At 71.3% G+C, this 114941-nt stretch carries 94 protein-coding genes, 1 other RNA gene and 2 pseudogenes (1 of these 97 only partly in view); 69 read left to right on the top strand and 28 right to left on the bottom strand.

Annotated elements, in window-relative coordinates:
• The first annotated feature begins 109 nt into the window (after positions 1-109).
• From DEFCA_RS0117425 to DEFCA_RS0117440, 4 genes are read left to right on the top strand one after another with little or no spacing between them, the layout of a single operon-like run.
• Positions 110-1321: a DUF3426 domain-containing protein gene (locus DEFCA_RS0117425; RefSeq protein ID WP_025324281.1), complete on the top strand. Its 1212-nt coding sequence runs from the start codon at positions 110-112 to the stop codon at positions 1319-1321.
• Positions 1322-1331: 10 nt separating this feature from the next.
• The gene (locus DEFCA_RS0117430) at positions 1332-3065 is read left to right on the top strand and encodes an ABC transporter ATP-binding protein (RefSeq protein WP_025324282.1); all 1734 of its coding nucleotides are present in this window, start codon (positions 1332-1334) and stop codon (positions 3063-3065) included.
• Entirely contained in the window at positions 3062-4822 is a 1761-nt protein-coding gene (locus tag DEFCA_RS0117435) for an ABC transporter ATP-binding protein (protein WP_025324283.1), read from the top strand. Before DEFCA_RS0117430 ends, DEFCA_RS0117435 begins: the two co-directional genes overlap by 4 nt.
• Before the next feature lie 50 nt (positions 4823-4872).
• Entirely contained in the window at positions 4873-6156 is a 1284-nt protein-coding gene (locus tag DEFCA_RS0117440; protein ID WP_025324284.1) for an HlyC/CorC family transporter, read from the top strand.
• 101 nt (positions 6157-6257) lie between these two features.
• Here DEFCA_RS0117440 and DEFCA_RS0117445 read toward each other — a convergent pair whose 3' ends face one another.
• The 3 genes from DEFCA_RS0117445 to DEFCA_RS0117455 form a co-directional block, all read right to left on the bottom strand.
• Complete coding sequence (locus DEFCA_RS0117445; protein WP_025324285.1) at positions 6258-7910, bottom strand: methyl-accepting chemotaxis protein; 1653 nt, start codon at positions 7908-7910, stop codon at positions 6258-6260.
• Between the two features lie 336 nt (positions 7911-8246).
• Positions 8247-9158: a hydrogenase small subunit gene (locus DEFCA_RS0117450; protein ID WP_025324286.1), complete on the bottom strand. Its 912-nt coding sequence runs from the start codon at positions 9156-9158 to the stop codon at positions 8247-8249.
• A gap of 25 nt (positions 9159-9183) precedes the next feature.
• Positions 9184-10659 carry a nickel-dependent hydrogenase large subunit gene (locus tag DEFCA_RS0117455; protein ID WP_025324287.1) on the bottom strand — a complete coding sequence of 492 codons (1476 nt, stop codon included), beginning with the start codon at positions 10657-10659 and terminating at the stop codon, positions 9184-9186.
• A 376-nt stretch (positions 10660-11035) separates the two neighbouring features.
• On the opposite strand from DEFCA_RS0117455, the gene mraZ reads away from it, so the two are divergent.
• The 20 genes from mraZ to DEFCA_RS0117555 all read left to right on the top strand — a co-directional run bounded on the left by mraZ (position 11036) and on the right by DEFCA_RS0117555 (position 34121).
• Positions 11036-11476: a division/cell wall cluster transcriptional repressor MraZ gene (mraZ, locus tag DEFCA_RS0117460; protein WP_025324288.1), complete on the top strand. Its 441-nt coding sequence runs from the start codon at positions 11036-11038 to the stop codon at positions 11474-11476.
• The gene (locus DEFCA_RS0117465; RefSeq protein WP_025324289.1) at positions 11473-11796 is read left to right on the top strand and encodes an STAS domain-containing protein; all 324 of its coding nucleotides are present in this window, start codon (positions 11473-11475) and stop codon (positions 11794-11796) included. Before mraZ ends, DEFCA_RS0117465 begins: the two co-directional genes overlap by 4 nt.
• Entirely contained in the window at positions 11783-12745 is a 963-nt protein-coding gene (gene rsmH / locus DEFCA_RS0117470; RefSeq protein ID WP_025324290.1) for a 16S rRNA (cytosine(1402)-N(4))-methyltransferase RsmH, read from the top strand. Before DEFCA_RS0117465 ends, rsmH begins: the two co-directional genes overlap by 14 nt.
• A complete protein-coding gene (locus tag DEFCA_RS0117475; protein WP_025324291.1) occupies positions 12742-13068 on the top strand; it encodes a cell division protein FtsL in 327 nt (108 codons plus the stop codon). The genes rsmH and DEFCA_RS0117475 overlap by 4 nt, the downstream gene beginning before the upstream one ends.
• A complete protein-coding gene (locus tag DEFCA_RS0117480) occupies positions 13043-15025 on the top strand; it encodes a penicillin-binding protein (protein ID WP_025324292.1) in 1983 nt (660 codons plus the stop codon). Before DEFCA_RS0117475 ends, DEFCA_RS0117480 begins: the two co-directional genes overlap by 26 nt.
• A 227-nt stretch (positions 15026-15252) precedes the next feature.
• Positions 15253-16749, top strand: a complete 1497-nt coding sequence (locus DEFCA_RS0117485; RefSeq protein ID WP_025324293.1) for a UDP-N-acetylmuramoyl-L-alanyl-D-glutamate--2,6-diaminopimelate ligase — start codon at positions 15253-15255, stop codon at positions 16747-16749.
• Positions 16746-18098, top strand: a complete 1353-nt coding sequence (locus DEFCA_RS0117490; RefSeq protein ID WP_025324294.1) for a UDP-N-acetylmuramoyl-tripeptide--D-alanyl-D-alanine ligase — start codon at positions 16746-16748, stop codon at positions 18096-18098. The genes DEFCA_RS0117485 and DEFCA_RS0117490 overlap by 4 nt, the downstream gene beginning before the upstream one ends.
• A 3-nt stretch (positions 18099-18101) precedes the next feature.
• Entirely contained in the window at positions 18102-19178 is a 1077-nt protein-coding gene (gene mraY, locus DEFCA_RS0117495; protein ID WP_025324295.1) for a phospho-N-acetylmuramoyl-pentapeptide-transferase, read from the top strand.
• A 5-nt stretch (positions 19179-19183) separates the two neighbouring features.
• On the top strand, positions 19184-20527 hold the full coding sequence (gene murD, locus DEFCA_RS0117500) for a UDP-N-acetylmuramoyl-L-alanine--D-glutamate ligase (RefSeq protein ID WP_025324296.1): 1344 nt from the start codon (positions 19184-19186) through the stop codon (positions 20525-20527).
• Positions 20520-21623, top strand: coding sequence for a putative lipid II flippase FtsW (ftsW, locus tag DEFCA_RS0117505; RefSeq protein ID WP_025324297.1), 1104 nt, complete (start codon positions 20520-20522; stop codon positions 21621-21623). The genes murD and ftsW overlap by 8 nt, the downstream gene beginning before the upstream one ends.
• A complete protein-coding gene (murG, locus tag DEFCA_RS0117510; RefSeq protein WP_025324298.1) occupies positions 21611-22690 on the top strand; it encodes an undecaprenyldiphospho-muramoylpentapeptide beta-N-acetylglucosaminyltransferase in 1080 nt (359 codons plus the stop codon). Before ftsW ends, murG begins: the two co-directional genes overlap by 13 nt.
• Before the next feature lie 147 nt (positions 22691-22837).
• Complete coding sequence (gene murC / locus DEFCA_RS0117515) at positions 22838-24238, top strand: UDP-N-acetylmuramate--L-alanine ligase (RefSeq protein ID WP_025324299.1); 1401 nt, start codon at positions 22838-22840, stop codon at positions 24236-24238.
• Positions 24216-25151 (top strand): UDP-N-acetylmuramate dehydrogenase, encoded by a 936-nt coding sequence (gene murB, locus DEFCA_RS0117520; protein ID WP_025324300.1) that lies wholly within the window; start codon positions 24216-24218, stop codon positions 25149-25151. Before murC ends, murB begins: the two co-directional genes overlap by 23 nt.
• A gap of 34 nt (positions 25152-25185) precedes the next feature.
• The gene (locus DEFCA_RS0117525) at positions 25186-26085 is read left to right on the top strand and encodes a D-alanine--D-alanine ligase (protein ID WP_025324301.1); all 900 of its coding nucleotides are present in this window, start codon (positions 25186-25188) and stop codon (positions 26083-26085) included.
• A 7-nt stretch (positions 26086-26092) separates the two neighbouring features.
• The gene (locus DEFCA_RS0117530; RefSeq protein ID WP_025324302.1) at positions 26093-26869 is read left to right on the top strand and encodes a cell division protein FtsQ/DivIB; all 777 of its coding nucleotides are present in this window, start codon (positions 26093-26095) and stop codon (positions 26867-26869) included.
• The gene (gene ftsA, locus DEFCA_RS0117535; protein WP_025324303.1) at positions 26866-28101 is read left to right on the top strand and encodes a cell division protein FtsA; all 1236 of its coding nucleotides are present in this window, start codon (positions 26866-26868) and stop codon (positions 28099-28101) included. The genes DEFCA_RS0117530 and ftsA overlap by 4 nt, the downstream gene beginning before the upstream one ends.
• A gap of 41 nt (positions 28102-28142) precedes the next feature.
• Positions 28143-29309 carry a cell division protein FtsZ gene (gene ftsZ / locus DEFCA_RS0117540; RefSeq protein ID WP_025324304.1) on the top strand — a complete coding sequence of 389 codons (1167 nt, stop codon included), beginning with the start codon at positions 28143-28145 and terminating at the stop codon, positions 29307-29309.
• Between the two features lie 336 nt (positions 29310-29645).
• Positions 29646-31220, top strand: a complete 1575-nt coding sequence (locus DEFCA_RS0117545; protein WP_025324305.1) for a B12-binding domain-containing radical SAM protein — start codon at positions 29646-29648, stop codon at positions 31218-31220.
• 261 nt (positions 31221-31481) lie between these two features.
• Complete coding sequence (locus DEFCA_RS0117550) at positions 31482-32087, top strand: flavodoxin family protein (protein WP_025324306.1); 606 nt, start codon at positions 31482-31484, stop codon at positions 32085-32087.
• A 153-nt stretch (positions 32088-32240) separates the two neighbouring features.
• Entirely contained in the window at positions 32241-34121 is a 1881-nt protein-coding gene (locus tag DEFCA_RS0117555; protein WP_025324307.1) for a potassium transporter Kup, read from the top strand.
• Between the two features lie 108 nt (positions 34122-34229).
• Here DEFCA_RS0117555 and DEFCA_RS0117560 read toward each other — a convergent pair whose 3' ends face one another.
• The 12 genes and pseudogenes from DEFCA_RS0117560 to DEFCA_RS0117615 form a co-directional block, all read right to left on the bottom strand.
• Positions 34230-35006 (bottom strand): enoyl-CoA hydratase/isomerase family protein, encoded by a 777-nt coding sequence (locus DEFCA_RS0117560; protein ID WP_025324308.1) that lies wholly within the window; start codon positions 35004-35006, stop codon positions 34230-34232.
• Positions 35007-35058: 52 nt separating this feature from the next.
• The gene (locus tag DEFCA_RS0117565; RefSeq protein ID WP_025324309.1) at positions 35059-35439 is read right to left on the bottom strand and encodes a PIN domain-containing protein; all 381 of its coding nucleotides are present in this window, start codon (positions 35437-35439) and stop codon (positions 35059-35061) included.
• On the bottom strand, positions 35436-35675 hold the full coding sequence (locus DEFCA_RS19860) for a type II toxin-antitoxin system Phd/YefM family antitoxin (RefSeq protein ID WP_245693504.1): 240 nt from the start codon (positions 35673-35675) through the stop codon (positions 35436-35438). The genes DEFCA_RS0117565 and DEFCA_RS19860 overlap by 4 nt, the downstream gene beginning before the upstream one ends.
• 7 nt (positions 35676-35682) lie before the next feature.
• Positions 35683-36285, bottom strand: a complete 603-nt coding sequence (locus tag DEFCA_RS0117575) for a 2Fe-2S iron-sulfur cluster-binding protein (RefSeq protein WP_029734321.1) — start codon at positions 36283-36285, stop codon at positions 35683-35685.
• Between the two features lie 237 nt (positions 36286-36522).
• Positions 36523-38442, bottom strand: coding sequence for an NADH-ubiquinone oxidoreductase-F iron-sulfur binding region domain-containing protein (locus tag DEFCA_RS0117580; protein ID WP_025324311.1), 1920 nt, complete (start codon positions 38440-38442; stop codon positions 36523-36525).
• An 8-nt stretch (positions 38443-38450) separates the two neighbouring features.
• A complete protein-coding gene (locus tag DEFCA_RS0117585) occupies positions 38451-38903 on the bottom strand; it encodes a complex I 24 kDa subunit family protein (RefSeq protein ID WP_025324312.1) in 453 nt (150 codons plus the stop codon).
• Between the two features lie 272 nt (positions 38904-39175).
• Positions 39176-39466 (bottom strand): helix-turn-helix domain-containing protein, encoded by a 291-nt coding sequence (locus tag DEFCA_RS24595; protein WP_342672967.1) that lies wholly within the window; start codon positions 39464-39466, stop codon positions 39176-39178.
• Between the two features lie 96 nt (positions 39467-39562).
• Positions 39563-39880, bottom strand: a pseudogene (locus DEFCA_RS24450) (hydrogenase iron-sulfur subunit); the annotation flags it as partial.
• A 145-nt stretch (positions 39881-40025) separates the two neighbouring features.
• Positions 40026-43115, bottom strand: a complete 3090-nt coding sequence (locus DEFCA_RS0117595) for a CoB--CoM heterodisulfide reductase iron-sulfur subunit A family protein (protein ID WP_169709636.1) — start codon at positions 43113-43115, stop codon at positions 40026-40028.
• A gap of 98 nt (positions 43116-43213) precedes the next feature.
• Entirely contained in the window at positions 43214-44365 is a 1152-nt protein-coding gene (locus DEFCA_RS0117605) for a (Fe-S)-binding protein (RefSeq protein WP_025324316.1), read from the bottom strand.
• A 33-nt stretch (positions 44366-44398) separates the two neighbouring features.
• Positions 44399-44956 (bottom strand): 4Fe-4S dicluster domain-containing protein, encoded by a 558-nt coding sequence (locus tag DEFCA_RS0117610; protein WP_025324317.1) that lies wholly within the window; start codon positions 44954-44956, stop codon positions 44399-44401.
• Positions 44957-44980: 24 nt separating this feature from the next.
• Positions 44981-46987 carry an aldehyde ferredoxin oxidoreductase family protein gene (locus tag DEFCA_RS0117615; protein WP_025324318.1) on the bottom strand — a complete coding sequence of 669 codons (2007 nt, stop codon included), beginning with the start codon at positions 46985-46987 and terminating at the stop codon, positions 44981-44983.
• A 311-nt stretch (positions 46988-47298) separates the two neighbouring features.
• On the opposite strand from DEFCA_RS0117615, the gene DEFCA_RS0117620 reads away from it, so the two are divergent.
• Both DEFCA_RS0117620 and DEFCA_RS0117625 read left to right on the top strand, forming a co-directional pair.
• Entirely contained in the window at positions 47299-47952 is a 654-nt protein-coding gene (locus DEFCA_RS0117620) for a hypothetical protein (RefSeq protein ID WP_025324319.1), read from the top strand.
• 170 nt (positions 47953-48122) lie between these two features.
• Positions 48123-49163 (top strand): transglutaminase-like domain-containing protein, encoded by a 1041-nt coding sequence (locus tag DEFCA_RS0117625; protein ID WP_025324320.1) that lies wholly within the window; start codon positions 48123-48125, stop codon positions 49161-49163.
• A gap of 518 nt (positions 49164-49681) precedes the next feature.
• On the opposite strand, the gene DEFCA_RS0117630 is transcribed toward DEFCA_RS0117625, so the two are convergent.
• From DEFCA_RS0117630 to DEFCA_RS0117640, 3 genes are all read right to left on the bottom strand, one after another.
• Entirely contained in the window at positions 49682-50302 is a 621-nt protein-coding gene (locus DEFCA_RS0117630) for a hypothetical protein (protein WP_025324321.1), read from the bottom strand.
• Positions 50299-52935, bottom strand: coding sequence for an NAD(P)-dependent malic enzyme (locus DEFCA_RS24455; protein WP_084319411.1), 2637 nt, complete (start codon positions 52933-52935; stop codon positions 50299-50301). The genes DEFCA_RS0117630 and DEFCA_RS24455 overlap by 4 nt, the downstream gene beginning before the upstream one ends.
• A gap of 477 nt (positions 52936-53412) precedes the next feature.
• Positions 53413-53988: a hypothetical protein gene (locus DEFCA_RS0117640; protein ID WP_051463285.1), complete on the bottom strand. Its 576-nt coding sequence runs from the start codon at positions 53986-53988 to the stop codon at positions 53413-53415.
• Between DEFCA_RS0117640 and DEFCA_RS24460 the strand changes: the two genes are divergently transcribed.
• A complete protein-coding gene (locus DEFCA_RS24460) occupies positions 53970-55298 on the top strand; it encodes a M48 family metallopeptidase (protein ID WP_025324323.1) in 1329 nt (442 codons plus the stop codon). The two genes, DEFCA_RS0117640 and DEFCA_RS24460, sit on opposite strands and share 19 nt — an antisense overlap.
• A 137-nt stretch (positions 55299-55435) precedes the next feature.
• Here DEFCA_RS24460 and dapF read toward each other — a convergent pair whose 3' ends face one another.
• Together dapF and DEFCA_RS0117655 are read right to left on the bottom strand one after the other, a co-directional pair.
• Positions 55436-56263, bottom strand: coding sequence for a diaminopimelate epimerase (dapF, locus tag DEFCA_RS0117650; RefSeq protein ID WP_025324324.1), 828 nt, complete (start codon positions 56261-56263; stop codon positions 55436-55438).
• Between the two features lie 45 nt (positions 56264-56308).
• Positions 56309-56935, bottom strand: a complete 627-nt coding sequence (locus DEFCA_RS0117655; protein WP_025324325.1) for an NUDIX hydrolase — start codon at positions 56933-56935, stop codon at positions 56309-56311.
• A gap of 139 nt (positions 56936-57074) precedes the next feature.
• On the opposite strand from DEFCA_RS0117655, the gene DEFCA_RS0117660 reads away from it, so the two are divergent.
• A complete protein-coding gene (locus DEFCA_RS0117660) occupies positions 57075-57341 on the top strand; it encodes a hypothetical protein (protein ID WP_025324326.1) in 267 nt (88 codons plus the stop codon).
• A 7-nt stretch (positions 57342-57348) separates the two neighbouring features.
• Here the strand turns inward: DEFCA_RS0117660 and DEFCA_RS0117665 are convergent, their stop codons facing one another.
• Entirely contained in the window at positions 57349-57798 is a 450-nt protein-coding gene (locus DEFCA_RS0117665) for a universal stress protein (RefSeq protein ID WP_025324327.1), read from the bottom strand.
• 208 nt (positions 57799-58006) lie between these two features.
• Between DEFCA_RS0117665 and DEFCA_RS0117675 the strand changes: the two genes are divergently transcribed.
• Positions 58007-58987 carry an RluA family pseudouridine synthase gene (locus DEFCA_RS0117675; RefSeq protein ID WP_025324328.1) on the top strand — a complete coding sequence of 327 codons (981 nt, stop codon included), beginning with the start codon at positions 58007-58009 and terminating at the stop codon, positions 58985-58987.
• On the opposite strand, the gene DEFCA_RS0117680 is transcribed toward DEFCA_RS0117675, so the two are convergent.
• Complete coding sequence (locus DEFCA_RS0117680; protein WP_025324329.1) at positions 58914-59723, bottom strand: DUF3108 domain-containing protein; 810 nt, start codon at positions 59721-59723, stop codon at positions 58914-58916. The two genes, DEFCA_RS0117675 and DEFCA_RS0117680, sit on opposite strands and share 74 nt — an antisense overlap.
• On the opposite strand from DEFCA_RS0117680, the gene DEFCA_RS0117685 reads away from it, so the two are divergent.
• The 3 genes from DEFCA_RS0117685 (at position 59715) to rho (ending at position 62682) form a co-directional block, all read left to right on the top strand.
• The gene (locus DEFCA_RS0117685) at positions 59715-60425 is read left to right on the top strand and encodes a polyphenol oxidase family protein (RefSeq protein ID WP_084319416.1); all 711 of its coding nucleotides are present in this window, start codon (positions 59715-59717) and stop codon (positions 60423-60425) included. The two genes, DEFCA_RS0117680 and DEFCA_RS0117685, sit on opposite strands and share 9 nt — an antisense overlap.
• A 26-nt stretch (positions 60426-60451) precedes the next feature.
• Entirely contained in the window at positions 60452-61090 is a 639-nt protein-coding gene (gene coaE / locus DEFCA_RS0117690) for a dephospho-CoA kinase (RefSeq protein WP_025324331.1), read from the top strand.
• A 233-nt stretch (positions 61091-61323) separates the two neighbouring features.
• Positions 61324-62682 carry a transcription termination factor Rho gene (rho, locus tag DEFCA_RS0117695; protein ID WP_407919192.1) on the top strand — a complete coding sequence of 453 codons (1359 nt, stop codon included), beginning with the start codon at positions 61324-61326 and terminating at the stop codon, positions 62680-62682.
• A gap of 296 nt (positions 62683-62978) precedes the next feature.
• On the opposite strand, the gene DEFCA_RS0117700 is transcribed toward rho, so the two are convergent.
• Positions 62979-64415, bottom strand: a complete 1437-nt coding sequence (locus DEFCA_RS0117700) for a putative nucleotidyltransferase substrate binding domain-containing protein (protein WP_025324333.1) — start codon at positions 64413-64415, stop codon at positions 62979-62981.
• A 359-nt stretch (positions 64416-64774) separates the two neighbouring features.
• On the opposite strand from DEFCA_RS0117700, the gene DEFCA_RS0117705 reads away from it, so the two are divergent.
• From DEFCA_RS0117705 to DEFCA_RS0117715, 3 genes are all read left to right on the top strand, one after another.
• The gene (locus DEFCA_RS0117705) at positions 64775-65035 is read left to right on the top strand and encodes a DUF4212 domain-containing protein (RefSeq protein ID WP_025324334.1); all 261 of its coding nucleotides are present in this window, start codon (positions 64775-64777) and stop codon (positions 65033-65035) included.
• A 32-nt stretch (positions 65036-65067) separates the two neighbouring features.
• Positions 65068-66858: a sodium:solute symporter family protein gene (locus DEFCA_RS0117710; protein ID WP_025324335.1), complete on the top strand. Its 1791-nt coding sequence runs from the start codon at positions 65068-65070 to the stop codon at positions 66856-66858.
• Positions 66859-67106: 248 nt separating this feature from the next.
• Positions 67107-67493, top strand: coding sequence for a hypothetical protein (locus DEFCA_RS0117715; RefSeq protein WP_025324336.1), 387 nt, complete (start codon positions 67107-67109; stop codon positions 67491-67493).
• Positions 67494-67502: 9 nt separating this feature from the next.
• Here DEFCA_RS0117715 and DEFCA_RS21790 read toward each other — a convergent pair whose 3' ends face one another.
• Positions 67503-68114, bottom strand: a complete 612-nt coding sequence (locus tag DEFCA_RS21790; protein WP_169709637.1) for a TlpA family protein disulfide reductase — start codon at positions 68112-68114, stop codon at positions 67503-67505.
• A 202-nt stretch (positions 68115-68316) separates the two neighbouring features.
• Here DEFCA_RS21790 and DEFCA_RS0117725 point away from each other — a divergent pair, with 202 nt between their 5' ends.
• Positions 68317-69555: a multiheme c-type cytochrome gene (locus DEFCA_RS0117725; protein ID WP_025324338.1), complete on the top strand. Its 1239-nt coding sequence runs from the start codon at positions 68317-68319 to the stop codon at positions 69553-69555.
• A gap of 99 nt (positions 69556-69654) precedes the next feature.
• Here the strand turns inward: DEFCA_RS0117725 and DEFCA_RS0117730 are convergent, their stop codons facing one another.
• Positions 69655-71889 carry a DNA polymerase domain-containing protein gene (locus tag DEFCA_RS0117730; RefSeq protein ID WP_245693506.1) on the bottom strand — a complete coding sequence of 745 codons (2235 nt, stop codon included), beginning with the start codon at positions 71887-71889 and terminating at the stop codon, positions 69655-69657.
• Between the two features lie 203 nt (positions 71890-72092).
• Positions 72093-73451, bottom strand: coding sequence for a TlpA disulfide reductase family protein (locus DEFCA_RS21085; RefSeq protein WP_025324340.1), 1359 nt, complete (start codon positions 73449-73451; stop codon positions 72093-72095).
• A gap of 285 nt (positions 73452-73736) precedes the next feature.
• Between DEFCA_RS21085 and DEFCA_RS0117740 the strand changes: the two genes are divergently transcribed.
• The 3 genes from DEFCA_RS0117740 to DEFCA_RS0117750 all read left to right on the top strand — a co-directional run bounded on the left by DEFCA_RS0117740 (position 73737) and on the right by DEFCA_RS0117750 (position 78276).
• Positions 73737-74639, top strand: coding sequence for a pseudouridine-5'-phosphate glycosidase (locus DEFCA_RS0117740; RefSeq protein ID WP_025324341.1), 903 nt, complete (start codon positions 73737-73739; stop codon positions 74637-74639).
• A gap of 678 nt (positions 74640-75317) precedes the next feature.
• Complete coding sequence (gene hemG / locus DEFCA_RS0117745) at positions 75318-76721, top strand: protoporphyrinogen oxidase (RefSeq protein WP_025324342.1); 1404 nt, start codon at positions 75318-75320, stop codon at positions 76719-76721.
• Positions 76722-76899: 178 nt separating this feature from the next.
• A complete protein-coding gene (locus DEFCA_RS0117750) occupies positions 76900-78276 on the top strand; it encodes an FAD-dependent oxidoreductase (protein ID WP_025324343.1) in 1377 nt (458 codons plus the stop codon).
• Positions 78277-78613: 337 nt separating this feature from the next.
• On the opposite strand, the gene DEFCA_RS0117755 is transcribed toward DEFCA_RS0117750, so the two are convergent.
• On the bottom strand, positions 78614-79651 hold the full coding sequence (locus DEFCA_RS0117755; RefSeq protein ID WP_025322004.1) for an IS630 family transposase: 1038 nt from the start codon (positions 79649-79651) through the stop codon (positions 78614-78616).
• Positions 79652-80237: 586 nt separating this feature from the next.
• Here DEFCA_RS0117755 and DEFCA_RS22505 point away from each other — a divergent pair.
• The 27 genes and pseudogenes from DEFCA_RS22505 to argC all read left to right on the top strand — a co-directional run bounded on the left by DEFCA_RS22505 (position 80238) and on the right by argC (position 109304).
• On the top strand, positions 80238-80540 hold the full coding sequence (locus tag DEFCA_RS22505; RefSeq protein ID WP_051463287.1) for a ferredoxin family protein: 303 nt from the start codon (positions 80238-80240) through the stop codon (positions 80538-80540).
• A gap of 25 nt (positions 80541-80565) precedes the next feature.
• Entirely contained in the window at positions 80566-81540 is a 975-nt protein-coding gene (hemB, locus tag DEFCA_RS0117765) for a porphobilinogen synthase (protein WP_025324345.1), read from the top strand.
• 369 nt (positions 81541-81909) lie between these two features.
• Complete coding sequence (locus DEFCA_RS0117770; RefSeq protein ID WP_025324346.1) at positions 81910-82338, top strand: DUF2914 domain-containing protein; 429 nt, start codon at positions 81910-81912, stop codon at positions 82336-82338.
• Between the two features lie 2 nt (positions 82339-82340).
• Positions 82341-84830, top strand: a complete 2490-nt coding sequence (polA, locus tag DEFCA_RS0117775) for a DNA polymerase I (RefSeq protein ID WP_029734330.1) — start codon at positions 82341-82343, stop codon at positions 84828-84830.
• Positions 84831-84943: 113 nt separating this feature from the next.
• Positions 84944-85492 (top strand): response regulator, encoded by a 549-nt coding sequence (locus DEFCA_RS21090; RefSeq protein ID WP_051463288.1) that lies wholly within the window; start codon positions 84944-84946, stop codon positions 85490-85492.
• A 27-nt stretch (positions 85493-85519) separates the two neighbouring features.
• Positions 85520-85774 carry a hypothetical protein gene (locus DEFCA_RS0117785; RefSeq protein ID WP_025324348.1) on the top strand — a complete coding sequence of 85 codons (255 nt, stop codon included), beginning with the start codon at positions 85520-85522 and terminating at the stop codon, positions 85772-85774.
• Positions 85771-86019 (top strand): annotated as a pseudogene (locus DEFCA_RS24600) (cell division protein ZapA); the annotation flags it as partial. The gene DEFCA_RS0117785 and the pseudogene DEFCA_RS24600, both read left to right, overlap by 4 nt.
• A 57-nt stretch (positions 86020-86076) precedes the next feature.
• A non-coding RNA gene (gene ssrS / locus DEFCA_RS21800) (6S RNA) lies at positions 86077-86261 on the top strand.
• A gap of 134 nt (positions 86262-86395) precedes the next feature.
• Positions 86396-87955: a ribonuclease Y gene (rny, locus tag DEFCA_RS0117795; RefSeq protein WP_025324350.1), complete on the top strand. Its 1560-nt coding sequence runs from the start codon at positions 86396-86398 to the stop codon at positions 87953-87955.
• A gap of 544 nt (positions 87956-88499) precedes the next feature.
• Positions 88500-89984, top strand: a complete 1485-nt coding sequence (gene lysS, locus DEFCA_RS0117800; protein ID WP_025324351.1) for a lysine--tRNA ligase — start codon at positions 88500-88502, stop codon at positions 89982-89984.
• A gap of 6 nt (positions 89985-89990) precedes the next feature.
• Positions 89991-91214 carry a lipoprotein-releasing ABC transporter permease subunit gene (locus tag DEFCA_RS0117805; protein WP_025324352.1) on the top strand — a complete coding sequence of 408 codons (1224 nt, stop codon included), beginning with the start codon at positions 89991-89993 and terminating at the stop codon, positions 91212-91214.
• Between the two features lie 9 nt (positions 91215-91223).
• The gene (locus DEFCA_RS0117810) at positions 91224-92390 is read left to right on the top strand and encodes a cyclic nucleotide-binding domain-containing protein (RefSeq protein WP_025324353.1); all 1167 of its coding nucleotides are present in this window, start codon (positions 91224-91226) and stop codon (positions 92388-92390) included.
• Positions 92387-93079 (top strand): ABC transporter ATP-binding protein, encoded by a 693-nt coding sequence (locus tag DEFCA_RS0117815; RefSeq protein ID WP_025324354.1) that lies wholly within the window; start codon positions 92387-92389, stop codon positions 93077-93079. Before DEFCA_RS0117810 ends, DEFCA_RS0117815 begins: the two co-directional genes overlap by 4 nt.
• Entirely contained in the window at positions 93076-95331 is a 2256-nt protein-coding gene (gene bamA / locus DEFCA_RS0117820) for an outer membrane protein assembly factor BamA (RefSeq protein WP_025324355.1), read from the top strand. The genes DEFCA_RS0117815 and bamA overlap by 4 nt, the downstream gene beginning before the upstream one ends.
• A 494-nt stretch (positions 95332-95825) precedes the next feature.
• The gene (locus DEFCA_RS0117825) at positions 95826-96356 is read left to right on the top strand and encodes an OmpH family outer membrane protein (protein WP_025324356.1); all 531 of its coding nucleotides are present in this window, start codon (positions 95826-95828) and stop codon (positions 96354-96356) included.
• 451 nt (positions 96357-96807) lie between these two features.
• A complete protein-coding gene (lpxD, locus tag DEFCA_RS0117830; RefSeq protein ID WP_025324357.1) occupies positions 96808-97872 on the top strand; it encodes a UDP-3-O-(3-hydroxymyristoyl)glucosamine N-acyltransferase in 1065 nt (354 codons plus the stop codon).
• Positions 97873-98089: 217 nt separating this feature from the next.
• A complete protein-coding gene (gene fabZ / locus DEFCA_RS0117835; RefSeq protein WP_025324358.1) occupies positions 98090-98524 on the top strand; it encodes a 3-hydroxyacyl-ACP dehydratase FabZ in 435 nt (144 codons plus the stop codon).
• Between the two features lie 112 nt (positions 98525-98636).
• Positions 98637-99416 (top strand): acyl-ACP--UDP-N-acetylglucosamine O-acyltransferase, encoded by a 780-nt coding sequence (gene lpxA / locus DEFCA_RS0117840; protein ID WP_025324359.1) that lies wholly within the window; start codon positions 98637-98639, stop codon positions 99414-99416.
• 2 nt (positions 99417-99418) lie between these two features.
• A complete protein-coding gene (locus DEFCA_RS0117845) occupies positions 99419-100219 on the top strand; it encodes an LpxI family protein (RefSeq protein ID WP_025324360.1) in 801 nt (266 codons plus the stop codon).
• Entirely contained in the window at positions 100209-101300 is a 1092-nt protein-coding gene (lpxB, locus tag DEFCA_RS0117850) for a lipid-A-disaccharide synthase (protein ID WP_025324361.1), read from the top strand. Before DEFCA_RS0117845 ends, lpxB begins: the two co-directional genes overlap by 11 nt.
• Positions 101297-103087 (top strand): ABC transporter ATP-binding protein, encoded by a 1791-nt coding sequence (locus DEFCA_RS0117855; RefSeq protein WP_025324362.1) that lies wholly within the window; start codon positions 101297-101299, stop codon positions 103085-103087. The genes lpxB and DEFCA_RS0117855 overlap by 4 nt, the downstream gene beginning before the upstream one ends.
• Positions 103084-103728: a lysophospholipid acyltransferase family protein gene (locus DEFCA_RS0117860; protein WP_025324363.1), complete on the top strand. Its 645-nt coding sequence runs from the start codon at positions 103084-103086 to the stop codon at positions 103726-103728. Before DEFCA_RS0117855 ends, DEFCA_RS0117860 begins: the two co-directional genes overlap by 4 nt.
• Positions 103725-105032, top strand: coding sequence for a 3-deoxy-D-manno-octulosonic acid transferase (locus DEFCA_RS0117865; protein WP_025324364.1), 1308 nt, complete (start codon positions 103725-103727; stop codon positions 105030-105032). Before DEFCA_RS0117860 ends, DEFCA_RS0117865 begins: the two co-directional genes overlap by 4 nt.
• A complete protein-coding gene (gene lpxK, locus DEFCA_RS0117870) occupies positions 105011-106123 on the top strand; it encodes a tetraacyldisaccharide 4'-kinase (protein WP_025324365.1) in 1113 nt (370 codons plus the stop codon). Before DEFCA_RS0117865 ends, lpxK begins: the two co-directional genes overlap by 22 nt.
• A gap of 91 nt (positions 106124-106214) precedes the next feature.
• Positions 106215-106664, top strand: a complete 450-nt coding sequence (locus DEFCA_RS21095) for a PaaI family thioesterase (protein ID WP_025324366.1) — start codon at positions 106215-106217, stop codon at positions 106662-106664.
• Positions 106661-107848 (top strand): M20 metallopeptidase family protein, encoded by a 1188-nt coding sequence (locus tag DEFCA_RS0117880; protein WP_025324367.1) that lies wholly within the window; start codon positions 106661-106663, stop codon positions 107846-107848. The genes DEFCA_RS21095 and DEFCA_RS0117880 overlap by 4 nt, the downstream gene beginning before the upstream one ends.
• 424 nt (positions 107849-108272) lie before the next feature.
• Positions 108273-109304: an N-acetyl-gamma-glutamyl-phosphate reductase gene (gene argC, locus DEFCA_RS0117885; protein WP_025324368.1), complete on the top strand. Its 1032-nt coding sequence runs from the start codon at positions 108273-108275 to the stop codon at positions 109302-109304.
• A gap of 372 nt (positions 109305-109676) precedes the next feature.
• On the opposite strand, the gene DEFCA_RS0117890 is transcribed toward argC, so the two are convergent.
• A complete protein-coding gene (locus tag DEFCA_RS0117890; protein WP_025324369.1) occupies positions 109677-110108 on the bottom strand; it encodes a hypothetical protein in 432 nt (143 codons plus the stop codon).
• An 83-nt stretch (positions 110109-110191) separates the two neighbouring features.
• Here DEFCA_RS0117890 and DEFCA_RS0117895 point away from each other — a divergent pair, with 83 nt between their 5' ends.
• The 3 genes in view from DEFCA_RS0117895 to recB are tightly spaced (each overlapping or abutting the next) and all read left to right on the top strand, a layout consistent with a single transcriptional unit that may run on beyond the window.
• Positions 110192-110464 carry a putative signal transducing protein gene (locus DEFCA_RS0117895; protein WP_169709638.1) on the top strand — a complete coding sequence of 91 codons (273 nt, stop codon included), beginning with the start codon at positions 110192-110194 and terminating at the stop codon, positions 110462-110464.
• Positions 110461-113670 carry an exodeoxyribonuclease V subunit gamma gene (gene recC, locus DEFCA_RS0117900; RefSeq protein ID WP_051463290.1) on the top strand — a complete coding sequence of 1070 codons (3210 nt, stop codon included), beginning with the start codon at positions 110461-110463 and terminating at the stop codon, positions 113668-113670. Before DEFCA_RS0117895 ends, recC begins: the two co-directional genes overlap by 4 nt.
• Positions 113667-114941: the 5' portion of an exodeoxyribonuclease V subunit beta gene (recB, locus tag DEFCA_RS0117905; protein ID WP_025324372.1), read on the top strand. 2292 nt of this gene lie beyond the right edge of the window; 1275 of the gene's 3567 nt are visible here — the first part of the coding sequence; its start codon is at positions 113667-113669; the stop codon falls past the right edge of the window. Before recC ends, recB begins: the two co-directional genes overlap by 4 nt.

Genomic DNA, 114941 nt, shown 5'->3' on the forward strand with positions numbered 1-114941 from the left:
GTTTCGGCTTCGCTCCCAGGGGCCGTAGGGCCGCGTTGTTGCGCTCCCTTACCTCTTCGGCTACTATGCCGCGAGTATTGAGCCCTTTTGGGAGAAGCCGACGAGGCCCATGTTCGTCTCCTGCCCGAAGTGTCACGCCCGCTACGACGTTCCGGACGAAAAGCTCGCCAAAGGTGCGGTGAAGATCCGGTGCGCCCGGTGCACGAACCTGTTTGCGGTGCGGCGCCGGGTGGGAGCCCCGCCTGAGCCGACACCCTCTGCGGCGGAGCCGAGCCGGGAGGAGCCCCGGCCGGAACCGGAGTCCCCACCCGCTGCGCAGGCCGCTGCCGGGACCCCCGAGGCGCGGTTCGAGGACTTCGATTTCGACGGCTCGCCCCAGGAGGCCCCGGCGCCCGAGGCGGAACCCGAGGTGCCGGCCCAGGACGAGCTGCCCCCCTTGGGCGAGCTGGATCTGGGCGATTTCGAGGGCGAGGGCGAGTCGGTCCAGCCGGAATCCGAGGGGAGCGAGGCCTCCGAACCGGATCTGCCCGATCTGGAGGACCTTCCGTCCTTGGGGGAGCTGGACCTGGGGGACTTCGAGGTCGGTCCCGAGGAGGCCGAACCCACCCCCGCGGCGGAACCCGAGCCGCTGGAGCGGGTGCGCGAGGAGGACCTGGTTCCCCCTCGGCCTTCGGGGGGCGTCCAGGTCCAGAGCCTGGCGGACGACATGCCCCGCCTCGACCTGCAGCGGGGCCCCCGTCGGCCCGACCCTGGGAAGCGTTCGCCCCTGGTGGCCCGCGACCGGAGGCGGTCCCCCCTGTTCTGGGTGGTGGCGCTCGCGGCGGTGGGGATTGCCGGGTTCACCGGCTACAACGTGTACCGCCACCCCGAGGCGTTCACGTTCCTCAGCCCCTCGAAGATCCGGGCCCTGTGGCACCGTCGTGCCGTCAACACCCGGCTGACCGTCCAGAACCTGGAGGGCTACTACCGCGAGGTGGGCGGGCGCAGGGTGTTCGTCATTCGGGGCGAGGTGTGGAACCGGTCCCAGGCTCCCCAAAGCCTGATCCGGGTCCGGGGGAACCTGTTCGACGCCCAGGGCAACCCCCTGGCATCTCGGGAGGTGTTCTGCGGGAACGTCCTCACCGAGGCGGACCTGGCCAAGCTGCCCCCCCAGGACATCGAGGCGCGCCTCCAGAACGAGGTGGGCGAGGGGTTGAGCAACATGGACATCCAACCCGGGGCCCGGGTGCCGTTCATGGTGGTGTTCCTGCCGGCCCCGGAGGGCGCCACCAAGTTCAACGTGGAGGTGGTCCAGGCCCGCGAGGGGGCTTCGGGCGGGTGAGTTCCCCGGGGTGATCCGAGTCTTCCGTCCCCTGTTCCCGCATCTTCGGCCCCATGCGAAGGCCTTCGCATGGGGTTTCGTCGCCCTGGTCTACTCGGTGGCGCTTCAGCTGGCCGGCCCCCAGGTCTTGAGCCGGGGGGTGGACGCCGTGGCTTCCGGTTCGGGCAGTGTGCCGGGGTTGGCGGCGCTCCTCGCCGGGCTGGCCCTGGGCCAGGCCGGGTTCCGGTTCGCGTCGCGCCGGCTCGTGCTGGCCGCGGCCCGGAGGGTCGAGCACGAGCTGCGCATGGCCTACGTGGGCCATCTTCTCCGCCTGCCGGTGGAAACCCTCGACACGGCTCGCCGGGGCGACCTCGTGAGCCGAGCCCTCCACGACATCCAGGACCTCCGACTCTTCCTGGGGGCCGGCCTCCTGAACCTGTGCCAGACCGTGCTCGTGGCCACGGCCACGGCCGTGCTTCTGTGGCGGATCCACCCCGGGCTCACCCTCGTGGCCCTCGCCCCGTTTCCGGCGATCGCCTGGATCGTGCGCCGGATGAGCCCGCGGCTCCACCAGCGGTTTCTCGCGGCGGATCGGGCAGCCGGGGACCTGGCCGACCGGGTCCACGAGACGCTCACCGCCGTGCGGGTGCTGCGGGCCTACCGCAGGGAGGCGTGGCAGCAGGCGCGGTTCCAAAGGGAGAATCAGGCGCTGTGCACGGCCCGGGAGAGGGTGGTGTGGGCCTGGGCCGGGGTGTTTCCCGCCGTGGGGGTGCTGGCGGGCCTGGGCCACGTGGCCGTGCTGGGCCTGGGGGGATATTGGGTGTACGAGGGCAGCCTGTCCCTGGGGGGGCTGGTGGCCTTCAGCGCGTACCTCGCCATGTTGGTGTGGCCGATGGTGGCGCTGGGGTGGACCCTCAGCCTGTTCCAGAGGGGGGCGGCCGCGATGGGCCGCTTGGAGGAGGTGCGGGCCTGGCCGGCCGAGCCCGAGCCGACCGGCCCCCTGCCCCGGGCGGACGGCCCCTGCCTGGAGGCCGAGGGCGTCTCCTACGGCTACCCGGGATCCCGCGGACCCGCCGTCTCCGGTGTGGACCTGCGCGTGCCCGAAGGGGGGGTGTGGGCCCTGGTGGGACCCACGGGTTCGGGGAAGACCACGGTGGTGAGCCTGTTGGCGCGGCTCCGCAGGCCTCAGGCGGGTCGGATCTCGGTCCACGGGGCCCCGATCCACGAGGTCTCCGACGCGGCCCTCCGGCGCCACCTGGCCGTCGTGCCCCAGGAGGACTTCTTCTTCTCCGACACCGTGGCCGCCAACGTGTGCCTCGGGCGGCCCCGGGACGACGCCCAGATCTGGGACGCCCTGGCCCTGGCCGGTCTGGCGGACGATGTGGCGGCCCTGCTAGGTGGGCTCGACACCCCGGTGGGCGAGGGGGGGGTGACGCTCTCCGGGGGGCAGCGCCAGCGCCTCGGCATCGCCCGCGCCGTGTACGGGGACCCTGGCGTGCTCGTGCTGGACGGAAGCCTCTCCAATCTGGACGCCCGCACGGCCCGGGCCGTGATCGGCCGGCTGCGGGAACGGTTCCGCGGCCGCACGCTGCTGGTCGTGAGCCACCGGGCGTTCGAGGTGGAGGAGGCCGACGGGGTGTGGTTCCTGGCCGGAGGCCGAGTGGTCGCGTTCGGGCGGCACGAGGACCTGTGGGACGAGCTGGCCGCCTACCGGAGGCTGTACAGGGAGGAGGCCCTGCGCAGGCAGTTGGAGGAGGAGCCGTGAGGCCCCGGGGCACCGAGACGCGGCCGGTGCGGCCGGGGGACTGGCGGCTGCTCGCCCGTTTGTGGCCCGTGACCCGGCCGTACCGCTCGGCTCTGCTGGCAGGGGTGGGGCTCATGGGGCTGGGGGCCGCGGGCCGGATGGCCGGTCCCTATCTCATCAAGGTCGCCATCGACGGGCCGGTGGTGCGGGGCGACGCCCGGGGCCTGGCCCTGCTCGCCGCGCTGTATCTGGCGGTTCAGCTGGGGGTGGGGGGCGTGGAGGCAGCCCAGACGGTGCTGCTGCGGACCCGGGGGGAGCGGATCCTGCGCGACCTGCGGACCCGCCTGTTCGCCAAGGCGCTCGCGCTTCCCATGGCCCGGCTCGATCACACCCCGGCCGGCACCGTGGTCTCCCGGGTGTCGTCCGACGTGGCGGTGCTGGCCGATCTGTTCAGCGCCGGCATGGTGGGGGTGCTGGGAGACCTGATCCTGGTGCTCGGCATCCTCACGGTGCTGGTGCGGCTCCACGCCGGCCTGGCCCTGACCGTGGTAGCGGTGTTCCCGGTGCTCCTGCTGGCCTCCGAGTGGGTGCGCAGGGGCATGCGCGAGGCATACCGGGCCGCGCGGGAGCACACGTCGCGCCTGACGGCGGCCGTGCACGAGCACCTGCGGGGCGCCGAGGTGGTGAGGCTGTTCGGGGCCCGGGCGTGGAGCCTGGAACGGGTGCGGGACCACGGGGAGGCGAACCTCCGGGCCCAGGTGCGGTCGGTGACTCTGCAGGCCCTGTTCTTCCCCCTGGTGGAGCTGTTCTCGGCCCTTGCCCTGGCCCTGGTGCTGTGGAGGGGGGCCGGATTCGCGGCGGAAGGGGGGTTGACCTTCGGGGCGTTGGTGGCGTTCTTCGAGTACGTCCAGCGGCTGTTCCGGCCCCTGCGGGACGTGGGGGAGCGCATCAACGTGCTCCAGGCGTCGCTCGCCGCGGTGGAACGGATCGTGGGGTTCCTGGACGAGCCGGCCGAGGCGCGGTCGGGCAGGGGCCGGCCGGTCATCCGGGGCGGGATCCGGTTCGAGGGAATCCGGTTCGGCTACGGCGGCGGACCCGACGTGCTGGCCGGGTTCGACCTGGATATCCCCCCGGGGGAGTCGGTGGCCCTGGTGGGGGCCACCGGCGCGGGCAAGACCACCGCGGTGCACCTGTTGCTGGGGTTCTACCGGCCGAGGGCCGGCCGCATCCTGGTGGACGGGGTGCCGTTGGACGAGATCGATCCGGCCTGGATGTCCCGCCACCTGGCCCTGGTGCCCCAGGACCCGGTCCTGCTCCGGGGCACCGTCCTGGAGAACATCCGCCTGGGCCGTGAGTGGGTGGGTGAGGAACAGGCCGTGGCCGCGGCCCGGGCCGTGGGGCTCCACCCCATGGTGGAGGCCCTGCCCCGGGGGTACGAGACCGTTCTCGGCGAGGAGGGGGCGGGCCTGAGCTCGGGCCAGCGGCAGCTGGTGGCGTTCGCCCGGGCCCTGGCCGGCGAGCCGCGGATCCTGATCCTCGACGAGGCCACCTCCGAGGTGGACCAGGACACCGAGGCTCGGATCGAGGAGGCCCTGGCCGTGCTGCTGCAGGGCCGTACCTCGCTGGTGGTGGCCCACCGGCTGACCACGGTCCGGCGGGTGCACCGGATCGCGGTCCTCCACCGGGGGCGACTCGTGGAACAGGGGGCCCACGCCGATCTCTTGGAGCGGGGGGGGCTGTACCGATCGCTGTACGAGTTGAACCTGCTGCGTTCCTGACCACAGGGCCGGCTCCGGGACGGCGGCGGCCGGCCGGCGGAGGAAACACCGTGCTCACCGAGTTGGACGTTCCGAAACACCTCCTGGCCCTGGGGGGGCTGCTGGTGCTCTCCGCGTTCTTCTCGGGGTCGGAGACCGCGCTGCTGGGAGCGGACTGGTGGCGGATGTGCTACCGGGCCCGATCGGGGGACTTCCGGGCCCGGATCTACGAGGCCCTTCTGACCCGGCGGGACCACCTGATCGGCACGATCCTGGTGGGAAACAATCTGGTGAACATCGCGGCCTCGGCCCTGGCCACGGCCGTGGCCCTGCAGCTGTTCGGCGAGGAAGGGATCGCGGTGGCCACCGGCGTGATGACGCTGCTGCTCCTCGTGTTCAGCGAGATCGCCCCCAAGACGTTCGCGGCCCAACGGCCGGAGCCGGTCGCCCTGGCGGTGGCCCCGGTGTTCGCCGTGTTGTGCCGGGTGCTCTATCCCGTGGTGGCAGCCGTGACCTGGCTCTCCAACGGGCTGCTGCGCCTCATGGGAGCCCGGCCCGAGGCCTCGGCCCGGCCGAGCCTCTCGGAGGACGAAATCCAGGCCTTTCTCACGGAGGGGGCGGGGGTGGTCGTGGAGGAGACGCGCAGACGCATGCTCCACGGCATCTTCCGGATCGGGCGGCAACAGGTTCGGGAGATCATGGTGCCCCGCACCCGGGTGCAGGCCCTGGACGTGTCCACTCCCCTGCGGGAGGCGGTGGAGACCTTCGTGCGCACCGGCTACACCCGGCTGCCGGTGTACCGCGAGCAGCTGGACGACCTCGTGGGCATCGCCCACGTGCGCGACGCCGTGGCCCTGCTCATCCGGGACCCCAACGGCCAGTTGGCCCAGGTGGCCCGCGAGCCGTTTTTCGTGCCCGAGACCAAGGACCTGGAGAGCCTGCTGTACGAGTTTCGGACCCGACGGTTCCACATGGCCGTGGTGGTGGACGAGTACGGGGGGGTCGAGGGGATCGTGACCCTGGAGGACGTGATCGAGGAGATCGTGGGCGAGATCCGGGACGAGCACGACGTGGAGGCCGAGCCGATCCGGTTCCTCCCCGGGGGGGAGGCCCTGGTGCACGGGGGCACCCCGATCCGTGAGCTGAACCAGAAGCTGGGGCTTCGCCTGCCCACCGAGCCGGACGTCACGCTGGCCGGGTTCCTGATGACCCGGCTCGGCCACATCCCCCAGCCGGAGGAGGCCTTGGAGTACCTCGGCCACCGCTACACGGTGGAGCGCACCGCCGGCCACCGGGTGCTCCTGGTCCGGATCACCCCGCTCCCGCGTCAGCAATCAGAGGTCAGAGGAAGGTGAGGGGCGTCAGACCGAGTTGCATTCAAAACTATTGGCGCCCGGCCGGAGGCAGGGCCCTTGCCCCGCCCCCGGATCCGTATGCGATGGATGGCAGCTTGGTATCAGACCGTGAACCTCTCCATGAGGTGCTGGAGCCGGGAGGTGCGCTCCCCCAGGCGCTCGGCCGTGCCCCGGGCTTCCTCCACGGCTTCGGCGAGGGTCGCGGCGAGATCGGCCACCGCGTCCAGGTTCCGGCTGATCTCCCCCACGGCGGCGCTCTGCTCGTCGGTGGCCGTGGCGATCTGGGCCACCCGGTCGGCGGTCTGTTCGATTCGCGCAACGATCTCGGACAGGGCCTGGCCCCCCTGGCGGACCTGGGCGCTTGCCTCCTCGACCTCGCGGAGCCCGTCCTCCACCGAAGCGACCGCCTGCTCGGTCTCCTTTTGGATCCCGGCCACCGTCTGACGAACTTGGCGGGTGGCCTGGGCGGTCTTTTCGGATAGCTTCCGGACCTCGTCCGCCACCACGGCGAACCCCCGGCCGTGCTCGCCCGCACGGGCGGCCTCGATGGCCGCGTTCAGGGCCAGCAGGTTCGTCTGGTCCGCGATGTCGTCGATCACCTGCATCACCGCGCCGATCTCGCCGGTGCGGCGGCCGAGGTCCCGGACCTGGGCCGCGATCTCCCGCACCCGCTCCTCCACCCGGCCCATGCCGGCCATCCCCGACTCCACGGTCTGTCCGCCGGTCTCCGCGATCTCGGAAGCCGATCGGGCCGTGGCCGCGGCGTCCCCGGCGTCCCGGGCCACCTGAAGCACGGTGGCGCTCATCTCCTCGGCCGAGGTGGCCGCCGCATGGGTGAGGTCCTTCTGCTCCTCGGCCCGCTGCAGGGCCGCGCGGCTGGCCTCCAGGATCTCGTGGCTGCCCGCCGTGACCTGGTTTGCGGTGTCGAGCACCTCGTGGATGAGGGCCTGCAGCTTCTCGAGAAAGGCGTTGAACGCCGCGGCCAGTTCCCCCATTTCGTCCCGGCTGGTCACGGGGAGGCGGCGGGTGAGGTCGGCCTCGCCGGTGGCCATCTCGGCCACCCGGGCGGTGAGGGTCCGGATCGGGCGGCCCACCTGGACGCCAAGCAGCACCCAGGTACCCAGGGCGGCGGCCAGCAGGCCGGCGAGCCCCGTGACCACGCCGGTGGCGATGCTCGCCCGGCGGGCGCGGGCGAGAAAGGTTCGGCTCTCCTGCTGGGCCCGAACGAGGTCCGCGAGGCTGTAGCGCACGTACAGCACGCCGGCCAGGTCCCCGGGTTTGGCCTCGTCGTGGCACCGGAGGCAGTCCGCCGCCATCCTGTGGGCCCGCAGAAGCACGACCTCCCCGGCACCGGGCACCTCGGCCACCCCCGATCCGGTCGACGCCCGGCGGAAGGCCGCTGGGTCGAACGGTTTTCCCACCGAGGTTTCCCGGCTGGCGTAGGCGATCTTCCCCTTGGGATCCAGGAGCCCGATCTCGACCACCCCTCCGATCTTTCCAAGGTCGGCCAGCAGGTCCTCGAACTGGTCCATCTCGCCCCGCTCCAGGGATCCCTTGGTCCCGGTCTCGAGGCTTGCGAACACGTTGCGGGCCTGGGCCAGGGCCGAGGCCCGCAACGCCTCGGCATTGGAGCGGGCCTGTTCCTCCAACGCCTGGGTCGAACGGCTCGTGGCCACCCAGGTGCTGAGCCCGAACGACAGGGCCAGCACCGCCACGAGAAATCCCCCCGCCTTCACCTGGATCCCGATGCGCATGGAACCCTCCGCAGAAACGCTGGACCTCGGGATGTGGCCGATGGTTTGGTTTTTCCAGTAACTTCGGTCGACGGTCAGCGGTCGTCGGTCTGGGGCCCTCGGCCCGCTGGGCGCCAGGCGGCTCTCGAACCGCGCCAAAGCTCGGGGGCATGGGGCCTGCTTCCGGCCGCGCGCGGCTCTCCAGCAGACCCCATGCCCCCCGGACCCTGAGGTGGCGCCAAAGAGGTGGGGCCATACTTGGAACACTCCGGAATCAAGTAGGTTTTCATGCGTCCCAGCGTCCCAGCCTCCCAGCGTCCTAGCGGAAGTCACATGGAAGCCGTCTCCCCGGCGAGGTCACGCGGTGCGGCCCTCGTTGAGCCGGAAAAACGGGTAGGCCGGGTCCCGAGCGAATCCCGGCCGGGCGCACCCCGTGCACGGAGCCCTGCCCCTCACACACCAGTTCGTCCCGCCGTTCCACCCCCGCCAGGGGCAGTCGGCGTGGGTCAGGGCGCCCTGGCACCCCAGCTTGAACAAGCACCCGTCCTCGCCCGGGGTTCGGGCGAACTCCTGGCGCTCGTACCGGGCGAAGTGGGGGCACTGGTCGTGGACCGGCCGGCCGAAGAACGCGGTGGGGCGGTGCTCCTCATCGACCGTTATGTCGTTCTTGTGCAGCACCAGCACGGCGGTCCCCACGATCCAGTGGGGGTGTGCCGGGCAGCCGGGCACGTTCAGGTGGGGGACCGAGACCCCCGCCCTCGCCAGGACCTCGCTCACCGGGGCCGCGCCGGTGGGGTTGGCCGCGGCTGCCGGGATGCCCCCAAAGCTCGCGCAGGTCCCCACGGCCAGCACGGCCCGGGCCCGGGCCGCCGCGCGGGAGACCAGGCTCGCGATGGGCTCGTCGCCCACGGTGCAGGCCCGGGGCATACCCAGGGGCATGGCCCCCTCCACGGCCAGTAGGTAACCCCCGGCGTTCACGGCCCGGTCCACCGCTGCCAGTGCCTCGTCTCCGGTGGCTGCGGACAGGGTGGGGTGGAACCACACCGAGAAGTATCGGGTCAGCAGCTCGGCCGGACCGGGCCGCTCCCCGTTCAACAGGCTCACCGAGCAGCCGGAGCACGACTGCCCTTGGAGCCACACCAGGCCCGGCCGCCGGGCGGCCAGTCCCTCCAGGGCCCGGGCGAGCCGGGGCACGGAGCCCGAGCCGAGCCCCAGTCCGGCGGCCAGCATCGCCGCATCCCGCAGAAACTCCCGTCGGGTGTGAGCCATGGCGGGTTCTCCTTTGTCGGCGGATTCAATGCACCGCGCAGGCGATGCACGGATCGAACGAGCGCACCACCCGCGCGACCGCCAGCCCCCTGGGCTCCCCTTCCAGAGGCTCCAGCCCCTCCAGGGCGGCCTCCACCGCCCCGGGCCGGCCCCGGCCGTCCCGGGGCGAGAAGTTCCAGGTGCTGGGGACGATGCACTGATAGGCCTCGATCCGAAGCTCCCGTACGCTCACCCAGTGGCCCAGGGCTCCCCGCGGCGCCTCCACGAGGCCGGCCCCGTCCCCCGAGGCGTTGGGCTCGTAGGGCCCGACCGTGGGGCCGGCAGGGTCGAGGCGGTCGAGCCAGGCTTCCATGCGGCGGGCCAGCATCCAAGCCTCGAGGGCCCGGGCGAGGTGCCGGCCCGTCACGCCGGAGAGCTCCGACAGCCGCAGACCGGCGGGCGCGAGCCACCGCTCCCCGGCCTCCTTCACCTCCGGCAGCCCCGAGGCCGCGGCCACCCGGAGCCGGGCCAGGGGGCCCACCTCCACCGGGCGGCCGTCGTAGCGGGGCGCCTTGAGCCAGGAATACGCACCCGGCTTTTCCGGGTCGGGCTCGGCCCCCCGGTACCGGCTGTGGGCGGTCTCCTCTGTGATCCGGCCCGGGTCCAGCGGCTCGAGCCGGTCGCCGGCCCACACGCCGGCCGGAAGCCAGGGCCGTCCGTCCGCCTCCTCGAACGCCCCGAACGCGAGGTACCGGTCGGGGCCGACGCCCTGGCCGGCGAGGTGCGGGAACCGGGCCGCCACCTCGAGCGCGTCCGGCAGGTACACCTGCTCCACGAACCCGCGGACCGAGGCCAGCTCGCTCCGGAACCCCTCGACGCCGAGGGGATCCACGCCCGCGGTGACTCCGCCGGGAACCAGCGTGGCGGTGTGGGGAACCCGCCCACCGAACCGGGCCGCCATGCGGTGGGTGGCCTGTCGCACCTCCAGCGCCTTCAGGTAGTGTCCCAGGGCCCGTCCCGCCCACCGGCCGTCCGAGGGCAGCCCAGCGGGCCACTGGGGCAGGAAGGGGGCGGCGGGAAGTACCCGGTTCGACCGCACCTCGGCCTCCACCCAGGTCCGGAGGGCCCGCACCGCCGGATCGGGATCGTCGGATTTCAAAAGTGCTCCCACGTCCACGAAGTCCAGGGCCGACAGGTGGTAGAAGTGGAGCAGGTGGCTCTGGAGGAAGTTGGCTCCCAGCACCAGGCTGCGGAGCAGCCGGCCGTTGGGCGGCACCCGAATCCCCAGGGCCTGTTCCAGCGCCCGGCACGAGGCCACGGCGTGGCTCACCGGGCACACCCCGCAGATGCGCTGGGTGATCACGGGCGCGTCCAGGGCGTCCCTCCCCCTCAGGATCGACTCGAAACCGCGAAACATCTCGCCGGCCACCCGGGCCTCGGCGAGCCTGGGGCCGTCCCAGCGGGTTTCCACCCTGAGGTGCCCCTCGATCCGGGTCACCGGGTCGAGCACGATCGTGGCCATGACGTGGTCCTCCTGCTGGGGCGGGGAGCCGGTGCCGAGCCCCACCGTCGATCCGTTGGAACGCCCCGTGGCATCCGGGGTCCAGGTCGGCAAATCCCTGGGAAAGCTTTAGGAAATCGGAGGGGATTTTCCGAGGACCGGCACGCAAAATTTGCCGGAGTTGGAAAAGACTCGCATTCGAAGGGGGCTCGTTTCGAGTTGTTGCAGGCCGTGGGGGACAGAGGAGGGGCCGGGGCAGCCGGCGCCGGCCGGCCGTGGTCCGTGGCTGGATTTCTTTCCTCCCGGTTTGCTTGACAGCGGTGGGACGGCTTTGTATAGTCCGGCCATGATGTGGGATGAGGTGGGATAGAGTGGGTTCCAGGGCCATGGAGGCCGCATGTTCCGGGGATGCTTCGAGCACACCATCGACGACAAGGGTCGGCTCAGCATCCCCGCTCGCTTCCGGGAAGCCCTGGAGACCACGTTCAGCGCCCCCCTCTACCTGACCCGCCACAAGGACTGCTTGGTCGCCTACCCGGCCGACGAGTGGAGGGCCCTCGAGGCCCGGATCAACGAACTGCCCGCCTTCGATCCCAAGATCCAGGCCTTTCGACGGTTCTTCTACGCCCCCGCGCAGGAGTGCGCGGTGGACCGGGCCGGCCGTATCCTGGTGCCGCCCACCCTCCGGGCCTACGCCGGCCTCGACCGCCAGGTGGTGCTCGCCGGGATGGGAAAGAACTTCGAGATCTGGGCCAAGGAACGCTACGACGCCGCCATGGACGCGGTGGCCGCCCAGTTCGACGAGATCGCCGGGGCGGTGGGGGGATTGGGGCTGTGACCCGCATCGTCCGGCGCACCCACCGGGGGGTGATCGTGGTCCGGATCGAGGGGGACGTCGGGTTGGAGCGGGCTCGGGACTTCGAGGAGGCCCTGCGGGGCGCGCCGGGCGACCGTTTGGTCGTGGACCTGCGCAAGGCCCGGCACCTCCACTACCGCATGGCGAGCCAGCTCCTGTTGCTGGCCCGGCGGCGGAGGGTGCAGCTGGTGGGGCCGAGCCCCTACCTGCGGCAGATCCTCCGGTTCGTGGGCGGGGCCGACGGAGATCTCCCCGAGTTCCGGACCCTCCGGGAGGCCCTGCAGGCCCATGACGCCGCCTGATCGGCCATACCACGTGCCCGTGCTGGCCCGGGAGGTCGTGGATCTCCTGGTGACCGATCCGAACGGCCGGTACGTGGACGGCACCCTGGGCGGGGGAGGGCACGCCCGTCGGATCCTGGAGCGGCTGGGGCCGGCAGGGGCCCTGCTGGGGATCGACCGGGATCCCGGCGCTCTGGCTGCCGCCGCCGACCTGGCCCAGGACCCCCGCGTCCGGCTTCGACCGGGGAACTTCGGGGACCTGGCCGAACTCCTGACCGACGAAGGGTGGGGGCAGGCCACGGGGATCCTCCTGGACCTGGGCGTGAGCTCCCGGCAGCTCGACGAGGGGGGCAGGGGGTTCAGTTTCCGGCGGGACGGCCCCCTGGACATGCGCATGGATCCGGGGCTTCCGGTCACCGCGGCGGACCTGGTGAACACCCTGCCCGAGGCCGAGCTGGCCCGGCTGTTCCGGGAGTACGGGGAGGAGCCGCGGGCCCGTCGGGCGGCGCGGGCGGTGGTGGCGGCCCGGCGCCGAAAGCCGTTTTCCACCACGGGGGAGCTGGCCGAGGTGGTGGAGCGGGCGCTGGGCCGGCGCGGCCCCAAGCACCCCGCCACCCGGGTGTTCCAGGCCCTGCGCATCGCGGTGAACCGGGAGCTCGAGGCCCTGGATCGGTTCCTGGCCGCCCTGCCCGAGGTGATGGCTCCGGGGGGACGGGTGGTGGTGATCTCGTACCATTCGTTGGAGGATCGGCGGGTGAAACAGGCCCTGCGCAACGCCGAGCCCCGGTGCCGCTGCCCTGTCGAGGCGTTGCGGTGCACCTGCGGCCGGCCCGGGTGGCTTCGGGTCCTCACCCGTCGGGTGGTCCGGCCGAGCGACGACGAGAAGGCCCGGAACCCCCGCGCCCGGAGCGCCCGCCTGCGAGCGGCCGAACGCCTTGTGCAAGACCGGGGTCAGGGAGGACAATCATGACGACCACCGCGCTCACCCGAGTGCTTCGCGCCGAGATCCTGACGGGAACCGTGCCCGGGCTGAGGGCCTGGCTGGTGCGGGCCGGCTGTTTCGGGCTGTGCCTGACCGCGGCCCTGTTCCTGGTGGCGGTCCGGCTCCAGGCCATCCGGCTGCGCTACGAGATCAACGAGCTCGTGCGGGAGAAGCAGGCGGCGGCCGCCCGCCTGTCCAACCTCGAGGTGGAGCGCTCGGCCCTGGGGGCGTCGAACCGGATCGAAAGGGAGGCCCGCCGCCTGGGGTTCGTGGTTCCGGGCCGGGATGCGGTCGTCGTTCTCTCCGACTAGGAACCGGTCGGCCCGGCCGCTGCGGGGCGAGCGCATCCGGTTGGCCCTGGTGGCCGGCCTGGTGCTCTCGCTGCTGGCCGCGGCGGCCCTCCGGGCCGCGCATCTCCAGATCGTGCAGGCGCCTCGGCTCCAGGAGCGGGCCCGGCGTCAGCACCAGCGGCAGATCGAGATCCTCCCCACCCGCGGGCCGATCTTGGACCGAAACGGGCGGGAGCTGGCGTTGAGCGTGCCGGGTTGGAGCCTGTTCGCCGACCCCTCGGTGCTGCTGGCCGACCCGGAGGCCGTGGCCCGGGTCGGTGAGATCCTGGGGTGGTCCGCCGATCGGCTTCGGCGCCGGCTCGAGCGGGGGGGGGCCCGGTTCGCGTGGATCAAGCGGGGGCTCAGCCCGTCCGAGGTCCGGGCCCTGCGCCGGGCCGACGTGCCGGGCACCGGCCTGGCCCGAGAGCCCCAGCGGTTCTACCCCAAGAGGTCCCTGGCCGGGCAGGTGTTGGGGTTCGTGGGGGCGGACGGCCAGGGCCTGGGGGGCCTGGAGTACCGGTTCGACTCGGTGCTCCGGGGGCGCCAGCGGCGGGTTCTGGCCACCCGGGACGCGCGGGGGCGGCTGATGCTGCCCGACGCCCCGGATCCCCTGGCAGCGTCGGGTGGCAGCCTGGTGCTCACCCTGGACGAGACGATCCAGCACATCGCCGAGGAGGAACTGGCCCGGGCGGTGAAGGCCAGCGACGCCCGGGGCGGGGTGGCCGTGGTGGTGGAGCCGAGCACGGGCGAGATCCTGGCCCTGGCCCAGGTCCCGGCCTTCAACCCCAACGCCCTGGGCCGCAGCCGGCCGGCCGACCGGAAGGTCCGGGCGGCCGTGGACGTGTTCGAGCCGGGCAGCACCCTGAAGGCCCTGTTCGTGGGGCTGCTCCTGGACCGGAGGCTGGCCCGCCCCGACGAGCGGGTGTTCTGCGAGAACGGCGCCTGGCAGGTCCACGGCCGGACCATCCACGACCACAAGCCCCACGGGTGGCTCACGGTCGAGGAGATCCTTCGGGTCTCCAGCAACATCGGGGTCGCGAAGCTCTCGGAGCGGCTCCCTCCCGAGGAGCTGTACCGGGGCTACCGGGCTTTCGGGTTCGGGGAGCCCACCGGGGTGGAGCTGTCGGGGGAGTCCCGGGGGCTCCTGCCCGAGCCCCGGCGGTGGTCCCTGATGACCCCCAAGACCCTGGCTTACGGCCAGGGGATCGGTGCCACGGCCCTGCAGGTGACGGGGGCGTTCGCGGCCCTGGCCAACGGGGGGCTCCGGATGCGGCTGCGCCTGGTGCGGGAGGTGCGGGCCCCCGACGGAAGCGTGGTGGAGAGGTACGAGCCCCAGGCCGTGGGCCGGGTGATCTCCGAGGCCACGGCCCGGCGTCTCACCCGGATCCTCGAGGGGGTGGTGAGCCCGGAGGGCACCGCCCCCCGGGCCCTGGTGCCGGGGTTCCGGGTGGCCGGCAAGACCGGCACCGCCTGGAAGGTGGAAGGGGGGCGGTACAACCCCCGCAAGGTGTGGGCGAGCTTCGTGGGGTACGTGCCGAGCCGCGCCCCCCAGCTGGTGATCCTGGCCGCGGTGGACGAGCCCCGGAAGGGCTCGCGGTACGGTGGGATGGTGGCCGGTCCGGTGTTCCGGGAGATCGCCCGCCGGGCCCTGGCGTACCTGGGCGTGGCGCCCGAGGCGGTGGCCTCGGCCCGGCCGGCCGAGGCGGTCCCGGCCCCGAGCCGCCGGAAGACCGGCGCCGTTGCCGAGCCGGGGGTCATGCCGGACTGCCGGGGGCTCACGATGCGCGCCGCCCTCCGGTTGCTGTCTCGGGCCGGGGTGGCCGGTCGGGTCCGGTTCCTGGGGACGGGGTGGGCGGCCCAGCAGGACCCTGCCCCCGGCACGCGTCTGGGGCCCGACACCACCTGCACCGTGGTGTTCCGGCCGCCCTTTGGGAGCTAGAGGCTAGAAACTGGAGAAATTCCGAGGGGATCGGGCCGTTGGGTAGGGGCGGGTCTCCAGCAGGCCCCATGCTCCCGAGCTTTGGCGCGATTCGAGAGCCGCCCGGCCGCCTAGCTGCCTAGCCGCCCAGCGGGCCGAAGGCCCCCGACCGACGACCAACGACTGACGACCGTCGACCGAAGTTACATGGAAGAACCGCGTTGCCGTCTTTGCCCACGGCGAGGATCATGCGTCTGAGTGACCTGATGCCCGAGCTGCCCGGAGCCCGACCCCTGGATCCGGGGAACCCCGAGATCCGGGGGGTCACCTGCGACTCCCGGACGGTGCGGCGGGGAGACCTGTTCGCCGCCGTGCCGGGGTCCCGGGTGGACGGCCACGCCTTCGCCCCTGTTGCGGCCGCGGCAGGGGCTTCTGTGTGTCTGGTGAGCCGGACGGTGGAGGCGCCGGGGGCGGTGCGGGTGAGGGTGGACGACCCCGAGGCCGCACTGGCGCGGGCCGCCGCCGCGTTCCACGGCCACCCCTCCCGTCGGCTCCGGGTGGTGGGCATCACAGGGACGAACGGCAAGACCACCACGGCGTTCCTGGTGGAGCACATCCTGGCCTCCGAGGGAAGGGTCACGGCCCGGCTGGGCACCGTGGGGTACGCGTTCCCCCGCGGGGAGGAGCCGGCGCCGCTCACCACGCCGGACGCCCCCGCCCTCCAGGCCGCCCTGGCCCGGGCCCGGGACGAGGGGGCCCAGGCCGTGGTGATGGAGGTCAGCTCCCACGCCCTGGCCCGGCGGCGGGTGGAGGCGACCCGGTTCGCGTGCGTGGCGTTCACGAACCTGACCCAGGATCACCTGGACTACCACGGCACCCTGGAGGCGTATTTCGAGGCCAAGCGGCTCTTGTTCACCCGATACGCGGCCGGGGCGCCGGCCGTGGTGAACGCCGACGACCCCTTCGGCCGGCGCCTCCTGGCGGAGCTGGGCCCGCGGGCCCTGTCGTTCGGGCTGGAGGCGGGGGACGTGCGGGTGGTGGTGGACGACCAAGGCCCGTGGGGTTTCCGGGGGCGGGTGCGGCTGCCGGACCGGGAGGTGGCGCTGGAGCTTCCGCTGGTGGGCCGGTTCAACGCGGCCAACGCGGCCTGCGCCCTGGCCTGCGCCCTGGCCCTGGGCATCGACGGAGAGCGGGCCGCGGCGCATCTGGCCCGGGCCCCGGCCGTGCCGGGCCGGGTCGAGCCGGTGCCGAACCGGCTGGGGTTCGCCGTGTACGTGGACTACGCCCACACCCCGGACGCGCTGGACCGGGTCCTCCAGACCGTGGCCGAGGTGACCCCCGGCCGGGTCATCGCCCTGTTCGGGTGCGGCGGCGACCGGGACCGCTCGAAGCGGGCCCCCATGGCCCGGGCCGCGGCCCGGTGGGCGCAGGCCTTGGTGATCACGGCCGACAACTCCCGGTCGGAGCCCACCGACCGGATCCTCGACGAGATCGAGGCCGGCCTGCCGGCCGGGTGGACCCGGGTCCGGGCCGCGCCGGAGCTCGGGCAGGATCGCTCCTACGTGCGCGTGCCCGACCGGGCCGAGGCGATCCGGTGGGCGGTGGCGGCGGCCCGGCCGGGCGACGCCGTGGTGCTGGCGGGCAAGGGCCACGAGACCACCCAGACCCTGGGCCCCGAGGTTCTGCCCTTCGACGACCGGCTGGAGGCCCGGCGGGCCCTGGCCGAGCGGGAGGCGGCGGCGTGAGGCTGAGGCTGGCCGACGTGGCCCGGGCCACCGGGGGCGAGCTGCGCGGGGGCGACCCCGAGCGGTGGATGGAGCGGGTGCACACCGACACGCGCACCCTGCGGCCCGGGGACCTGTTCGTGGCCCTTCGGGGGCCCCGGCACGACGGCCACGACCACCTGGCCGAGGCCGCAGCCGGCGGGGCCGCGGCCGTGGTGATCCACCGGGGCGAGCCGCCCCCCGGGGTGCCGGCGGTGCGGGTGGCCGACACCCTCCAGGCCCTGGGGGACCTGGCCGCGTTCGTGCGGGATCGCATCGGGTTTCCGGTGGTGGCGGTCACCGGAAGTGCGGGGAAGACCACCACCCGCGAGCTCACCGCCGCCCTGCTCTCCGCGGCGGGCCGCCGGGTTCTGACCAGCCCGGGCAACTGGAACAACCGGGTCGGCCTGCCCCTGACCCTGCTGGGGGCGTTGGGGGACGAGACCGCCGCGGTGCTGGAGCTGGGCATCAGCGAGCCCGGAGAGATGGCGCACCTCACGGCGGTGGCCCGACCGGACGTGGCCGTGATCACCTGCGTGGGGGCCTGTCACACCGAGGGCCTGGGTGGGATCGAGGGCGTGGCCCGGGAGAAGCTGGCCATCGCCCGGGGGCTGCGGCCGGGGGGGACGTTGGTGCTGCCCCACGGCGACGAGCTCCTCGTGCCCCCGCCCGGGATCCGGGTGCTCACCTTCGGCTGGTCCGAGGGCGCGGACGTTCGGGGCGAGGCCTACCGAACCGGTGAAAGGGGAGGCTGCGAGTTCCGGGTGGGCGGCCGCCGGATCCGGCTGGGGTTGCCTGGCCGCCACAACGCCGCGAACGCCCTGGCGGCCCTGGCCGCGGCCCGGGCCCTCGGGATCGAGCCGGCCGACCCCTCCCGGGCGTGGGAGGGCCTGGGCCCGGCGCCCCTGCGGGGGGAGGTGCGGCCGGGCCGGGCCGGGTCCCGTCTGTACGTGGACTGCTACAACGCAAACCCCACGGCGGTGGAGGCCGCCCTGGAGACCCTGACCGAGCTCGCGGCCGGGGGCCGAGCCATCGCGGTGCTGGGGGAGATGCTCGAGCTGGGCCCCCTGTGCCGGGCCGGCCACGAGGCGGTGGGCCGGGCCGCGGCCCGGTTGGGCCTGGCCGAGCTGCACCTGCTGGGCCGGCGCACCGAGGCGATCCGGGAGGGGGCGCTCGATGCCGGGTTTCCGGCGGAGCGGATCTGGACCTACGACGACCAAACCACCCTGGTGGCGGCCGTGGGCCGGCGCCTCCGGCCCGGGGACTGGGTGCTCGTGAAGGGCAGCCGGGCCCTGGGCCTGGAGGCCGTGGCCGACGCCCTGGAGCGATGAGCGTTGCTGTATCGTCTGCTCTACGGTCTGAGCGACGCGTTCGGGCCGTTCAATGTGTTCCGGTACCTCACGTTCCGGAGCGTGCTGGGCATGCTCACGGCCCTGGGGATCGCCCTGTTCTTCGGGCCGGCCGTGATCCGCTGGCTCGAACGGCTCAAGGTGGGCCAGGCGGTGCGCGACGACGGCCCGGAGAGGCACCTGGCCAAGGCGGGCACCCCCACCATGGGGGGCATCCTGATCCTGGTGGGCCTGGGCGTGGCCACCCTGGCCTGGTCCGATCCGCTGGAACCCCGGGTGTGGATCGTGCTGGGGATCACCTTCGGGTTCGCGGCGGTGGGGTTTGCCGACGACTACCTCAAGGTGACCCGGCGCAACAGCCGGGGCCTGCCGGCCCGGGCCAAGTTCTGGTCCCTGGTGGTGGTGGCCACGGCCGGGTGCACCGCCCTGTGGGCCCTGCCCGGATTCGACACCCGACTGGCGGTGCCGTTCTTCAAGAACCTGCGGCCGGACCTGGGGTGGGCCTACATCCCGTTCGCCGTGTTCGTGGTGGTGGGCGCGGGCAACGCCGTGAACCTGACCGACGGCCTCGACGGCCTGGCCATCGGCCCGGTGATCACGGCGAGCCTCACCTACCTCATCTTCACCTACACCGCGGGTCACGCCCGGATCGCGGAGTATCTGCAGATCCCCTGGGTGCCGGGCGCCGGCGAGCTGGCCGTGTTCTGCGCGGCCATGGCCGGGGCGGCCCTGGGGTTCCTTTGGTACAACGCGTACCCCGCGCAGGTGTTCATGGGCGACGTGGGCAGCCTGGCCCTGGGCGGCGCCCTCGGCGCCGTGGCCGTGGTGAGCAAGTCCGAGATCGTGCTGGCGGTGGTCGGCGGGGTGTTCGTGGTGGAGGCCCTGAGCGTGATGATCCAGGTGGTCTCGTTCAAGACCCGGGGCAAGCGGGTGTTTCGGATGGCGCCCATCCACCACCATTTCGAGCTGAAGGGGTGGGCCGAGCCCAAGATCATCGTGCGGTTCTGGATCGTATCGATCATCCTGGCCCTGCTGGGCCTGGGCACCCTGAAGCTGCGGTGAACCCAATGGCTCGAGGCGCGCGGTTCGACGGGAAGAGGGTGCTGGTGCTGGGGGCCGGTCGATCGGGACGAGCCGTGGCCCGGTACCTGGCCGGCCGCGGGGCGAGGGTGGAGGTCCACGACGACCGACCCGTGGAGCTGCCCCCGGATCTGCCCGCGGCCCCCTACGCCGGCGACCCGGTCGCGTGCTACGACCTGGCCGTGGTCAGCCCGGGGGTGCCCCCCCGTCACCCCCTGTGGGCCGAGCTGCGGCGGGCCGGGGTGCCGGTGGTGGGCGAGCTGGAGCTGGCGGCCCGGGAGCTCGGCTGCCCCCTGGTGGCGATCACCGGCACCAACGGCAAGAGCACCGTGACCGAGATGGTTGGCCGGGCCCTGTCGGCCGAGGGCCGGGCCGTGTTCGTGGGGGGGAACCTGGGCACCCCCCTGGTGGAGGCCCTGGGGGGGGCGTGGGAGCTGGCCGTGGTGGAGGCGTCGAGCTTCCAGCTCGCAACGGCCGAGACGGTCCGCCCCCGGGTGGCCGTGCTGCTCAACGTGGACCAGGACCACCTGGACTGGCACGGCACCCCCGAGGCGTACGCCGAGGCCAAGGCCCGGATCTTCCGGAACCAGGGCGAGGGCGACGCGGCCGTGGCCTGCGCCGCCGACCCCGCGGCCTGGGCCCTGGCCCGCCGGAGCCGGGGCGTGCTCCTGGGGTTCTCGGAGCAGGGCCCCCTGCCGGCCGGGGCGTGGCTGGAGGGGGACGACGCCGTGGTGTGCCTGCCGGGCCGCGACGGCGTCCGGCTCGATGCCGACCCCTGCCGGGCCCGGGGCCGGCACCACCTGCGAAACGCCCTGGCGGCCGTGCTCGCGGCCGCCTGGATGGGGGCCGACCCGCAGAGGGCCTGGGATGCGGCGGTCTCGTTCCCGGGGCTGCCCCACCGCATGGAGCGGTTCTGGGAGGCCGGCGGCGTCGGGTTCGTGGACGACTCCAAGGCCACCAACGTGCATGCGGCTCGAGAGGCCCTGTCCTCTCTGCCTGGGCCGGTGGTGTGGGTGGCCGGGGGCCAGGCCAAGGGCCAGGACCTGGCGCCCCTGGCCGGGGCCGCCCGGGGTCGGGTCAAGGTGGCCGTGGTGGTGGGCCAGGACGCCCCGGCCTTGGCCCGGGTGCTCGATGGGGTGGTTCCGGTGCGGATGTTCGACGATTGGCCCGAGGCGGTGGAGGCGGCCGTGGCCGCGGCCGAGCCGGGCGACACCGTGCTCCTGTCGCCGGCCTGCGCCAGCTTCGACCGCTTCTCCGGGTATGCCGAGCGCGGTCGGGCCTTCCAGGCCCTGTGCCGGCGGGCGTGGCAGCGGAGGCGGAGCCGTGGGTGAGGCCGGGCGTTGCCGGCCCGACCCCTGGGTCCTGGGCGCGGCCTCGGTGCTCGTGGGCCTGGGGCTGGTTCTGGTGTACTCCTCGGCCGCGCCCCGGGCGTTCGGCGGGGCCGGCGGTGACCCCCTGGCCTACCTGAAACGCTCGGCCGTGTACGCCGGCCTGGGACTGGTGGCCATGACCGCGGCGAGCCGGGTCCCGGCGGAGCGACTCCGGCCGTGGGCCTACCCGATCCTCGGGCTGAGCACGGTGCTGCTGGCCCTGTGCTGGGTGCCGGGGCTGGGTCAGGCCGTGAAGGGGGCCCACCGATGGATCCGGGTCGGGCCGGTGGGGTTCCAACCGTCCGAGGTGGCCAAGTTCGCGGTGGTGTTGTTCCTGGCCGACAGCCTGGCCCGCCGGGGGGAGCGGCTGCGGTCGTTCGCCTACGGGTACCTGCCCCACGTGCTGATCCCGGCGGTGCCCCTGGCGCTGATCCTGGCGGAGCCCGACCTGGGCACCGCGGCCCTGGTGGGCGGGGTGGTGCTGCTGGTGTGCTTCACGGCCGGGGTGCGGCCCGCGCACCTGGCCTCGGGGCTGTTGCCGGCGGTGCCTGTGGCCGTGTGGGCCCTGTGGTTCGTGCCGTTTCGTCGGGAGCGGATCCTGGCGTTCCTGGACCCCTGGGAGCACGCCCAGGGCGCGGGGTTCCAGCTGGTCCAGAGCCTGTTGGCGTTCGGGTCCGGCGGCCTGTGGGGCGTGGGGATCGGGCGGGGCCAGCAGAAGCTATTCTACCTGCCCGAGGCCCACACCGACTTCATCCTGAGCGTGTGGGCCGAGGAGGCCGGGTTCGTGGGCGTGGCGGCGGTGCTCCTCCTGTTCGGGCTCCTGGTGGGCCGGGGGTTCTGGCTGGCGGCCCGCCAGACCGACCCCTTCCGGCGATACCTGGGCGTGGGGGTGGCCGCCTGGCTGGGACTCCAGGCGGGCCTGAACGCCCTGGTGGTGACCGGGTGTCTGCCTACCAAGGGGCTGCCCTTTCCGTTCCTCTCGTACGGGGGAACGGGCTGGGTGGTGGACCTGGCGGCGGTGGGGGTGCTGGCGGGGCTGGGCCGGTGCGAGTCCTGATCGCGGGGGGCGGCACCGGGGGGCACCTGTACCCCGGCATCGCCGTGGCCCAGGAGCTGGTGGCCCGGCCGGGCCGGCACGAGGCCGTGTTCGCGGGCACCCTCCGCGGCCTCGAAGCCCGGGTGGTGCCCCGGATGGGGTTTGCGTTCCACGCCGTGCGCGCGGCAGGGGTGGTGGGCAAGGGCCCGGCCGGCGCGGTACGGGGCCTGGTCCAGACGGCGCGGGGGCTGGGGGATGCCGCGCGGATCCTGCGGCGGGTACGGCCCCACGCCTGCCTGGGGGTGGGGGGATACGCCTCGGTGCCGGTGGTGGCCCTGGCCCGGCTGTTCGGGGCGTTCACCGCGGTCCAGGAGCAGAACGCCTGGCCGGGCGTGGCCAACCGGGTTCTGGGCCGGTGGGTGCACCGGGTCTATCTGGGGTTCGAGGAGGCGGCCGGCCGGTTCCCCCGGCGAAAGGTTCGGGTCACCGGCAACCCCCTGCGGCCCGAGTTCGCGGAGCCGTTCCCCTACCCGGACCGGAGGGGGGGCGAGGCGCTGCGGGTGCTGGTGGTGGGCGGAAGCCAGGGGGCACGGGCCCTGAACCTGGCGGTGCCCGATGCCCTGGCCCGGGTTCCCGGTCCGGTGGAGGTGCTGCACCAGAGCGGACCGGGCCGCAAGGACGAGGTGGCGAGCCGGTACGGGCCGGGCCCGGGGGTGCGGGTGGTGGAGTACCTGGACGACATGGCCGGGGCCTACGCCTGGTGCCATCTGGCCGTGGCCCGGGCCGGGGCCCTGACCGTGGGGGAGCTGGCCGCGGCCGGCCGGCCGGCGGTGCTGATCCCGTACCCCCACGCGGCCGGGGGCCACCAGGAGAAGAACGCCCGCGCCGCCGAGGCCGCCGGATGGGCGGTCTGCCTGCCGGAGCCCGAGCTCTCGGCCGAGGCCCTGGCCCGGCGGATCGCGGACCTGGCCGGCCGGCCCGGCCGCCTGGAGACCATGGCGGCGGCCGCCGCCGCCTGGGCTCGCCGGGACGCGGCCCGGGTGATCGTGGACGAGCTGTTGGAAGCGGCGGAGCGGCGAGGCAGCTAGGCGGCTGGGCGGCGGACCGGAACGAACCGGTTTCGGGGGCTGAAGCGAGGAAACCATGTTGTCGGATGCGGTTTGGACGTGGAACGCGGCGGGGGGGCTCGAGGCCGCCCAGCTGCCTAGCCGCCCAGCCGCCTAGCGAGGAAACGCGTGTACCGCAAAGACCATCGCATCCATTTCGTGGGGATCGGAGGCATCGGGATGAGCGGCATCGCCGAGGTGCTGCTGAACCTGGGCTACCCGGTGAGCGGGTCCGACCTGCGGGACACCCCGATCACCCGGCGCCTCGCCGGCCTCGGGGCCCGGATCCATCAGGGCCACGCGGCCGAGCACGTGGGCGACGCCACCGTGGTGGTGACCTCGTCGGCGGTGGGGCCCGACAACCCGGAGGTGGTCGAGGCCCACCGCCGGGGCGTGCCGGTGATCCCCCGGGCCGAGATGCTGGCCGAGCTCATGCGCATGAAGTACGCCGTGGCCGTGGCCGGGGCCCACGGAAAGACCACCACCACCTCCATGGTGGGGGCCGTGCTGAGCGAGGCCGGGCTGGACCCCACGGTGGTGGTGGGCGGCCGGCTACGGGGCGTGGGCACCAACGCCGTGCTCGGCCGGGGCGAGTTCCTGGTGGCCGAGGCGGATGAGAGCGACGGCAGCTTCCTCACCCTGGTGCCCACGGTGGCGGTCATCACGAACATCGACCGGGAACACATGAACCACTATGGCAGCGAACAGGCCCTCGAGCAGGCGTTCGTGGACTTCGCCAACAAGGTGCCGTTCTACGGGGCCGTGGTCCTGTGCCTCGACGACCCCCGGGTGCAGGAGGTGCTGCCGGCCGTGCGCAAGCGGGTGATCGCCTACGGCCTGTCGGCCCAGGCCGAGGTGCGGGCCCGCGACGTGAGCACCACCGGCGCGCGGACCCGGTTCGAGGTGGTGGTGCGGGGTGCGGCCGTGGGCCGGGTGGACCTGGCCGTGCCCGGCGTCCACAACGTACGCAACGCCCTGGCCGCGGTGGCGGTGGCCGACGAGCTGGGGGTGGATCCGGGGCTGGCATGCCGCGCCCTGTGCGCCTTCGAAGGGGTGGAGCGCCGCAGCCAGGTGGTGGGCGAGGCCGGAGGGGTGATCGTGGTGGACGACTACGGCCACCACCCCACCGAGATTCAGGCCGTGCTGGCCGCCCTCAAGGAGGCGTACGGCCGGCGGGTCGTGGCCGTGTTCCAGCCCCATCGGTACTCCCGCACGGCCGACCTGATGGACCGATTCGCCACGTGCTTCTACGACGCGGACACCGTGCTCGTGACCGACATCTACCCGGCCGGCGAGGACCCCGTGGAGGGGGTCACCGCAGGGGCCCTGGCCGAGGGGCTGCGGACCCACGGCCACCGGGACGCGGCGTTCGTGGGGCCGTTGGACGCCGTACCCGACGCCGTGGTGGAACGGGCCCGGCCCGGGGACCTGGTGGTGACCCTGGGGGCCGGCAGCATCGGGGGCGTGGGCGCGCGGATCGTTGCGCGGTTGGCAGAAGGAGACACCCATGGCGAGAACAGCGCTGGATGAGATCCAAGAGCGCGTCCGGGGGCGGGTGGTTCTGAACGCGCCCATGGACCGCCTGACCACCCTCCGGGTGGGGGGACCGGCCGACCTGCTGGTGTACCCCGAGGACCAGGAGGATCTGGCGACCCTGGTCTCGTTCCTGACCCAACGGGGCCTCCCCTACTTCGTCCTGGGGAACGGGTCCAACCTGGTGGTCCGGGACGGCGGCATCCGGGGCGCCGTGATCTGCCTGACCGAAGGGTTCCGGGGCCTGGAAGCCCGGGAGGGGGCGTCGTTCCGGGTGGAGGCCGGGGTGGCCGTCCGGCGGATGGTCCGGTGGACCGTGGACCGGGGGATCACCGGGTTCGAGCCCCTGGTGGGCATCCCGGGGTCGGTGGGAGGGGCCCTCGCCATGAACGCCGGGGCGTGGGACACCGAGATCGCCGATCGGGTGGTGGAGCTGGAGGTCCTGACCCCGGGCGGCGGGGTGGAGGTGCTCGGCCGTTCGGAGCTTCGGTTCCGGTACCGGGGCCTGGACCTGCCCCCCGGCTGCGTGATCGTGGCCGCCGTGTTGGAGGGGGAGCCGGCCGAGCCCGAGGCGGTGAAGGAGCGGGCCCGGGAGCTCTACGCCCGGCGGAAGGAGTCCCAGCCGCTGCAGGAGCCCAGCGCCGGCAGCGTGTTCAAAAACCCCGCCGGCGCCAAGGCGGCCCGCCTGATCGAGGCGTGCGCCCTCAAGGGGGTCCGGGTGGGCGATGCCGAGGTTTCGCGGATCCACGCGAACTTCATCGTGAACGCCGGCATGGCCACCGCCAGCCAGGTGGTGGCCCTGATCGGCATGATCCAGGAGCGGGTGTACGTGAAGCACCGGATCAAGCTGGAGCCCGAGGTCCGGATCGTGGGGGAGTGGGCCAAGGGGAAGCTGCGGGTGCAGGAGTGAGCGGGCGGCAGCCGGCTTGCCGAAAGGAGCCCCGATGAGCCGGGTGGCGGTGCTGCTGGGCGGACGGAGCAACGAGCGGGAGGTGAGCCTGCGCACGGGCCGGGCCGTGGCCGAGGCCCTCCGGCGCAAGGGGCACGACGTGACCGAGGTGGACGCGGTCGGCGACTGGGTGGAGCGGCTCCTGGGCCTTCGGCCCGAGGCCGCGTTCGTGGCGCTGCACGGCCGGTGGGGCGAGGACGGCACGGTCCAGGGGCTGCTGGAGATGCTCGACATCCCCTACACCGGGTCCGGGGTGCTGGCGAGCGCCCTGGCCATGGACAAGGTGGCCTCGAAGCGGGTGTTCGAGGCCTGCGGCATCCCCACCCCGCCGTGGCAGGTGCTGCCCCCCGGCCGGGGGGCCGAGGCCGTGGAGGTCCTCACCCCGTTGGTGGCCAAGCCCCCGCGGGGCGGCTCCACCCTGGGGGTCGGGGTGGCCCGCACCCCCGACGAGGTCCCGGCCGCCCTCCGCACGGCCCGGGGGTGCGAGGACACGGTGCTGGTCGAGGGGTTCATCGAGGGGCGGGAGCTCACGGTGGGGCTCCTGGACGAATTGGAGCTGCCCGTGGTGGAGATCGTGCCGGAGTCGGGGTTCTACGACTACGAGGCCAAGTACACGGCCGGACGCACCCGCTACCTGTGCCCGGCGCCCCTGGCCGAGGCCGAGGCCTCCCGCTCGGTGGAGGTGGCCCGGGCGGCTTACGCCGTCCTGGGGTGCTCGGGTGCGGCCCGGGTGGACCTGCGGCTCGATCCCCAGGGCAACCCCTGGGTCCTCGAGGTGAACACGATCCCGGGCATGACGCCCACGAGCCTGCTGCCCAAGGCCGCGGCCGCGGCAGGCATCGGGTTCGACGACCTGGTGGAACGGATGCTCTCCGGGGCGTCCCTGAAGGCGTGAGGCAGCGGTGAGAGACGAGCCCTTCGCGGCGGAGAACTCGAACCCCCGACCGGCCCTGGCTCCCCTGGCCGTCACCCTGGTGTGGCTGGCGGCCGGGGCGGCGCTGGCCGTGGCCCTGTACGCCGGGTTCCGCCGGACCGCGGGCACGGTGTTCCCGGTGGCGACGGTTCGGGTGGAGGGCACGGTGCGCACCGACCCCGAGGCGGTCCGCCGGGCCGTGGGCGTAGAGCCCGGGGACCCGCTGTTCGGCCTCGACGTGGCCGGCATCCGGCGGGCCGCCGAGCGGCTGCCGTGGGTGCGGGAGGCCCGGGTGATCCGCCAGGTGCCCGGCACCGTGCGGATCGTGGTGACCGAGTGGGAGCCCCGGTACCTGATCCGCACCGACCGCCTGGCCTACCTCACGGCCGAGGGCCATGTGGTGCCCGTTCCGGTGGCGCCCGGGGACGACTACCCGGTGATCACCGGCGTCTCGCCCGCCCAGCTGCGCCGGCGAGGCGAGGTGCGCCAGGCCCTGCTGGAGCTCCTGGGGCTGCTCGGGGGCGGGCTGGCCGGAGAGGAGCTGGGCGAGGTCCACGTGGACCCGGAGGAGGGCATCACCGTGTACACCGACCGACGGGCGGTGCGGTTCGGGCTCGGGGGGTTCGGGGAGAAGCTCGAGCGCCTGGCCCGGCTGGACCGCCACCTGTCCCGCACCGGGCAGTGGGCCCGCACCGTGGACCTGGACTACGAGGACCGGATCGTGGCCCGCCTCGAGGGGCCGTATCGCAAGGGAGGCCGACGGTGAGGGCTGGCACGCGTCAGATCGTCGGGCTGGACATCGGCACCACCAAGATCTGCGCCGTGGTGGCCGAGACCTCGGCCGAGGGCATCCGGGTCCTCGGGTTCGGCACCCACCCTTCCAAGGGCCTGCGCAAGGGGGTGGTGGTCAACATCGAGGCCACGGTCCAGTCGATCCGCAAGGCCGTGGAAGAGGCCGAGATCATGGCCGACCGGGAGATCCGTCAGGTGTTCGCCGGCATCGCCGGCGGGCACATCCAGGGGTTCAACAGCCACGGCGTGATCCCCCTGAGGGATCGGGAGGTGCGGCCGGCCGACGTCCGGCGGGTGCTCGACGCGGCCCGGGCCGTGGCCATCCCCATGGACCGGGAGGTGATCCACATCCTGCCCCAGGAGTACATCGTGGACGACCAGGACGGCATCCGCGAGCCCCTGGGCATGAGCGGCGTGCGGCTGGAGGCCCGGGTCCACATGGTCACCGGCGCCGTGACCAGCGCCCAGAACATCGTGAAGTGCTGCAACCGGGCGGGGCTCCAGGTGGCAGACATCGTGCTCGAGCCCCTGGCCAGCGCCGAGGCGGTGCTCACCGAGGACGAGCGGGAGATCGGAGTGGCCCTGGTGGACATGGGCGGCGGCACCACCGACATCCTGGTGGTCAGCCAGGGCGCCGTGCGCCACTCCTCGGTGCTGGCACTGGGCGGGGCCCACGTGACGAACGACATCGCCGTGGGGCTGCGCACCCCGGTGGCCGACGCCGAGAAGATCAAGCGACGCCACGGCTGCGCCCTGGCGTCGCTGGTGGGCAAGGACGAGACCCTGGAGGTGCCGAGCGTGGGCGGCCGCCGGCCCCGGGTGATGAACCGGAAGATTCTGGCCGAGATCGTGGAGCCCCGCATGGAGGAGCTGCTGACCCTGGTGCAGCAGGACCTGGAGAAGGCCGGCATGGAAGACCGGCTGGCCTCGGGCCTGGTGCTCACCGGCGGGGGCAGCCTGCTCGAAGGGGTCGTGGAGATGGCCGAGCAGGTGTTCGGAGGGGTGCCGGTGCGGCGGGGCTACCCCCAGGGGCCCGAGAGCCTGCCCGACGGCCTGCGGGACCCGGCGTTCGCCACCAGCGTGGGGCTCGTCCTGTACGCGGCCCGGGCGGGCACCGAGGGGTTGGGTCCCCTGGACTCCGACGACCAGAACCTGTTCGCCAAGATCGCCAGCCGGATGAAGTCGTGGTTTCGCAACTTTTTCTGAACATCGTTCCCAGGTAGCGTCCCCCAGCCAGGAGGTGACCCATGGCCAAGTTCGAGCTCGAAGAGACCCCTGCGTTCCAGGCCCGCATCAAGGTGGTGGGGGTGGGAGGCGGCGGCGGCAACGCCGTGAACACCATGATCGCCGCGGGGATCCAAGGCGTGGACTTCATCGCGGCCAACACCGACGCCCAGGCCCTGGCCGCGAGCCTCGCGCCCATGAAGGTGCAGCTGGGCAGCGGTCTGACCCGGGGGCTGGGGGCCGGCGCCAACCCCGAGGTGGGCCGCCAGGCCGCCCTGGAGGACACCGCCACCATCGCCGACGCCCTGGACGGTGCGGACATGGTGTTCATCACGGCCGGCATGGGCGGGGGCACGGGCACGGGCGCGAGCCCGGTGATCGCCCGGGTGGCCAAGGAGTGCGGCGCGCTCACCGTGGGCGTGGTCACCAAGCCCTTCGGCTTCGAGGGCAAGCGCCGGATGCGACAGGCCCTCGAAGGCGTGGACGAGCTGCGCCAGGAGGTGGACACCCTGGTCACCATCCCCAACGACCGGCTCCTGTCCATCGCCGGCAAGCAGGCCTCGTTCCTCGACGCGTTCCGCATGGCCGACGACGTGCTGCGCCAGGCGGTGCAGGGCATCAGCGACCTGATCACCCAGGCCGGCATCATCAACGTGGACTTTGCCGACGTGCGCACGGTCATGAGCGAGAAGGGCATGGCGCTCATGGGCAGCGGGGTGCGCAGCGGCGAGAACCGGGCGGTCATGGCGGCCCAGGACGCGATCTCGAGCCCCCTGCTGGACAACGTGAGCATCGAGGGGGCCCGGGGTGTGCTGATCAACATCACCGGCCCCTCGGACCTGGGTCTGGCCGAGGTGGTGGAGGCGGCCACCCTGATCCAGGAGGCGGCCCACGAGGACGCCAACATCATCTACGGCCAGGTGATCGACGACTCCATGGGCGACCGGGTCCAGGTGACCGTGATCGCCACCGGGTTCGGGGAGGCCAAGGCCGAGCAGGAGCCGATCCACATCGAGACCGTCCGCGCCGTGAAGGCCGAGAAGGCCCAACCCGTGGACTACGACAAGCCCGCCTTTCAGCGCCGCAAGGAGCCGGCCGCGGCCGTGCGGGTCAGCCGGGTGGTGGGCAGCGACATCGAGATGGAGAGCGAGCTCGACATCCCCACGTTCCTCCGGAGGCAGGCCGACTAGCGTTCCGTTTCGCAAAAACGTATGCGGATTGCTTCGGTGGGGCTGGGGGCTCCGCCGAAGCGCGACGGCCGAGCAGCCCGGGCCGCCCGGCGCCAGGGGAGCGGCCGCGGCCCCCTCGGTCGCCGCGCAGCGCCTGCTGCGTGCGGACCGCGAAGTGGTACCCGTTGCACGGAACCGTGATGAACCCAACTCTGATGTCTCGTGCCTGCGCGGCGAATCTCAGTGCCCGGCTTCGCGCCCGGCCGGAGGCAGGTCCCTTGCCCCGCCTCCGGAGAGGCGCCCCCCCTTCGTTGCCGGGTGAATGATGCCCCCCCTGCCGCGCGCGGAGCCCCAGGGGTGAGGAACCCCCGCCCCCCCTGCCCGGACGCGCCGGTTCGGTGCGCCTTGGTCTACCCGAACCGCCTGGCCGTGGCCGCGGCCAACCTGGGGTTCCAGTGCCTCTACGGGCTGCTGAGCCGAAAGGGGTGGGTCTGCCACCGGGCGGCGGCAGACACCCCCCGCACCCGGGAGGCGGACCGTGCGCTCGCCGAGTACGACGTGGTGGCCGCCAGCCTGTCGTTCGAGGGCGACTACCCCGCGTTCCTGGAGCTGCTCTCCGGCGGCGGGATCCCCTTGCGGGCGGCCCTGCGGGGGGACGCCGCCCCCCTGGTGGTGGTGGGCGGGATCGCCCCCAGCCTGAACCCGGAGCCCCTGGCCCCGTTCGCGGACATCGTGTTCCTGGGGGAGGCCGAGGCCGGGCTGGAGGGGCTCCTGTCCTTCCTGGAGACCCACCGCCCCCTGCCCCGGCAGGACCTCCTGGCCTCGCTGGCCCGTGCCGGGCTGCCCGGGGTGTACGTGCCCTCCCTCCAGGGCCCCGGCTCGGGCGCCGGGGTGCGGCGGGTCTGGGCCCCCGTGCCCTGGGACCCTGCCCGGACCCGATTCCGGGTGGAGGGGGACCCGTTCGGCGGAGCCTACCTCCTCGAGGTGAGCCGGGGGTGCCCCCACGCCTGCCGGTTCTGCGCGGCCGGCTACGCCACCCGGCCGTTCCGCCCCCTTCCGGCCGAGCGTCTCCTTCCGTGGATCCGGGCCGGCGCACGCGAGGCCGGGCGCGTGGGGCTGGTGGGTGCGGCCGTATCCGATCATCCGGCCTTCGAGGACCTGGCCGAGGCCGCCCTGGAGGCGGGCGCGGGCTTCACGGTGAGCTCGTTTCGGGCCGAGAACCTCACCCCGCGGGCGGCCGAGCTCCTGGCCCGGGGCGGGCTCCAGACGCTGACCGTGGCCCTGGAAGCGGGAACCCCCCGGCTGCGGGCGCTGCTGGGCAAGCGGATCACCGAGGACCACCTGCTGGAGGCCGCCCGGATCGCCGGGGAGGCCGGCATCCCCAACCTACGGATCTACGCCATGGTGGGGCTGCCCACCGAGACCGATGAGGACGTGGACGCCCTGGCCCGGCTGGCCGAGAAGGCCCGGTCCGCCCTGGGGCGGGGTCAGGTCACGGTCAGCGTGGCCCCGTTCGTGCCCAAGCCCCACACCCCCCTCCAGTGGGAGGCCGTGGCCCCCGAGGCCCTCGTGCGGGCCCGGATCCGGCGGCTTCAATCCCTGTGCGGAAGGGTCCGGGGGGTGCGGGCCGTGGCCGAGGCGCCCAAGTGGTCCCGGCTCCAGGCCCTGTGGAGCCGGGGTGGCCGGGACGTGGCCGAGCTCCTGGAGCAAGGGGTGCGCTCCGGCGACTGGCGCGCGGTGCTGCGCACGCCCTTGGCCCGGCGCGAGCTCGACGCCCCCCGGGACCCGGGCGGCCCCCTGCCCTGGGACTTCGTCGAAGGCGTGCCCGACCGGGCCCACCTGGCCCGGGAGCGCGAGGCCGCCCTGGCCGGCAGGCCCCCCGTGCCCTGCCGCCCCGGCACCTGTACCGTGTGCGGGGTCTGTGGGGGATGATACCAAGTTGCCATCCATCGGATACGTATCCGGGACGGGGCAAGGGACCTGCCTTTCAGGGGTCAGGGCTCGGTGGACAGGAGACAGGGAAAACCGCTCCTGCGATTCTTCTGTCCACTGTCCTCTGAATTCTGGGCCCTGACACGGCCGCGCCCGGCTCTCCGGCAGGCCCCTTGCCCCTCTGGGCAGGGGGGCAACAGGTTTGGATGCAACCTGGTACGATCAGAAGAGATGTCTCGCCGGGGGCCGAAAGGGGATGAGGTGACCACGGCAAAGACCGCGATCGCGCTCGTGGGGAGCTACCGGAGGGGCGGAGCCGTGGACTCTGCCGTGGCCCTGGTGGTGTCCGGCCTAAAGACGCACGGCGTGGCCTGCCGGACCGTGTACCTTCGGGACTGCCACATCGAGTTCTGCACGAACTGCCGGAGCTGCCTCCAGCCCCCTGGGCCCGAGAGGGGGCGGTGCGTCGTTCAGGACGACATGGGCCCCCTTCTCGACCGGATCGGCTCGGCAGACCTCCTGGTCCTCGGCGCCCCCACCAACGCCGGCGGGGTCAACGCCCTGACCCAGCGGTTCATCGAGCGCTGCGTTTGCCTGGCCCGCTGGCCCTGGGGGACCCACGCTCCGGTTCTGAGGGACAAGACGAGGAGCAAGAGGTCGGTGCTGGTCGCATCCAGCGGCGCGCCGGCGCTGATCGGCAGGTATCTCAACGGAACGCTCCGATCGTTGAAAACGGTGTCGCGCTACCTGGGGGCGAAACCCGTGGGCGCCCTGTGGGTCGGCGGGGTCACCGAACGGGAGGTGGAGCTTTCCCCCAAGATCGGCCGCAGGGCCCGGGCGCTGGCCGACAGGATGGCCACCGGCTGATCCCGGGTTGTGTCCAAAGTGAGCGCTCTCGGGGCGGCCGGTTCTGCGCTGGGGAGCCGGCCTCGCCGAAGCCGTCACGGCTCGCCGAGCAGCTTGATGCCGAGTCGCTTTCGAACCGGGAGCCCTCGGGGCCGGGGCAAGGAGGGAGGAGAGATGGACGAGCCGCGTCCTTCGGGCCGCCGCCTGGCGGTGCTCACGCTCGCCGCGCTGGGGGTCGTGTACGGCGACATCGGCACGAGCCCCCTGTACGCGTTCCGGGAGTGCTTCTACGGCGAGTACTCCCTCGCCCCGACCCCGGGCCACGTGCTCGGGGTCCTCTCTCTCATGTTCTGGTCCCTGGTCGTGGTCGTCAGCGTGAAGTACCTGGCCCTCGTGCTGCGGGCCGACAACCGGGGGCAGGGGGGCATCATCGCCCTGCTCGCCCTGATCACCCCTCCCCGCGGGGATCACCGGTGGGGCCGCCGGGTCCTGGTGACCATGGCCCTGTTCGGGGCGTCGCTCCTGTACGGGGACGGCATGATCACCCCCGCCATCTCGGTGATGAGCGCGGTGGAGGGGCTGAAGGTCGCGACCCCCGCCCTGGGCCCCTTCGTGATCCCCCTGACCGTGGCCATCCTGGTGGGGCTGTTCTGGTTCCAGCACCGGGGCACGGGCCAGGTGGGCATGGTGTTCGGCCCCGTCACCCTGGTGTGGTTCGGGGTGCTGGCGGCCCTCGGCCTCGGGAGCATCGCGTCGTATCCGGGCGTGCTCCGGGCGTTGAACCCGATGTACGGGGCGGTGTTCCTGGCCGAGACCGGCCTGCGGGGGTTCCTGGTGCTCGGGGCGGTGTTCCTGGTGGTGACCGGGGCGGAGGCCCTGTACGCCGATCTCGGCCACTTCGGCCGGCGTCCGATCCGGCTGGCCTGGTACACGGTGGTCTTTCCGGCGCTGGTGCTCAACTACTTCGGTCAGGGAGCGGCGGTGCTTCGCAACCCCGAGGCCGCCCATCACCCCTTCTACACCCTGGTGCCGGCCTGGGGGGTGGTGCCCCTGGTGGTCCTGGCCACGGCCGCGACGATCATCGCTTCCCAGGCGGTGATCTCCGGGGCGTTCTCGTTGACCCGGCAGGCCATTCAGCTCGGGTACTGCCCCCGGCTGGAGATCCGCCACACCTCCCCCGAGGCGGCCGGCCAGGTGTACATCCCGCCCGTGAACCGGCTGCTCGCCGTGTGCACCATCGCCCTGGTGCTGGGGTTCGGCTCGTCGAGCCGCCTGGCTGCGGCGTACGGCGTGGCCGTCACCACCACCATGTTCATCACGACCTGCCTGTTCTACGTGGTGGCCCGCGAGCGGTGGGGCTGGGGCCGCCTGGCCGCCGGCGTTCCCGCGGCCGCCTTCCTCGCGGTGGACGCCTCGTTCTTCGCGGCCAACGTGGGCAAGGTGGCCCACGGGGCCTGGTTCCCCCTGGCCATCGGGCTGGCGGCGTACCTGACCCTGTCCACCTGGAAGCAGGGGCGGGAGGTCCTGGCCCGTCGGTTCCTCCAGACCTCGAGGCCGTTGGAGTCGTTCATCGCGTCGGACCAGGCGCAAGAGAGCATCCGGGTGCCGGGCCGGGCCGTGTTCATGACCGGGAACCCGGGCTACACCCCGGCGGCCCTCGTCCACAACCTCCGCCACAACAAGGTGCTCCACGAGGAGGTGGTGGTGCTCACGGTGATCACCGAGGACACCCCCCGGGTGCCGCCGAAGGACCGGCTGGAGGTGGAGCGGCTGGGGGACGGGTTCTACCGGATCATGGCCCGGTACGGGTTCATGGAGGACCCCCACGTGCCTCACGTGCTGCGGTTGGCCAAAGATCACGGCCTCGAGTTCGCGCTCAAGGAGACGAGCTTCTTCCTGGGGCGGGAGGTGATCCTGGCGTCCCACCGCTCGGGCATGCCGGTGTGGCGGGAGAGGCTCTTTCAGTTCCTGGCCCGCAACGCCCAGCCGGCCCGGGGCTTCTTCCACGTGCCCCCGGACCTCGTGGTGGAGCTCGGAGCCCAGGTGCAGCTGTGAGGGGCCACCCGTGCCTGACCTCCGGAACGGAGGGCTGCCGCGCGTTCCCAGGAGGGGCTTTCCCCCAGGATCTTGGCGGGAGAATCCGGCGGCGGGTCGCGTTGGGCCTCAGCGCTTTCGGTCGTAGAACTCCTGGAGCCTCTTGTGAACCTCTGAGAAGTCGCCCACGCTGGAGTACGCGTTCAGGGTCTCCAGGCGCAGCGCATCGTCCAGGGAGCGGCCCACCACGTCCAGGATGGTCTCCTTGGCGGAGCGGATGGCCTGTTGGCTGTTCTCCAGCAGCTGGTCGGCGAGCTCCTCGGCGGCATCCATCAGCCGATCGTCCGGCACGACCCGGTTGACCAGCCCCAGCCGGTACGCCTCCTCGGCGCTCACCTCCCGACCGGTCAGGGCGAGGTCCAACGCCACCGCCAGGCCGGCGATCGCCACCAGCCGGACGATTCCCCCGTCGCCCTGGTGCAGGCCCCGGCGCACCTCGAACGAGGCGAACCGGGCGGACTCGGCCGCGATCCGGAAGTCGCACGCCAGGGCGATTTCGAAGCCGCCGCCCACGGCGTACCCGTTCACGGCCGCGATGATGGGTTTGTAGATCCGGTGCTGGCCCCGCGTGATTCCACCCCCGAACCCCCGCCCCACGTTCCGGCGCAGGTCCATCATGTTGGCGTGGGCCCACTTGGGGAGCCAGGTCTTCAGGTCCGCCCCGGCGCAAAACGCCTTGCCCGCGCCGGTCACGATGGCCACGTCCACGGCGTCGTCGGAGCCGAAGTCGGCCCACGCTTCCCAGAGGGCCTCGTCCAGTTCGTCGTCCACCGCGTTGAGGACCTCCGGGCGGTTCAGGGTGATGTAGGCGATCCTGCCGCGCTTCTCGTAGAGGACCTTGCTCATGGCGGGCTCCTGGTGGGGGACCTTGCTTGGCGGAACACCACGCTCCAGGCGCTCATAGCGGGTACAGCGAAACGCCCAAGCGGCGAGCCACGTCCTCTTGTCGGTGATCGTACGTGGCCAGCCGGACGTCCTGTCCGCGGCTCCGAAGGAACTCGACGGAGGCAAGGTGCAAGGCGTCCAGGGTGCGGATCGGGAAGGGTTCCAGCGCCCGGGCTAGCACGACCGGTGCGAGTTCGAGCGTGGCGATCCGGGCTAGGAGCGCAGCCACGTTCTCCCGGTGAGTGTCGGTCAACCCGCGGGCGTGGATGCGGTTCCAGATTTCGTACTCCGAGAGGCGGCTCGAGATGAGGGGCTCGGACCAGAGTCGGCGGGGTGGGTAGCGGTTCTCGGCGAGGAGGTGTGCCAGGGCCACCGAGGTGTCAAGATAGATCACGGGTCGTTCCGGTCTTGGGCCAGCTCTTCCATGATCTCTGACAGAGGGGCGACGGGCCTACGCGGGGGACCGAGCTCGGCCACCACACGGTCCTCTTCGGTGACGAGCACGATCTCACCGCCGCCCGCGATCCGGATGTATTCGCCCAGCCGGTCTTTGAGTCGTTCGATCGGTACGGTTTGCATGGAGACGAAACTATCCGCCAGGGGCGCCGCTGTCAAACGGCGCCGCTTCACGCGGCCCTCAGGCCTGCTGCTCCTCCCGCGGGAACAGGATCCCCTCCACCAGCACGTAAGCGGCCTGGAGCCAGGAGGTGGGGCACAGGGGGAAGCACTCCTTGCACTTCCAGCACTCCCGGGCCGCGATGTCCGGGACGAAGGCGATCTCCTTCTTCGTGCCCCGGTTGATGAAGCCCACGGCGTGCTTCTTCTTGACCTCGGCGCAGTAGCGCACGCACAGGCCGCAGTGGATGCAGAAGGACGACTCCTTGTCGAACCGGTCCTTGTCCGCTCCGTACTCCTCGGCCAGGGCCTTGAGCCGGGGAGCCTCGGGGGCGTGGGCCAGGTACAGCTCCAGGATCACCCGCCGGATCCGCTCGATCTCGGGGGTGCGGGTGCGCACGGTCAGGCCCTCGGCCACGGGGTAGACGCACGAGACCACGTGCTGCTTGCGGCCGCCGCGCTCCACCTCCACGGTGCACAACCGACAGCTCCCGAAGGGCTCGAGCTTCTCGTGGTGGCACAGGGTGGGGATCGGGATCCCGGCGCCCTGGGCCGCCTCGAGCACGGTCGCGCCCTCCGGCGCCGCGACCTCCTGGCCGTCGATCTGCAGGCGAACTTCGCTCATGTCCCTAGTGCTCCGTTTCGCAAAAACGTATGCGGATTGCGTCGGTGGGGCTGGGGGCTCCGACGAAGCGCGACGGCCGAGCAGCCCGGGCCGCCCGGCGCCAGGGGAGCGGCCGCGGCGCGTGCCCTCACGCGCCGCAGCGGACCGCGCCGAGGCGGCCCCTGCGAGGCCGTTCAGCGAAGGAGGGGCCCCCAGCCCCACCCCCTGGGAAAACCACGGAATTTCGGAAACGCTACACTAGCCTCTTGCACGCACGGTCCGCTGGTCCTCCGGCAACGGCGGGGGGACCGGCTCTCCGGAGATCTTGCGCACGGCGCCGAACCGATCAGGGCACACCTCCAGGCAGGTTCCGCACTTGGTGCACAGGTCCTGGTCGATCTGGTGGATCACGTTCTTCGCGCCCGAGATCGCCTCTGCCGGGCACTTGCGGCGGCACCGGCCGCAGGCCCGGCACCTGTCGGGATCGATGTGGAAGGCGATGAGGTCCTTGCAGGAGAGCGCCGGGCAGCGATTCTCGCGGATGTGGGCCTCGTACTCGTCCCGGAAGTAGCGCAGGGTGCTCAGGAAGGGGTTGGGCGCGCTCTTGCCCAGCCCGCACAGGGCCGCCTCCTTGGCCACCACCGACAGGTCCTCCAGGATCTCCAGGTCGCCATCTCTGCCCTCGCCCCGGCAGATGCGGGTGAGCACGGCGAGCATCTGGCGCAGGCCCTCGCGGCAGGGCACGCACTTGCCGCACGACTCGTCGGTGAGGAACTCGATGAAGTACCGGGCGACGTCCACCATGCAGGTGTCCTCGTCCATGACGATCATGCCGCCCGAGCCCATCATCGAGCCGGCCTGGGTCAGCTCGTCGAACCCCACGGGCAGGTCGAGCATGTGCTCGGGCAGGCACCCGCCCGAGGGGCCGCCGGTCTGCACGGCCTTGAGCCTCTTGCCGCCCGGGATGCCGCCCCCGATCTTGTAGACGATGTCCCGCAGGGGCATGCCCATGGGCACCTCGACCAGGCCGGTGTTGGTGATCTTGCCCACGATCGAGAAGATCTTGGTGCCCGAGCTCGTCTCGGTGCCGATGCGGGTGAACCAGTCGGCGCCGTTCTGGATGATCAGGGGCACGTTGGCCCAGGTCTCCACGTTGTTGAGCACGGTGGGCCGGTTCCACAGCCCCCGCACGTTGGAGCGGATGTACTTGGGCCGGGGCTCGCCCACCCGGCCCTCGAGGGCGGTCATGAGCGCGGTGGACTCGCCGCACACGAACGCGCCCGCGCCCCGGTGCACCTTCACCCGGAACGAGAACCCCGACCCCAGGATGTCGTCGCCCAGGAGCCCCAGCTCCTCGGCCTTCTGGATGGCCAGGGTCACGTTCTCCACGGCCAGGGGGTACTCCTGACGCACGTACACGTACCCCTCGTGGGCCCCCACCGCGTAGGCGCCCAGGATCAGGCCCTCGAGCACGGCGTGGGGGTTGCCCTCCAAGAGGCTCCGGTCCATGTACGCGCCGGGGTCGCCCTCGTCCGCGTTGACCACCACGTACTTGACCGGGTCGGGGGCGTTGCGGGTGCCCTCCCACTTGATCCCGGCCGGGAACCCGCCGCCCCCCCGGCCCCGCAGGTTGGCCCGCTTGACCTCGTCGAGCACCTGCTCCGGGGTCATCTCCGAGAGGGCCTTGGCCAGGGCCGAGTACCCGCCGATGGCCACGTAGTCCTCGATGCTCTTGGGGTCGATGCTCCCGTTCGACCCGAACACGATGCGCTGCTGGTGCTTGTAGAAGGGGATCTCGTCCTCCCGGGCGAGGGGGTCGCCCGAGTCCGGGTCCACGTACAGCAGCCTCTCGACCCGTTCGCCGGCCTTGACGGTCTTCTCGATGATCTCGGGCACGTCGGCGGCCGTGAGCTGGAAGTAGCAGACCGACTCGGGCTGGATCACGAGGATCGGGCCCCGCTCGCAGAACCCGTGGCACCCGGTCAGGCGCAGGTGGACCCGGTCGGCCAGGCCCTGCTTTGCGAGCTCCACCCGGACGGCCTCGGCCACGTCGTTGCAGCCGCAGGCGTGGCAGGCGGAGCCGGCGCACAGGGTGATGCACGGCTGGTCCGGGGCCCGGTCGGCGAGAACGGCCTTCCGGAACGCTTCCAGTTCGGCCGGGGAGTGCAGGCGTTCCATGGTTTCCCTCAGTCGTGGTTCCGAAGGGCCTCCGCCGTTTCGGCAGGGGTCATCTTCCCGTAGGTCTTGCCGTCGATCTCCATGACCGGGCCGAGGGCGCAGCAGCCCAGGCAGTTGACCGTCTCGAGGCTGAACTTGAGCTCCAGGTCGGTCTCGCCCGGCTTGATGCCGGTGGCCTCCTGCACCGCGTCGAGCACCCGCTGGGCTCCCCGCACGTGGCAGGCCGTGCCCATGCACACGTGGATGCGGTGCCGGCCCTTGGGAACCGTGCTGAACGCCTTGTAGAACGTGGCGATGTGGAGGATCCGCGACAGGGGCACCCGGAGCCGTTCGGCGACCCGCTCGAGGGCCTCCTGCGGAAGCCAGTTGTTCTCGGTCTGGATGTCCAGGAGCACCTGGATGAGGTAGCTCTCGTCCGCTCCGTACCGGTCGATGATCTGATCCACCCGTGCGATGTCCATGTCGTCGTCCACCCTGTTAAGCCGGCGGTGAAACCGTCGCGATCCCCTCCCTGCTCGGGAGGGCGAGGGGCCTGCCGGAGAGCGTGATGCGGGGCCTTCGCCCCGCTGGGCGGCCAGGCTGCTAGGCAGCCGGGCGGCTCTCGGGCCCGCCAAATAATCGGGGTATGGTCTAGTCTCTAGTTTCTTGTCTCTAGTTTCTGGCCTCTGGCCGGCCGGAGGCAGGTCCCTCGCCCCGTCTCGGGAAAAACGCGCCCGGTTTGCTGCCGGGTTGCTCAACCGACGGATCCCAGTGCGTACCGCTTCTGGGAGAGGTCGTACCGGATCACCCCCCGGGCCACTGCCGCGGCCAGGTACCGGGACGCCTCGGAGGGGCTCAGGCCCAGGCGCTCCGCGATCTCTGCCGTGGCGAGCGGCGAGGCGCGAAGGAGCAGGGCCACCCGGGCCATGATCCACTTCTCCACCACCGCCTCGTCGATGACCCGGTCCACGTCGTGGTGCGCGAAGAACGCCTCGTAGGCCTCCGGGGACGGCAGCCCCGGGTTGAGCTTCTCCGCCAGGATCATCCGCAGGTACGGCACGATCGACTCCAGGGCGTCGAGGCCGTTGCGCAGGCGGTCCGGGTCGAGCCCCTCGCTCCGGCCCAGGGGGCCCAGCTCGCGGACCTGCGCGGTGAAGGCGTCGGTGGCCTCGGCGAACCGCGCGCCCTCGCCGCTGGAGAGGAACTCGATCCCGATCCGCCGCGGGTCGAGGCCCAGGCGCTCGAGGAGCCGCTTGCAGAGGTGGGTGAGCCGCAGCGCGTGGAAGTTCCCGTGGGTGGTGTAGTTGCACTCGCCGAGGCGGCACCCCACGATGAACACCCCGTCCGCGCTCTTGGAGAACGCCCGGAGCACGAACCCGAGGTCCACGCGTCCCGTGCACATCACCCGCACGAGCCGAATGTCAGCCTTGTACTGTAGCCTGGAAACTCCGGCTAGGTCCGCAGACCCGTAGCCTCACCAGTGGCAGACGAAACCCAGGATCTTCGCTTGATACTCCTGAGCCATGTTCGTCCTCCTTGTGGAATCGGTCGTCGGTCGTCAGTCGTCGGTCACCCGTCACCCGTCACTCGTCACCGATCGTCGGTCACCCGCCGGCCAGGGCGGCGTCGATCTGGCCCTCGAACTCGTCGTCGGTGAAGTGCTTGAGCGAGATCGCGCCGGTGGGGCAGACCACGTTGCACAGGCCGTCGCCCTTGCACAGCACCGGGTTGACCTCGGCTCGGCCGTTGGCGCCCAGCTCCACCGCGCCGTAGGAGCACGCCGCCACGCACTGGCCGCACGAGACGCACTTGTCCTCGTCCACCACGCACACCGCGCCCGAGGCCACCACCGTGTCGTGGGACAGCAGGGCCACCACCCGGCCGGCCGCGCCCTGGGCCTGGCTGATCGTCTCGGCCAGATGCTTCGGGTACTGGGCGGCTCCGCACAGGTACACGCCGTCGGTGGCGAAGTCCACGGGCCGGAGCTTGACGTGGGCCTCCTTGAAGAACCCGTCCGGGCCCAGGGCCACCTGGAACATCTGGGCCACCTGGGGGTTGTCCTCGCGGGGCACCGCGGCCGCGGCCAGGGACACCACGTCGGCGTCGATGGCGAGCTCCTTCCCGAGGATCGGGTCGGTCACCCGGACCCGCAAGACCTTGCGGCCCCCTTCCTCCACGGCCGCCACCTCGGGCCGGGCCTCGGGCACGTACCGGATGAACGTGACGCCCTTGCCCGAGGCCTCCCGGTAGGCGTCCTCCCGAAGGCCGTAGGTGCGCATGTCGCGGAACAGCACGTACACGTCCGCGGCAGGGTTGACCTCCTTGAGCCTGAGGGCGTTCTTCACGGCGTGGTTGCAGCACACCCGGGCGCAGTAGTTGCGCTCTTCGTTGCGGCAGCCCACGCACTGGATCATCGCCACGCTGCCGGCCCCCAGCAGCCGCTCGTCGTCCCGGGCCAGGGCCTCCTCCAGCTCCAGGTGGGTCATCACCCGCTCGTCCTGGCCGTAGAGGTACTCGGTGGGGCGGTGCTCGGCCGCGCCCGTGGCGATGACCGTGGCCCCGTGGTGGAGGTCGCGCACCCGGCCCCGCACCTCGACCCGGGTCACGAAGTTGCCCACGTAGCCCCACGCGTCGGTGACCTTGGCGCCGGTGAGCACGTGGACCAGGGGGTGGCGGTACACCTTCCACACCAGGTCCCGCACGAACGCCTGCACGTCCAGGCCCTCGAGCGTGTGCTGGAGCCGGCTCGCCGTGCCCCCGAGCTCCCGCTCGCGCTCCACCAGGTACACGGGGTGGCCCTGCTCGGCGATGTGCAGGGCCGCGGTCATGCCGGCCACGCCGCCGCCCACCACCAGGGCCGCCTTGGTGACCGACAGGTCGAACTCCTGCAGCGGCTCGAGCCGGGCGGCCCGGGCCACGGCCATGCGCACCAGGTCCAGGGCCTTGGGGGTGGCCCGGTCCTTCTCCTTGGCGTGCACCCAGGAGCAGTGCTCCCGGATGTTGGCCATCTCCAGGTAATACTGGTTGAGGCCGGCCTCCTTCAGGGTGTCGCGGAACAGCGGCTCCAGGGTCCGGGGGGAGCACGCCGCCACCACCACCCGGTTGAGGCGCTGCTCCTGGATCACCTTGGTGATGTCCTGGGCCGAGTTGGTGGCGCACGAGAAGAGCTGCTCGTCCGCGAACACCACGTGGGGGAGCTTGCGCACCTCCTCCACCACCGAGGGCACGTTCACGATCCGGCCGATGTTGGCCCCGCAGTGGCACACGAACACGCCGATGCGAAGCTCCTCGGCCGAGGTGTCCCGCTCCAGGGGGTAGCGCCGCTCCGTGGCCAGCTTGCCGCGCCGCCGGTCCAGGAGCCGGCCGCACTGGGACCCGGCCGCGCTGGCGCTGAACACCGACTCGGGGATGTCGGTGGGGCCCTGGAACGCGCCGCTCACGAACACCCCGGGCCGGCTCGTCTCCACCGGGTTCGAGGGGGATGCCTGCACGAACCCGTGGTCGTTGAGGTCCACGCCGAAGGTCTCGGCGAGCCGCTCCACGTCGGCCGGCGGGGTGAGCCCCACCGACAGCACCACCAGGTCGAACTCCTCCTCCTTGACGCCCTCGTCCGGGGTGCTGTAGCGCACGGTCACGTTCTTGGTCTCGGGGTCCTCCCGCACGATCGATGCGTAGCTGCGGATGAACCGGACCCCGGGCAGGGCCTCGGCGCGCTGGAAGTAGGTCTCGAAGTCCTTGCCGTAGGCCCGGATGTCGTTGTGGAACACCGTGCACTCGACCCCGTCGTCGTGCTCCTTGGTCAGGAGCACCTGCTTCTGGGTGTAGGTGCAGCACACGGCCGAGCAGTAGCTGTTGGCGCCCTCGCGCACCTGGCGGGAGCCCACGCACTGGAGCCACGCCACCCGGCGGGGGTGCCTCAGGTCGGACCGGCGCAGGATCTGGCCCTGGAACGGCCCGGTGGCGCTCATGAGCCGCTCGTAGTCCATGCTGGTCACGACGTTGGCGAACTCGCCGTACCGGTACTCCCGGAGCAGCTTCGGATCGTAGGGCTCGAACCCGGGCGAGAGGATCACCGCCCCCACCCGGACCTCCCGGGTCTCCTCGGACTGGGTGAAGTCGATCGCTCCGGCCTTGCACACGGCCGAGCAGATGCCGCACTTCTTCTCTTTCAGGTACAGGCAGCTCTCGTCGATGTACGTGATGAGCGGAACGGCCTGCGAGAAGTAGACGTGGATGGCCTTGTTGAGGGAGATCTCCTGGTTGAACGGGTCCGGGTACTGCACGGGGCAGTACTCCACGCACACCGTGCACCCGGTGCACTTATCCTCGATGACGTACCGGGGCTTCTTCTTCAGGACGACCCGGAAGTTTCCGGCCTCGCCCCGGACGTTTTCCACCTCGGTGTAGGTGAGGACCTCGATGTTTGGCTGCCGGCCGACCTCGACCAGTTTGGGCGAGAGAATTCACATGGAGCATTCGTTGGTGGGGAACGTCTTGTCCAACTGCGCCATGTGGCCGCCGATGGAGGGGCCCGACTCCACCAGGTACACCTTGAACCCGGCGGAGCTGAGGTCGAGCGCGGCCTGGATGCCGCTGACGCCGCCTCCCACCACCAGCACGTCGCCGAACTCGCCGTCTCCGAGCTTCCTGAACACCCCTTCCGCCTGCAGTCGGTCCACCAGTTCCTTCGCCATGTCCTCCGCCTCGTTCCGGGTCTAGTGCGTGTTGGTGACGAGTCGCCCCGGGGCAGACGTCCTCCTCCCCCGGGGATGCCGGTCTCCGGGACCGGGGCCTACAGGGCCTCCCTCACGATCTCGGTGAGGTCCATGACCCTGAGCGCGTCGTCGCCCTTGAGGGCGAGCCGGCTGTCCTCGAAGTTGGAGATGCAGTAGGGGCACGACGTGGCGAGCACCCGGGCCCCCGCGTCCAGGGCCTGGGCCACCCGCAGGTCCGAGAACCTCTCGCCCTTGGGGGTGTCCATCCAGATCCGGCCCCCGCCCCCGCCGCAGCACAGGCTGTCCTCCCGGTTGTCGGCCATCTCCACGAGCTCCACCCCGGGCACGCGCCGGAGGACCTCGCGGGGCTCGTCGTAGAGCCCGTTGTGGCGGCCCAGGTAGCAGGGGTCGTGAAAGGTGACCTTCAGGGGGACCTCGCGGGTGAGCTCGAGCCGGCCCCGCTCGATCAGGTCGAGCAGGAACTGGCTCATGTGGACCACCTCGAAGTGGACCATGAACTCGGGGTACTCGTTCTTGAAGGTGTGGTAGCAGTGGGGCGACGACACGAGCACCCGGCGCACCCCCCGGTCGATGAACGCCTTGATGTTCTGCCGGGCCAGCTTTTTGAACGCCTCCTCGTCGCCCGCCTTTCGGATGCTCTCGCCGCAGCAGCTCTCGGCCTCGCCCAGGATGCCGAACTCCACCCCGGCCCGCTGGAGGATCTCGGCCGTGGCCGCGGCCACCTTCTTCAGCCGGCTGTCGTAGCTGAAGTAGCAGCCGGCGAAGTAGAGGATCTCCATCTCCTCGGAGAACGGCCGCACGCCCAGGGCCTCGGCCCAGGCCCCCCGGGCCTCCCGGGGCTCCCCGAAGGGGTTGCCCTGGGTGCTCAGGTTGCCGCTCACCCCCCGCACGGGCCGCACGTTCTCGGGGAACACCCCGTACTCCGTGGCGATCCGCCGCAGGGCCATCCCCGAGTCGATCTGGCGCACGTCCCGGGGGCAGCGCTGGGGGCACCGGCCGCAGGTGGTGCAGCGCCAGATCTCCTCGTTCTCGATCTCGGTCATGCCGAACGCGGCCTGGCGCACGATCTTTCGCATGCTGAACCGGCGCACCCGGTTCCACGGGCACACCACGTCGCACATGCCGCACTGGAAGCAGCGTCGGAACGCCTCGCCGCCGGCGCCTTCGATCAGCTCGGCGATCTCTTTGTAGTCGGCTACGTTCTCCACGGGACACCCCTCGTCACGGCGGGACGGGCCGGATCAGTCCTTTTTGGCGAGCCGGGCCACGGTCTCGAGCACCTTGTCCATGCCGAACCGGTCCACGAGCGACTCGAGCCCCAGCTCCACCTCCTCGGGCCGCGGCTCCTCCTCCGCCTCGTCCACCTCGACCTCCACCTCTTCGTAGGTCAGGGCGTCCACGAGGCACCACTTCACGCACAGGGGCTCGTCCACCTCGGGCACGCTCTCGCACATGTCGCACTTGAGCGGGAGCCCCGAGTCGGGCTCCTTGAAGTCGGCCCGGGAGGGGCAGGCCGCCCGGCAGAAGGCGCACTCGTCGTAGAACTTGCCCTCCAGGGTGTAGGTGTTGCGGCCCATGCACTCGGCCGGGGTGTACTCGCCGGCGTACACCGGCAGGTAGATGTCCCGCAGGGGATCCGTGATCACCCGGATGCGGGCCCGTGCCGGGTTGTTCGTGCTGTACTTGGGCGACGCGTGGAACGCCGAGCAGATCATCTCGCAGGCCCGGCAGCCGTTGCACTTGTCCGCATCCACGTGGATGCGCTTGATGATCTTGGTCTTTTTCGTCTTCTCAGGCATGTCGGAACCACCTCTCCGGTTCGATCACTCTGCCGGCGTCTGCTCGGTCTTGGGCTGGGCCCCGGAGGCGTCCTCCTCCTTGAGGATTCCCCGCTCCAGGAACTCCTGGGCCACGTAGTCCAGGCCCAGGGCCTCCAGGGTCTCCTTCGTGGGGATGCCGTCCTCGTTCCACCCCTTGAACTTGTAGTAGGTGTCCAGGAGCTCCTTCTCCAGCTCGGGGAACCGGTGCTTCCAATGGTTCTCGGGGGGCTTCTCGTCCTTGCGGCGCATGCCCCGGCGGATGTTGTTGGCCCGCACCAGGGTGCGGTAGCGCCGGGCCGCCTGTTTGAGCGTGTCCTCGTCCATCTCGAACCCGGCTCCGGCCGAGATGATCTTGGGGTAGTTGTGGATGTGGTACGGGGGCTTCAGGGGGAACGACGACAGCCCGGCGCACATGCCCAGGGCGTCGTCGATGTAGTGCATCATCTCCTGCCAGTCCACGATGTCGCAGCACATCTGGGGGGTGGGGTAGTAGGGGATCGAGTTCTTGCCCCGGGGCTCCCAGTCCACGAAGTACTGCTTGAACCGGTCGTCCGGCACCTGGAACCAGTCCTTCACGAACTCCTCGCGCTGCTCCCGGGTGGGGAAAGGGGCCTGGGGGAACTGGCCCTCGATCTGGGTGATGTTGATCTTCTCCCCCGTGCTGTACATCAGGAAGTAGATGGGGTTGAGCATCGAGAGCTTGAGCGGGAGCTGCTCGTGCTTCTTGATGGTGTTGTGGGCGTAGGCCTCCGCCCCCTTGCCGATCCGCTTCGCGGCCCAGTAGGTGCCGTCGGCCAGCACGTCTCCGATGCCCTCGCGCCGCACGATCCGGTCCAGGAGCCAGTAAAAGCGCTCCTCGTTGTCCTGGGGGAACCCTGGCATGTCCTCGTCGGTGAGGATCCCGTTCTCGTAGAGCTCCACGGCGAACGCCATGACCTGGGGAGTGGAGAACCCGTCCACCCCGTACTCGGTGGCCCGCTGGGCGATCCGCAGCCCGAACTCCAGGTCCGAGAAGGCCGCCATCGTGTAGGTGAGCTTGGAGAAGCACTTCATCATGTAAGTGGGCGTGCCGGGCAGGCTGAGGGTGGCCCCGCACTTCATGGGGCAGTTGTAGCAGCTGATCAGCCGCTTGCGGGCCTTCTCCATGGTCTCGGTCCACTGCTTCTCGATCTCCTCGGTCCAGAAGCCCTTGCGCCGGACCCGGGAGTTGCCCCACATGAAGTTCTCGGTGTGCCACTTCTCGTCGTGGATCGCCATCTCCTGGGGGGAGCCCAGGCCCGCCAGGATCGGCATGACCCCCTTGATGGGGTTGGCGGCGCGCCACTTGATATAGTCCATCACCTCGTCGCACAGCCGGATGAACTCGTCGGGCCGGGCCACGCTGATGTCGCCCGTGCCGCGCACCGCGATCGCCTTGACCCGCTTGTCGCCCATGACCGCGCCGAGGCCCTGGCGGCTGGCGCTGGACCGGCCCTGCTCAATGGAGGCGAAGTAGACCCGGTTCTCCCCGGCCAGGCCGATGGCCGACACCTGGGCCCTGGGCTCGTTCAGCTCCTTCTTGATGATCTCGGCGGTCTCGATGGCGCCCTTGCCGGCCAGGTGCCGGGCGTCGCGGATCTCCACCTTGTCGTTGTGGATCCAGATGTACACCAGGTCCGGGGCCTTGCCCCTGAGGATCACCTTGTCGTACCCGGCGTACTTGAGCTCCGGCGCCCAGAACCCGCCCATCATCGAGAAGGCCATGAGCCGGGTCTGGGGGGAGATGGTCGAGACGATGGTGCGGTTGCACCCGATGGCCGGGGTGCCGCACAGCAGCCCGGCGCTGAAGATCAGAAGGTTGTCCTCGGAGAACGGCTCCACCTCGGGCGGCACCCGGTCCCACAGGATCTTCGCGTTGGTGCCCAGCCCGCCCAGGTACAGCCGGGTATCCTCGGGGTCGGTGACCACCTTCTCGATGTTCCCGCTGGACAGGTCGATCTCCAGGTTGACTCCGGTTTCCGCGTACCTCATGGTTTCCCCTTGTTCGAGTCGGGATCGATGCCTTGGGCGCGCCGGGAGCCTCCCGACCCGGGCCCCGCGGCGGATCCGCATGGCCCGGCGGGCGGTGGGGGCCGGGCCGTGGATCGCGTGTGAAGAAACGTTGCCGCATGGCTGCAAGGACTATGCCGGGCCCCGCGGCTCGGCAGGGCGGCCGGAGTGTGGTGTGAGGATGCGGGGAGGACGTGCGGGAAGCGGTAGAAGTTGACCGGTTCCCGGGTGAAGAGTGATCGGAAGGGCCGGGGCCTCCTGAGGAAAGGAGGGGCTTCGGGAGGAGGATCCGCATGGGACCCAACCGGTTCGAACCCATTCCCGTCCCGTTTCGGCCGCGGTGGGCCGGGGAGAGGGCCCGGCGGAAAGGGGGCCGGAGCCGTGGGACGGCCTTGCTCGTGATCGCCGCCCTGATCCTGGGCCTCGCTCGGGCACGGGCGGCCGCGCCTCCGCGGGCCGCCGCCGGGCCCCGGATCTCGCTGTACGCGTACGGGCCGTTTCCTTCGGGGGCCGAGGTGCGGCTGGGTGCCGTGGCGGACGCGCCTGGCCGGCCGGGAAGCGGGGCCGAGGCCGATCCGGTGGTGCGCAGAGCGTGGGCGAAGCAGGGATTCCGGGTCGAGGGAGCGGGATCCACGACCTCCCCGCCCGGCCCAGACGGGGGTCTGGCCTGCTCGGCCCGGCTCACCGAGTGGTGGGAGACGACGACCCGCCGGCCCCAGGTCCTGGCCCCGGCCGGCAGCGGGGCGTGGGCGGACCTGCCCCCCGAGCGCCGCACCCGGGCCAGGGTGGGGCTGCGGATCGAGTGCGTCCGGTCGCCCCCCGGCCGCACCGTGCTCCAGGCCACGGCCGCGGCCGGTCCGGCGGACGCTCCCGCCGAGGTCCTGATGGCCGATCTCGTCTCGGCCGTGATCCGCCGGTGGCGCGAGGCGGCCGCCGCGCCGAAGTGATCGCCCAGGTATCGCGTTTGCCGATGCGATCCGCGTCGGGGGTTCGAAGAACCGATTGGTCTTTCGGGGCGAGGGGGTGGTAGGTGTGTTGCCCCGGCGGGTCGGCGCCGGTCCCGGCAGGCGGGGCGGCCGGCCGGAGGATGCCCTGGGAACCCGATGGGAGGAGAATCGTGAAGCGGATCGCGTACTTCGTGGCAGCGGCGGTGATCTTGGGCCTGGCGGGATCGGCCGGGGCGGGGTATCCGCCCGAGGTCTCGGGCCGGCTGGTGATGACGTTCGACCTGTCGGACCACCCGGCCGAGAAGACCACCCACCTGTGGGTGCCGTACCCGGTGTCGGACGGCCGGCAGTACGTGACCGACGTGCGGGTCGAGGGAGACTACGCCAATGCCGAGGTGGTGACCGACCGGGTGTACTCCACCCCCATGCTCCACGCGGTGTGGCCGGCCGGGGCGAGGAGCCGCCGGCTCACGTTCTCGTTCCGGGTGGACCGGATCGAGGTGGCCCAGAAGGACCTCCCGGCCCTGGATGCGCCCGACGCCCCTTGGAACCCCAGGGACTTCGCGCTGTGGCTGCGGCCCTCGGCGCTGGTGCGCACCTCGGGGGTGGTGGCCGAGACCGCCAAGCGGATCGTCGCGGGCAAGACCACGGTGCTCCAGAAAGCCCGGGCGGTGTACGAGTGGACGTGCCGCAACACGTACCGCAACCCCAAGACCCGCGGGTGCGGGGCGGGGGACGTGTGCCGGCTGCTGGAGGAGGACCCCGGCGGGAAGTGCGCCGACATCTCGTCGGTGTTCGTGGCCCTGGCCCGGGCCGCCGGGGTGCCGGCCCGGCACGTGCTCGGCACCCGGCTCGGCCGGGAGGACGGCCAGGACGTGACCACCTGGCAGCACTGCTGGGCCGAGTTCTACCTGCCCGGGTATGGGTGGGTGGTGGTGGACCCGGCCGACGTGCGCAAGATGATGCTGAAGCGCGGCCTTGGCCGCGAGGATCCGGTGCCCGAGGACCTGATGGAGTACTACTGGGGCGGGGCCGACCCCTACCGGGTGCGGCTGGCCGTGGGCCGGGACGTGGTTCTGAACCCTCCCCAACAAGGGGGGCCGCTGAACTACCTCATGTACCCCTACGCCGAGGTGGGGGGGAAGGCCGTCGACTGGCTCGATCCCAAGACGTTCCGCTACGAGATCCGCTACGAACAGGGAGAGAACTGACGGCGGTCGTCGGTAGGGGGCCTTCGGCCCGCTGGGCGGCGCAAAAGCTGGAAAGTTAGAAGGCTAGGGGGCTTGAAGGCCAAGAACTCCCAGGGGCGGGGCGTGGTGTTCCGGCCGCCCCTCGGGGCCCCAGGGGGGCGGCTAGAGACTAGTGCAGCGTTTCCGAAATCTCGTGGTTTTTCCAGGGGGTGGGGCTGGGGGCCCCTCCTTCGCTGAACGGCCTCGCAGGGGCCGCCTCGGCGCGGTCCGCTGCGGCGCGTGAGGGCACGCGCCGCGGCCGCTCCCCTGGCGCCGGGCGGCCCGGGCTGCTCGGCCGTCGCGCTTCGTCGGAGCCCCCAGCCCCACCCACGCAATCCGCATACGTTTTTGCGAAACGGAACACTAGAAACTAGAGACTAGACCATGCTTTCCGGATCGGGAGGTGGAGGTGCAGGTCCCTTGCCCCTCTGAGCAGGGGGACCATAGCTTTGAATGCAACTTGGTATGAATGCGCCCCCTTCGGTGCCGTCCTCGCCGGGTCAGGGGCGGGCCGCCTCGGCCGCGATCCGGTCCACCCGGGCGACCAGCCCGGCCAAGACCTCCTTCCAGACCGGGCCGTAGTCGTAGGCCCAGCGGTCGTAGTCCTCCCAGCGCACCACGTGGGTGACCTCCACGGTCTCCCGCCGGACCACGGGCTGCCGCCCCTCCACGGAGGCCTCGATCTCGGCCGTGAGGCGCAGGGTCTTTCGGATCTCCTCGGGGATGGCCAGGTTGCTCTGGTCCAGGGCGAGGGGCCCGGGCATGCCCAGGGACGCCAGCCTCACGGGCGGGGCCCTCCTCTCCGCACCGATCTCGTCGTACCCGGCCTGCAGGTCCAGCACCGACACGTCCATCACGAGCGCCTGTCGGGCCGTGCGGGTGCCCCGCTCTTGGGCCCAGATCGCCAGGGCGCCCGACACGTCCCGGCCCACCCGCAGATGCACGTAGGTCTCGCCCGGCCCGGCGAGCACGGGGAACGGGTCGGGCACCCGGATCCGGGTCTCGACCGCGATCCGGTACGGAAGGGGGGCCTGGGGTTGCCGGGGTTGGGGCACGGTGGCGCAGCCGGCCGCCAGGGCGAACGCCGCAGCCACGACGGGCAAGGACGCAAACGGCTTCATGACGGGCCTCCTTGTCTTTCCCCACGGGCGGGGTCCGGTGTCGCGGCCTTCGGGGGGGACTCCCCTCCCAAGAGGCACGCGGCATCGCCGGCCGCCTCCTCCTCGCTGCCCAGCATCTGGGCCTCGTAGATGTACTCCGTGAGCCGTCGGCCCACCTCGGACGGGTCCATGTCGAGCCGGGCCATCCCGGTCTCCCGGGCGGCCCGGGCCACGGCCTCGGCCACCCGGGGGGGCACCGAGAAGTCCATGGCGTCGGGGATGATGTGGTCCGGAGCCAGCCGGTCCGGGGCCACGGCCTCGGCGATGGCGTGGGCCGCGGCGATCTTCATGGCCTCGTCGATCTGGCGGGCCCTGACGTCCAGGGCCCCCCGGAAGATGCCGGGAAACGCCAGGCAGTTGTTCACCTGGTTGGGAAAGTCGCTGCGGCCGGTGGCCACCACCGCTGCCCCGGCCTGCCGGGCCTCGGGGGGCAGGATCTCGGGCACGGGGTTGGCCAGGGCGAACACCACGGGGTCGTCGGCCATGGTGCGGATCATCTCGGGGGTGAGGGCCCCGGCCACCGACAGCCCGATGAACACGTCGGCCCCCCGGATCGCGGTGCCCAAGGGGCCCTTGATCCGGTCGAGGTTGGTCCGCTCGGCCACGGTGGCCTTGTAGGGATTCATCCCTTTCTTGCGGCCCCGGTACAGGGCGCCGGTGCGGTCGCACACCACGATGTTCTCCGCCCCCGCGTCCAGCAGGAGCCGGGTCACGGCCAGGGCGGCGGCGCCCGCGCCGTTCACCACGATGCGGGCCGAACCGAGGCTGCGGCCGGTCAGCCCCAGGGCGTTCAGCAGCCCGGCCAGCACGACCACGGCCGTGCCGTGCTGGTCGTCGTGGAACACCGGAATGTCCAGCCGCTCCCGGAGCTTTGCCTCCACCTCGAAGCACCGGGGGGCGGAGATGTCCTCCAGGTTGACCCCCCCGAACGCCGGGGCCAGGGCCTCCACGGCCCGGACGATCTCGTCCACCTCCTGGGTGGCCAGGCACAGGGGGAACGCTTCGACTCCCCCGAAGGTCTTGAACAGGATGGCCTTCCCCTCCATGACCGGCAGCGCGGCCCACGGGCCGATGTTTCCGAACCCGAGCACGGCCGAGCCGTCGGACACCACGGCCACCAGGTTCCCCTTGGCGGTGTAGTCGTACACCCGGCCGGGTTCGGCCATGATCTCCCGGGCGGGCTCCACGGCTGCCTTGGGGGAGTACAGGCCCACGAAGATGTGCTCGTCGCGGATGGGGATCTTGGGGGTGATCTCCACACAGCCGTGGTACTTGCGGTGGAGGTCCAAAGACTCCTCCTCCACCCCGACGCCCCGACGCACGCGGGCGTGGGGACCCATCTCGTACCAGGCCCGATCCCCCTCGTAGAGGAAGACCCGGAGCCGCTCCGCCACGGCGCCGGGATCGGGCGCGGTGCCGGCCATGCCGGAGTCCACGGCGGCCCGGGCCACGGCCTCGGCGATGGCGGGGCCCACGAGCAGGTCCAGGGGGTCGGGTAGGATGTGGTGGGACGACAGGCTGTCGTCGTGGACCAGGCTGGCCACCGCGTCCACGGCCGCGTTGAGCATGGCCGTGTTGATGTCGGCGCACCGCACGTCCAGGCACCCGCGCAGGAACCCGGGGGTGACGGTGGACGACCGGATCTGCACCGGGAACACGCTGGTGCCCGAGGCGTACACGGCCGCGCCGGCCCCCTCGGCCTCGTCCGGGCCGATCTCGGGCTCGGGCAGGGCCAGCGCGAACACCACCGGCCGGTCCGCCATGGTCCGGACCATGTCGCCGGTGAGCACCCCGGGTGCCGACAGCCCGATGAACACGTCGGCGCCCCGGATGACCTCCTCCAGCGGGCCCCGCAGGCCCTCGGGGTTCGTGCGCCGGGCCAGCAGCATCTTGGCCCAGTTCATGTGCTCGAGGCGGCTCGGGTACAGGGCCCCGCGGGTGTCGCACAGCACGATGTTTCTCGCCCCCAGCCGCAGGAGCCGCCGGGTGGTGCCGGTGCCCGAGGCCCCGGCTCCGGCGATCACGATCTTCACCTCGTCCAGCCGCTTACCCACCACCCGCAGGGCGTTCTTCAGCGCCGCCGCCACCACGATGCCGGTGGCGTGCTGGTCGGAGTCGAACACCGGGATCGGCAGGGCCCGCCGAAGCCGGTACTCCACGGAAAAGCAGTCCGGAGCCCGGATGTCGTCCAGCACCACCCCTCCGAAGGTTGGGGTCAGGAGCCGGACGATCTCGGTCAGGTCGTCGGGGGTGCCGGCCCGCACGGCAAAGGGGAAGGCGTCGATGTTGGCGAAGGTCTTGAACGACACGGCCCGGGCCTCGAGCATGGGCAGGGCCGCCTCGGGGGGCACCCGGCCGATGCCGTAGAGGGCCGAGGCGTCGGTGACGAGGGCGATGCTGTCGGCCCGGCTGGTGAGCTCGAACGACTCATTCTCGTCGGAGGCCACGGCCAGGCAGCAGGCCCCCACGCCGGGGGTGTAGAGGCGCGAGAGCACCGAGGTGTCACGGATCGGCACCTTGGACTGGATCCCGATGAGCCCCTGGTACTTGTGGCGGTAGTACAGGCTGGGCGGTCGGTCGTAGAAACGTTCCATCGGAAGGACTGCTCCTTACGTGAGACGTGGAAAGGCCGAAAAGTCCGCCAGGTCCCTGCGGACCCGGCAACGGCCAAGGGGTTTCTCATGCCAAGTCGCATTCGAAGCCAACGGCCCCCAAATCGCCCCTCTGTGAGCTCATCTTGATCGCAAATTGGTATCAGTATTGACCCGGCGACAAGATGGGCCCGCTTTTCCCGGAGGGCGGGGCAAGGATTTCAGGAGACAGACTTCAGCGGACAGAGGACAGGTGTTCAAAAATGCTCCCCCGACTGCCGGGGTAGTCCCCCTCTGTCCACTGGCATCTGAATTCTGGCCCCTGATAAGGCCGCACCCGGCTCTCCGGCAGGTCCCTTGCCCCTCCGAGGAGGGAGCGATAGCGCCTGTGTATCCGCCTGGTCAATAAAAAACGGGCCTATTTTGTCGCCGGGTGACTCCCCTTCCCCGGTGCCCGGCCCTACAGCGACCGAGGGGGATTCAAGGCGCCTCCGGCTTGAGCCGGGTCCCGGCCGGGGGTAGCATCCCCGAGGCGTCGAGCACGACCAAGGCCTGGCGTGCCTCGGCCAGGGCCCGGTCGATGGCCCCTACCTCGCGCCGGCTCAGGCGCTCACCCGGCCCGAGCTCGTGGAGACGGCGGCCTCCGGGCAGCCGGTCCGGGTGGAGCAGCAGGTCCGACAGGGCCTGGAACGCCCGGCGAGCTCCCGGCTCGGGGAGCGCGGCGAGGAGGCGCCGGCAGTTGAAGCTGTAGCAGAACACATACCGCCCCGCGCGGATCTCGCAACCCCGGGGTCCCAGGCCGAAGGGCTGGCGGGTGACCCGCCACTCCGGCGGGGGAACGAACGGCCGGCAGACCCGGTTGACCCATCGGTACCAGGGGTTGTCGAAGGTCTTCCGGCAGTACACCGGCCGGCAACAGGGCGACCGGCAGCCGGGGCAGACCCGGGCCGTGAGCCGATCGATGCGGGCCCGGAGCTCCGCCTCGAGGCGGGCGTAGGACCGGGCCGTGCGCAGGGCGGGCAAGGAGGAGAGCGGCGATGACGGCACGACGAGCACGGGGGGTCCTCGGACGGTATCGGATCGCGGCGGCGTGGCTCATGCTCTCGCTTGCGGGGTGTGCCGTCAACCCGGTGACGGGTCGGCAGCAGTTCGTGCTCATGAGCGAGGAGCAGGAGCGGAGGATGGGCGAGGATGCCTATCCGGTGTACACCCAGATGTCCGAGGGGGAGTTCCCCGATCCCGGACTCCAGCGGTACGTGGCCGAGGTGGGCAAGCGGCTGGCGGCCCTGAGTCACCGGCCGAACCTGGACTACGAGTTCAACGTGGTCAACGCTTCCGAGATCAACGCTTACGCCCTGCCCGGGGGGAAGATCTCGATCACCCGAGGGCTGCTGACCCGCATGGAGAACGAAGCCCAGTTGGCCGCCGTGCTGGGGCACGAGATCGGCCACGTGGCGGCCCGGCACCAGGCGGCCGGGTACACCCGGCAGGTGCTGGCCGGGGTGCTGACCACGGTGGGGGTGGTGGCGCTGGAGACGGCGAGGGTGCAGGGGGGGGATCTCCTTGCCCAGGGAGGGCTGCTCGCCACGAACCTGGTGCTGATGAAGTACAGCCGGGATCAGGAGCGTCAGGCCGACGAGCTGGGCATGGAGTACATGACCGCCGCGGGGTACAACCCCGAGGGCATGGTCCAGGTCATGGAGATCCTGAAGGCCACCCGCGACCGGGAGCCCTCGGCCGTGGAGGCGTTGTTCCTGAGCCACCCCCTGACCTCGGAGCGCCTGGCCCGGGCGCGGGAGGAGGCCGAGTTCCAGCCGAGGCGGCTCAAGACCCCGGAGCGGCTGCGGGCGGAGCCGTTCCGGAAGGCCACGGCCGGGCTTCGGAAGGTGGCGCCGGCCTACGCGAAGATGGACGAGGGAAGGAAGGCCCTGGCCAAGGGAAAGGCCGAGGAGGCCCTGCGCCTGCTGCGGGAGGCCACCGACATGGCCCCCGAGCACGCGCTGATCTGGGCGTTCCGGGCGGCGGCCGAGGCCAAGGCCAAGCAGACGAAAGAGGCCCTGGACTCGGCCGAGCGGGCCGTGTCGTTGGCGCCGAACCTGTTCCGGGCCCGGTTCACCGCGGGGGTGGTGGCGTTCGAGGCGGGCGAGCACGACCGCAGCCTCGAGCACCTGGCCGCGGCCGAGAAGCTCGTTCCGGGACAACCCGCGGTGGCGTTCTTCCGGGGCCGGAACTACGAGGCCCGGGGCGACCGGGACGCGGCGGCCCGGGAGTACGTGAAGGTTCTCAAGAAGGTGCGCAAGGGACCGATGGCCAAGTACTGCTTCCAGCGGCTGTCGGAGTGGGGGTACATCCGCACCCGGGGGTAGTCGGCGGGCTAGAGGCTAGAAACTAGAACCTTGGGGCCGCACCCGGCGCTCCACCAGACCCCCAACCCCGTACTCTGCAAGGGAAAGGGGGCACGGGCCTGGCAATGCTTTCGTTGGAATTCGTATTTGCCGTCGGGTCAAGAAGCCCCGGGTGCGAGAAACTCCCCCTCGAACACGGTCACGGCCGGGCCGGTCAGGAACACGTGGCCGCTCTCCTTGTCCCAACGTACCCGGAGCTCGCCCCCGTCCATGACCACCACCGCCTCCGGGCCGGTCCGTCCGGTCCAGTGGGCTGCCACCACCGCGGCCGAGGCGCCGGTGCCGCAGGCCAGGGTCTCGCCCGCGCCCCGCTCCCAGACCCGCATCCGCAGCCGATCGGGCGAGAGCACCTGCACGAACTCCACGTTGGTGCGGTTGGGAAAGAGCGGGTGGCTCTCGATGCGCGGCCCCATCTCGGCCACGGGGTAGGCGTCGGCGTCCTCCACGAACACCACGGCGTGGGGGTTTCCCATGGAGACGCAGGTCACCTTGGCGTCGGGGCCGTCCATGGGCAGCGGGTGCTCCCTCACGGGGCCCGAGGCGGACACCGGGATCCGCTCGGCGTCGAACGCGGGCCGGCCCATGTCCACCTCCACTTGGGCCCCCACGAACCGGGGAACCACGATCCCGGCCAGGGTCTCCACCCGCAGGCTCTCGCCCGACCATCCCAGGCGGTCGCGCGCGTACACGGCGAAGCAGCGGATGCCGTTTCCGCACATCTCGGCCCGGGAACCGTCGGCGTTGTAGATGTCCATCCGGAGGTCGGCCCGGTCCGAGGTCCGCACCAGCAGCACCTGGTCGCACCCGATCCCGAACCGGCGGTGGGCCATGGCCGGGGCGAGCCGCCCCCAGTCCCCCCAGTCCCGCCGGCGGCAGTCCACCACCACGAAGTCGTTGCCCAGGCCGTGCATCTTCACGAACGGGATTCGCAACGGGGGATCTCCTCTCGTGACGGTCGGGGTTGCGCGCGCTCACCGGGAGCCGGCCAGGGGGGACGACGCTGGATCGGCGGCCGCGGGCAGGGGCGCGCCCACGGCTTCGCAGAACCGTTCCACGAGCCGGTAGGTGATGCCCCACAGCAAGGGTCGGCCCGAGCCCAGAAGGCGGATCGCGGGGTGGCTCCAGTCGGCCCCGCCGAACCGGAACGCCACCACGGCGTGGCGGGAGGGGTCCAGGAGATCCGGCAGGGGCACCCAGAACGCGTCGGCCACCTCGTGGTTCAGCCGCAGTTCGGTTTGCGGGGCCACGCCGTACGCGAAGCACGACACCACCACCGGGAGCCGTTCGGCCCGGTGGGTGCCCAGAGACCCCAGGTACCGGGCCGCGGTCAGATCGAGCCCCACCTCCTCCAGGGTCTCCCGTTCCGCTGCCGCCCGGGGCCCGGAATCGCCGGGATCGATGCGCCCGCCAGGGAACGCCAGATGTCCGGACCAGGGGTCGTCGTGGCGCTCTGCCCGTTCGATGAACAGCATCTCGAGCGCCGTCCCCGCCTCCCGCAGGCACAGGGCCACGGCGGCACGCACCGGGGCCGTGCTGCCCTCGCCGGGAGGGGAGTAGCGGGCCAGGTTCCGTTCGACTTCGTCCAGGCTGTGAACCACAAAACCCTCAATGGGATGGGGCGGCTTGCCGGGGCAGGGTGCCGATGCTATCGTCCGAGCTGGCCCGCCCGGTGGCCGGCGACCGGGACCGAAGACCGAATTGATGGGGCGAGGAGATGCCGGTCCCAGGGGAGTTACCATGGACGAACCCATCCGTGACGAGGAAGAGGCCCGCCGGCTGGCCCGCACGATTGTAAGCGACCTGGCTGCCTACCACAAAGCCGAGGTGGAGCGCGGCATCGTGGAGGACCGCCTGTTCGAGGTGCTGGCGGGACCCATCGAGGAGGGCCGCCGCCACTACCGGGAACGGGTGGCTCCCGACCTGTGGGGCCGGGGGTTTTACGAGAAGGCCCTGGTGGACTTCCTCCTGAAACCCTTCGGCCGGATCAAGAGCCGGATCTGGTAGCGGTCGGTCAGCCGGGCACGGGGACCGTGAGCACGGGCACGGCCGCCGCCTCGGTGACCTCCTGGACGGTGCTTCCGTACAGGGCCTTGGCGAGGCCCTTGCGGCCGTGGTTGCCCATGACCACCAGGTCGATCCCCCGTTCCCGGGCCACCCTTAGAATCTCGCGGGCGGGCTCCCCCGCGGTCACGTACAGCCCCGCGTCCGGTCCCAGGTTCTCCCGGGCGTGATCCCGTAGCCTGCGCAAGGCCTCCTGCTCCTGGTCCGGGACGTCGTCCTCGGGGCGCAGGGCGGGGAGATCGAGCCCCCTGAGCCCTTCCGGGAGCTCCTCGACCACGTACAGGGCCGTCACCTGGGCCCCCAACGCCCGGGCCAGGTTCCGGGCGAACGCGCACACCGCGTTGCCGTCGTGGGAGATGTCTACGGCCACCAGGATGCTGCGGATCTCGTTCGTCGCCATGAAGCCTCTCCTTCGGAGGATGCGGTACCGGGTTCCGATGGATCGCCCCTCGGCGGGGCGGGGCGGCACGGAAATCTACCACGGGTCCACCGGCCGGGGCGAGGGGCGGCGGCCGGGTCGCGCCCGGCTCTCCGGCAGGCGCCTTGCCCCCCTGCTCAGGGGGCCAATGGGCTTGAACGCCACTTGATGAACGCCACGAGGAGGTGCGATGGGCCAGGAGGGGTGTGGCCGGGTCCACCGGTTCACCGTGCCGGCCGAGGCGCGGGGGGAGCGGGTCGACCGGTTTCTGGCCGGCCGGGGGCTGCCGGTGAGCCGCTCGCGGCTCCAGACCCTGGTTGGGCAGGGCAAGGTGCGCGTGGACGGGGCCGCCGTGAAGGCCGGCCGGAAGCTCCGGGGCGGGGAGGAGGTGGTGGTGGAGATCCCGCCGCCCGAGACGTGGGACGTGGAGCCCCAGGACCTGCCGGTCCGGGTGATCTACGAGGACGAGTGGATCGCGGTGGTCTCGAAGCCCAGGGGCATGGTGGTTCACCCCGCGCCGGGTCACCGGGACGGCACCCTGGTGAACGCGCTCCTCCACCGCCTGCGCGATCTGTCCGGGGTGGGCGGGGTGCTGCGGCCCGGCATAGTCCATAGGCTCGATCGGGACACCACGGGTCTGATCGTGGTGGCCAAGGACGACGTGACCCACCGGGGGCTCCAGGCCCGCTTCCGGAGCCGGTCGGTGGAGAAGGTCTACCTGGCCGTGGTGCTGGGGCGGCTGACGGGCGAGGGGGTGGTGGATCGGCCCATCGGCCGCCACCCCACCCAGCGCAAGAAGATGTGGGTGGACGGGCCCCGGGCCCGGCCGGCGGTGACCCGCTGGCGGGCGATCTCCGCCCTGGATGCCGCCACCCTGTTGGAGGTGACCATCGAGACGGGGCGCACCCACCAGATCCGGGTGCACCTGGCGGCCCTGGGCCATCCGGTGGCCGGCGATCCGGTGTACGGCGGAGCCGCGCGGGCCAGGGGGGTGCACGATCCTGCCGCGCGCCGTCGGCTTATGGCGGCTCCGGCCCAGGCTCTGCACGCCTGGCGGCTGGGGTTCGAGCACCCCCGGACCGGAGAGTTCATCCGGTTCACGGCCCCGGTTCCGGAGGACCTGGCGGGGCTGATCCGGGCGCTGGGGGGGGAGGTTCCCGAACCTCCGTGAGCTCGGCCACGAACGATCCCACGATCACCTCGCTCTGGAGTTTGACGGGCATGCGGCGGCCGTCGTCGGTCAGCCACACGAAGATGCGGGCCCCGGGGCTCTTCTTGAAAATCCCCCCGATGCCCTCGATCCGGGGTTCGATCTTCACGGTGGAGAACGACCCCGCCGGGGTGTTCACGGTCTCTCGGCCGAGCACCCGCACGGTGCCGGTGACCAGCTTCTTCCCGTCGGTGATGTCCAGCACCACGGCCCGGTCGTCCGGGAGGGGCCGCACCCGGTACGCGTAGAAGCAGGACAGGGGATCCTGGATCCCTGCGGGGACGAGCAGCTCTTTCTTGAGCTCCCTGTTGCGGAAGTAGCGGGAGGTCCCGGCCTCGGGGTCGAACAGCACCTCCACCTCCCGGGGGTCCCCCCAGCCCTCCTTGGCCCGTTTGAAGTACCGCAACGGGGACAGGGAGACCGGGAGCACCGTGGACTCCACCCGGTTCCGGACCGGGTACACGGTGTCGATGTACGGAAGGGTGCGGGCCCGTGCCCGAAATCGCACGGTGCCGTCGGGACCGGCGAGCACCTCCAGGGTGGCCCGGGCGGCGGGGATCACGCCCCACCGCACCCGGAACTCCAGCCGCTCCCCGATCAGGGCGGGGAGGCGGGGAGGGGGTGGGAGGGCGGGGACCGCCCGGGCCGCGACCAGGACCGAGAGGATGGCAGCGAGGAGCGCGAAGCGATGTCCCATGGGGCGAGCATACCCGAACCGAACGGCGGTTCCCAGTCGGCCTGGCTCGAGGCGCCGGGGCTTTCGGCCGTGAGGGGGCTGGTGCACGGGTTCACCACCAGGGCCGCGGGGAGCTTCTCCGCGGGCCCCCCGGCCGGCTGGCCGGCCGCGGCAGGGGGGCGTCGGCTCCGCCTGCTCCGGCAGGTCCACGGCGCCGCGGTGGTGGGGCCCGAGCACCCCGATCCCCTGCCCGAGGCCGACGCGTGGGCGGGCCGCCCGCCCCCGGGGGTGCTCCTGGGGGTGCGCACGGCCGACTGCGTGCCGGTGATCCTGTGCCACCCCCGAACCCGGACCCTGGCGGTGGTCCACGCCGGCTGGCGGGGCACCGCCGCAGGGGTGGTGACGTCCGCCCTGGAGGCCCTCGGGGCTCCCCGGCAGGAGGTGGTGGCCGCCGTAGGGCCAGCGATCGGGGGGTGCTGCTACGAGGTGGGCCCCGAGGTGGTGCGGGCCCTGGGCCCTGGCCCCTGGGCGACCCGGGCGGGGAGGCGGTGGATCGTGGACCTGCGGGGTCGGGTCGAGGCCGAGCTGGTTCGGGCCGGCGTGCCCCCCGGCCGGATCGAGCGGGTCGGGGGATGCACGGGGTGTGGGGAGGGGTTCTTCTCCCACCGGGCCCGGGCCGACACCGGCCGCATGCTGGCCTTTGCCGGGTGGAGGGAACCGTGATCCGCAACTGGCCGGAGGACCGGCCGATCCGGCTCGTGGGCCTGACGGGCGGCATCGCCACGGGGAAGTCCACGGCGGCCCGCCTGCTCGCCCGGGAGGGGGCGGTGGTGGTGGACGCCGACCGGGTGGCCCGGGAGGTGGTGGAGCCCGACACCCCCGGGCTCCGTGAGATCCGGCGGACCTTCGGCCCCTCGGTGCTCACGGCCGACGGCCAGCTGGACCGGGACGCCCTGGCCCGGGTCGTGTTCTCCGACCCCGCGGCCCGGAAGCGGCTGAACGCGATCCTTCACCCGCTGATCGGCGCCGAGGTGGACCGCAGGGTGGAACAAGCCCTCGCCCGGGACCCGGAGGCCGTGGTGGTCTACGACGTCCCCCTCCTGTTCGAGACGGGGGCCGAGGGACGGTGCGACCTCGTGGTGGTGGTGTACGTGCCGCCCGAGATCCAGCTTCGACGCCTCATGCTCCGGGACGCGTTGGCCGAAACGGATGCCAGGGCGCGGCTCGCGGCCCAGATGCCCATCGACGAGAAGGCCCGGCGGGCCGACGTGGTGCTCGACAACCGGGGCCCCCCGGAGTCCCTGGAAGCCCCCGTCCGGGCGTTGTGGGCGCGCATCCGGGCCCACAATGGGCGGTTTGGGGTTGACAAGACGGCTCCGAGGGGCTAGAAAAGCCGCGACCTCGAGAACGTCAGATCCCAACGCCCCCCGGTTTCTCCCGTCTGGACCCACTCCCTGGGATCGTCAGCGCAACCGAACGACACCCGGACACATCACCGACAGGACCGGCCAGCGTTTCGACTCACGCACAAAAGACGGACCACCGGCCCGGCACCCGCCCCAGAGACGGATGCCGCGTCCCCGAACGACGACGGGTTGAGAACACACGGACCCATCCGGCAATCAGACCCCCAACCTTCCATCATCCGAAATCTGTCGAGACCATGAAAAACAGCGAACGAAAGAGCGGTCGCCGCAATCCGCCCCAGAACGGCAAAGCCGTGCCCATGCACCTCCAGGAGCTCAAAGAGAAGCCCATCGCGGAGCTGACCGAGATGGCGGAGGAGCTGGGTATCGACGACGCCCACCGGCTGCGCAAGCAGGATCTGATCTTCGCCCTGCTCAAGGCCCAGGTGGAGCAGAACGGGAGCATCTTCGCCGAGGGCACCCTCGAGCTGCTGCCCGACGGGTTCGGGTTCCTGCGCTCGCCCGACTACAGCTACCTGCCCGGCCCCGATGACATCTACGTCTCGCCCAGCCAGATCCGGCGGTTCAACCTGCGCACCGGCGACACGGTGGGCGGTCAGATCCGGCCGCCCAAGGCCTCGGAGCGGTACTTCGCCCTGCTGAAGGTGGACAGCATCAACGGCGATCCGCCCGACAAGGCCCGGACCCGGATGCTGTTCGACAACCTCACTCCCATCTACCCCAACGAGCGCCTCAACCTGGAGGTGGAGACGGACCCCACCAACTACTCGATGCGCATCGTCAACCTGATCGCTCCGATCGGCAAGGGGCAGCGGGGCCTGATCGTGGCCCCGCCCCGCACCGGCAAGACGGTGCTCCTGCAGCAGCTCGCCAACGCCATCACGGCGAACCAGCCCGACGTGTTCCTGATCGTGCTGCTGATCGACGAGCGGCCGGAAGAGGTCACCGACATGAAGCGCTCGGTGCGGGGCGAGGTGGTGTCCTCCACCTTCGACGAGCAGGCCCAGCGCCACGTGCAGGTGGCCGAGATGGTGATCGAGAAGGCCAAGCGTTTGGTGGAGCACGGGAAGGACGTGGTGATCCTGCTCGACTCGATCACCCGGCTGGCCCGGGCCTACAACACGGTGGTGCCCCACTCGGGCAAGATCCTCTCCGGCGGGGTGGACTCCAACGCGCTGCACAAGCCGAAGCGGTTCTTCGGGGCGGCCCGGAACATCGAGGAGGGGGGGAGCCTGACGATCATCGCCACGGCCCTGATCGACACCGGCAGCCGCATGGACGAGGTGATCTTCGAGGAGTTCAAAGGCACCGGCAACATGGAGCTCCACCTGGACCGGCGCCTGGCGGACAAGAGGGTGTTCCCGGCCGTGGACATCCAGCGCTCGGGCACCCGCAAGGAGGATCTGCTGCTGCCCCCGTTCGAGCTGAACCGGGTGTGGGTGCTGCGCAAGGTGCTCTCGGCCCTGAGCCCGGTGGACGCCATGGAGTTCCTGCTCGACAAGATGCGGGGAACCAAGTCCAACGCCGAGTTCCTGGAGAGCATGAGCGAGTAGGGCGGCTGGGCGGCTAGTGTCATGGTTCGCACGTTCGTGAATTCCCCGAGGGGGTGGGGCTGGGGGCCCCTCCTTCGCTGAACGGCCTCGCAGGGGCCGCCTCGGCGCGGTCCGCTGCGGCGCGTGAGGGCACGCGCCGCGGCCGCTCCCCTGGCGCCGGGCGGCCCGGGCTGCTCGGCCGTCGCGCTTCGTCGGAGCCCCCAGCCCCACCGCCGGAATGGAGATGCTTTTTTGCGGAACGGAACACTAGGCAGCAGCGATGCTCCCCGACCGGGGACCGACGACCGCTGACCGCCTTACCGGATGAAGTCCAGCCGGTAACGGCTGCGGATGTACTGCAGGAACCAGCCCACCTCTTCCAAGGCCCGCCGGAGGTCGGCTCGCTCCCTCGGGGTGAGGCGCAGGGGGTCCAGGTAGTTGTCGGGGGGGCGGCCTTCCGACAGGTTTCGCACCTGATGGCGCAGCCTCAGCCCCACCAGGGTGGTGAACGCGTCGTCCAGCCGGTCCGCCTCCTCGGCGGACAGCACGCCCCGGTCGCGGAGGGCGTCGAGTTTCTCCCAGGTGCTGCCGTCCAGCACCCCGCTTTCCAGGGCGAGCAGGCTCACCCCTTCCGTCAGGGCGAAGATGCCCGCCTTCTTCATGTCCACCCGGCCCTTGTGGCGGCCCCGGCGCTCCGTGCGGATCCGCCCGAACCACCCCAGGGGCGGGGGAAACCGCACGATGTTCTTCGCCACCCGGGGAAAGAACAGGCTGTGGCGTCGTGTGAGCTCCAGGATGTGCTCCTTGATCCGGCGCTCCAGGCCGGGGTCGCCCCACAGGGTCCTGAGGTCCTGGAACATCCCGAAGTTGACCATGTTCTCGCCGGTGGGCACCGTGACCCACTGCTCCACCCTGCGCAGCCACTCCGACAGGCTGTGCCTCCACTGGGGGTTGGAGGCCATGGTCCCGCCGGGGCAGGGCGGCACCCCGATGGCGATCAGGGTCTCCACCAACCGCACCGAGAACCTCTCCACGTCCCACCGGGCCCCTTCGTCCAGGGCGTCGTCATAGACCGCGGCGCTGTCCTGGTCGGTCCGCAGGGTCTGCTCGCCCCGCCCCTCGCTCCCCAGCACCAGGTACGCGGCCCTCTCCGGCAGCACCACCCCCTCCCCTTCGAGAAGCTCAGCCGCCTTGCGGGTCACCTCGTCGTTGAAATGGGAGATCAGCCCCACCAGGTCCCGGGTGCGGGCCCCCGCCCGCAGGGCGAACCGGACCATCTCGAGCACCCGCCCGTTCACCCGCTTGAGCTCTGACACGGTGGTGGCCCGGGCGATCTCGTCCCGGAGGTAGAGGGGGCTGTTGGTCTGGATGCCGAGGATGTCGGTGCCCGTGACCATGCCCACCATCCGCCCCCCCGCGTCCACCACCAGCAGTCGGTGGATGTTGTGGCGGGCCATCCGGTACACCGCCTCGTAAGCGGGGGCCTGGTCGCCAACGGTCAGGATGGGCGAGCGCATGACCTGCCGGACCCGGGTGTCGCGGATCCTGCCGTCGGAGCGGGCCACGAGGCGCCGGAGGTCCCGGTCGGTCACGATCCCCACCGGAACGCCGTCCTCCTCCACCACCAGCCCCGAGATTCCCCGTTCGTCCATCCGCCGGGCGGCGGCCACCACGGTGTCGTCCGGCAGGCACGTGACCACCGGCCCCTTGCAGATCTCGCGCACCGGTGTGAACAGGAACCCTTCCTCCCTCACGGCCCAACCTCCTTGGGGACCGATCTTCCCCGAACCGGCGGATATTCTCAACGGTTTTCCCGGAGGCGGTCCGAACCCCGTATGGTTCGGGCCCAAAGGGTTTCGGATCGCCACACCTGGCCCCTCCGATATCAAACACGATTTATTTTTCGCTTGACGCAAAACGGGGCGCTTTGTACTCTTGTGAGCCCGGGGCAATACGCTGTTTGGTGTGTGGCTGCCCCGGCATGGCGTTCAGCGAACCCCGGGGGGGCCGGGCGCCGCCCGGAACCGCGGCGGAAAGGAGGGAGGAGCATCGGGAGAGACGCAGCACCATTGTCGAGCAGTACCCACGCAACACCGGAAGGAGGAGCTTCGCCATGGAGCGAAAAACACAACTCGTAGCCTACTGGAAGGAAAACCTGAAGTACATCACCATTTTGCTCGCCATCTGGTTCACCGTGTCGTACCTGTGCGGCATCCTGATCGTCGACGCCCTCGACACGATCCGCATCGGCGGGTTCAAGCTGGGCTTCTGGTTCGCCAACCAGGGCTCGGAAATCATCTTCGTCATCTTGATCTTCGTCTACGTGAAGTTGATGAACAATTTGGATCGCAAATACGGGGTTCACGAGGACTAGGGTCGCCTAGTCAGGTCGATAAGGAGTGATCCATGGGTATTCTTGGTTGGACCTGGATAATGGTGGGGATCACCTTCTCCATCTACATCGGTATCGCCATCTGGGCGAAGGCCGCGACCACGGGCGACTTCTACGTGGCGGAGAAGCAGGTGCACCCCATCCTGAACGGCATGGCCACCGGCGCCGACTGGATGAGCGCGGCGTCCTTCATCTCCATGGCCGGTCTCATCGCGTTCCTGGGCCGCGACGGCGCCATGTACCTGATGGGGTGGACCGGCGGATACGTCCTCCTCGCCATGCTTCTTGCGCCGTATCTCCGGAAGTACGGGAAATACACGGTTCCCCAGTTCATCGGTGACCGGTACTACTCCAACACCGCCCGGGCCGTGGCGATCATCTGCGCCATTTTCGTCTCGTTCACCTATGTGTGCGGCCAGATGCGGGGTGTGGGGGTGGTGTTCTCCCGGTTCCTCGAGGTGCCGATCAACACGGGCGTGGTCATCGGCATGGCCATCGTGTTCATCTACGCCGTGTTGGGCGGCATGAAGGGCATCACCTACACCCAGGTGGCCCAGTACTGCGTGCTGATCGTGGCCTACCTGATCCCGGCGATCTTCATCGCCGCCATGCTCACCGGCAACCCCCTGCCGCAGATCGGGTTTGGGGCCAAGATCAGCGCCAACGGAGCCCAGGTGCTCCACGACGCCTCGGCACAGGGCAAGTACCTGCTGGATGTGTTGGACCAACTCCACAAGGATCTCGGGTTCGCGGCCTACACGGCCGGTAAGCGGCCCACCATCGACGTGTTCTTCATCACCTTCGCCCTCATGGTGGGTACCGCGGGCCTGCCCCACGTGATCATCCGGTTCTTCACGGTGCCGAAGATCCGCGACGCCCGCGCCTCGGCCGGCTGGGCCCTGGTGTGCATCGCCATCCTCTACACCACGGCCCCGGCCGTGGCCGCCTTCGCCAAGACCAACTTCATCAAGACCGTGCACGGCAAGGCCTACACCGAGGCTCCCTCCTGGTTCAAGAACTGGGAGAAGACCGGCCTGATCGCCTGGGTCGACAAGAACGGCGACGGCGTCATGCAGTACGCCCCGGGCAAGCCCTTCAAGGGCAAGCCCAAATTCAAGCAGGGCGAGAAGGGTAAGTTCGGCCAGCTCGTGGTGACCAACGCCCTGACCGACAACGCCAACGAGATCTACGTGGACCGGGACATCATGGTGCTGGCCAACCCGGAGATCGCCAAGCTGCCCAACTGGGTGGTGGCCCTGGTGGCCGCGGGCGGTCTGGCCGCCGCCCTGTCCACCGCGGCCGGCCTGCTGCTGGTGATCGCCTCCTCCCTGTCCCACGACCTCATGAAGGGCATCATCAACCCGGACCTGTCCGAGAAGGCCGAGCTGATGTGGGCCCGGATCGGCGCCGGTCTCGCGGTGGTGGTGGCCGGGTGGTTCGGCATCCATCCGCCGGGGTTCGTGGCCCAGGTGGTGGCGTTCGCCTTCGGTCTGGCCGCCTCCTCGTTCTTCCCCGCGATCATCATGGGGGTGTTCAACAAGAAGACGAACAAGGAAGGCGCGATGTGCGGCATGGTGGTGGGCATCGTGTTCACCGCCGCCTACATCATCTACTTCAAGTTCGTGAACCCCGCCGCCAACAACCCGCAGCACTGGTGGCTGGGGATCAGCCCCGAGGGCATCGGCACGGTGGGCATGATCCTGAACTTCATCGTGATGTGGGTGGTGTCGAAGTTCACCCAGGAGCCGCCCCAAGAGGTGCAGGAGCTGGTGGAGAGCCTGCGCTATCCCCAGGAAGCCCGGTAAGCGGTTCCGCGGCGACCCAGGGCGTGCGGTCCGGCGTTTGCCGGGCTGCACGCCCTTTTTTTGCGCCCGCGAAACGGGCAGAATGGAATGGCTGCAGGGGGTGGGCTTCGGGGAAGGGAATCTCTCGTTGGTCCGGGGCCATTGCCGGGGGCGGGGCAGAAACTCGCTTTCTGGCTTTCCAGCCTTCAAGCTTTCCAGCGGGCCGAAGGCCCTCGACCGACGACCGACCTGACGGAGGTTTCTCACCGATGACACCGATCAGTCGGCCCATCCGGGCCAGCTTTGGGCTCATTCTCGGCGCGGCCGCCGGGGTCAGCCTGCTCACGGGCATCATCCCCTGGGTGTTGGGGCTGGTCCTGTCCGTGGACTCCCTGTGGATCCGGCTTCAGGTTGCGGGGTATCTGAACCTGGTGGCCCTGATCTGGGCGGGGGTGGGGGCGACGGTGGGGGCGTTCCCGGGAAGCCGAACGGGGTCGGGGCTGCTGGGGGCGGCCGGGTTGGCCACCGGGCTCACCCTGGCGCGGGCGGTTCCCCAGGCCCATTGGACGGTGGTGGTTCTCGGGGCGGTGACCGGTTTGGCCTACGGCTCCGTGGGAGGGTTCCTGGTGGGGCGGGTGCTGGAACGGCAGGGGTGATTGGCCCGGCTACGGCCCCCCTGCCGTGAGCCTTCGGATCTCCGCTTCCAGAACCTCGGGAGCCACCCGGCCCTGGTGGCTCCAACGCACCACGCCGGCCGCGTCGATCAGGAACAGCCCCGGGGTGCCGGTGACGCCGTAGGCCGCGGCCGTTGCGAACTCTCCCTGGGCCTTCTCGTCCATGGCCACGGGGACCTCGATCCGGTTGTGGCGGGCGTAGTTGGCCACCGCCCGGGCCATCCGGGTCCCGTCCAGGTTCACGGTGATCACCTGGATCCCGGTCTTTTTCCCCAGGCCCGCCAGGTAGGGCATCTCGTCCTGGCACGGCGGGCAGAACATCGACCAGAACACGAGCAAGGTGGGCCGGGACCCCGGCTCCCCCGGGCTGAAGATGACCGGGTTGCCCCCGGGGTCGCTGAGCAGAAACGGCTCGGCCGGGGCGCCGGGTGCCAGGGGCCCCCTTTCTCCCTGTCCTTGGGGGCAGGGCGCCGGCGTCCCTTCGCCGCACCCCCCGGACGGCAAGAGATCCGGCCCGGAAGAGGGGAGGGGAAAATCCTGAGCCAGGGAGATCCCACCCCATACGAGCAGTCCGAGTGCGACCCCGATCCGGATCCCTCTCACGGCTCTTCCTCCCAAAAAGAGAAATTTGGTACAAGGTGTCTGCCTTGTACCGTGGTTCGAAGAATCGTGCAAGGGAGGGGGGAGTTGAGAAAACAGCGGTTCGGGTCGATTTGGGGGGTGTCTGGCCCGGGGCCGGCGAGTCCGGTATCCTGCGGCCGATCGAGACTCGTTTGGGGCGTCTATGATCCACGAGGGAGGACGCATGGTGCGGCGGCGGTGGCTGGTGGCCGGATGGCTGGGGTTGGCGATGGTGTGGACGGTCGGGGGGGCGGCGCGGGCCGAGTACGGCGGGCTGCCCGGGTACGCCGGCAGCGAGACCTGCGCGGGGTGTCACCCGGAGGTGTACGCCCAGTGGCGGTTGACCCCCCACGCCCGCATGCTGGTGGACACGGCCGAGGATCCGTTCGCGGTGCTGGCCACGGACTTCCACGAGGGGATCCCCTTCCAGCGGGAGGACATCGCCTACACGGTGGGGAGCCACTGGATCCAGAAGTATCTCACCCGGATCGACGGGGTGCTGTACGTCCTGCCCAAGTACTGGAACATCGCGGAGCGCCGGTGGGAGCCGTACTCCATCTGGAACTGGCGCGAGCAGCCCTACAACGTGTACTGCGACGGATGCCACACCGTGGGGTTCGACCCGGAGACCGAGTCGTTCTTCGAGCCCGGGGTGGGGTGCGAGGCGTGCCACGGCCCGGGGAAGCGCCACGTGGAGACCGGCGGACGGCTCTCCGAGATCGTGAACCCGGCGAACCTGCCGCCCGACCGGGCCGTGATGGTGTGCATGGCCTGCCACACCGACGGCATGGACAAGGCCACCGAGACGTACCCGTTCCCCGTGGGATACAAGCCGGGCGAGGATATCAACGACTACTACACCGAGTTCTTCATGCCGAAGCCCAAGAGCAAGGCCTGGTACTGGGGGAGCATGGACTTCCGGGAGCGCAAGCGCATGTGGTACTTCTTCCAGTCCAAGTTCTACTCCACGAACCGGGCCTGCGAGGTGTGCGGGTTCGACCGGGGCATCACGGTCAAGAAGGAGCGCTACATGAGCCGCAGCGAGTACTGCGGCACCTGCCACAAGTTCCGGTTTGAGAAGTTCGAGGCCCACTCGGGCCACCGGCCCGAGAAGGTGGAGTGCACGGACTGCCACGTGCCCAAGATGGCCAAGGGGCCCACCTACTCGATCCACGATCACAAGTTCGACTTCAGCCAGCCGGCCCCGGCCTGCACCGAGTGCCACGAGCCGGGGTCGGTGAGCGGGGACGAGTGCCGATACCCCACCCCGGACTTCCATCTGAAGCCGGTCAAGTACCCCCGCGAGATGACCACGGTGGAGACCTGCGTGTGGTGCCACAACGAGGTCCGAAAGGAGGGCCGCGACGAGGGCTGGGCCCGGCGGGAGATCCGGAAGATCGTGGACCGGTTCCTGGTGGAATGACCCGCCCCGCCCCGGCGATCCGTCCGAGTCACACCGAGTCGCGCGCAAACCGAGGGCCCTCGGGGGCGTGGGGCCAACAGCTTTGAATGCCACTTGGTATCAGGTGGTCGGAGGGGTCTCCCAGAACGACCGGAACTTCCGGTATAGGGACTCGAGCTTGGCCGCGTAGTAGGCGGTGTTCTCGTCCGGCGCCGAGGGGTCCCACTCCGAGGCCAGCCGGGCCGCCTCGAACACCCGGACCTTGGGGGAGCTGCCCGTGACGTAGTAGGTGATCTGGTCCCCCGGCCGGTAGGGGCGGCCCGAGGCCAGGGCGAGCTCGTAGGCTGCGGAGGCGTTTCGGGCATTTCGCGCCCGTTTCTTCCGGTACACCTCCAGGCTGTCGTGCAGGGTCTCGGTCTTGGCGAACCACTCGGGCGTCCACCGGTGGGCTCTCAGGTCCTCGAGGAACCGCTCCTTGATCGCCGGGATCTCCGCGGCCCGTCCCTCCAGCAGGGCCCGGAACATCTCCTCCATGAACACCCGCTGGAACTTCTCGAGGCCCCGGGACCGCAGGCCCGACCCCCGGATCCGCAGCTGGCCGTCCTCGGTCAAGAGCACATAGTTCTTGGCCTTGTAGGAGAACATGGCCCGGTACCGGCCCGCGAGTTCCAGCTCGATCCCGTCCGGCAGGGTGGCGCTCACCTCCCGGACGAACTTCTCCTCCCGGCCCCGCACCTCGGGCGGCGGCACGAAGTACACGCCGTCGGTGTCCACCTCCACCGGAACCGCGCCGCGCTTGCGGAGTTCGTCCAGCACCTTCTGAACCAGCCGCCGTCCCTCCCGGGTCACCCGGGCCGCGGCGTCGAAGTCCGCGAAGTGGCCCTGGGCGAACCCCAGGTACCCGTAGAACGAGTTGATCAGCACCTTGTAGGTGGACTGGAGGGCCTCGTAGAACGTGCGCTCCTCTGCCGCATCCGCGGCGCGGGCCCGGTCCTTGGCCTCCAGACGCCGTCGGGTCAGGTCGTCCAGAAGACCCAGAAACACGTCCAGGTCGTCCTTGGCCGGTCGGATCCGGAAGGTCAGCAGGATCGACGGATACAGGCTTCGCACGTCGCACTGGGCCACGGGGCCCACGACGCCGGTGACGAACACCTCCGTGTATCCGCCGGCAAAGGTCCTCTTGGGGGGCGGCCGGGGCACGGCGTGCCGCCGGCGCAGGTACTCCCGCACCATGAGGGCGTCGATGCGGGTGGCGGTGCCCCGCACCACGGTGTTCTGGTGGGTGAACGGGAACATCTGGGCCTGGTGGAAGTGGCTGCGGCCCAGCACCCGGGAGATCTCCCGCGTCTCCCGCACGTCGTCCAGGCCGTAGCGCACCAGGGTGTCCATGTCGGTGTCGGCGATCGAGCCGATGTCCCGGCGGGCGACGTAGGTCCGATCCTCGGAGGCCAGGCCCAGGTGCCGGGCTACGGCCTTCAGGCCGAAGTTGGGAAGCTCCCGCGTGGACACGTCGTAGAGCTGTACCAGGAAGAGGGTGTCGATCACCTGGCGGCCGTACACGTCGAACCGGGTGTAGGCCACGATCCGCTCGGCCGCCGAGAACTGGCTGGGTCGGGAGCGCACCGCCGCCCCGTTTCGGCCCCAGCCGAGGGTCAGGCCGTGGCGCCGGGCCCGGGCCTCCAGGTAGGGCAGGTCGAAGTTGAACAGGTTATGCCCCTCGATCACGTCCGGGTCCCGCTCGCGGACGATGCGGGTGAGCTCCGCGATCATCTCGGCCTCGGTCAGCCGGTCGGAGCGAAGGCTCGACTCCCATCCCGTGGAGTCGGAGAGGCTGATCAGGGTGATCCGGTCCCCCTCCCGCTCGGGGTTGGGGAACTCGAACCCCGGGGTGACGGCGGTCTCGATGTCGAGCTGGAGCCGGTGGACGTCCTCGTACCGCAGCCCCTTGTAGAGGGTGCGTCCGGTCCAGGTCAGGTACTGCTGGACCGGGTCGGCCATCCAGTAGAACGGGCCGTCCACCGACCGGGGTGACTTGCCGGTGGCCCGGTGGAGCCGTCTGACCGCCTTCTCCAAGACCTCCCACCCGGGAAACAGGGCCAATGTCCGGTACTCCCAAGGGCCCTCCAGGGGAAGGATCTCCACGTCGTCGGAGGGGGCCGGGAGGAGGTCGGCGGACTCCAGAAAAAGGAACGGGCGCCACCGGTCGGTCTCGGCGATCACTTCTTCCGGGGTCCGGCGGAACACCCGCACCCGGTCTCCGCCGTCGAACTCCACGGCCACGATGCCGGGGGTGGGGTCGGCGCCGTACAGGGCGGGGTTGGAGGGGAATGGGGCATCCATTCTTGTGGCCAACATGGGTAAGCCCCCGGGCTGTGCCGTGGGGCCTGGGTTTTCGCCAGCCCCCATGCCCCCCGGACCAGGAGGAGGTGGCGCAGCGCTAGGAGGCAGAAGAGGTTTTGAGCTTTCTAGCCTCTAGCTTTCCAGCTTTCGTGCCGCCCAGCGGGTCAAAGGCCCCGACCGGCGACCGTAGACCGAAGACCGACGACCGTACACCGAAGTCACTGGTTTGCCCGCATCTTTTTCAGGATCTCCATCGCCTTGCCCTTCATGCGGGGCTTCTTGGGCAGGCCGATCAGGCCGTCCACCACCCGGCCCACCAGCTCCGCCGCCCCTTGGGAGTCCCCTTGCTCCAGGAGCAGCTGGGCCCGGTCCAGGTAGGCCACCGCAGGGAGAGCCGGCTGGCCCTTCCGGGCCGCGGGCTCCTCGGCTCCGGTGTCCGGGAGGGCGCCGGCCTCCTCCGTGGGCTCGGCCGGGGCGGCGGCCCGCTCCTCCTCTTCGGAGGGCTCCGCGGCGGCTGGGGCCTCCTGTCCCTCCCGACCGGCTTCCGTTGCCGCAGGGGCCCGCTCCCCCGCTTTAGGCGGCGTCTGCCGCTGCTCCTCCTCCGTCCCGGGTCCTTCCTCGGTCGGGGGCGGAAGGGGGGGTAGGGCGGGCAGGTCCTCGTCCTCGGTGAACGACACGGCCTTCCGGGCCAGATCCAGGGCCTTGGCCACGTCCCCGTCGGCGAGGGCGAACCGGGCCAGCCCGGCGAGCCCGAGCGGGACGGTCTCGTCGAGCTCCACGGCCTTGGCGAACTCCGCCCTGGCTTTTGCCTCGTCGCCCTTGCCCTGGCGGGCCAAGGCCAGGAGGATCGCCCCCTGCAGGGCGTGGGCGTCCGGGAACGCCGGGTCTTGCTTGAGCACCTTCCGGAGCTTGCGCTTGGCCTTGGAGAGCTGGCCCCGGTGGTACAGGGTCTTGGCCAGGCCGTACTGGAGCATCACGGGGCGGGCCGCCTGGTATCGCTTTCGCTTCGGGGCGGCGGCCGCCCGGGCCTCCTCCTCGAGGCCGAGGGCCTTGAGCACCTGGTCCCGCATGTCCTGGTAGGCGCTGGTGGGGTGGCCGGAGAACTCGTAGACCACCTTCAGATCCTTGGCCAGAAACGCGGTGGCGGGTGTGGCAATCACGCCCCAGGCGTTGTACTGTTCCAGGTCCCGGTCCAGGACCACCGGGAGGGTCAGGTGGTTTTCTTCCCACACGGCCCGGATCCGGGACTCGAGGTCGGCCGGGGCGTCCGGCCCCTCGGCGTTCACGGTGAGGGCCCGCAGCCCCTTGTCCCCGAACTCGTCCACGAGCCGTTGCACCTCCTGGAGCAGGGGCACGGAGCGGGGGCTCCACAGGGCCCAGAACACCAGGATGGTGAGGGGGCCGTCCCGGTACGCGTCCAGGCTGACCGGTCGGTCGTCCAGATCGTTCAGGGTGAAGGTGGGGGCCTGCTGCCCGCCGTGGACCCGTTTGAACGCCGCGGCCGAGGTGGTGTCAAGGCCGAGGAACAGGCTAATCGCCACGAAGAGGATACCCACCGTCGTCTTGGACCGAATCATCTCGCCTCCTTCGCCGGATGGGGGGGCGGTCTGGCGGAAGACTAGCACCGGGCTCCGGCAGGGTTCAACCGCGCCCCAGACGCGAACAAAAGGCTTTTCGGCGGCGGGTGAAGGAACCTTTACCGTTACGATTTCCCGGACGGCGGCGGGGGCATGGGGCCCGCGGTTCGAGAGCCGCCCGGCCGCCTAGCTGCCTAGCCGCTTAGCGGGCCGAAAGCCCCAGACCGGAGACCGTTGACCGTAGACCGACGACCGAAGTTACGAAGTTACATGGAAGGACGAGGCGTGAGGTTCGACGTAGCCCGGAGCACTCGTGAGGCCCTGGAGGCCGGTGCGCCGGTGGTGGCCCTGGAGAGCGCGGTCCTGACCCACGGGCTGCCGCGGCCCCTGAATCGGGAGGTATACGCAGAGATGGTTCGGGCCGTGGAGGCCCAGGGGGCCGTGGCCGCCCCGGTGGGGGTGACGGCCGGCGTCGTGCGGGTGGGGCTGGCGCCGGGCGAGTGGGAGGCCCTGGGTACCCGGCCGGACGTGGTCAAGGCGGGGCTGTCCGACCTGGCGCCCGTGGCCGCCCGGGGCGGTTGGGCCGGGACCACGGTGGCCGCCACATGCTGGGCCGCCTTTCGCGCCGGCGTGCGGGTGTTTGCCACCGGCGGCATCGGCGGGGTGCACCGGGGCTGGGCCCGACGCCTCGACGTGTCGGGGGACCTGGCGGCCTTGGCCCGATATCCGGTGTGCGTGGTGTGCTCCGGGGCCAAGGTGGTGCTCGATCTGGATGCCACCCGGGAAGCCCTGGAGACGGTGGGGGTGACCGTGGTGGGGTACCGGACCGACCGGTTTCCGGCCTTCGTGTGTGAAGACGCCGGATTCCCGGTCCCCCATCGTGTGGAGGACCCCCGGGCCGCGGCCGAGGTGGTGGCGGCCCGGGACGCGCTGGGGCTGTCCGGTGCGGTGCTCCTGGTGCAGCCTCCCCCGGCCGACGCGGCCGTGGACCGGGAGGAGCTCGAGGCCGCCCTGGCCGAGCGCGTTCCCGGGGATACCCGGGGCGCGGAGGTGACACCGGCGCTTCTGGCCCGGCTGGCCGAGGCGACCCGGGGGAAAACCTTGCGGGCGAACCGGGCCCTCCTCGTGGCCAATGCGCGCCTGGCGGCCGGGGTGGCCCGATGTTTGGAGCGGGGCGCCGAGCCTTGACCGGCGGCGAGGCCCCGCCGTATCGTCAGTCTTCCGTTTTCGGGGTGCTGGGGGAGGCGAGCATCGGCTGAGCACCGAATGCAGCGACTGTAGGAGCCACGCCCGGCGCTCCAACAGGCCCCCGTCCTCCGGGCCCGTGGGTGGCGCCAAGGAGGCGTGGCCATGTTTGGGGCACAGGGAAAATAGTGAGGTTTTCAGCCTCCTAGCCTCCCAGCGTTCTAGCATCCTAGCGGGCCGAAGGCCCAGACCGACGACCGTAGACCGTAGACCGACGACCGAAGTTGCTGGGAAACCCCATCAGGCGTTGTGCGAGGCCCGGCAACGGGGAGGGGAACGTTTGGTGGTCCGGGCCCATTGCCAGCGGCGGGGCATGGGGCCTGCTTCCGGCCGCGCGCGAAGCCGGACATTGAGGTTCGCCGCGCAGGCACGGGGCACGGGCGGTGGTTTCGTGACCGTTCGGCGGGCACGAACGAACTCATGGTATGAACGTTGGAGGCGCTGCGCGGCGAGCTAAGGAGCCGCACGCGGCTCTCCAGCAGACCCCATGCCCCCCGAAGCCTTGGCGTCGGGGTTCCAGAGCCGCCCAGCGGGCCGAAGGCCCAGACCGACGACCGTAGACCGACGACCGAAGTTACATGGAAGCCACGGCTACGGCCGTGCCCGGACGAAAGGGTCGAGATGAAGCGAGTCGTGGTGGTGGGAGGGGGGCTTTCGGGGCTGTCCGCGGCCTGGTGGGTGGCCCAGAGCGCCCGGGAGGCCGGGGTCGGGGTGGCCCTCACCGTGCTGGAGCGGGAGCCCCAGGCCGGGGGCAAGATCCGATCCTCCCGCAAGGGCGGGTACCTGTGCGAGGCCGGCCCCAACGGGTTTCTGGACAACAAGCCGAGCACCATCGTCCTGTCCCGGGCGCTGGGGCTGGGAGAGCGGCTGCTGCGGTCCCGGGACGAGGCCCGCAAGCGGTTCGTGTTCGCCGGCGGCCGGCTGCGTCAGCTGCCGGAGGATCCCGTGAGCTTTCTGGCCTCGGACATCCTCAGCATCCGGGGGAAGCTCCGTCTGGCCGCCGAGTTTCTCCTGCCCCAGGGCGACCCGGACGAGGACGAGAGCGTGGCCGCGTTCGTGCGGCGCAGGCTGGGGGAGGAGGCCCTGGACCGCCTGATCGATCCCATGGCCGCCGGCATCTACGCGGGGGACCCCGAGACGATGAGCCTGCGCAGCTCTTTCCCCAAGGTGCATCAGCTGGAGCAGCGGTTCGGGGGGCTGCTCCGGGGCATGCTCGAGATGCGGAAGATGGCGGCCGCGGCCGGGGCCCAGGGTCCCCAGTCGGCGGGGCCGGGCGGGGTGCTGTGGAGCTACCCCGAGGGGCTGGAGGAGCTGGTGGCATCCCTGGCCGACGGGGTGGGGCGGGAACGGGTGCGCACGGGGGTGGCGGCCGAAGGGATGGAGCGCGTCGGCAGGGCGTGGGTCGTGCGCACCTCCGACGGAGAGGCCGTGGAGGCGGACGCCGTGGTGCTGGCCGTGCCGGCGTACGACGGGGCCCGGCTGCTGGGTCCCCTGGACGACCGGCTGGCCGACCTGCTCCACGCCGTTCCCTACGTGCCGGCCGCGGTGGTGTGCACCGGCTACCCCCGGGAGGGGGTGCCCCATCCGCTCGACGGGTTCGGGTTCCTGGTGCCCAAGTCCGAGGGCCGCCGGATCTTGGGGTCGCTGTGGAGCTCCTCGATCTTCGCCCGGCGTTCGCCGGACGGGCGGGTGCTGCTGACCCAGATCGTCGGCGGCGCGCGAAACCCGGAGCTGGTGGGCTTGGACGATGCCGGGCTCGTCGCAGTGGTGCGGGAGGAGCTCCGCATCACCCTGGGAATCGAGGCCGAGCCCGAGTTCGTGTGGATCCGCCGGTGGGACAAGGCCATCCCCCAGTACGTGGTGGGGCACGGGGACCGGCTGCAGGAGATCGAGGAACGGGTCGCGAGCTTGGGCGGGGTGTTCCTGGCCGGCAACGCGTTCTACGGGATCGGGGTGAACGACTGCACGGCCCGGGCCCAGGAGCTGGGGCCCCAGGTGGTGGCCTGGCTGGCCGGCGCGCCCTGATGGGCCCAACGCTTCGGCAGGCCCGGCGGGGCCGCACCCGGCCCTCCGGCAGACCCCATGCCCCCGAGATTTGGCGCGATTCGAGAGCCGCCCGGCCGCCTAGTCGCCCAGCGGGCCGAAGGCCCCCGACCGACGACCAACGACTGACGACCAACGACCGAAGTTGCCGGAAAATGACATGACCGATTTCGACGTGATCGTGGTGGGGGCCGGCCCCGCAGGGGTGAGCGCGGCCCTGGAGGCGGCCCGGGGGGGGTTGCGGGTGGCCCTGCTGGAGCGGGGCGCCTACCCCGGCGCCAAGAACCTGATGGGCGGGGTCCTCTACACCCACGTACTGGCCGAGCTGATTCCCGACTTCCGGGACCGGGGCGCCCCCCTGGAGCGGCACGTGGTCCGCCGGGGGATGTCGCTCCTCAGCGCCGAGGCCGAGATGAGCCTGGGGTTCCGGAACCACCGCTGGGACCGGCCGCCCCACAACCACTCCTACACGGTGCTCCGGGCCCGGTTCGACCGGTGGTTCGCAGGGGTGGCCGAGGCCGAGGGCGTGGAGCTGCTGGCCGGGGTGGTGGTGGACCGGGTGCTCAAGGACGGGGAGGGCCGCGCCCAGGGGGTGGCCGTCCGGATGCCGGAGGGCGAGGACCCCTCGGGCGGAGAGCTTCGGGCCCCCCTGGTGATCCTGGCCGAGGGGGCCAACGGTATGCTGGCCGAGGCCGAGGGCCTTCGGCCCCGGCCGTCGCCCCGTCACATGGCCCTTGGGGTCAAGGAGACCCTGGCCCTGCCGCGGGAGACGATCGAGGAGCGGTTCGGACTGGAGGGGGAGCAAGGGGTGGCCTGGGAGTACGTGGGTGAGGCCACGGCCGGGCTGCGGGGCGCGGGGTTCGTGTACACGAACCGCGACACCCTGTCGGTGGGGGTGGTGGTGTACGCCTCGGACCTGGCGGCCTCGGGCCTCATGCCCTTGGATCTGCTGGACCGGTTCAAGGCCCATCCGGCGGTGGCGCCCCTGTTGAAGGGGGGCGAGGTTCTGGAGTACGGGGCCCACCTGATCCCGGAGACCGGGTACGACCGGCTGCCGCTCCTCTTCCGGGACGGGGTGCTCCTGGCGGGGGACGCGGCCGGGCTGGTGAGCACCGGGCCGAGCCACGAGGGGGCCAACTATGCCATGGCCTCCGGCCGGATGGCCGGCCAGACCGCGGTGGCCGCCCACCGGGCCGGGGACTTCTCGTCGGCCCTTCTGGCCCAGTACCGTCGCCGGCTCGAGGACAGCTTCGTGCTGAAGGACATGGTCCACCACCGGGCCTGGCCCGGGTTCCTGGAGCAGAACCCCCACGTGCTCTCCCGGTGGCCGGCCGCGGCGGCCGAGATGGCCGAGGCATGGTTCCGGGTGGGGGGGACCCCGCGCAGCGAGCGGGGGGCCGAGGTGTGGGACCTGTTCCAGCGGCGCGTCGGGATCTGGCCCTTCGCCGCCACGGCGTTCCAGATGCGAAACGCCCTGCGGATCCTGGGCTATGGCAAGACCGACAAGCTCCTGGAGTACCTGGCCCGGAACTGGTAGGGGGCTCCCGCGCCCGAAGCTCCAGCCGCCTAGCGGGCCGAAGGCCCAGACCGACGACCGTTGACCGTAGACCGACGACCGAAGTTACTGGGAAACCCCATCAGGCCTTGTGCGAGGTCCGGCAACGGGGAGGGGAACGTTTGGTGGTCCGGGCCCATTGCCAGCGGCGGGGCATGGGGCCTGCTTCCGGCCGCGCGCGAAGCCGGACATTGAGGTTCGCCGCGCAGGCGCGGGGCACGGGCGGTGGTTTCGTGACCGTTCGGCGGGCACGAACTCATGGTATGAACGGTGGAGGCGCTGCGCGGCGAGCTATTAACCCGGCGATTAAATAGGCGCGCTAGGCGGCTGCGTATCGAATCTTCGGGTGACGGAAGTACGAGCGCACGCGGTCGGGCAACTTCTGGAGCTTGCGCAAGTGGGAGATCGCCTTCGCCCGGAGTTGCTCTCCCGTGCGTGCCGGCGGTCCCGAGTGCACACCGGCCTTGAGGTCGCAGTTCAGATACTCGTCCGGATTCAGCTCTGGCGAGTACGAAGGCAGGTAGAACACCTCGATCTCCTCCCGGTGCTTCTCCAGCCAGGCCTTCACCGGCTTACTGTGGTGCACTCGGAGATTGTCCAAGATGAGAAACACCTTCCGGTCCGCGTCCTTGATCAGTCTCCGGAGGAACCGGATCAACGTCCGACTGTTCATCGCGCCCCGGTAGGTCATGAACCGAACCTTGCCCTGGTTGGTGATGCTGGAGATCAGGCTGATGGATTCACGTTTGGCGTTGAGCCGAACCACCGGCGTTTTTCCCCGAGGCGCGTAGGAGCGTCCATGTTGGCTGTCCGAACGAAGTCCCGTTTCGTCGCCCCAATGAATCTCTGCGTTTTCTCGCTTCGCACGGGCGACAATGGCGGGGTAGTCCTCATCCAGCCACTTCTGGACCGCCTGAGGGTTTTGCTCATAGGCCCGCCGCAACGGCTTTTGCGGCGTGAATCCCCAGCGCTTCAGGTAGTCCCCGATCGTGCGCACCGGCATCTCGATACCCCATCGGCGCCGGATCAGCTCCTGGATGTTTCGACGCGTCCACAGGGCAAAGGGCATCTTGAGCTGCTCGGGGGTTTTGTCGGTGATGAGCCGCCGGAGTTCCTGTTCCAGTTCGCGGCTCAACGTTCGTTTTTGCCCGGGCTTCCGCCCCCGTTTCTTGAGGCGGATTCCTTGGGTACCGTCGCGTTCATAGATCTTCCACCACTTGCGCACCGTGGAAGGATGAACGCCGACGATCTCGGCAATCTCTGCGAAGGTCCGACCGGCCTTTCGCAAGCGGATCGCCTGGCGGCGTAAGGTCTGCTGGGCCTCTCGGCTGATGCTGCGAGCATCGACTTTGTCCATGACGACAGTGTACCATAATCGCGCCTATTTAGCCACCGGGTTAATAAGGAGCCGCACGCGGCTCTCCAGCAGACCCCATGCCCCCCGAAGCCTTGGTGTCGGGGTTCCAGAGCCGCCCGGCCGCCTAGCAGGCCAGCGGGCCGAAGGCCCAGACCGACGACCGTTGACCGTAGACCAACGACCGAAGTTACTGGGAAACCCCATCAGGCCTTGTGCGAGGCCCGGCAACGGGGAGGGGAACGTTTGGTGGTCCGGGCCCATTGCCAGCGGCGGGGCATGGGGCCTGCTTCCGGCCGCGCGCGAAGCCGGACATTGAGATTCGCCGCGCAGGCACGGGGCACGGGCGGTGGTTTCGTGACCGTTCGGCGGGCACGAACGAACTCATGGTATGAACGTTGGAGGCGCTGCGCGGCGAGCTAAGGAGCCGCACGCGGCTCTCCAGCAGACCCCATGCCCCCCGAAGCCTTGGCGTCGGGGTTCCAGAGCCGCCCGGCCGCCCAGCAGCCTAGCCGCCCAACGGGCCGAAGGCCCAGACCGACGACCGTTGACCGTAGACCAACGACCGAAGTTGCATGGAGAGAACCCCGTGTCGACCCAGCCCAAGCGCACGTTGACCGTGGAGGAGCGGTTGGCCGCCAACGAGGTGCGGCCCGACCGGTGCTCGCATCTGGATCTGGTGGAGTCCCAGACGTGCGGGACGTGCGAAGGCCGCGAGTGCACCCGGGTGTGCCCGGCCGGTACCTACCGGTGGAGCGACGAGGCCGGCCGGGTGATCATCGGCTTCGAGAACTGCCTCGAGTGCGGCGCGTGCCGGCTCGTGTGCCCCCACGCGAACATTTCCTGGCGCTACCCCATGGGGGGCATGGGGATCTGTTACCGCTACGGATGACCCTGGGACCGGAAGGAGGCGAGACATGGAGTTCCCCCGGCTTCGGCTTCGGAGACTGCGGCGCAACGAAACCCTCCGGAGGATGGTGCGGGAGACGGCGCTCACACCCGACGACTTCATCTACCCCCTGTTCGTGCGCGAAGGCTCGGGGGTGCGCAACCCCATCGCCTCCATGCCGGGCCAGTTCCAGCTCTCCGTGGACGAGGCGGTCAAGGAGGCCCGCACCGCATGGGACCTGGGAGTGCCCGCCGTGATCCTGTTCGGCATCCCCGACCACAAGGACCCCGTGGGCTCCGGGGCCTACGACGACAACGGCATCGTGCAGCGGGCCGTGCGGGCCGTCAAGGACGCCGTCCCCGACCTGTGCGTGATCACCGACGTGTGCCTGTGCGAGTACACCGACCACGGCCACTGCGGCGTGATCCGGGACGGCGACGTGGCCAACGACGAGACCCTGGAGCTGCTGGTGCGGGAGGCCCTGAGCCACGTGCGCGCCGGCGCCGACATGGTGGCGCCGTCCGACATGATGGACGGCCGGGTGGGGGCGATCCGCTCGGCCCTGGACGCCGAGGGGTTCGGACAGATCCCGGTCATGGCCTACGCGGCCAAGTTCGCGAGCACGTTCTACGGCCCGTTTCGCGACGCGGCCGAGTCTCCCCCCAAGTTCGGCGACCGCAGGTCCTACCAGATGGACCCGGCCAACGCCGAGGAGGCGCTTCGTGAGGTGGATCTGGACATCCGCGAGGGCGCGGACATCGTCATGGTGAAGCCCGCGTTGCCCTACCTGGACGTGATCCGCAGGGTCAAGGACACCTTCGGCTACCCCACCGCGGCCTACAACGTGAGCGGGGAGTACGCCATGGTGAAGGCCATGGAGCGGCTGGGGTGGGGGGACGGGGCCGGGCTGATGATGGAGAGCCTGCTGAGCATCAAGCGGGCCGGGGCCGACCTGATCCTGACCTACTTCGCCCTCGACGCGGCCCGCCTGCTCCAGGACTGAGCCGATACCGAGTTGCGTTCAAACCGGGAGCCCTCGGGGGGCAGGGGTCCAACAGCTTTGAATGCAACTTGGTACTAATACCTGCAAACGTATTGCCAGGGTTCGGGGTGGGGGCCTGGTTCCGGCCGGGCGCGAGTGCGGCATCCGATCGCCGCGCCTTCTCATGCCGCCGCTTGCGCGTCGATCCATGCCACGATAGCGGAAACCTTGGGATCCGGCGGCGATCCGGACGTTCGGAGGGCGCGGCGAGCTAAGGGGCCGCGCCCGGCGCTCCACCAGACCCCCACCCCGCACTAGGGGGCACGGGTCTGGCAGTACTTTCGTTGGGATTGGTATGACACGTTGCCCCACAAGCCGGAGGTAGCCCTCATGACCCGACTCGTACCGTTGCGCGGCGGCCGGTGGTTCCCGAGCCTCGGCCTGCCCCTGGCAGGGGCGGCGGCGGTGCTGCTGGCCCTCTCGTCGCCGGCCTGGGCCGGCCTGTCCGTGGGACGGAGCGCGTTCTGCCGGTCCGTGGAGGCCCGGGAGCCGGTGGGCGTGGCCGACACGTTTCCCGCCGACGTGGGGGAGGTCACCTTCTTCACCCAGATCCTGGGGGCCGAGGGGAGCCAGCAGATCCTCCACGTTTGGATCTACGACGGCCGCGAGATGGCCATCGTGCCGTTGGACGTGGAAGGCCCATCGTGGCGCACCTGGAGCACGAAGCGGATCCTGCCCGAGTGGAAGGGAGACTGGATCGTGGAGGTGCGCACCGTGGACGGCGCGGTGCTCCACGAGGCCCGGATGCGGATCGAGTGACCATGGCCCGATTCCACCTGGTGGACGGCACCAACCTCCTCTATCGGGCCTACCACGCCATCCAGGGCCTGCGCACGTCCCGGGGCATGCCCACCCAGGCCGTGTACGGGCTGCTGACCATGGTGCTCAAGGTGCTGCGCGAGCACCGGCCCGACGGCCTGGCCGTGGTGTTCGACGCGCCTGGGCCCACCCAGCGGCACGAAGCGTTCGCCGCCTACAAGGCCAACCGCGAGGAGACCCCCGAGGACCTGAAGCCCCAGATCCCCTACGCCCTGGAGACGCTGCGGGCCATGGGGATCCCGGTGCTGCAGGTGGAGGGGGTGGAGGCGGACGACGTGCTGGGGACCCTGGCCCGTCGCCTGGCCGAGAACGGGCACGAGGTCTGGATCGTCACGGGCGACAAAGACTTCTGCCAGCTGGTGTCCGACCGGATCCGTCTGCTCGACACGATGCACGACCGGGTCACCGACCCCGACGCGGTGCGGAAGCGCTTCGGGGTGGGGCCCGAGCGGATCGTGGACCTCCTGAGCCTCACGGGGGACGCGGTGGACAACCTGCCCGGGGTGCCGGGCATCGGGGTGAAGACCGCGGCCAAGCTGCTGGAGCGGTTCGGGTCTCTGGACGAGCTGATGCGGCGGGCGGACGAGGTGCCGGGCAAACGGGGTGAGGCCCTGCGGGCCCACCGGGACGTGGTGCTGGCGAACCGCCCCCTGGTCACCATCGACACCGGCCTGGACCTGCCGGTGGATCCGGAGGCCCTCCGGCCCGGCGAGCCCGACCGGGCCGAGCTGGCCCGGTTGCTGCGGGAGCTGGAGTTCCACCGGCTGCTCGAGGAGCTGGGGGTGGCCGACGTCCCCCCCGAGGGGGGAACGTCGGCGGCCTCGGTCGACACCCCGGCCGAGTGGGTCGGCCTGGTGGCGGCGGAGGACGGCGCGTGGGAGGTGGCCGACGGCCGCGAGGGGGTGCGTGCCTGCGTGGACGATCTGGCCCCCGGCTGGCTCGCCCGGCTCGCCGACCCCTCGGTGCCCGTTGTGGGCCACGGCCTCAAGGACGCCCGCCGGGAGTTCGCGCTCCGGGGCGCCGCCGTCGAGGGGATCGCGGTGGACACGCAGGTGGCCGCCTACCTGCTCCTGCCCGGCCGACGGTCGTACGGGTTCGAGGACCTGGTGCGGAGCCGGGGGCTCGGGGTGGAGGCGGGTCCCGGCGGGCGGGCCCGCACGGCCCGGGCCCTGGCCGCGGCGCTCCTGGACGAGCTGGAGAGGGAGGGGCTGCGTCGGCTGTACGAGGAGATCGAGAACCCCCTGATCCCCATCCTGGCCGACATGGAGGTCCGGGGGATCCGGGTCGACGTGGGGGTGTTGGAGGGCCTCAGCCGGGAGTACGCCCGGCGGCTGGAGGAGCTGTCCGAGCGGATCTTCCAGGCGGCCGGCGAGCGGTTCAACCCGAACAGCCCCAAACAGCTGTCCCGGATCCTGTTCGAGAAGCTCAAGCTCCCGGTGGTCAAACGAACGGCGACCGGGTTCTCCACGGACGCCTCGGTCCTCGAGGAGCTGGCCGGGCTCCATCCCCTGCCGGCGCTGCTCCTGGAGCATCGGAGCCTGGCCAAGCTGAAGACCGGCTTCCTGGACGCCCTGCCCAAACTGGTGGATCCTCGGACCGGCCGCATCCACACCACCTTCCACCAGACCGTGACCGCCACGGGCCGCCTGAGCTCGTCCAACCCCAACCTGCAGAACGTGCCGGTGCGGGGGGAGGAGGGCCGTCGGATCCGGGAGGCGTTCGTGGCCGACGCGGGGTGCGTGCTGGTGAGCGCCGACTACTCCCAGGTGGAGCTGCGCATCCTGGCCCACATGTCCCGGGACCCGGAGTTGATCGAGGTGTTCCGCGCGGGCCGCGACGTGCACACCGAGACCGCCAGCCGCATTTTCGGGGTGCCGGCCGACCGGGTCGACTCCCGGATGCGGCGGGAGGCCAAGACCGTGAACTTCGGCATCCTCTACGGCATGAGCCCCTTCGGCCTGGCAAGGCAGCTCGGGGTGACCCACGAGACGGCCCGGAACCTGATCGACGCTTATTTCCGTCAGTTCGCCGGTGTGCGCACGTTCCTGTCCGAGTTGGTGGAACGGGCCCGGCGTACCGGGTACGCCGAGACCCTGTTCGGCCGGCGTCGCCCGATCCCGGAGCTGCGGTCCCGCAACCGGGCCCAGCGGGAGTTCGGCGAGCGGCTCGCCGTGAACACCCCGATCCAGGGGACCGCCGCCGACCTGATCAAGACGGCGATGATCCGGGTGCGCCGGGAGCTCGACGAGCCGGACACCCGCGGGGCGCTGGTGCTCCAGGTGCACGACGAGCTGGTGCTCGAGGTGCCCGAAGCCGAGGCCCGGCGGTGTGCGGATCGGGTCCGGCAGGCCATGGAGGGGGCGGCCCGGTTCGACGTGCCCCTGGTGGTGGACGTGGGGGCGGGACCCAACTGGTACGAGGCCCACAGCTGACCCCCCCCCTCTTTACCCTCAACCGTCATCTGGCCTCTGGCGCGGGCCGCAACCGAAGCGAGGCGCGTTTCATCATGGGGGCAACGGGACACTGCGCAGCGTGTGGTGAACGGGTGGAGGCATACACGGTGGACCTGGGTGGGGTCACTGAGGTCCGGTGCGTCCGATGCGGCCTGCCGCTGGAGCCGCGGCGCCGGTCGTCGGGGGCGTCGGCGGGGTTCCGGCGGGTCCTGGTGGCGGACGACGCCCGGTTCTTCCGCGAGGCCATGAAGGACTTCCTGTGCTCCGAGAGCCTGGCCCGTCGGGTCACGGTGGCGGTGGACGGGGCAGAGGCCGTGGAGCGCACGGTGACGGCCTACCGGGAGCGGCGGCCGCCCGACCTGTTCATCCTGGACCTGCTGATGCCCCGGCTCAACGGGCTCCTGGCGGCCGTGGCGATCCGGGCCGTGGAGCGGGCGTTCGGCGCCGAGCCCGCGCCGGTGGTGTTCTTCTCGTCCCGCCGGCTCGACGCCGGCCTTAAACCGCTGCTGGAGAGCCTGGCTCCGGCCTTCTACGTGAACAAGGGGCCGGGCACCCAGCAGATCCTGGGGGAGCGGCTCTCACAGGTTCTCGCGGCGGTGCGCCGGGGTTTCCCGCTTGACTTGCCCGGGGGCCGTGGGTAGCATGGCCCCCAAGGCTCGGAGGATGCCATGCAACTGGAACAACTGGGCCTTTTGGAGCAGCGACTGGAGCGGCTCGCGGAGCTGTTCGTTCGGCTGAAGGAGGAGAAGTCCGTCCTGGAGCGCAGCCTGGCGGAGAAGGACGAGCGGTTGCGCACCCTGGAACGCGAGGTGGACGGTTTACGGCAGGAGCGGGATCTCATCCGATCACGGTTGGCCCGCATGATTGAGACGATCGAGCGCCTCGAGGCCATGGAGGCGCCCGAGCCCGGAGTGACCGTGTGAACGCCTACCGGGTCGAGATCTTCGGCCAGACCTATGGGCTTCGGAGCCAGGCGGCCGAGGAGCACGTCCAGCGGGTGGCTCGGTTGGTGGACGCGCGGATGCGCGAGGTTGCGGCCCAGACCCGTTCGGTGGCCACGGTGCAGATCGCCGTGCTGGCCGCCCTGGAGTTGGCCAGCGACCTTTTGGACGAACAGGAGAACCAGCGCAGACTCCTGGAGTGCGTCGAGAGTCGGTGTGCCGAACTGGTGAGGCGCATCGACAGCCGGGTGCCCGAAGCGCGCCCGGATGCCGAAGAAGAGGTGGTTCCCCTGCTGTGTTCGTGATTCCGAATGGAAGCTGTTGAGCCAACGCAACGGTAGACGGGAGCCTTCCCTGGCCGTGGACCGTGCTCCCCTTCGCGGGGAACCGACGAAGCGGCCACAGGGCGCCCACCTTTCCATCCGAGGTTCAACCGAACCTTAAGGAACACGGCACGAGCGGGGGACTTGTTCTCCTCGCCTTCCCGCAAGCGTTCCTCTCCGTCCCCGCTCCTGGGGAACTTCCCGCCGAACCGCCTTCCACACCCCCCCCGCCGGTCCGGCTTGGGACCGTGCGTCGATCAGGAGAGGAGCGTCCGTGGACATGATGGTGACCGTTGTGGTCTGGATCGCGGTGGCCGCGGTGGCGGCCTTGGTGTTGGGGTACGCCCTGGGCCGCAGGGTCTGGAGACGCGAAAAGGCCTCCCACGAGGCCCAGGCCCAGGCCGTGCTGGAGGAGGCCCGGAAAGAGGCGGAGATCCTGAAGAAGGAGGTCGTCCTCCGGGCGAAGGAGGAGGTGCTCGCGGAGAAGGCCCGGCTGGAGCAGGAGATCGAGGGCCGCAAGGGCGAGGTGGTGGCCCTGGAGCGCCGGCTTCAGCAGAAGGAGGCCAACCTCGAGAAGAAGGAAGAGTCCCTCGAGCGCCGGGAGGCCCGGCTGGAGGAACGGGAGGGCGAGGTCGAGGCCCGCAGCCGGGAGCTGGAGAAGGCGGCCGTGGACCTGGAGCAGCGGCAGGCCGAGGTGCTCCGGAACCTGGAGAAGGTGGCCGGCATGAGCGCCGAGGAGGCCAAGGAGGAACTCAAGGCGTCGCTGCTGAGCGAGGCGCGGCACGAGGCGGCCAAGCAGATCCGGGAGATCGAGGAGGAGGCCCGGAAGACCGCCGACAACAAGGCCAAGGAGATCATCAGCCTGGCGATCCAGCGTTACGCCGGCGAGTACGTGGCCGAGCGCACGGTGACCGCCGTGCAGTTGCCCAGCGACGAGATGAAGGGCCGGATCATCGGCCGCGAGGGCCGCAACATCCGGGCGATCGAGGCGGCCACCGGCGTGGACCTGATCGTGGACGACACGCCGGAGACGGTGCTCCTGTCGGGGTACAACCCGGTCCGCCGGGAGGTGGCCCGGATCGCCCTGGAGCGGTTGATCGCGGACGGCCGGATCCACCCGGCCCGGATCGAGGAGATGGTCAAGAAGGTCTCCAAGGAGGTGGAGCGCGAGATCCGGGAGGCCGGCGAGCAGGCCACCTTCGACGTGGGGGTCCACGGCATCCACGGGGAGGTGGTCAACCTGCTGGGCCGGCTGAAGTTCCGGTCGTCGTTCGCCCAGAACGTGCTGACCCACTCCCTGGAGGTGGCGTTCCTGTGCGGCATCATGGCCGCCGAGCTGGGCATCAACGTCAAGAAGGCCAAGCGGGCCGGCCTGCTCCACGACATCGGCAAGGCCGTGGACCACGAGGTGGAAGGGTCCCACGCCGCCATCGGCGCCGACCTTGCGCGCAAGTACGGCGAGGCGTCCGACATCGTCCACGCGATCGCCGCCCACCACGACGAGGTGAAGCCCGAGACCGTGCTCGCGGTGCTGGTGCAGGCCGCCGACGCCCTGTCCGCGGCCCGGCCCGGGGCCCGGAGGGAGATGCTCGAGTCCTACGTCAAGCGCCTTGAGGATCTGGAACGGATCGCCAACGGGTTCGAGGGCGTGGCCAAGTCCTACGCCATCCAGGCCGGCCGGGAGATCCGGATCATCGTGAACTCCGACCGGGTGGACGACGATCGGGCCACGCTCCTCGCCCGGGACGTGGCCCGTAAGGTGGAGTCCCAGCTCTCGTACCCCGGCCAGATCAAGGTGACCGTGATCCGGGAGACCCGGGCGGTGGACTACGCCAAGTAAAAGGGGGCCCCCTCAGGCCCCTGCGGGGGGGCCCACAACGGGAAGGGTAACTTTTATGGGTCCGGGGCCATTGCCGGCGGCGGGGCATGGGTTTCAGGAGCCAGAAGTCAGGGGACAGATGCCAGAAAAAGGGCAAAGGCACTGTGGCCAAAACGACGTCGTGGGACCACGACCCGTCCACTGACATCTGTCCTCTGACCCCTGATCCCCCTGCCCCCGAGCTTCGGCGCGATTCGAGAGCCGCCCGGCCGCCTAGCTGCCTAGCTGCCTAGCCGCCCAGCGGGCCGAAGGCCCTCGACCAACGACTGACGACTGAAGTTCCTGGGAAGGGGCCGGGGGTGTTTGCACGGGGGGGAAACGTGTTATGTATCCCGATCACCCCGCCGGACGGACCCCCGGGGCTGTCTTCATTATCGATCCGGCGACAAAATAGGCCCGTTTCTCCGGAGGGCAGGTTCCTTGCCCCCGATCGGGGAGGGTGGCGTGCCTGCCTGACCGCCGGTTTGGTAGTCTCGACCGTTGCTCATCGGAAAGGAACCGTCGGATGGACCACCGACAGACGAACCCCCTGATCGCCCAGCGGATCCAAAAGCTCGAGGAGTTCCGGCGCCTCGGGATCCCCCCCTATCCCAACGACTTCCGGCCTTCCCACACCGCCGCCGAAATCCACGGGGCCCACGGCGACAAGACGGCCGAGGCCCTGCAGGAGATGGACGGATCCTTTCGGGTGGCCGGCCGGATCATGGCGTTGCGCTCGTTCGGGAAGGCCGCATTCGTCAAGCTTCAGGACCGGTCGGGCCAGATCCAGGTCCTGGTCCAAAAGAACGCGGTGGGGCCCGATGCCTACGCCTGGTTCCGGAAGCTGGACGTGGGCGACTTCCTGGGGGCCACGGGGCCCCTCATCCGCACCCGCACCGGCGAGCTCACCGTGGAGGCCCGGGAGGTGCGGCTGCTGGCCAAGAGCCTGCGTCCCCTGCCCGAGAAGTGGCACGGGCTCACGGACAAGGAGACCCGGTACCGGCAGCGGTACGTGGACCTGATCATGAACCCCGACGTGCGCGAGACGTTCCTGCGCCGCAGCCGGATCATCCGGTTGGTGCGGGAGTTCCTGACCTCCCGGGGGTTCGTGGAGATGGAGACCCCCATGATGCAGCCGATCCCCGGGGGCGCCACGGCCCGGCCCTTCGTCACCCACCACAACGCCTTGGACATGACCCTGTACCTGCGGGTCGCCCCCGAGCTCTACCTCAAGCGGCTCGTGGTGGGCGGGTTCGAGCGGGTGTTCGAGATCAACCGCAACTTCCGCAACGAGGGGCTCTCGAACCAGCACAACCCCGAGTTCACCATGGTGGAGTTCTACCAGGCCTACGCCACCTACGAGGACCTCATGGGCCTGACCGAGGAGCTGTTCGTCCATGTGGCCGAGGTGCTCAACGGATCGACCCGCCTCGTGTACCAGGGCGAGGAGATCGACCTCACGCCGCCCTGGCCGCGGCTGACGGTGCGGGAGGCCGTGATGCGCCACGCCGGCCTGACCGAGGCCGAGGTGGACGATCCCGAGGCCCTGGCCGCCTACGCCCGGAAGGTGGGGCTGGACGTGGACGGCGTGCCCCACGGCAAGGTGCTGGCCGAGGTGTTCGAGGAGGTGGCCGAGCCCCACCTGGTGCAGCCCACGTTCATCACCCAGTACCCGGTGGAGGTCTCCCCCCTGTCCCGCCGGAACGAGCAGGACCCCCGGTACGTGGACCGGTTCGAGCTCTACATCGCCCGCCGGGAGATCGCCAACGCCTTCAGCGAGTTGAACGACCCCATCGATCAGCTGGAGCGGTTCCGACAGCAGGCGGCCCAGAGGGCCCAGGGGGACGAAGAGGCCCACCGGATCGACGAGGACTTCGTCCGGGCCCTGGAGTACGGCATGCCCCCCACCGCGGGCGAGGGGATCGGCATCGACCGGATGGTGATGCTGTTCACCGACAGCCCATCGATCCGCGACGTGATCCTGTTCCCCCACATGCGGCCGGAGTCCTGAGCAGCGATGGAACTCCCCCTGGAACTGTGGGTGGCCCTGCGCTACCTGCGGGGCCGCCGCCGGGAGCGGTTCATCTCGCTGATCACCTGGATCAGCGTGGGGGGGGTGGCGGTGGGGGTCACGGCCCTGATCGTGGTCCTGTCGGTTATGACCGGGTTCGAGCGGGATCTGCGCGACAAGATCCTGGGCACGAACGCCCACGTGGTGGTGTACCCCATGGGGGGCACGCTCACGGACTACCGCCGGGTGACCCGGAAGGTCCGGGCGGTGGAAGGGGTGGTGGCGGCCACCCCGTTCGTGTCGGGCCAGGTGATGCTGGTCTACGGGGGCAACGTGACCGCGGCCCTGCTTCGGGGCGTGGACCCCGAGACCGCCGGCGACGCCACGGACCTGAGCCGGTTCCTGGTGGAGGGGAGCCTCTCGGACCTGACCCGGGACGGGCCCGGCGTGATCCTGGGCCGGGAGCTCGCCCGCAACCTGGGGATCCTGGTGGGGGACACGGTGCAGCTGGTCAGCCCGGCCGGAGGGCTCACCCCCTTGGGGCTGGTGCCCCGCATCCGGGCGTTCCGGGTGAAGGGGCTGTTTGCGTCGGGCATGTACGAGTACGACACGGGCATCGTGGTGACCTCGCTCGCGGAGGCCCAAGACTTCTTGCGTCTGGGGGACGGGGTCAGCGGGATCGAGGTGCGCGTGGCCGACCTGTACGACGCCCGCCGGGCGGCCCGGCGCATCGAGTCGGTCCTGGGCGCCGGGTACTGGGCCCGGGACTGGATGGAGATGAACCGAAACCTGTTCAGCGCCCTGAAGCTGGAAAAGACGGCCATGTTCATCATCTTGGCGCTGATCGTGGTGGTGGCCGCGTTCAACATCGCGGCCACCCTGATCATGGTGGTGCTCGAGAAGTCCCGGGAGATCGGGGTGCTCAAGTCCATGGGCGCCACGGCCCGGACGATTCGGCGGATCTTCGTGGCCGAGGGCATGGTGATCGGGGGGCTGGGAACCGCCATGGGGTTGATCGGCGGCTGGGGACTGTGTTCCCTTTTGGAGCGGTACCGGTTCATCCGTTTGCCCAGTGACGTCTACTACATCGACACCCTGCCGGTGGTGATGGAGCCCGAGGTGTTCCTCATCGTGGCGGGGTGCGCCTTGGCCCTGTGCTTCCTGGCCACCCTGTACCCGTCGTGGCAGGCGGCGCGGATGGATCCGGTGGAGATCCTGCGCTACGAGTGACGAGCCCCCATGGCCCTCTTTTTCCGGCGCAGCAAGAAGGATGACAAGAGCCACGCCGACGCCCTGTACACCAAGGGGCAATGGGCCGCGGCCCTGGCCGCGTACGAGCGCGTGCTGGCCAAGGATCCGGACAACCTGGCCGTGCTGCGGCGGGTGGGGGATCTGCGGGCCAAGCTGGGGCGCACGAAGGAGGCGGCCGAGGCGTACCGGGAGCTGGCCAACCGGTACGCGCGGGGGGGGTTCCTCATGCAGGCCATCGCGGTGTACAAGATCCTGGAGCGCTGCGACCCCGAGGCGGACGACGTGGGCCGGCGGCTGGCCGAACTCTACGCCCAGCGGGGGCTGGCCCGGCGGGGGCGGGAGAAGGAGCGGCCCCTGCCCAAGATCCCCCTGTTCTCGGACCTGGAGCCCGAAGCGTTCCGGCGGGTCCTCCAGAAGACGATCCCCCGGTCGCTGTCCATGGGGGAGACGCTGTTCCGCCAGGGGGATCCGGGGGAGTCGGTGTTCGTCGTGACCTCGGGGGTGGTCCGCGTGGAGCGCCAGGGCACGGTGCTGGCCGAGTTGGGCGAGGGGTCGTTCTTCGGGGAGGCGGCGTTCTTCAGCCACGAGCCCCGGAACGCCGACGTGGTGGCGGTGACCCCGGCCGAGCTCCTGGAGATCCGCCGCGAGGACGTGGAGGCCCTGATCGAGCGGTACCCCGGGGTGGCCGACGCCCTGCACGCGTTCTACCGGGATCGGGTGCTCGACGGTGTGCTGGCGGCGTCCCACGCATTCCGCTCGTTGCCCCCGGAGGAACGAAAGGAGCTGGCCCGCCGCTTCGAGATCGTGCGGGTGGATGCGGGGGACGACGTGGTGCGGGAGGGGGAGGACGACCGTTCGGTGTACATCGTCAAGCGCGGGCGGTTTCGGGTGTGGACGGTGCCGCCCGGCCGGGAGGAGCCGGTCGTCCTGGCCACCCTGGGTCCCGGCGACCTGTTCGGGGAGGTGGCTCTGGTGAGCCGCACCCCGCGCACGGCCACGGTGACGGCCGAGGAGGCGGGCGAGGTGCTCCGGGCCCGGGCCGAGGCCCTGGAGCCGGTGATGGGGCGTCATCCCCAGGTCCGGCAGGCCCTGGAGGCCTTGCGGGACGGCCGGGCACGGGACACCGTGGCCCGCATCCTGGGGAAGAGACCGTGACGGCGGTCCTGCGGGCGGAGGCCCTGGAGAAGTCCTACCCCCAGCCCGGGGGGGAGCTGCGGGTTCTGAAGGGCATCGATCTCACCGTGGAGGCCGGGGCGCGCACAGCGGTGGTGGGGCCGTCGGGTGCGGGCAAGTCCACCCTGCTCCACATCCTGGGAGGACTCGATCGGCCCACCGGCGGGCGGGTGTGGTTCCGGGACGAGGACCTGTTCGCCCGGCGCGACCCGGAGCTGGCGAGGTTTCGGAACCGAAACGTGGGGTTCGTGTTTCAGTTCCATCACCTCCTGCCGGAGTTCACGGCCCTGGAGAACGTGGCGTTTCCGGCCCGGATCGGAGGGGTGCCCCGCAAGGAGGCCGAGGCCCGGGCCGACTGGCTGTTGGAGCAGATGGGACTGGCCGATCGCATCCACCATCGGCCGGGGGAGTTGTCGGGCGGGGAGCAGCAGCGGGTGGCCATCGCGCGGGCCCTGGTGACGGAGCCCCAGGTGCTGTTGGCCGACGAACCGACGGGAAATCTCGATTACAGGACGGGAGAGGCCGTGCACGAACTGTTGCTGGAGTGGAACCGCCGCACGGGCGTGGCCCTGGTGGTGGTGACCCACAACCCCGAGTTGGCCCGGCGGATGGACCGGGTGGTGACCCTGGTGGACGGCCGCATCGCCGCCGACGAAAGGAACGGGACGTGAGCCGCGCCGGTCGGATGGTGGTAGGCGCGGTGGCGACCGTGCTGGTGTGGGTGGCCTGCGCCTGGGCCGCGAACGTGGTGACGGAGGTGCGGGTGCGCGGCAACCTCAGGATCGAGGAGGGCCTGATCCTGCAGAAGGTGGGAACCCGTGCCGGGCAGCCGCTGGACCCCCGCCAGGTGCGCGAGGACATCCGGACCATCTACGGGCTGGGCTACTTCGAGGACGTGGTGGCCGACCTGGGGGACGACGGGGTCCTGACCTTCCTGGTCCAGGAGCGGCCGGCGCTCCGGGAGTGGAGGGCCGAGGGAGCCGAGCATCTGGACCCGGAGGACCTCAAGGATAAGGTGTCCCTTCGGCCCCGAGAGATCCTGCTGGAGGCCCAGATCCAGCAGGCCGAGGAGGCCATCCGGGCCCTGTACCGGGAGAAGGGCTACTACCTGGCCGAGGTCACCCACGAGATCGTGCCGTTGGACGACGGCAAGAACCAGGTGGACCTGGTGTTTCGGGTGAAGGAGGGGGAGAAGGTCCGGCTGAAAACCCTGAACCTGGCCGGTGTGGACCAGGCGAACGAGGAGCAGCTCGAGAAGTACCTGGCCCTGCGTCCCGTGGGGCCGTGGTCGTGGCTGAGCGGCGCGGGCACGTTCCAGGAGACCGACCTGGAGCGGGACCGGGAGATGATCCGGGCGTACTACCTGAACCACGGGTATGCCGAGGCCGAGGTCTTGGACCCCCTCGTGAGCCTCACGGCGGACCGAAGGTGGATCAAGGTGGACATCCCCGTGCGCGAGGGCCAGGTGTACGCGTTCGGGACCGTCTCGTTCTCGGGCGACCTGGAGTTCTCCCAGCAGGAGCTGGCCGAGGCCGTCGGCATCCGCGAGGGGGATCTGTTCCGCAGCGAGGACCTGCGGCGGGCCTACGACAAGGTGACGGACCTGTACGCCGACCTGGGGTACGCGTTCGCCGACGTGAACCCCCGCACCCAGGTGGACCGGAAGCGGCGCACCGTGGACGTGACGTTCGAGATCCACAAGGGGGACCGGATCCGCATCGGTCGGATCGAGGTGCGGGGGAACACCAAGACCCGCGACCGGGTGCTGCGCCGGGAGATGCGCCTGGCCGAGGGAGACCTGTACAACGCCACGGCGCTTCGAAAGAGCGAGCGCGACGTCCGGCGGCTCGGGTTCTTCGAGAAGGTGAACGTGTCGACCCAGCGCCGGCCGGGGACCGACCTGGTGGACATCACGATCGAGGTGGAGGAGAAGCCCACCGGCGCGTTCAGCTTCGGCGCGGGGTACTCGTCGGTGGACAAGATCATCGGCATGGCCAACGTGAGCCAGCGCAACTTCATGGGGTTGGGGTACCAGCTGGCGCTCCAGGCCAACTTCGGCTCCACCCGTGAGACCTACAGCTTCACCTTCAACAACCCCCGGGTGTTCGACACCTACTGGTACTTCGGGTTCGACGTGTACAAGTCGATCCGCAGCTACACCGACTACGACAAGTTCTCGCTGGGGGGGGACCTGAAGCTGGGCACGTCCCTCAACGAGGACTGGAAGCTCCGGGGCATCTACCGGCTGGAGGAGGCCGAGGTCAAGAACGTGAGCGAGTTCGCCTCGACCCTGATCCGAGAGCAGCTGGGCACCACGGTGACCTCGTCGTTCACGGGCCTGCTGATCTACGACACCGTGGACAACCTGTGGGAGCCCCACGCGGGAACCCGGGCCCAATGGAGCGTGGAGTGGGCGGGGGGGCTCCTGGGGGGTGACGCGGCCTACCTCAAGTACGAGGTCGACGCCTCCCACTATGCCCCTTTGTGGTGGGAGCACGTGTTCCACGTCCGGGCCCGGGCCGGGTTCGTCCACTCCCTGCTGGGCCGGGACATCCCGGTGTACGAGCGGTACTACCTGGGCGGCATCAACAGCCTCCGGGGCTTCGACACCCGCAGCATCGGGCCGGTCGATTCCGCCACCGGCGACGTGATCGGGGGGGACAAGCAGATCCTGGTGAACCTGGAGTACCTGTTCCCCCTGATCAAGGAGGCCAAGCTGCGGGGCGTGGTCTTCTACGACGCCGGCAACGCCTGGGACGAGGGGCAGGCGTTCTTCGAGACCGGCCTGCGCCAGAGCGTCGGCGCCGGGGTGCGGTGGTTCAGCCCCATGGGGCCGTTGCGCCTCGAGTGGGGGTACGTGCTCGACCGCAAGCCGGACGAGGATCAGGCCCAGTGGGAGTTCACCATCGGCGGGTTCTTCTGAGGGGGCTGGCAGGCGTTTCTGCGGGTCGGGGCCATTGCCGGCGGCGGGGCATGGGCTTCAGGAGCCAGAATTCAGCTCCAGTAGACCGCGAGGCGGCCTGTTTGCGAAGAAATAACTTCGAACCGATCCCCGCACAGTTTCGGCGGTGGGGCATGGGGTCCGCTTCCGGCCGCGCGCGAAGCCGGGCATTGAAATTCGCCGCGCAGGCACGGGGCATCAGCGGTGGTTTCATGACAGACCGGTCGACACGAACGATTTCACGGGGCAAGCGGTGGAGGCGCTGCGCGGCGAGCCAAGGAGCCGCACGCGGCTCTCCAGCAGACCCCATGCCCCTCAGAGACTGTTGTGATGGCAACCATTAGAGATAAAAGATGTTTTTAGCCTTCCGACTTCCTAGCCCTTTTGGGGGGCCGAAGGCCCAGACCGACGACCGTTGACCGACGACCGAAGTTGATCAAAGGAGCCGTCGCTTCCATGGATTTGAGGAGGACGAGATGAGACGGGTTGCGATCGTGGTGGGGGTGATCCTCTTGGCGGGGTTCCTGGCGCCCGCGGTGCGGGCGGCCGAGACGGTGAAGATCGGGGTCGTGGATCTCCAGCGTTGCCTGAACGAGTCGCGCATGGGCAAGAAGTACAAGGCCGAGTTCACGGCCGAGGCGGACCGCCGGAAGGCCGAGCTGGAGAAGGAGGAGGCCGATCTCAAGGCCCTGCGCGAGGAGATCGAGAAGCAGGGCCTGGTTCTGTCGGAGACGGCCCGGGCCGAGAAGGAGCGGGAGTACAAGGAACGGCTCGCAGCGTTCAAGGCGAAGTTCCAGGAGAGCCAGCAGGCCCTGCAGCGCAAGGACCAGGAGCTGACCCGTCGGATCCTGCGGGACCTCCAGAAGGTGGTCCAGAAGCTGGGGGAGACCGAGGGGTACACCCTGATCCTGGAGCGCCAGGAGGGCGGCGTGTTGTTCATGCCCAAGGCGATCGACATCACCGACGAGGTGATCCGCCGGTACGACGAGGGCCTGCCGGCCGAGTGAGCCTGCCGCCCGCGGCACTCCAGCAGCCCCCATGCCCCCGGGCTTTGGCGCGGTCCGAGAGCCCCCTGGCCGCCTAACCGCCTACCGGGCCGAAGGCCCCAGACCGACGACCGTAGTCCGAGGGCGGCGGGTTCTCGATCGGTTTCGGCGGAGGCATGGGGCCTGCTTCCGGCCGCGCGCGAAGCCAGGCATGAGATTCGCCGCGCAGACACGGCGCTGCAATAACGGTTTCATGACGGTCCGGCCGGGGACGAACGGTTTCACGGTGCAAACGTTGGAGGTCCTGCGCGGCGAGCATGGGAGCCGCGCGCGGGTCTCCAGCAGACCCCATGCCCCCCGGGCTTTGGCGCGGTCCGAGAGCCGCCTGGCCGCCTAGCCGCCTACCGGGCCGAAGGCCCCAGACCGACGACCGTAGACCGATGACCGACGACCGAAGTTACCAGGAGTCGCCATGACACTGGGTGAGTTGGCGGAGAAGCTGGGAGCCGAGCTGCGGGGCGACCCGGCGGTGGAGGTGACGGGGGTGGCCACGCTCGACCGGGCCGGGCCGGGCGAGGTGTCGTTCCTGTCGAATCCCAAGTACCGGCCGCTCCTGGCCACCACCCGGGCCGCGGCCGTGATCGTGGCGCCGGCCGAGGCCGTGGAGGGGCGGGCCGCCCTGGTGACCGAGAACCCGTACCTGGCGTTCGCCCGGGCGGTGGAGCTGCTGCATCCGCGTCCCCGGCCCGAGCCGGGGGTGCACGAAGGGGCCTGGATCCATCCGGATGCCCGCCTGGAGGAGGGGGTGACGGCCCTGCCCGGCAGCCGGGTGGACGCCGGCGCCCGGGTGGGGGCCGGCACCGTCCTGTACCCGGGGGTGTACGTGGGTCGCGGCGCCCGCGTGGGTCGGGGCTGCGTGCTCCACGCCAACGCCGTGGTCCGGGAGGAGTGCGTTCTGGGGGACCGGGTGGTGCTCCAGCCGGGCGCGGTGGTGGGTTCGGACGGATATGGGTACGCCCGGGACGGCCACCGCCACGTGCCCATCCCCCAGGTGGGGCGGGTGGTCCTGGAGGACGACGTGGAGGTGGGTGCGAACACCACGATCGACCGCGCCGCCCTGGGGGAGACCCGGATCGGCCGGGGCACCAAGATCGACAACCTGGTGCAGATCGGGCACAACGTGACCGTGGGGGAGGACTGCCTGATCGTGGCCCAGGTGGGGGTGAGCGGCTCCACCCGGATCGGCCACCGGGTGGTCCTGGCCGGGCAGGTGGGCGTGGCCGGCCATCTGAGGGTCGGGGACGGGGCCATGGTGGGGGCTCAGTCGGGCATCGGGTCCGACGTGCCGGCAGGGGCCGTGGTGTCGGGGAGCCCGGCCATCCCCCACGGGGAGTGGCTGCGGGCCCAGGCGGTGGTCAAGCGCCTGCCGGACCTGCGGCGGGAGATGAAGGCCATGGAGCGGCGGTTGGCCGAGCTGGAGGCCCGGGTCCGGGGCCGGGCGGCCACCTCGCCTTCTGTTGATCCGGCGAAAGAATAGACGCGTCACTGCGGAGGGAGGGGCGAGGGACCTGCAGTTCAGGAACCAGGAATCAGCGGACAGGGGACAGGAGGAAACCGCATAGCCAGGCCCCTGTCGACTGGACTCTGAAATCTGTCCACTGACACGGCTGCGCCCGTCTCTCCGGCAGATCCCTTGCCCCTTTGATCAGGGATCAAGAGCGCCTGGTGATCCGCCGGGTTGATAAGGAGGACCGATGATCGACATCCAGCAGATTCTTGCCTGTCTGCCCCACCGCTACCCCTTCCTGCTGGTGGACCGGGTGGTGGAACTGGTCCCGGGCGACCGGATCGAGGCCCTCAAGAACGTGACGGTGAACGAGCCGTTCTTCACCGGCCACTTCCCGGGGCGGCCGATCATGCCGGGGGTGCTCATCGTGGAGGCCCTGGCGCAGGCGGGGGGCATCCTGGCGCTGCAGACGACGCAGGAGTGCGTGGAGGGGAAGCTCATGCTGTTCCGGGGCATCGACCGGGTGCGGTTCCGCCGGCCCGTGGTGCCCGGCGACCAGCTGCGGCTCCACGTGCGGGTGGAGAAGCGTCGCCAGGGGTTCTGGAGTTTCGAGGCCGCGGCCCGGGTGGACGGGGAGGTGGCGACCGAGGCCCACCTGTCGGCCGTGATCACCGAGGGATAATCTACAAGAGCCAACGGCCGAGCCCCCGGTGGTGGAGCCCACCCCCGGGCGCCGAGGAGGCGGGTCCGCCCGTCCACCCCGCTTCGGTCGGAGTGGCGAGGAGAAAGACATCGTGACCAAGATCGACCCGCGGGCCGTCGTGGCCGAAGGGGCCGAGATCGCCGAAGGCGTGGAGATCGGGCCCTTTGCCGTGATCGGGCCCCACGTGAGGATCGGCCAGGGCACCACCGTCGGGGCCCACGCCGTGGTGGAGGGCTGGACCACCCTGGGGGAGGGGTGCCGGGTGTTCCCGTTCGCCTCCGTGGGAACGATCCCCCAGGATCTCAAGTACGGCGGTGAGGAGGCCCGCCTGGAGATCGGCGCCCGCACGGTGATCCGGGAGTTCACCACCGTGAACATCGGCACGGCCGGGGGGGGCGGGGTGACCCGGGTGGGGGACGACTGCCTCCTGATGGCCTACAGCCACGTGGCCCACGACTGCCAGCTGGGGGACCACGTGATCCTGGCCAACGCCGTGAACCTGGCGGGCCACGTGGTGGTGGAGGACTGGGCCATCGTGGGGGGGCTGTCGGCCGTGCACCAGTTCGTGCGGATCGGGGCCCATGCGTTCATCGGCGGCTGCTCGGCCGTGACCCTGGACGTGCCGCCGTTCGTGTCGGCCGCTGGCAACCGGGCCAAGCTGTTCGGCCTGAACCTGACCGGGCTCAAGCGCCGGGGCTTCGGGGACGAGGCCCTCAAGGCCCTGAGGCGGGCCTACCGGACCGTGTTCCGGTCCAAGATGACCCTGGAGAAGGCGCTGGCAGAGGTGCGGGCCGGGCCGGACTTCGAGGTGGCCGAGGTCCGCCGGTTCGTGGAGTTCCTGGAACGATCGGAACGGGGAGTGACGCGCTGACCATGGATCGCATCGCGGTGATCGCGGGGGCGGGGGAGTTCCCCCGGCTGTTCGTGCGGGAGGCCCGCAAGCGGGGCGTGGAGCCGGTGGTGGTGGCCCTGCAGGAGGAGGCCGACCCGGCCATCGAGGAGGAGGCCGAGCAGGTCCACTGGATGCCCCTGGGCAAGGTGGGCAGGCTCCTGAAGCTCCTGTCCCGGGAGAAGGTGACCCGGGCGGTGGTGGCCGGAAAGGTCCACAAGGTCCGGATCTTCCGGGACTTCCGGCCCGACGTGAAGACCCTGACCCTGCTGTGGGGGCTGCGGGACCGCAAGGACGACACCATCATGCTCAAGGTGGCCGAGATCCTGGCCCAGGAGGGGATCGAGCTGCTGCCCCAGACCACCTACATGGACGAGTACCTGCCCGGGGCAGGCGTGTTCACGAAGCGCCAGCCCACCGACGAGGAGCGGTCCGACGTGTCGTTCGGCGCCGAGATCGCCCGGTCCATGGGGGAGCTGGACATCGGGCAGACCGTGGTGGTCAAGCGGGGGGCGGTACTGGCGGTGGAGGCGATCGAAGGCACCGACCAGGCGATCCGCCGGGGAGGGAGCCTGGGCAACGGCGACGTGGTGGTGGTGAAGGTGGCCAAGCCCCGCCAGGACCTGCGGTTCGACGTGCCCGCGGTGGGGCTCGACACGATCGTGGCCTGCCTCGACGCCCGGGCCCGGGTGCTGGCGATCGAGGGGGGGAAGACCTTCTTCTTCCAGCAGGACGAGGCGGTGGCCCTGGCCGACCGCCACAATCTGACGATCCTTGCGTTCTGAACCGGTGCTGGCGGTCTCCGCCGGCGAGGCCTCGGGGGATCTGCACGCGGCGAACCTGCTGGGGGCCCTCGCGGAGCGGGGCGTGCGGTTCCGGGCATGGGCGGTGGGGGGGTCGCGGCTCGCCCGGGCCGGGGCCGAGATCCTGATCCCTTCGGAGACCCTGTCGGCCATGGGCCTGCTGGAGGCGGCCGGCCGCCTTCCGGCGCTGCTGCGGGCCCGGAGGGCCGTCGTGCGCCGTTTCCTCACCGACCGTCCCGACCTCTTTCTCCCCGTGGACTTCGGCGGGTTCAACCTGGCCCTGGCGGCCCGGGCGCGGCGGCTCGGCGTGCCCGTGGTGTACTACATCCCCCCCAAGGTGTGGGCCTGGGGGCCCTGGCGGGTCCGCAAGGTCCGGGATCGGGTGGACGAGGCCCTGGTGGTCCTGCCGTTCGAGGAGCCGTATTGGAGGGACCGGGGGGTCCGGGTCTGGTACGTGGGCTCGCCCGTGGCCGACCACGTGGCGGGTCGGCGGTGGAGCCCGGAGCCGGCACGGGTGGGGCTGCTGCCCGGAAGCCGCAAGGGGGAGATCCTGCGGATCTGGCCCCTGCTGCGGCAGGTCGCGGACGAGCTGGCCCGACACCGCCCGTTGCGGTTCACGGTGCCCCTGGCGCCTGGGGTGGATCGGGAGTGGTTCGGAGACGCGCGCGGGATGGAGTTCACCGACGACGCCCTGGGGGTGATGGAGCGCAGCGAGCTGGTGATCGCCGCCTCGGGCACGGCCGCCCTGGAGTGCGCCCTGGTGGGGGTGCCCACCGTGGTGGTGTACCGGGTGAACCCCCTCACGTACTGGCTGGGCCGGCTGCTCGTCCGTGTCCCGTTCGTGGCCCTGCCCAACCTGATCGCAGGTCGGGAGGTGGTGCCCGAGTTCGTGCAGCGGCCGGTGGCCGAGGTGGTCCGGGCCGCGGTGCGCCTGCTGGGGGACGACGGGGCCCGGGCACGGATGGTCGAAGGGTTGGCCGAGGTGCGCCGGAAGGTGGGAGAGCCGGGGGCGGCCCGCCGGGCCGCCGAACGGGTCGCCCGGTTCCTGGAGGAGCGGGGATGAGCCGCCGACCCCTGACCCCCCCGCCCGGCCTCAAGGGGCCCGGCGACCTCGGCTCGTGGGCCCTCCTGCGGGCGCTGGGCCGGTACTTCCGGCCCCACTGGCACCGGATCGTGTTCTCGTTCCTGTGCATGGGCGTGGTGGGGGCCTCGGCCGGCGCCACTGCCTGGCTGGTCAAACCGGTGCTGGACGACATCTTCATCCGGCACGACGAGTGGAAGCTCAAGGTCTTGCCCCTGGCCCTGCTGGGCCTGTACGCCGTCAAGGGCATCTGCCGGTACCTCCAGTCGTACGTCATGCGTTGGGTGGGCGAGGCCGTGATCCTCGCCATGCGCGACGACCTGCTCACCCACCTGCAGTACCGGGAGTTCGGATTCCACGAGAAGAACCCCACCGGCACCCTGATCGCCCGGGTCACGAGCGACGTAGGGCTGATGCAGGGCGCAATCCCCAACATGATCCAGATGCTCCGCCAGGGGGTCACGGCGGCCGGCCTGCTGGCGGTGTTGTTCGTTCGGGACCCCGGCCTGGCGGCCATCTCCCTGCTGGTGGCCCCCTTGGCCGCCTACCCGGTGAAGCGCATCAGCAAGCTGGTGCGGCGTTACACCCGCAAGGGCCAGGAGCGGGTGGGGGACCTGTCCAACGTGCTCCAGGAGTCGTTCTCCGGGATCGAGGTGGTCAAGTCGTTCGGGTGCGAGGATCGGCAGATCGAACGGTTCCACCACGAGGGCGAGCGGTTGCGGCGCATCAGCCTCAAGCGGGCCCGCCTGAACGAGGCCACGGCCCCCCTGCTGGAGTTCCTGGGGGCGGTGGCAGCCGCGGCCATCATCTGGTACGGGGGGAGCCGGGTGCTGGCCGGCGAGACCACGCCCGGGGAGTTCTTCAGCTTCCTCACGGCCCTGTTCATGCTGTACGACCCGCTGAAGCGCGCCGGAAACCTGAACAACTCGATCCAGCAGGCCCTGGCCGCGGCCGAACGGGTGTTCGGGGTGATGGCCCAACCCCTGCCCCCCTGGGAGCGCGGGGGAGACCGCGATCTGGACGGGCCGGTGGAGGAGGTGGCCTACGAGAACGTGCGGTTCGCCTACGACCCGGCCCAGGGCGAGGTGATCCGGGGGGTGAGCTTCCGGGCCCGGCGGGGGCAGGTGGTGGCGCTCGTGGGGGCGAGCGGGTCGGGCAAGTCCACGCTCCTGAAGCTCCTGCCGCGGTTCTACGACCCGACGGACGGGGTCATCCGGATCAACGGGGTGGACATCCGGGAGTTTCGCATCGAGGGCCTGCGCCGGGCCGTGGCGGTGGTGACCCAGAACACCTTCCTGTTCAACGACACGGTCCGCCAGAACATCCTGGTGGGCCGGCCGGACGCGGGCGACGACGAGGTGGAGGCGGCCGCGCGGGCCGCCCATGCCCACGAGTTCATCCTGACCCTGCCCCAGGGGTACGACACCGTGGTGGGGGAGCGGGGGGACCTGCTGAGCGGGGGGCAGAAGCAGCGGATCGCGATCGCCCGGGCCATCCTCAAGGACGCGCCGATCCTGATCCTGGACGAGGCCACGAGCGCCCTGGACTCGGAGTCCGAGTCCGAGGTTCAGGCGGCCATGGAGGCGCTCATGGCCAACCGGACGACCTTCGTGATCGCCCACCGCCTGGCCACCGTGCGTCACGCCGACCTGATCCTGGTGCTCCGGGACGGCCGGGTGGTGGAGAGGGGAAACCACGAGGAGCTCGTCGCCCGCGGCGGGGAGTATGCGAGGCTGTGCCGGCTCCAGTTCGGGGAGGCGCTGGGGTGAATCCCGCCGCGTTGGGCTGGGCGTGCCGGGCGGGGGCCGGGTATCTGGGGGTGGTGGGCCGGACCAGCCGGTACCGGATCTCCGGCAGGGCAGCGGTCGAGGCCGCCCGGGCCGAGGGCCCGATGTTGTGGGCGTTCTGGCACAACCGGCTGCTGGGCCCGTTGGTGCCCTACCGGGACCGGGGCATCGGGGTGGTCATCAGCCGTAGCGACGACGGCGAGCTGATCTCGCGGATCGTCGAGCGGTTCGGGTACGTGCCGATCCGGGGGTCGTCGTCCCGGGGCGGGGCCATGGCCCTGCGGGGGGTGCTGCGCCACCTCGCCTCGGGCCGGGACGTGGCCCTGACCCCGGACGGGCCGCGGGGACCCCGGTACCGCGTCCAGCCGGGGGTGGCGATGGCCGCCGTCCGCAGCGGCGTGCCCGTGGTGCCGGTGGGGGTGGCGTACTCCCGGCGGTGGGTGGCCCCCTCGTGGGACCGGTTCCAGGTCCCCCTGCCGTTCGGCAGGGTGGAGCTGGTGCTGGGGCCGCCGCTGCGGTTCGGCCGCGGGGAGCCGATCGAGCGGGTCCGGGCGGTGATCCAGGGGGCGATCCTTCGGGCCACAGAGCGGGCCGATGCCCGCGTGGGCCGGGTGCCGCCGTGAGCGCGTTCCTGGCCCTCTACCGGGCCGTGGGAACCGCGGGCGTGCTGGCGGCCGCCCCCGTGTTGGCCGCCAGGGCCCTCACCGATCCCCGGTATCGCGTGGGGTGGGGCGAGCGGTTGGGCCTGTGGGCCGATCCGCCCCGCCGGTGCGTGTGGGTCCACGGCGCCAGCGTGGGAGAGCTCAGGGCGGCCGCCCCCCTCGTGCGGCAGCTCCGGACCCGGGGCCGCCGGGTGCTCGTGACCGCCACGAGCCCGGCCGGGGCCCAGGTGGCGGGCGAGCTGGCCGGGGACCCCGCGTGGGGCAGGCTGCTGCCCCTGGATCCCCTGCCGTGGCTCGGTCGCCTGGTCGCCCGGCTTCGGCCCCGGGCCGTGATCCTGGTGGAGACCGAGCTCTGGCCTGGCTTCCTGGGGGCGTTGCGCGGCCAGCGCGTGCCGGTGCTGTTGGTGAACGCTCGGATCTCGGACCGATCCTTTCTCCGGTACCGACGGGTGAGGCGGCTCCTCGCCCCGGTGCTCGGGGGGTTCCGATGCATCCAGGCCCAGTCCGAGGACCACGCCCGGCGGTTTCTGGCCCTGGGAGCGCCACCGGATCGGGTCGAGGTGGGCGGAAACCTGAAGTTCGACCTCCCGGACCCGGATCCGTCCCACCCGGCCACCCGGCTGGTGCGGCGGGCCGCGGAAGGGGCGCGGGTGGTGGTGGCCGGATCGACCCACCCGGGTGAGGAACGGGCCGTGGCCCGGGCCGTCCGGCGGCTGTCCCGAAGGGGGGTGCAGGCCGGGCTGGTGGTGGCCCCGCGCCATCTCGAACGGCTGGCCCAGGCCGAGGAGGAGCTCCGGTCCGAGGGGGTGGAGCCGGTCCGGTGGACCGATGCGGCCGAGCAAGGCGAGGGGGCCGTGCGCCGGGCCCTGGGGGAGGGCCGGGCCCTGGTGGTGGACCGGTTCGGGGTGCTGCCACACCTGTACGGGGCGGCGGCGGTCGCATTCGTGGGGGGGACCCTCGCGCCTGTGGGCGGCCACAACCCCCTGGAGGCCCTCGTCTGGGGGGTGCCGGTGGTCCTGGGCCCACACGCGGCGAACATCCGCGACCTGGTGGCGGAGATCCGGGAGCACGGGCTGGGCACCGAGGTCCGGGACCCCGAGGGACTCGCGGCCGCCCTGGAGCCGTACCTCACCGGCGACCCGGAGGGGGTGAGGGCGGCGTCCCTGGCGCTGTTCGACCGCAACCGGGGCGCGACCCAGAGGGCCCTGGCGGCGTTGGAGGATGCCTTGCGCGACGGGTTGCCATGTCCCTGTACTTCTGGGTGAAGGATCTCCTGTCCCGGCCCGCCCTCGGTGCGGGGTCGCGGGTCCTGCTCGCGCCGTTGGCCGCGGCGGGATGGGGCTACGCCCAGATCCAGGCGGCCCGGCGCTGGGCCTACCGCCGGGGGGTGCTGCGGTCCGAGGACCCGGGAGTGCCCGTGATCTCGGTGGGCAACGTGGCCGTGGGCGGCACGGGCAAGACCCCCTGCGTGGAGCGGATCTGCCGGCTCCTGTTGGCCCGGGGGGTGCGGCCGGCGGTGCTGAGCCGGGGGTACGGCGGCCGGGCCGAGGGGCCGGTCACGGTGGTCTCGGACGGCCGGGGCGAGGTGGCCGACTGGCGGCAGGCCGGGGACGAGCCCGTGCTCCTGGCGAGGCGGCTGCCCGAGGTGGCCGTGGTGGTGGGGCCCGACCGGAGGCGCACGGCCCGGGTGGCGGTGGAGTTGGGGGCCCAGGCCCTGGTGCTGGACGACGGATTCCAGCACCTGCGGCTCCGCCGGCACCTGGACGTGGTCACGGTGGACGTGCAGAACCCCTTCGGCAACGGGTGGTGCCTGCCCCGGGGGCTGCTGCGGGAGTCCCCCCGGGCCCTGGCCGACGCGGACCTGGTGCTGCTGACCCGCACCCGGGGGGTGCCGGCCGGCCGGATCGAGCGAACCCGGGAGCTGGTGGGCCGGTACGCGCCCGAGGCCCCGATCCTGACCACCTCCCACGATCCAGCCGGCTGGACCGACCTGGCCGGCGGCGGGTCCCTGGCGCTGGAGGCCCTGCGGGGCCGGAAGATCCTGGCCTTTGCCGGCATCGGAGACCCGGCGGCGTTCTTCCGCGACCTGGACGCCCTGGGGCTGCGGGTGGTGGAGGCGGTCCCGTTCCCGGATCACCACCCCTACTCCGATGAGGACCGGGAGCAGCTCGCCCGCTGGGCCCGCCTGGTCAACGCCGAGGCCCTGGTGACCACCGAGAAGGACGCGGTCCGGCTCGCCGGACCCGTTCCGGCCGGGGCCCCCACCTACGCCCTGGCCATCCGGCTCCGGGTGGACGACGAGGCCGTGCTGGAGACGGCCCTGGACCGCGCCATGAAGGCGGCCGGGAAGGGGTGAGGCCGGCCGACGGGCTCGGGCTTGCGGCCCGGCCGGGCCCGCGGCATCATGGGCCGGCGGTTCCCACTGTTTTGCCGAAAGGAGGAAGGGCATGCCGTCTCGACTCGAACTGCCCGAACCGGTGCTCGAAGCGATCGCTGCGGAGGACCTGGAGGGCTTGCGCACGGCCCTGGAAGGATCGCCCCTGGCCGGGGAGCTGGGCATCGCCTACGAGGCCCTGGAGCCGGGCCGGGCCCGGGCGCGGTTGCCGGCCGGCGAGCTCCTGCCCAACTTCCTCGGGTTCGTGCACACGGGCGCGCTGTTCGCCCTGGCCGAGCAGGTGATGGCCGCGGCCGCCAACACCCTGGGGTTCGTGGGCCTGCCCCTGAACTGTGAGGTCCACTTCGTGAAGGGCGCGGATCCCTCCGAGGACACGGTGGCCTCGGCCCACGTGGTGGACACCCAGGGCCGGATCGCCCGGATCGTGGTGGAGGTGACCCAGGGGAACGACGACGTCCTGCGGGTCACCGAGATGGTGTTCCTGCGGTCGCCCCACCCGTGAGCCCTCAGACCGTGAATCTGGCCGGCCCGGCCGGCGAGGCGGCCCGGGCCCGGGCCGAGCTGGTGGTGGCGTTGCGGCGGGCCCTGCACCGGATCCCGGAGCCCGGGTTCCAGGAGGAGAAGACCACCGCCCTCGTGGAGGCGTTCCTGCGGGAGCGGGAGGTTGGGTTCGAGCGGTTCGCCGGCGGCACGGGGGGGGCGGCTGTGTTCGGCCCGGACGGGCCGGCGGTGATGCTGCGGGCCGACCTGGACGGCCTGCCGGTGACCGAGGCCACGGGGCTCGCGTTCGCGTCGGAGCACCCCGGCCGGATGCACGCCTGCGGCCACGACGCCCACGCGGCGATCCTGCTCGCCGTGGCCGACTGCCTGGCCGCCGGCGAGATCCGGCCGAAGGGGCGGGTGGTGCTGGTGTTCCAGCCGGCCGAGGAGGGAGGCGGCGGCGCCGATCGGCTCCTGGAGGAGGGGCTGCTGGACCGCTACCCGGTGGACGCGGCGGTGGCCCTGCACGTGTGGCCGGGGTTCCCGGTGGGGGCCGTGGGTGTGTCGCCGGGGCCGGTCATGGCCAGCATGGACCGGCTGCGGCTGGTGTTCGAGGGGCAGGGCGGCCACGGCGCCCTGCCCCACCTGTGCGTGGACCCGGTGGTGATGGCGGCCGAGGGGATCCTGGCGTTCCAGAGCCTGGTGAGCCGGGAGACCGATCCCATGGATCCGGCGGTGTTCACGGTGGGGGCCGTGCGAGGGGGCACCGCCGAGAACGTGATCCCCGACGAGGTGGAGCTCCTAGCCACCCTGCGGGCCTTCGACCCGGGCGTGCGCGACCATCTGCTCGAGGGGATCGAGCGGGTCGGCCGCGGGGTCGCCTCGGCCCACCGGGGCGGGTTCCGCATGGAGCGGGGCCAGGGCTACCCGGTGACCCGCAACGACCCCGAGGTGACCCGGCGGGTGGGCCGGGCCGCGGCCTCGGTGCTGGGCGAGGGTGCCGTGCGGCCGGCCCACCGGACCATGGGGGCCGAGGACATGGGGTTCATCCTGGACCGGGTGCCGGGCTGCTACCTCCAGCTGGGCGCGAGCGCCGACCCCACCCGGGCCGAGCCGCTGCACAGCCCCCGGTTCGACCTGGACGAGCGGTGCCTACCCGTGGGCGTGGCGGTGCTGCTGGCCGCGGCCCAGGAGCTGCTGGATTGACTTCGGTCGTCGGTCACCGGCCTTCGGTCTCCTGGCCCCCTCAAACGGCACCCGCGGGGCCCGGCAAAGGGGGGGTAACTTTCGCTGGTCCGGGGCCGTTGCCGGCGGCGGGGCATGGGGCCTGCTTCCGGCCGCGCGCGAAGCCGGGCGTTAGGATTCGCCGCGCAGGCACAGGGCACCGGCGGTGGCTTCATGACCGTTCGGCGGGGCACGAACGAATCCACGGTACGAGCGTTGGAGGCGCTGCGCGGCGAGCATAGGGGCCGCGCGCGGCTCTCCAGCAGCCCCCATGCCCCCCGAGCTTTGGCGCGGTTCGAGAACCGCCCGGCCGCCTAGCTGCCTAGCTGCCTGGCGGGCCGAAGGCCCCAGACCGACGACCGTTGACCGTAGACCGACGACCGAAGTTACCGGGAAGGAGCTCTTCATGGTCGATGTGGGCATCATCGGTGCGAGCGGGTACACCGGGGCGGAGCTGATCCGGCTGCTGTGCCGGCACCCCCAGGTGCGGATCACCGCGATCACCTCGCGCAGGTACGCGGGGCAGCCCCTGGGCGCGTGCTTCCCCAGCCTGGGGCACCTGGACCTGGCCTTCGTCTCCCACGAGGACCCGGGGGTGTTTGACCGGGCCGAGGTGTTCTTCACGGCCCTTCCCCACAAGGCCAGCATGCCGGTGGTGGCGGCCGCCCTCGGAGCGGGGCGCAAGGTGATCGACCTCTCGGCCGACTTCCGGTTCGCCGATCCCACCCTGTACGAGGCGCACTACGGGCCCCACGCCTGCCCGGAGCTCCTGGCCGAGGCCGTGTACGGGCTGACCGAGGTCCACGGCGCGGCCGTGGAGCGGACCCGGCTGGTGGGCAACCCGGGGTGCTACCCCACCAGCATCCTGCTGCCCCTGGTTCCGCTGCTGCTGGAGCGGGTGATCCGGCCGGAGGGGATCGTGGCCGACTCCAAGTCCGGGGTGAGCGGGGCCGGCCGGGAGCCGAGCCAGGCCACGCTGTACTGCGAGGTGAACGAGGGGTTCAAGGCCTACAAGGTGGCCTCGCACCGCCACGAGCCCGAGATCCGAAAGGAGCTGGAGCTGGCCGCGGGGTGCGAGGTGCCGGTGGTGTTCACCCCCCACCTGGTGCCCATGGCCCGGGGCATCCTGTCCACCGTGTACGCCCTGCCGGCCGACGGCGCCGACGCGGCCCGGGTGCGGGAGGTGTGGCGGGAGTTCTACCGGGAGGCCCCGTTCGTCCGGGTGCTGGACGAAGGACGGTGGCCCAGCACGGCCGACGTGCGGGGCACGAACGCCTGCGCCATGGCCGTGGCCGACCACGGCGCGGGCCGGCTGGTGATCGTGAGCGTGATCGACAACCTGGTGAAAGGGGCGAGCGGCCAGGCGGTGCAGAACCTCAACCGCATGATGGGTTGGGACGAGACCCTGGGCCTGCCCCAGGAGGCCCTGTACCCCTAGGAATCCAATGTCGAAATAGGCGCACTTCTTCAGCGGGGAGAGGCAAGGGGCCTGGTTCCGGCCGTGCGTGAGTGCAGCATCCGACTCATACGGAGTGGCGTTCTAACCGAGATCCCTCGGAGGGCGGGGCAAGGAACCTGCCTCCGGCCGTGCGCGAAGCCGGGCATTAAGATTCGCCGCGCAGGCACGGGACAGGGGAGTTGGTTTCATTCCAACTCCGGCGAATGCGAGCCATTTCATGGCTCGGACGCCGGAGGCGCTGCGCGGCGAGCTAAGGGGCCGCGCCCGGCTCTCCGGCAGGCCCCTTGCCCCTCCGAGAAGGGGGCGATAGCGCCTGTTTATCCGCCGGTGAATAGGAGGATGCGCCGGACCTCAGTCGCTGCTGAGCAGCCGGATCTCGGCCAGCCCCCGGGCCTCCACCCGGTAGTTACCGTACTCGGTGACGCCGGTGAACAGCAGGGTGCGGGCCAGCCGGCCCTCCAGGGCCTTGGCAGCGCCCTCCACCTCCACGCGGGCGGCCAGGCGCGAGCCGCTCTCTTCGCCCAGGGTGACCCGTTTGACCTTGGCGAACGGAACCATCAGGGTGCCCTCGCCCCGCTCCAGGGGGAGGAAGGTGCGGCCGTTGCAGGCCAGCAGCTCCACCCGCGTCACCACGCCCTGGCGGTCCACCAGTTCCGCCCGGTAGTTCTCCTTGGGCCGGGGAATGGTGTCGGAGACCGGGCCGGACCCGCCTCCGCCCATGGCGGTGAGCAGAAGGAAGACGGCAGCGGACGAAGCCACGAGAACGGAACGCCGAACGGACATGGGTGCTCTCCCTGGGATCTCTGTGGGTACGGTCCCCGAACCGGCGCGCCCTTCCTAACACAGGCTCGGAGGGACCTCAAGCCGTGAGCGCAACCGATTGGGCCGAAGTGTACGTCGCCTTGGATGCGGTGGAGGTGGCCGCGGTCACAGGGGTGCTGGCCTCGGCCGGCGTCGAGACCCGGGTCCGGGACATGACCGTCACCCCGTACCCGGTGTCCATCGGGCCCCTGGGTGAGAAGCGGATCGACGTGCCCGCCGAGCAGGCGGCCGAGGCCAGGCGGCTCCTTCGCCAGGCGGCCGACGACGGGTATCTGCGGGCCGGCGCGCTGGTCATGGGGGAGGAGGAGCCGGAGTGAGCCCGGGGCTGCGGGTGGTGCGCTCCAACCGCATGGAGCGGCTCGTGGATGCCCTGGCCGAGGCGGTGGCCGAGCCCCTGCCGGACCCGCTGGCCCCCGAGGTGGTGGTGGTCCAGAACCGGGGCATGGCCCGGTGGCTGTCCCAACGGCTGGCCGCCCGGTTCGGGGTGTGGATGAACGCCCGGTTCCCGTTCCCTGCGGCAGCGGTGGCCGAGTGGTTCGACGCCGTGCTGGGAACGTCCGATCCGGTGCGGCCCTGGGAGCCGGACGTGTTGGTGTGGCGGATCCTGGACGTCCTGCCCGGGCTTCTGGAGCGCCCCGGGTTCGATGGGGTGCGGCGGTTTCTCGAGGCCGACGATCGGCCCGCCCGGCGCTACCGGTTCGCGAGCCGGATCGCGGACCTGTTCGACCGGTACACCGTGTACCGGCCGGACTGGGTCCTGGCGTGGGAGGCCGGGGGGAGCGGGCCCTCGGGGCTCGAGTGGCAGGCCGAGCTGTGGCGGGCCGTGGCCGAGCGGATCGGGGGAGACCACCGGGCCCGGAGGTGCGTCCGGTTCCTGGATGCCCTCTCCTCCGGCCGCGTCGAAGGGCTTCCCCACCGGGTCCAGGTGTTCGGGCTCTCCGCGCTTCCGCCGTTCCACCTCGATGTGCTCTCGGCCCTGGCCCGGCAGGTTCCGGTCACGGTGTTCCTGCTGGATCCCTGTCGGGAGTGGTGGGCCGACGTGGTCTCCCCCGGGGAGGCGGCCCGGCGGGCCCGGGCCGCACCGGAGACCCGGGAGTACTATGCCGTGGGCAACCGGCTCCTGGCCTCGCTGGGCCGGTCGGGCCGGGAGTTCCTGAACCTCCTGTGGGAGCGGGAGCCCCACGAGGACGACCGGTTCGAGGCGCCCGACCCGACGACGGCGCTGGGCCGGATCCAGTGCGACCTGCTCGGCCTGGTCGACCGGGGCCCGGACGAGCGCCTGCCCTGGCCCGACGACGGCTCGATCCGGGTGGCCTCGTGCCACGGACCCTTGCGGGAGGCCGAGGCCCTGCGAGACCACCTCCTGGCCCTGTTCGAGCGCTGGCCGGACCTGACCCCCGAGGACGTGGTCGTGATGACCCCGGACCTCGACACCTACGGCCCGCTGATCTCGGCCGTGTTCCGGGGGGGCGAGGGGGAGCCGTCGATCCCGCACAGCCTGGCCGATCGGGCCGGGCCGGCCCAGGAGGGGGCGGCCGCCGGGTTCCTGCGGCTCCTCGAGGTGGCCCGGGGCCGACTCCGGGCGCCCGAGGTGCTCGATCTGCTGGAGTGGCCCGCCCTCCGCCGGCGGTTCGGGTGGGACGACCCGGCCGTGGAGCGGGTGCGGACCTGGGTGGCCGAGGCCGGTATCCGGTGGGGCCGCGATGCGGCCCACCGCCACGCCCTGGGGCTCGGGGCGTACGGCGAGCACTCCTGGCGGTTCGGCCTCGACCGCCTGCTTCTGGGTCGGGCGATGGCGCCGGGCGAGGCGCTGTGGCAGGGCGTCCACCCGTTCCCCGACGTGGAGGGGGGCGGCGACGCCGGGGCCCTGGAGGGTCTCGCACGGTTCGTGCGCGACCTGTTTCGGCTGGCCGAGGACCTGGCCCGGCCCCGCTCCCCCGCGGCATGGGGCGAGGACCTGTCGGGCTGGTTCGAGCGGTTCTTCCGGGTGGAGGGGGCCGAGGAACGGGAGGTGGGGGAGCTTCGCCGGGCCCTGGTCCGGCTCGGCGACGCGGGCGACGGGGCCGAGGTGGCGTTCGAGGCGGTGGCCGAGCACCTGGCCTCGACCGTGGGCCGCGTGCGGTTCGAGGGCGGGTTCCTCGCGGGCGGGGTCACGGTGTGCGCCCTGCTTCCCATGCGCAGCGTGCCGTTCCGGGTCGTGTGCCTGGTGGGGCTCAACGACGGCTCCCTGCCCCGCACGGACCGGCCGAGCGGGTTCGACGGCATCGCCCGCCAGCCCCGCCGGGGCGACCGGTCGCTGCGGGACGAGGACCGGTACCTGTTCCTGGAGGCCCTCCTCTCCGCGCGGGACCACCTGTACCTGAGCTACGTGGGCCAGAGCTCCCGGGACAACGCGGAGGTGCCGCCGTCGGTGCTGGTGAGCGAGCTCCTGGACGCCCTGGACCGGACCTTCGACTCGGACCCGCCGCCGTCCGACCGGGTCCGGGTGCGCCACCGGCTCCACCCGTTCAGCCCGGCCTATTTCCGGGCCGGAGGGGAGCTCCAGAGCTACTCGGCGGCCGACGCCGCGACCGCCCGTCGTCTGGCGTCGTCCGAGGGCCGAGGGCCCCGGGGGCGGTGGGTCGTGCGGCCCCTGCCGGAGCCCCCAGACGAGCTTCGCACCCTGTCCCTGGACGACCTGGAGCGGTTCTTCCGCAACCCTTGCGCCTACTTCCTTCGGGTCCGGCTCGGGGTTCGGTTCGACGGCCCCGCGGCCGGGCCCGACGAGGCCGAGCCCCTCGAGCCCCAGGCGCTCTCCCGCTACGGGGTGGCGCAGGAGATCCTGGACCGCCTCTGCGGGGGGGAAGAGCCCGGCGACCTCCTGGCCCTGGCCCGGGCCCAGGGGAGGCTCCCGCCGGGCGCGGCCGGGCCCGTGGCGTTCCGGGACGCCGAGGCGCTGGCCCGCGGCGTGTGGGAGGCGGCGGGTCCCCGGGCCGCCGAGCCGCCGGTGCCGTTGGATCCCCGGCACGTGGACCTGGGCCCGTACCGCCTCCACCTGCGGCTCCCGGGGGTCCGGCCCGGCGGCCTGGTGCTCTTCCGGCCGGCCGCGCCCAAGGGCAAGGACCGGGTGAGGGCCTGGATCCGGCACCTGGCCTTGTGCGCACTGCGGCCACCCGGGGTCGAGTCCGTGACGGTGGTGGTGGGCCGCGGCGGCAAGGGCTGGACCTTCGGCCCCGTGGACCAGCCGGAGGCGCTCCTGATGGAGCTCCTGGAGCTCTACGGCCGGGGCCTGCGGGAGCCCCTGCCGTTCGCGCCCGAGACCTCCTGGGCCTATGCCCACGGCCGGTGGGGCGGGGGCCGAAGCCGGAAGCCCCCTCTGGACCGGGCCCGGGAGGCCTGGGCCGGCTCGGACTATGCGGCCGGGGAAGGGGAGGACCCCGCCCTGGCCCACTGCTTCGGCGAGGCCGGGCCGTTCGGCCCCGGGTTCGAGGAAACGGCCGAGGCGGTGTTCGGGCCGAGCTTCCGGTACGAGGGGGTCCCGTGACCTCGGCCCGGCCCTTTGACCTCGCCACCGCGCCGCTGGCCGGCACCCACCTCATCGAGGCGAGCGCCGGCACCGGCAAGACCTACGCCCTGGCGGGACTGGTGCTCCGCCTCGTGATCGAGCGGCGGCTCCCCGTGGACCGGATCCTGGTCGTGACCTTCACCGTGGCGGCCGCCGAGGAGCTCCGGGGCCGCATCCGCCGCCGGCTGGTCGAGGGGCTCGCGGCCTTCGAGGCGGAAGACGCCGGGGACGACCCCCTCCTCGGCCGGCTCCTGGGGCGCTGCCCCGACCGCGACCGGGTCCGGGACGATCTCGCCCTGGCCCTGGCCGAGTTCGACCGGGCCCCGGTCCACACGATCCACGGGTTCTGCCAGCGGGTGCTCCAAGACCACGGTTTCGAGGGCGCGGCCCCCCTCGATCCCCGGGTGGTCCCCGACCCCGAGGACGTGGTGATGGAGGCGGTGCGGGACGTGTGGCGCCGGTGGGCCCTGGCCGCCCCCCCGATCGTGGCCGCCGACCTGGCCGCGGCGGGGATCGGTCCCTCGGCCCTGCGCCGCACCCTCAGGCCGCTCCTGGCCCATCCGGCGCTGGAGCTCCGGCCCCCGATCTCCCAGGCCGACCTCGAGGCCCTGGCCCAGAGGGCGGAGGACGCGCGCGAGGCCCTGGCCCGGGCCTGGGCCCGGGGAGGGGGCGAGCTGCGGCGGCTCCTCGAGGCCTCGCCCGGCCTGAACCGCCGGAAGAAGGAGTTCAGGGCCGAAACCCTTGGGGCGGCCTGCGACACCCTCGACCGGGGGCTCCGGAGCGGAGCGTTAGGCGAGGAGTTCTTCGGGGCCCTGGCGGCGCTCTCGCCCGGAAGGCTGGCCGAGGGGACCCGGCCGGGGGAGGATCCGCCGGACCATCCCGTGCTGGGGGCCGTCGACGACCTCCTGGGGGCTTTGCGCCGGTTTCGCCGGGCGTTCGTGCCCGGTGCGCTGGCCTCGGCGCTCCAGACCCTGGACCGGGAGAAGGTTCGGAACGATCTTCTCTTCTTCTCGGACCTCCTCACGCGGGTCCACGCGGCCCTCGCAGGCCCCGCCGGCGACCGGCTGGTCGCCGCCCTGCGGGACCGGTACGCCGCCGCCCTGATCGACGAGTTCCAGGACACCGATCCCCTCCAGTACGAGATCTTCTCCCGGGTGTTCGGGGGCGGCACCCTGTACCTGATCGGCGACCCCAAACAGGCCATCTACGGGTTCCGGGGCGCCGACGTGTTCGCCTACCTGCGGGCCGCC

Source organism: Deferrisoma camini S3R1, from assembly GCF_000526155.1.
GTDB classification, from domain to species: Bacteria; Desulfobacterota; Deferrisomatia; order Deferrisomatales; family Deferrisomataceae; genus Deferrisoma; species Deferrisoma camini.

What these genes read in the sequence shown, in the direction of transcription:
- DEFCA_RS0117710 (WP_025324335.1), top strand. Translation starts at nt 65,068, where the DNA reads ATGGGTATTCTTGGTTGGACCTGGATAATGGTGGGGATCACCTTCTCC.
- DEFCA_RS0117610 (WP_025324317.1), bottom strand. Translation starts at nt 44,956, where the DNA reads ATGCCTGAGAAGACGAAAAAGACCAAGATCATCAAGCGCATCCACGTG.
- hemB (WP_025324345.1), top strand. Translation starts at nt 80,566, where the DNA reads ATGGAGTTCCCCCGGCTTCGGCTTCGGAGACTGCGGCGCAACGAAACC.
- mraZ (WP_025324288.1), top strand. Translation starts at nt 11,036, where the DNA reads ATGTTCCGGGGATGCTTCGAGCACACCATCGACGACAAGGGTCGGCTC.
- DEFCA_RS0117615 (WP_025324318.1), bottom strand. Translation starts at nt 46,987, where the DNA reads ATGAGGTACGCGGAAACCGGAGTCAACCTGGAGATCGACCTGTCCAGC.
- DEFCA_RS0117525 (WP_025324301.1), top strand. Translation starts at nt 25,186, where the DNA reads ATGAGCCGGGTGGCGGTGCTGCTGGGCGGACGGAGCAACGAGCGGGAG.
- DEFCA_RS0117805 (WP_025324352.1), top strand. Translation starts at nt 89,991, where the DNA reads ATGGAACTCCCCCTGGAACTGTGGGTGGCCCTGCGCTACCTGCGGGGC.
- DEFCA_RS0117455 (WP_025324287.1), bottom strand. Translation starts at nt 10,659, where the DNA reads ATGGCCACGATCGTGCTCGACCCGGTGACCCGGATCGAGGGGCACCTC.
- murD (WP_025324296.1), top strand. Translation starts at nt 19,184, where the DNA reads ATGGCTCGAGGCGCGCGGTTCGACGGGAAGAGGGTGCTGGTGCTGGGG.
- DEFCA_RS0117485 (WP_025324293.1), top strand. Translation starts at nt 15,253, where the DNA reads ATGCGTCTGAGTGACCTGATGCCCGAGCTGCCCGGAGCCCGACCCCTG.
- DEFCA_RS0117630 (WP_025324321.1), bottom strand. Translation starts at nt 50,302, where the DNA reads ATGAAGCCGTTTGCGTCCTTGCCCGTCGTGGCTGCGGCGTTCGCCCTG.
- DEFCA_RS24460 (WP_025324323.1), top strand. Translation starts at nt 53,970, where the DNA reads ATGACGGCACGACGAGCACGGGGGGTCCTCGGACGGTATCGGATCGCG.
- DEFCA_RS0117890 (WP_025324369.1), bottom strand. Translation starts at nt 110,108, where the DNA reads ATGTCCGTTCGGCGTTCCGTTCTCGTGGCTTCGTCCGCTGCCGTCTTC.
- DEFCA_RS0117560 (WP_025324308.1), bottom strand. Translation starts at nt 35,006, where the DNA reads ATGAGCAAGGTCCTCTACGAGAAGCGCGGCAGGATCGCCTACATCACC.
- DEFCA_RS0117580 (WP_025324311.1), bottom strand. Translation starts at nt 38,442, where the DNA reads ATGGAACGCCTGCACTCCCCGGCCGAACTGGAAGCGTTCCGGAAGGCC.
- DEFCA_RS0117555 (WP_025324307.1), top strand. Translation starts at nt 32,241, where the DNA reads ATGGACGAGCCGCGTCCTTCGGGCCGCCGCCTGGCGGTGCTCACGCTC.
- DEFCA_RS0117725 (WP_025324338.1), top strand. Translation starts at nt 68,317, where the DNA reads ATGGTGCGGCGGCGGTGGCTGGTGGCCGGATGGCTGGGGTTGGCGATG.
- DEFCA_RS21095 (WP_025324366.1), top strand. Translation starts at nt 106,215, where the DNA reads ATGCCGTCTCGACTCGAACTGCCCGAACCGGTGCTCGAAGCGATCGCT.
- DEFCA_RS0117825 (WP_025324356.1), top strand. Translation starts at nt 95,826, where the DNA reads ATGAGACGGGTTGCGATCGTGGTGGGGGTGATCCTCTTGGCGGGGTTC.
- DEFCA_RS0117675 (WP_025324328.1), top strand. Translation starts at nt 58,007, where the DNA reads ATGGGCCAGGAGGGGTGTGGCCGGGTCCACCGGTTCACCGTGCCGGCC.
- lpxK (WP_025324365.1), top strand. Translation starts at nt 105,011, where the DNA reads ATGTCCCTGTACTTCTGGGTGAAGGATCTCCTGTCCCGGCCCGCCCTC.
- DEFCA_RS0117705 (WP_025324334.1), top strand. Translation starts at nt 64,775, where the DNA reads ATGGAGCGAAAAACACAACTCGTAGCCTACTGGAAGGAAAACCTGAAG.
- DEFCA_RS0117620 (WP_025324319.1), top strand. Translation starts at nt 47,299, where the DNA reads ATGGGACCCAACCGGTTCGAACCCATTCCCGTCCCGTTTCGGCCGCGG.
- DEFCA_RS0117475 (WP_025324291.1), top strand. Translation starts at nt 12,742, where the DNA reads ATGACGACCACCGCGCTCACCCGAGTGCTTCGCGCCGAGATCCTGACG.
- lpxD (WP_025324357.1), top strand. Translation starts at nt 96,808, where the DNA reads ATGACACTGGGTGAGTTGGCGGAGAAGCTGGGAGCCGAGCTGCGGGGC.
- DEFCA_RS0117845 (WP_025324360.1), top strand. Translation starts at nt 99,419, where the DNA reads ATGGATCGCATCGCGGTGATCGCGGGGGCGGGGGAGTTCCCCCGGCTG.
- hemG (WP_025324342.1), top strand. Translation starts at nt 75,318, where the DNA reads ATGAAGCGAGTCGTGGTGGTGGGAGGGGGGCTTTCGGGGCTGTCCGCG.
- DEFCA_RS21085 (WP_025324340.1), bottom strand. Translation starts at nt 73,451, where the DNA reads ATGATTCGGTCCAAGACGACGGTGGGTATCCTCTTCGTGGCGATTAGC.
- DEFCA_RS0117680 (WP_025324329.1), bottom strand. Translation starts at nt 59,723, where the DNA reads ATGGGACATCGCTTCGCGCTCCTCGCTGCCATCCTCTCGGTCCTGGTC.
- lysS (WP_025324351.1), top strand. Translation starts at nt 88,500, where the DNA reads ATGGACCACCGACAGACGAACCCCCTGATCGCCCAGCGGATCCAAAAG.
- rny (WP_025324350.1), top strand. Translation starts at nt 86,396, where the DNA reads ATGATGGTGACCGTTGTGGTCTGGATCGCGGTGGCCGCGGTGGCGGCC.
- DEFCA_RS0117730 (WP_245693506.1), bottom strand. Translation starts at nt 71,889, where the DNA reads ATGTTGGCCACAAGAATGGATGCCCCATTCCCCTCCAACCCCGCCCTG.
- DEFCA_RS0117425 (WP_025324281.1), top strand. Translation starts at nt 110, where the DNA reads ATGTTCGTCTCCTGCCCGAAGTGTCACGCCCGCTACGACGTTCCGGAC.
- DEFCA_RS0117575 (WP_029734321.1), bottom strand. Translation starts at nt 36,285, where the DNA reads ATGAGCGAAGTTCGCCTGCAGATCGACGGCCAGGAGGTCGCGGCGCCG.
- DEFCA_RS0117660 (WP_025324326.1), top strand. Translation starts at nt 57,075, where the DNA reads ATGGACGAACCCATCCGTGACGAGGAAGAGGCCCGCCGGCTGGCCCGC.
- DEFCA_RS0117715 (WP_025324336.1), top strand. Translation starts at nt 67,107, where the DNA reads ATGACACCGATCAGTCGGCCCATCCGGGCCAGCTTTGGGCTCATTCTC.
- DEFCA_RS0117480 (WP_025324292.1), top strand. Translation starts at nt 13,043, where the DNA reads ATGCGGTCGTCGTTCTCTCCGACTAGGAACCGGTCGGCCCGGCCGCTG.
- murB (WP_025324300.1), top strand. Translation starts at nt 24,216, where the DNA reads ATGGCGAGAACAGCGCTGGATGAGATCCAAGAGCGCGTCCGGGGGCGG.
- rsmH (WP_025324290.1), top strand. Translation starts at nt 11,783, where the DNA reads ATGACGCCGCCTGATCGGCCATACCACGTGCCCGTGCTGGCCCGGGAG.
- polA (WP_029734330.1), top strand. Translation starts at nt 82,341, where the DNA reads ATGGCCCGATTCCACCTGGTGGACGGCACCAACCTCCTCTATCGGGCC.
- DEFCA_RS0117665 (WP_025324327.1), bottom strand. Translation starts at nt 57,798, where the DNA reads ATGGCGACGAACGAGATCCGCAGCATCCTGGTGGCCGTAGACATCTCC.
- DEFCA_RS0117445 (WP_025324285.1), bottom strand. Translation starts at nt 7,910, where the DNA reads ATGCGCATCGGGATCCAGGTGAAGGCGGGGGGATTTCTCGTGGCGGTG.
- DEFCA_RS0117755 (WP_025322004.1), bottom strand. Translation starts at nt 79,651, where the DNA reads ATGGACAAAGTCGATGCTCGCAGCATCAGCCGAGAGGCCCAGCAGACC.
- argC (WP_025324368.1), top strand. Translation starts at nt 108,273, where the DNA reads ATGGTCGATGTGGGCATCATCGGTGCGAGCGGGTACACCGGGGCGGAG.
- DEFCA_RS0117770 (WP_025324346.1), top strand. Translation starts at nt 81,910, where the DNA reads ATGACCCGACTCGTACCGTTGCGCGGCGGCCGGTGGTTCCCGAGCCTC.
- DEFCA_RS0117585 (WP_025324312.1), bottom strand. Translation starts at nt 38,903, where the DNA reads ATGGACATCGCACGGGTGGATCAGATCATCGACCGGTACGGAGCGGAC.
- fabZ (WP_025324358.1), top strand. Translation starts at nt 98,090, where the DNA reads ATGATCGACATCCAGCAGATTCTTGCCTGTCTGCCCCACCGCTACCCC.
- DEFCA_RS0117785 (WP_025324348.1), top strand. Translation starts at nt 85,520, where the DNA reads ATGCAACTGGAACAACTGGGCCTTTTGGAGCAGCGACTGGAGCGGCTC.
- DEFCA_RS0117685 (WP_084319416.1), top strand. Translation starts at nt 59,715, where the DNA reads ATGTCCCATGGGGCGAGCATACCCGAACCGAACGGCGGTTCCCAGTCG.
- DEFCA_RS0117450 (WP_025324286.1), bottom strand. Translation starts at nt 9,158, where the DNA reads ATGGCTCACACCCGACGGGAGTTTCTGCGGGATGCGGCGATGCTGGCC.
- DEFCA_RS24455 (WP_084319411.1), bottom strand. Translation starts at nt 52,935, where the DNA reads ATGGAACGTTTCTACGACCGACCGCCCAGCCTGTACTACCGCCACAAG.
- DEFCA_RS24595 (WP_342672967.1), bottom strand. Translation starts at nt 39,466, where the DNA reads ATGATCCTGGCGGAGAAGCTCAACCCGGGGCTGCCGTCCCCGGAGGCC.
- DEFCA_RS0117810 (WP_025324353.1), top strand. Translation starts at nt 91,224, where the DNA reads ATGGCCCTCTTTTTCCGGCGCAGCAAGAAGGATGACAAGAGCCACGCC.
- ftsZ (WP_025324304.1), top strand. Translation starts at nt 28,143, where the DNA reads ATGGCCAAGTTCGAGCTCGAAGAGACCCCTGCGTTCCAGGCCCGCATC.
- DEFCA_RS0117750 (WP_025324343.1), top strand. Translation starts at nt 76,900, where the DNA reads ATGACCGATTTCGACGTGATCGTGGTGGGGGCCGGCCCCGCAGGGGTG.
- DEFCA_RS0117855 (WP_025324362.1), top strand. Translation starts at nt 101,297, where the DNA reads ATGAGCCGCCGACCCCTGACCCCCCCGCCCGGCCTCAAGGGGCCCGGC.